The organism is Rhodococcoides corynebacterioides NBRC 14404 (assembly GCF_001894765.1).
Lineage (GTDB): Bacteria > Actinomycetota > Actinomycetes > Mycobacteriales > Mycobacteriaceae > Rhodococcoides > Rhodococcoides corynebacterioides.
On sequence record NZ_BCWV01000003.1, the window covers coordinates 288358 to 403700 of the forward strand.

Annotated in this window: 102 protein-coding genes (1 of these 102 running past the window's edge); 35 read left to right on the top strand and 67 right to left on the bottom strand. The window is 70.5% G+C overall.

Features of this window, described 5'->3' with window-relative positions; translation table 11 throughout:
* Together exaC and RC2_RS19195 are read right to left on the bottom strand one after the other, a co-directional pair.
* Positions 1-1470, bottom strand: partial view of an acetaldehyde dehydrogenase ExaC gene (exaC, locus tag RC2_RS06600; protein ID WP_068151381.1) — the 5' portion only. 54 nt of this gene lie to the left of the window's left edge; only the first 1470 of its 1524 coding nucleotides appear in the window; it begins with the start codon at positions 1468-1470; its stop codon lies beyond the left edge, outside the window.
* 97 nt (positions 1471-1567) lie between these two features.
* The gene (locus RC2_RS19195; RefSeq protein WP_068151384.1) at positions 1568-3280 is read right to left on the bottom strand and encodes a LuxR family transcriptional regulator; all 1713 of its coding nucleotides are present in this window, start codon (positions 3278-3280) and stop codon (positions 1568-1570) included.
* 296 nt (positions 3281-3576) lie between these two features.
* Between RC2_RS19195 and RC2_RS18620 the strand changes: the two genes are divergently transcribed.
* Positions 3577-3759, top strand: a complete 183-nt coding sequence (locus RC2_RS18620) for a hypothetical protein (protein ID WP_068151389.1) — start codon at positions 3577-3579, stop codon at positions 3757-3759.
* A 95-nt stretch (positions 3760-3854) separates the two neighbouring features.
* Positions 3855-6521, top strand: a complete 2667-nt coding sequence (locus tag RC2_RS06615) for a DUF4135 domain-containing protein (protein WP_139277302.1) — start codon at positions 3855-3857, stop codon at positions 6519-6521.
* Here the strand turns inward: RC2_RS06615 and RC2_RS06620 are convergent.
* Positions 6450-7670, bottom strand: a complete 1221-nt coding sequence (locus tag RC2_RS06620; protein WP_083529664.1) for a sensor histidine kinase — start codon at positions 7668-7670, stop codon at positions 6450-6452. The two genes, RC2_RS06615 and RC2_RS06620, sit on opposite strands and share 72 nt — an antisense overlap.
* A gap of 98 nt (positions 7671-7768) precedes the next feature.
* On the opposite strand from RC2_RS06620, the gene RC2_RS06625 reads away from it, so the two are divergent.
* Entirely contained in the window at positions 7769-8002 is a 234-nt protein-coding gene (locus RC2_RS06625; protein ID WP_068150851.1) for a hypothetical protein, read from the top strand.
* Between the two features lie 8 nt (positions 8003-8010).
* Here RC2_RS06625 and RC2_RS06630 read toward each other — a convergent pair whose 3' ends face one another.
* Positions 8011-8616, bottom strand: a complete 606-nt coding sequence (locus RC2_RS06630) for a response regulator transcription factor (protein ID WP_169818404.1) — start codon at positions 8614-8616, stop codon at positions 8011-8013.
* A gap of 163 nt (positions 8617-8779) precedes the next feature.
* Here RC2_RS06630 and RC2_RS06635 point away from each other — a divergent pair, with 163 nt between their 5' ends.
* From RC2_RS06635 to RC2_RS06675, 11 genes are all read left to right on the top strand, one after another.
* Positions 8780-9844 (top strand): methyltransferase, encoded by a 1065-nt coding sequence (locus RC2_RS06635; protein WP_068150856.1) that lies wholly within the window; start codon positions 8780-8782, stop codon positions 9842-9844.
* The gene (lxmK, locus tag RC2_RS06640; RefSeq protein ID WP_068150859.1) at positions 9841-10953 is read left to right on the top strand and encodes a class V lanthionine synthetase subunit LxmK; all 1113 of its coding nucleotides are present in this window, start codon (positions 9841-9843) and stop codon (positions 10951-10953) included. Before RC2_RS06635 ends, lxmK begins: the two co-directional genes overlap by 4 nt.
* Positions 10950-11882, top strand: a complete 933-nt coding sequence (locus RC2_RS06645) for a T3SS effector HopA1 family protein (protein WP_068150862.1) — start codon at positions 10950-10952, stop codon at positions 11880-11882. The genes lxmK and RC2_RS06645 overlap by 4 nt, the downstream gene beginning before the upstream one ends.
* A 109-nt stretch (positions 11883-11991) precedes the next feature.
* A complete protein-coding gene (locus RC2_RS18895; RefSeq protein WP_156509759.1) occupies positions 11992-12138 on the top strand; it encodes a hypothetical protein in 147 nt (48 codons plus the stop codon).
* Between the two features lie 73 nt (positions 12139-12211).
* Positions 12212-12364 (top strand): LxmA leader domain family RiPP, encoded by a 153-nt coding sequence (locus tag RC2_RS18900; protein WP_156509760.1) that lies wholly within the window; start codon positions 12212-12214, stop codon positions 12362-12364.
* Between the two features lie 86 nt (positions 12365-12450).
* On the top strand, positions 12451-13485 hold the full coding sequence (locus tag RC2_RS06650; RefSeq protein ID WP_068153306.1) for an LLM class flavin-dependent oxidoreductase: 1035 nt from the start codon (positions 12451-12453) through the stop codon (positions 13483-13485).
* On the top strand, positions 13482-14009 hold the full coding sequence (locus tag RC2_RS06655; RefSeq protein ID WP_068153303.1) for a flavoprotein: 528 nt from the start codon (positions 13482-13484) through the stop codon (positions 14007-14009). Before RC2_RS06650 ends, RC2_RS06655 begins: the two co-directional genes overlap by 4 nt.
* A complete protein-coding gene (locus RC2_RS18905) occupies positions 14006-14905 on the top strand; it encodes an aminoglycoside phosphotransferase family protein (RefSeq protein WP_068153301.1) in 900 nt (299 codons plus the stop codon). Before RC2_RS06655 ends, RC2_RS18905 begins: the two co-directional genes overlap by 4 nt.
* Entirely contained in the window at positions 14902-16872 is a 1971-nt protein-coding gene (locus RC2_RS18910; RefSeq protein WP_072681209.1) for an insulinase family protein, read from the top strand. The genes RC2_RS18905 and RC2_RS18910 overlap by 4 nt, the downstream gene beginning before the upstream one ends.
* A 64-nt stretch (positions 16873-16936) precedes the next feature.
* On the top strand, positions 16937-17935 hold the full coding sequence (locus tag RC2_RS06670; RefSeq protein WP_068153212.1) for an ABC transporter ATP-binding protein: 999 nt from the start codon (positions 16937-16939) through the stop codon (positions 17933-17935).
* Positions 17932-18747: an ABC transporter permease gene (locus RC2_RS06675; RefSeq protein ID WP_068153214.1), complete on the top strand. Its 816-nt coding sequence runs from the start codon at positions 17932-17934 to the stop codon at positions 18745-18747. The genes RC2_RS06670 and RC2_RS06675 overlap by 4 nt, the downstream gene beginning before the upstream one ends.
* Positions 18748-18817: 70 nt before the next feature.
* Here the strand turns inward: RC2_RS06675 and RC2_RS06680 are convergent, their stop codons facing one another.
* The 10 genes from RC2_RS06680 to mftA all read right to left on the bottom strand — a co-directional run bounded on the left by RC2_RS06680 (position 18818) and on the right by mftA (position 28042).
* Positions 18818-20074, bottom strand: coding sequence for a sigma-54-dependent transcriptional regulator family protein (locus RC2_RS06680; RefSeq protein WP_068153229.1), 1257 nt, complete (start codon positions 20072-20074; stop codon positions 18818-18820).
* A gap of 60 nt (positions 20075-20134) precedes the next feature.
* Positions 20135-21640 carry a mycofactocin dehydrogenase MftG gene (gene mftG, locus RC2_RS06685; RefSeq protein WP_068153215.1) on the bottom strand — a complete coding sequence of 502 codons (1506 nt, stop codon included), beginning with the start codon at positions 21638-21640 and terminating at the stop codon, positions 20135-20137.
* A 5-nt stretch (positions 21641-21645) separates the two neighbouring features.
* Complete coding sequence (mftF, locus tag RC2_RS06690) at positions 21646-23052, bottom strand: mycofactocin biosynthesis glycosyltransferase MftF (protein WP_068099576.1); 1407 nt, start codon at positions 23050-23052, stop codon at positions 21646-21648.
* A 68-nt stretch (positions 23053-23120) separates the two neighbouring features.
* Positions 23121-23810 carry a mycofactocin biosynthesis peptidyl-dipeptidase MftE gene (gene mftE, locus RC2_RS06695; RefSeq protein ID WP_068153217.1) on the bottom strand — a complete coding sequence of 230 codons (690 nt, stop codon included), beginning with the start codon at positions 23808-23810 and terminating at the stop codon, positions 23121-23123.
* Complete coding sequence (locus RC2_RS06700; RefSeq protein WP_082895773.1) at positions 23807-24472, bottom strand: GTP pyrophosphokinase; 666 nt, start codon at positions 24470-24472, stop codon at positions 23807-23809. Before RC2_RS06700 ends, mftE begins: the two co-directional genes overlap by 4 nt.
* An 83-nt stretch (positions 24473-24555) precedes the next feature.
* On the bottom strand, positions 24556-25056 hold the full coding sequence (locus RC2_RS06705; RefSeq protein ID WP_082895772.1) for a GNAT family N-acetyltransferase: 501 nt from the start codon (positions 25054-25056) through the stop codon (positions 24556-24558).
* 25 nt (positions 25057-25081) lie between these two features.
* Positions 25082-26317, bottom strand: a complete 1236-nt coding sequence (gene mftD / locus RC2_RS06710; RefSeq protein ID WP_068153219.1) for a pre-mycofactocin synthase MftD — start codon at positions 26315-26317, stop codon at positions 25082-25084.
* Positions 26314-27594 (bottom strand): mycofactocin radical SAM maturase, encoded by a 1281-nt coding sequence (gene mftC / locus RC2_RS06715; RefSeq protein ID WP_072681211.1) that lies wholly within the window; start codon positions 27592-27594, stop codon positions 26314-26316. The genes mftD and mftC overlap by 4 nt, the downstream gene beginning before the upstream one ends.
* A complete protein-coding gene (gene mftB / locus RC2_RS06720; protein ID WP_068153222.1) occupies positions 27591-27932 on the bottom strand; it encodes a mycofactocin biosynthesis chaperone MftB in 342 nt (113 codons plus the stop codon). The genes mftC and mftB overlap by 4 nt, the downstream gene beginning before the upstream one ends.
* Positions 27932-28042, bottom strand: a complete 111-nt coding sequence (mftA, locus tag RC2_RS06725) for a mycofactocin precursor MftA (RefSeq protein WP_068099570.1) — start codon at positions 28040-28042, stop codon at positions 27932-27934. The genes mftB and mftA overlap by 1 nt, the downstream gene beginning before the upstream one ends.
* Positions 28043-28256: 214 nt before the next feature.
* Between mftA and mftM the strand changes: the two genes are divergently transcribed.
* Complete coding sequence (gene mftM, locus RC2_RS06730) at positions 28257-29096, top strand: mycofactocin oligosaccharide methyltransferase MftM (RefSeq protein WP_068153225.1); 840 nt, start codon at positions 28257-28259, stop codon at positions 29094-29096.
* A gap of 19 nt (positions 29097-29115) precedes the next feature.
* Here the strand turns inward: mftM and RC2_RS06735 are convergent, their stop codons facing one another.
* From RC2_RS06735 to RC2_RS06775, 9 genes are all read right to left on the bottom strand, one after another.
* Positions 29116-30789, bottom strand: a complete 1674-nt coding sequence (locus RC2_RS06735; RefSeq protein ID WP_281250858.1) for a DUF222 domain-containing protein — start codon at positions 30787-30789, stop codon at positions 29116-29118.
* Positions 30790-30807: 18 nt separating this feature from the next.
* Positions 30808-31059: a hypothetical protein gene (locus tag RC2_RS06740; protein ID WP_072681214.1), complete on the bottom strand. Its 252-nt coding sequence runs from the start codon at positions 31057-31059 to the stop codon at positions 30808-30810.
* 61 nt (positions 31060-31120) lie between these two features.
* Complete coding sequence (locus RC2_RS06745) at positions 31121-31753, bottom strand: MadR family response regulator transcription factor (RefSeq protein ID WP_072681215.1); 633 nt, start codon at positions 31751-31753, stop codon at positions 31121-31123.
* A 13-nt stretch (positions 31754-31766) separates the two neighbouring features.
* Positions 31767-33065 carry a MadS family sensor histidine kinase gene (locus tag RC2_RS06750; RefSeq protein ID WP_072681217.1) on the bottom strand — a complete coding sequence of 433 codons (1299 nt, stop codon included), beginning with the start codon at positions 33063-33065 and terminating at the stop codon, positions 31767-31769.
* Positions 33066-33075: 10 nt separating this feature from the next.
* A complete protein-coding gene (locus RC2_RS06755) occupies positions 33076-34299 on the bottom strand; it encodes an iron-containing alcohol dehydrogenase (protein WP_068151652.1) in 1224 nt (407 codons plus the stop codon).
* A 56-nt stretch (positions 34300-34355) separates the two neighbouring features.
* On the bottom strand, positions 34356-35867 hold the full coding sequence (madC, locus tag RC2_RS06760; protein WP_068151630.1) for a MadC family VWA domain-containing protein: 1512 nt from the start codon (positions 35865-35867) through the stop codon (positions 34356-34358).
* Entirely contained in the window at positions 35864-36937 is a 1074-nt protein-coding gene (locus RC2_RS06765; RefSeq protein ID WP_068151635.1) for a MadB family AAA-type ATPase, read from the bottom strand. Before RC2_RS06765 ends, madC begins: the two co-directional genes overlap by 4 nt.
* Positions 36938-36951: 14 nt before the next feature.
* Complete coding sequence (mdo, locus tag RC2_RS06770) at positions 36952-38229, bottom strand: NDMA-dependent methanol dehydrogenase (RefSeq protein ID WP_068151638.1); 1278 nt, start codon at positions 38227-38229, stop codon at positions 36952-36954.
* Positions 38230-38350: 121 nt separating this feature from the next.
* On the bottom strand, positions 38351-39625 hold the full coding sequence (locus RC2_RS06775; RefSeq protein ID WP_245811007.1) for an MFS transporter: 1275 nt from the start codon (positions 39623-39625) through the stop codon (positions 38351-38353).
* 96 nt (positions 39626-39721) lie between these two features.
* On the opposite strand from RC2_RS06775, the gene RC2_RS06780 reads away from it, so the two are divergent.
* Positions 39722-41230 (top strand): UDP-N-acetylmuramoyl-L-alanyl-D-glutamate--2,6-diaminopimelate ligase, encoded by a 1509-nt coding sequence (locus tag RC2_RS06780; protein ID WP_068151639.1) that lies wholly within the window; start codon positions 39722-39724, stop codon positions 41228-41230.
* Here the strand turns inward: RC2_RS06780 and RC2_RS06785 are convergent.
* From RC2_RS06785 to RC2_RS06855, 15 genes are all read right to left on the bottom strand, one after another.
* Positions 41190-41999, bottom strand: coding sequence for a glutamate racemase (locus RC2_RS06785; RefSeq protein ID WP_068151640.1), 810 nt, complete (start codon positions 41997-41999; stop codon positions 41190-41192). The two genes, RC2_RS06780 and RC2_RS06785, sit on opposite strands and share 41 nt — an antisense overlap.
* 121 nt (positions 42000-42120) lie before the next feature.
* Complete coding sequence (tuf, locus tag RC2_RS06790; protein WP_068151641.1) at positions 42121-43311, bottom strand: elongation factor Tu; 1191 nt, start codon at positions 43309-43311, stop codon at positions 42121-42123.
* A gap of 105 nt (positions 43312-43416) precedes the next feature.
* Positions 43417-45519 (bottom strand): elongation factor G, encoded by a 2103-nt coding sequence (fusA, locus tag RC2_RS06795; protein WP_068151643.1) that lies wholly within the window; start codon positions 45517-45519, stop codon positions 43417-43419.
* Positions 45520-45615: 96 nt separating this feature from the next.
* On the bottom strand, positions 45616-46086 hold the full coding sequence (gene rpsG, locus RC2_RS06800; protein WP_042574002.1) for a 30S ribosomal protein S7: 471 nt from the start codon (positions 46084-46086) through the stop codon (positions 45616-45618).
* A gap of 1 nt (position 46087) precedes the next feature.
* On the bottom strand, positions 46088-46462 hold the full coding sequence (gene rpsL, locus RC2_RS06805) for a 30S ribosomal protein S12 (protein WP_068099557.1): 375 nt from the start codon (positions 46460-46462) through the stop codon (positions 46088-46090).
* A 299-nt stretch (positions 46463-46761) separates the two neighbouring features.
* The gene (locus tag RC2_RS06810; protein ID WP_068151646.1) at positions 46762-47286 is read right to left on the bottom strand and encodes a DUF3558 domain-containing protein; all 525 of its coding nucleotides are present in this window, start codon (positions 47284-47286) and stop codon (positions 46762-46764) included.
* Positions 47283-47810, bottom strand: a complete 528-nt coding sequence (locus RC2_RS06815; RefSeq protein WP_068151649.1) for a DUF3558 domain-containing protein — start codon at positions 47808-47810, stop codon at positions 47283-47285. The genes RC2_RS06810 and RC2_RS06815 overlap by 4 nt, the downstream gene beginning before the upstream one ends.
* 54 nt (positions 47811-47864) lie before the next feature.
* Complete coding sequence (locus tag RC2_RS06820; RefSeq protein ID WP_245811008.1) at positions 47865-48479, bottom strand: TetR/AcrR family transcriptional regulator; 615 nt, start codon at positions 48477-48479, stop codon at positions 47865-47867.
* Positions 48480-48482: 3 nt separating this feature from the next.
* Positions 48483-49325: an enoyl-CoA hydratase family protein gene (locus RC2_RS06825; RefSeq protein ID WP_083529667.1), complete on the bottom strand. Its 843-nt coding sequence runs from the start codon at positions 49323-49325 to the stop codon at positions 48483-48485.
* Positions 49325-50485, bottom strand: a complete 1161-nt coding sequence (locus RC2_RS06830) for an acyl-CoA dehydrogenase family protein (RefSeq protein ID WP_068153557.1) — start codon at positions 50483-50485, stop codon at positions 49325-49327. Before RC2_RS06830 ends, RC2_RS06825 begins: the two co-directional genes overlap by 1 nt.
* Positions 50482-52608: an acetyl/propionyl/methylcrotonyl-CoA carboxylase subunit alpha gene (locus RC2_RS06835; RefSeq protein WP_083529678.1), complete on the bottom strand. Its 2127-nt coding sequence runs from the start codon at positions 52606-52608 to the stop codon at positions 50482-50484. Before RC2_RS06835 ends, RC2_RS06830 begins: the two co-directional genes overlap by 4 nt.
* Before the next feature lie 5 nt (positions 52609-52613).
* Positions 52614-54212: an acyl-CoA carboxylase subunit beta gene (locus RC2_RS06840; RefSeq protein WP_072681220.1), complete on the bottom strand. Its 1599-nt coding sequence runs from the start codon at positions 54210-54212 to the stop codon at positions 52614-52616.
* On the bottom strand, positions 54209-55357 hold the full coding sequence (locus RC2_RS06845) for an acyl-CoA dehydrogenase family protein (protein ID WP_072681223.1): 1149 nt from the start codon (positions 55355-55357) through the stop codon (positions 54209-54211). The genes RC2_RS06840 and RC2_RS06845 overlap by 4 nt, the downstream gene beginning before the upstream one ends.
* On the bottom strand, positions 55354-57129 hold the full coding sequence (locus RC2_RS06850) for an acyclic terpene utilization AtuA family protein (RefSeq protein ID WP_083529679.1): 1776 nt from the start codon (positions 57127-57129) through the stop codon (positions 55354-55356). The genes RC2_RS06845 and RC2_RS06850 overlap by 4 nt, the downstream gene beginning before the upstream one ends.
* A 53-nt stretch (positions 57130-57182) precedes the next feature.
* Entirely contained in the window at positions 57183-58025 is an 843-nt protein-coding gene (locus RC2_RS06855; RefSeq protein ID WP_072681225.1) for a TIGR03084 family metal-binding protein, read from the bottom strand.
* Positions 58026-58266: 241 nt separating this feature from the next.
* Between RC2_RS06855 and RC2_RS06860 the strand changes: the two genes are divergently transcribed.
* Positions 58267-59106: a hypothetical protein gene (locus RC2_RS06860; protein ID WP_072681227.1), complete on the top strand. Its 840-nt coding sequence runs from the start codon at positions 58267-58269 to the stop codon at positions 59104-59106.
* A gap of 10 nt (positions 59107-59116) precedes the next feature.
* Here RC2_RS06860 and RC2_RS06865 read toward each other — a convergent pair whose 3' ends face one another.
* The 3 genes from RC2_RS06865 to RC2_RS06875 all read right to left on the bottom strand — a co-directional run bounded on the left by RC2_RS06865 (position 59117) and on the right by RC2_RS06875 (position 62222).
* Positions 59117-60112 (bottom strand): aldo/keto reductase, encoded by a 996-nt coding sequence (locus tag RC2_RS06865; RefSeq protein WP_068152648.1) that lies wholly within the window; start codon positions 60110-60112, stop codon positions 59117-59119.
* A 40-nt stretch (positions 60113-60152) separates the two neighbouring features.
* The gene (locus RC2_RS06870; RefSeq protein ID WP_068152650.1) at positions 60153-61088 is read right to left on the bottom strand and encodes a lysophospholipid acyltransferase family protein; all 936 of its coding nucleotides are present in this window, start codon (positions 61086-61088) and stop codon (positions 60153-60155) included.
* Between the two features lie 63 nt (positions 61089-61151).
* Positions 61152-62222 carry a LacI family DNA-binding transcriptional regulator gene (locus RC2_RS06875; RefSeq protein ID WP_211266826.1) on the bottom strand — a complete coding sequence of 357 codons (1071 nt, stop codon included), beginning with the start codon at positions 62220-62222 and terminating at the stop codon, positions 61152-61154.
* A 70-nt stretch (positions 62223-62292) separates the two neighbouring features.
* Here RC2_RS06875 and RC2_RS06880 point away from each other — a divergent pair, with 70 nt between their 5' ends.
* Positions 62293-63540, top strand: coding sequence for an MFS transporter (locus tag RC2_RS06880; RefSeq protein ID WP_068152656.1), 1248 nt, complete (start codon positions 62293-62295; stop codon positions 63538-63540).
* Here RC2_RS06880 and RC2_RS06885 read toward each other — a convergent pair.
* Complete coding sequence (locus tag RC2_RS06885) at positions 63515-64780, bottom strand: MFS transporter (protein WP_068152659.1); 1266 nt, start codon at positions 64778-64780, stop codon at positions 63515-63517. The two genes, RC2_RS06880 and RC2_RS06885, sit on opposite strands and share 26 nt — an antisense overlap.
* A 32-nt stretch (positions 64781-64812) precedes the next feature.
* On the opposite strand from RC2_RS06885, the gene aroQ reads away from it, so the two are divergent.
* Positions 64813-65298, top strand: a complete 486-nt coding sequence (aroQ, locus tag RC2_RS06890; protein WP_068152663.1) for a type II 3-dehydroquinate dehydratase — start codon at positions 64813-64815, stop codon at positions 65296-65298.
* A complete protein-coding gene (locus tag RC2_RS06895) occupies positions 65295-66155 on the top strand; it encodes an acyl-[acyl-carrier-protein] thioesterase (RefSeq protein ID WP_371828715.1) in 861 nt (286 codons plus the stop codon). The genes aroQ and RC2_RS06895 overlap by 4 nt, the downstream gene beginning before the upstream one ends.
* On the opposite strand, the gene RC2_RS06900 is transcribed toward RC2_RS06895, so the two are convergent.
* The gene (locus tag RC2_RS06900) at positions 66110-66640 is read right to left on the bottom strand and encodes a PadR family transcriptional regulator (protein ID WP_068152680.1); all 531 of its coding nucleotides are present in this window, start codon (positions 66638-66640) and stop codon (positions 66110-66112) included. The genes RC2_RS06895 and RC2_RS06900 overlap by 46 nt on opposite strands.
* Positions 66641-66735: 95 nt before the next feature.
* Here RC2_RS06900 and RC2_RS06905 point away from each other — a divergent pair, with 95 nt between their 5' ends.
* The gene (locus RC2_RS06905) at positions 66736-67218 is read left to right on the top strand and encodes a DUF1707 SHOCT-like domain-containing protein (protein WP_068152666.1); all 483 of its coding nucleotides are present in this window, start codon (positions 66736-66738) and stop codon (positions 67216-67218) included.
* Here RC2_RS06905 and RC2_RS06910 read toward each other — a convergent pair.
* Both RC2_RS06910 and RC2_RS06915 read right to left on the bottom strand, forming a co-directional pair.
* Positions 67130-68503, bottom strand: a complete 1374-nt coding sequence (locus RC2_RS06910) for a cytochrome P450 (protein ID WP_068152669.1) — start codon at positions 68501-68503, stop codon at positions 67130-67132. The two genes, RC2_RS06905 and RC2_RS06910, sit on opposite strands and share 89 nt — an antisense overlap.
* Positions 68504-68672: 169 nt before the next feature.
* The gene (locus tag RC2_RS06915) at positions 68673-69485 is read right to left on the bottom strand and encodes a hypothetical protein (protein ID WP_068152671.1); all 813 of its coding nucleotides are present in this window, start codon (positions 69483-69485) and stop codon (positions 68673-68675) included.
* Positions 69486-69571: 86 nt separating this feature from the next.
* Between RC2_RS06915 and RC2_RS06920 the strand changes: the two genes are divergently transcribed.
* Positions 69572-70183 (top strand): TetR/AcrR family transcriptional regulator, encoded by a 612-nt coding sequence (locus RC2_RS06920; protein ID WP_068152674.1) that lies wholly within the window; start codon positions 69572-69574, stop codon positions 70181-70183.
* Positions 70184-70261: 78 nt separating this feature from the next.
* Complete coding sequence (locus tag RC2_RS06925) at positions 70262-72154, top strand: DUF222 domain-containing protein (protein ID WP_072681230.1); 1893 nt, start codon at positions 70262-70264, stop codon at positions 72152-72154.
* 6 nt (positions 72155-72160) lie between these two features.
* Here the strand turns inward: RC2_RS06925 and RC2_RS06930 are convergent, their stop codons facing one another.
* Genes RC2_RS06930 through RC2_RS06945 form a run of 4 tightly spaced genes read right to left on the bottom strand, consistent with a single transcriptional unit; the run spans position 72161 to position 76649 of the window.
* Positions 72161-73345, bottom strand: a complete 1185-nt coding sequence (locus tag RC2_RS06930; RefSeq protein ID WP_068152684.1) for an NAD(P)/FAD-dependent oxidoreductase — start codon at positions 73343-73345, stop codon at positions 72161-72163.
* A 12-nt stretch (positions 73346-73357) separates the two neighbouring features.
* The gene (locus tag RC2_RS06935; protein WP_211266827.1) at positions 73358-74701 is read right to left on the bottom strand and encodes a glycosyltransferase family 2 protein; all 1344 of its coding nucleotides are present in this window, start codon (positions 74699-74701) and stop codon (positions 73358-73360) included.
* The gene (locus RC2_RS06940) at positions 74698-75645 is read right to left on the bottom strand and encodes a glycosyltransferase (RefSeq protein ID WP_245811009.1); all 948 of its coding nucleotides are present in this window, start codon (positions 75643-75645) and stop codon (positions 74698-74700) included. Before RC2_RS06940 ends, RC2_RS06935 begins: the two co-directional genes overlap by 4 nt.
* Positions 75646-75683: 38 nt before the next feature.
* Positions 75684-76649: a WcbI family polysaccharide biosynthesis putative acetyltransferase gene (locus RC2_RS06945; RefSeq protein ID WP_068152690.1), complete on the bottom strand. Its 966-nt coding sequence runs from the start codon at positions 76647-76649 to the stop codon at positions 75684-75686.
* A 212-nt stretch (positions 76650-76861) separates the two neighbouring features.
* On the opposite strand from RC2_RS06945, the gene RC2_RS06950 reads away from it, so the two are divergent.
* Genes RC2_RS06950 through RC2_RS06975 form a run of 6 tightly spaced genes read left to right on the top strand, consistent with a single transcriptional unit; the run spans position 76862 to position 81709 of the window.
* A complete protein-coding gene (locus tag RC2_RS06950) occupies positions 76862-77944 on the top strand; it encodes a glycosyltransferase family protein (RefSeq protein ID WP_068152691.1) in 1083 nt (360 codons plus the stop codon).
* Entirely contained in the window at positions 77941-79029 is a 1089-nt protein-coding gene (locus tag RC2_RS06955) for a glycosyltransferase (RefSeq protein ID WP_068152693.1), read from the top strand. The genes RC2_RS06950 and RC2_RS06955 overlap by 4 nt, the downstream gene beginning before the upstream one ends.
* On the top strand, positions 79026-80027 hold the full coding sequence (locus RC2_RS06960; protein ID WP_068152696.1) for a glycosyltransferase: 1002 nt from the start codon (positions 79026-79028) through the stop codon (positions 80025-80027). Before RC2_RS06955 ends, RC2_RS06960 begins: the two co-directional genes overlap by 4 nt.
* The gene (locus RC2_RS06965; protein WP_068152698.1) at positions 80024-80809 is read left to right on the top strand and encodes a glycosyltransferase family 2 protein; all 786 of its coding nucleotides are present in this window, start codon (positions 80024-80026) and stop codon (positions 80807-80809) included. Before RC2_RS06960 ends, RC2_RS06965 begins: the two co-directional genes overlap by 4 nt.
* Before the next feature lie 36 nt (positions 80810-80845).
* Positions 80846-81337, top strand: coding sequence for a SixA phosphatase family protein (locus RC2_RS06970; protein ID WP_068152701.1), 492 nt, complete (start codon positions 80846-80848; stop codon positions 81335-81337).
* Between the two features lie 12 nt (positions 81338-81349).
* Positions 81350-81709 (top strand): VOC family protein, encoded by a 360-nt coding sequence (locus RC2_RS06975; RefSeq protein ID WP_068152703.1) that lies wholly within the window; start codon positions 81350-81352, stop codon positions 81707-81709.
* A 2-nt stretch (positions 81710-81711) separates the two neighbouring features.
* Here the strand turns inward: RC2_RS06975 and RC2_RS06980 are convergent, their stop codons facing one another.
* Positions 81712-82662: an MsnO8 family LLM class oxidoreductase gene (locus tag RC2_RS06980; protein WP_068152706.1), complete on the bottom strand. Its 951-nt coding sequence runs from the start codon at positions 82660-82662 to the stop codon at positions 81712-81714.
* 160 nt (positions 82663-82822) lie between these two features.
* On the opposite strand from RC2_RS06980, the gene RC2_RS06985 reads away from it, so the two are divergent.
* Positions 82823-84481, top strand: a complete 1659-nt coding sequence (locus RC2_RS06985; RefSeq protein ID WP_072681232.1) for a GMC oxidoreductase — start codon at positions 82823-82825, stop codon at positions 84479-84481.
* A gap of 4 nt (positions 84482-84485) precedes the next feature.
* Here the strand turns inward: RC2_RS06985 and RC2_RS06990 are convergent, their stop codons facing one another.
* Positions 84486-86096 (bottom strand): alkaline phosphatase D family protein, encoded by a 1611-nt coding sequence (locus RC2_RS06990; RefSeq protein ID WP_068152710.1) that lies wholly within the window; start codon positions 86094-86096, stop codon positions 84486-84488.
* An 89-nt stretch (positions 86097-86185) separates the two neighbouring features.
* Here RC2_RS06990 and RC2_RS06995 point away from each other — a divergent pair, with 89 nt between their 5' ends.
* A complete protein-coding gene (locus RC2_RS06995) occupies positions 86186-87196 on the top strand; it encodes an endonuclease/exonuclease/phosphatase family protein (RefSeq protein WP_245811010.1) in 1011 nt (336 codons plus the stop codon).
* A gap of 28 nt (positions 87197-87224) precedes the next feature.
* Entirely contained in the window at positions 87225-87572 is a 348-nt protein-coding gene (locus tag RC2_RS07000) for a hypothetical protein (protein WP_068152713.1), read from the top strand.
* Between the two features lie 38 nt (positions 87573-87610).
* Here RC2_RS07000 and RC2_RS07005 read toward each other — a convergent pair whose 3' ends face one another.
* The 14 genes from RC2_RS07005 to RC2_RS07075 form a co-directional block, all read right to left on the bottom strand.
* Positions 87611-88000, bottom strand: a complete 390-nt coding sequence (locus RC2_RS07005) for a VOC family protein (RefSeq protein WP_068152715.1) — start codon at positions 87998-88000, stop codon at positions 87611-87613.
* A gap of 139 nt (positions 88001-88139) precedes the next feature.
* Positions 88140-92096, bottom strand: a complete 3957-nt coding sequence (locus RC2_RS07010) for a DNA-directed RNA polymerase subunit beta' (protein ID WP_068152718.1) — start codon at positions 92094-92096, stop codon at positions 88140-88142.
* 96 nt (positions 92097-92192) lie between these two features.
* Positions 92193-95699 (bottom strand): DNA-directed RNA polymerase subunit beta, encoded by a 3507-nt coding sequence (rpoB, locus tag RC2_RS07015; protein ID WP_068152721.1) that lies wholly within the window; start codon positions 95697-95699, stop codon positions 92193-92195.
* Positions 95700-96214: 515 nt separating this feature from the next.
* The gene (locus RC2_RS07020; protein ID WP_068152725.1) at positions 96215-97009 is read right to left on the bottom strand and encodes a hypothetical protein; all 795 of its coding nucleotides are present in this window, start codon (positions 97007-97009) and stop codon (positions 96215-96217) included.
* 19 nt (positions 97010-97028) lie between these two features.
* Complete coding sequence (locus tag RC2_RS19055; RefSeq protein ID WP_139277304.1) at positions 97029-97721, bottom strand: Rv1363c family protein; 693 nt, start codon at positions 97719-97721, stop codon at positions 97029-97031.
* 74 nt (positions 97722-97795) lie between these two features.
* Positions 97796-99046, bottom strand: a complete 1251-nt coding sequence (locus RC2_RS07035; protein ID WP_068146063.1) for an MCE family protein — start codon at positions 99044-99046, stop codon at positions 97796-97798.
* Positions 99043-100338, bottom strand: coding sequence for an MCE family protein (locus tag RC2_RS07040; protein ID WP_068146131.1), 1296 nt, complete (start codon positions 100336-100338; stop codon positions 99043-99045). Before RC2_RS07040 ends, RC2_RS07035 begins: the two co-directional genes overlap by 4 nt.
* A gap of 2 nt (positions 100339-100340) precedes the next feature.
* Positions 100341-101585: an MCE family protein gene (locus RC2_RS07045; protein ID WP_072681327.1), complete on the bottom strand. Its 1245-nt coding sequence runs from the start codon at positions 101583-101585 to the stop codon at positions 100341-100343.
* A 26-nt stretch (positions 101586-101611) separates the two neighbouring features.
* Positions 101612-102634 (bottom strand): MCE family protein, encoded by a 1023-nt coding sequence (locus tag RC2_RS07050; RefSeq protein ID WP_068146061.1) that lies wholly within the window; start codon positions 102632-102634, stop codon positions 101612-101614.
* The gene (locus RC2_RS07055) at positions 102634-103698 is read right to left on the bottom strand and encodes an MCE family protein (protein ID WP_068146059.1); all 1065 of its coding nucleotides are present in this window, start codon (positions 103696-103698) and stop codon (positions 102634-102636) included. Before RC2_RS07055 ends, RC2_RS07050 begins: the two co-directional genes overlap by 1 nt.
* Positions 103695-105023, bottom strand: coding sequence for an MCE family protein (locus tag RC2_RS07060; protein ID WP_068146057.1), 1329 nt, complete (start codon positions 105021-105023; stop codon positions 103695-103697). The genes RC2_RS07055 and RC2_RS07060 overlap by 4 nt, the downstream gene beginning before the upstream one ends.
* Complete coding sequence (locus RC2_RS07065) at positions 105020-105880, bottom strand: MlaE family ABC transporter permease (protein WP_068146054.1); 861 nt, start codon at positions 105878-105880, stop codon at positions 105020-105022. Before RC2_RS07065 ends, RC2_RS07060 begins: the two co-directional genes overlap by 4 nt.
* A 1-nt stretch (position 105881) precedes the next feature.
* Positions 105882-106676, bottom strand: a complete 795-nt coding sequence (locus RC2_RS07070) for an MlaE family ABC transporter permease (RefSeq protein WP_068146051.1) — start codon at positions 106674-106676, stop codon at positions 105882-105884.
* A gap of 8 nt (positions 106677-106684) precedes the next feature.
* Complete coding sequence (locus tag RC2_RS07075) at positions 106685-107953, bottom strand: ABC transporter ATP-binding protein (protein ID WP_174552304.1); 1269 nt, start codon at positions 107951-107953, stop codon at positions 106685-106687.
* A gap of 416 nt (positions 107954-108369) precedes the next feature.
* On the opposite strand from RC2_RS07075, the gene RC2_RS07080 reads away from it, so the two are divergent.
* The 3 genes from RC2_RS07080 to RC2_RS07090 are packed head-to-tail and all read left to right on the top strand — an operon-like array spanning position 108370 to position 113248.
* Complete coding sequence (locus tag RC2_RS07080; protein WP_068146049.1) at positions 108370-110010, top strand: MFS transporter; 1641 nt, start codon at positions 108370-108372, stop codon at positions 110008-110010.
* Positions 110007-111599, top strand: a complete 1593-nt coding sequence (locus RC2_RS07085) for an MFS transporter (protein WP_068146045.1) — start codon at positions 110007-110009, stop codon at positions 111597-111599. The genes RC2_RS07080 and RC2_RS07085 overlap by 4 nt, the downstream gene beginning before the upstream one ends.
* The gene (locus RC2_RS07090) at positions 111596-113248 is read left to right on the top strand and encodes an NAD-dependent epimerase/dehydratase family protein (RefSeq protein WP_068146043.1); all 1653 of its coding nucleotides are present in this window, start codon (positions 111596-111598) and stop codon (positions 113246-113248) included. The genes RC2_RS07085 and RC2_RS07090 overlap by 4 nt, the downstream gene beginning before the upstream one ends.
* Here the strand turns inward: RC2_RS07090 and RC2_RS07095 are convergent.
* Together RC2_RS07095 and RC2_RS07100 are read right to left on the bottom strand one after the other, a co-directional pair.
* On the bottom strand, positions 113178-113723 hold the full coding sequence (locus RC2_RS07095; protein ID WP_068146041.1) for a DUF2505 domain-containing protein: 546 nt from the start codon (positions 113721-113723) through the stop codon (positions 113178-113180). The genes RC2_RS07090 and RC2_RS07095 overlap by 71 nt on opposite strands.
* Positions 113720-115012: an aminotransferase class I/II-fold pyridoxal phosphate-dependent enzyme gene (locus RC2_RS07100; protein ID WP_068146038.1), complete on the bottom strand. Its 1293-nt coding sequence runs from the start codon at positions 115010-115012 to the stop codon at positions 113720-113722. The genes RC2_RS07095 and RC2_RS07100 overlap by 4 nt, the downstream gene beginning before the upstream one ends.
* Between the last annotated feature and the right edge of the window lie 331 nt (positions 115013-115343).

A 115343-nucleotide genomic window follows, 5' to 3' on the forward strand; every position in this document is an offset into this window, starting at 1 on the left:
CTGGTAGTGGTCGAGCATCATGCGGTGGTTCTCACGGCCGATGCCGGACTGCTTGTAGCCGCCGAACGCCGCGTGGGCCGGGTACTGGTGGTACGTGTTGGTCCACACGCGGCCGGCCTGGATGTCGCGGCCCGCGCGGTAGGCGACGCCGCCGTCACGCGACCAGACCCCGGCACCGAGGCCGTAGAGGGTGTCGTTGGCGATCTCGATGGCGTTGGCGTAGTCGGAGAACGACGTCACCGACACGACGGGTCCGAAGATCTCCTCCTGGAAGATGCGCATGTTGTTCTTGCCGGTGAAGATCGTCGGCTGCACGTAGTAACCGCCGTTGAGGTCGCCGCCGAGCTCGGCCCGCTCGCCACCGGTGACGATCTGCGCGCCTTCGCCCTTGCCGATCTCGATGTAGGACAGGATCTTCTCGAGCTGGTCGTTCGACGCCTGCGCTCCGATCATCGTCTCGGTGTCCAGCGGGTCGCCCTGGCGGACGGCCTTGGTGCGGATCGCGGCGAGCGCGAGGAAGTCGTCGTAGATGTCCTGCTGGATGAGCGACCGCGACGGGCAGGTGCAGACCTCGCCCTGGTTGAGGGCGAACATCGTGAAGCCCTCGAGGGCCTTGTCCTGGTAGTCGTCGTTCTGGCTGAGCACGTCGGAGAAGAAGATGTTGGGGCTCTTGCCGCCGAGCTCGAGCGTCACCGGGATCAGGTTCTGCGACGCGTACTGCATGATCAGGCGGCCGGTGGTGGTCTCGCCGGTGAACGCGATCTTCTTGATGCGGGGGCTCGAGGCGAGCGGCTTGCCGGCCTCGGTGCCGAACCCGTTGACGATGTTGACGACGCCGGGCGGCAGCAGGTCACCGATGATCGAGATCAGGTGCATGATCGACGCCGGGGTCTGCTCGGCGGGCTTGAGCACCACCGCGTTGCCGGCGGCGAGGGCGGGCGCGAGCTTCCACACGGCCATGAGAATCGGGAAGTTCCACGGGATGATCTGGCCGACGACGCCCAGGGGCTCGTGGAAGTGGTAGGCCACGGTCTCGCTGTCGATCTCCGAGAGCGACCCCTCCTGCGCGCGGATGCAGCCGGCGAAGTAGCGGAAGTGGTCGATGGCGAGGGGAATGTCGGCGTTGAGGGTCTCGCGGATCGGCTTGCCGTTGTCCCAGGACTCGGCGAGGGCGATCGACTCGAGGTTCTCGGCGATGCGGTCGGCGATCTTGTTGAGGATGACGGCGCGCTCGGCGGCGGAGGTCTTGCCCCAGGCGGGGGCGGCCTTGTGGGCGGCGTCGAGGGCGAGCTCGATGTCCTCCGAGGTCGAGCGGGCCACCTCGCAGAAGTTCTGGCCGGTGACCGGGGTGGGGTTCTCGAAGTACTGGCCCTTCACGGGAGCGACCCACTCGTTGCCGATCCAGTTGTCGTACCGGCTCTGGAAGGACATCGCGCTGTCGGGCGAACCCGGGCGGGTGTAGACGGTCATCGAAGAGCTCCTTCGTCGCTCGTGATCCGCCCCCGTGTTTCCCGGGGGCTGTGATCGGGAACACTACGGAGCCGACCGTTGCAACACCGTTGCGTGCCTATCCCGCCTCGCCGTCGCGGTACTGGAGCGCCACCTCCACCCGCGACGTGCAGTCCCATTTCCGCATGATGTTGCGCAGGTGGCTGACCACCGTCCACCGCGAGATCCCCAGACGTGCCCCGATCTCGGAGTTGCCGAGTCCGGTGGCCACCAGCTCGGCGACCTGCTGTTCCCGGTCGGTCAGGCGCTCCGGCCCGGTCCCGGGCGCACCGGGAGCACCGCCGGCCACGGTGCCGTAGAGCGACCGCAGCATCGCTCCGGCGGACACCGGCACCGGGGCGGCGGTGGCCCCGCGCATCCCGACCCCGACGTCGGCGACGACGTCCGCCAGCACCCGACGACGGTCGACGGTGACACCGTCCATCGCCGCGACGAGATCGAGGACCTCCGCGACGCGGGCGACGCCCTCGACTCCCGGTTCGCCGTGCAGCGGGCGAACGCACGACGCGAGGACGTGCACGAAGGCGTGATCGCCGTGCGACGCCGCGAGGGGGTACGCCGCGGCCACCCGACGACGTCCCACGGCCGATTCGCCGATGCGGGCGCGGATCGCGGCGTCGGTGACGTGGAGGCGGGCGAGCACGAGCGGGTCGCCGGCGATCGCGGCATGCACTCCGGCGACGGCGAGCACGTCCTGCGCGTCGGCGGTGCGGCCGTCGCCGAACAGACGGGCGGCCAGGTCGAGGGTGACCTGAGCCGCGGCGGCGGGAGCACCGCCCCCGGTCACGAAGCGATCGACCGCGGTCAGGACGGCACGGTCGTCGACGTGGACGGCCCACACGGCGGCGAGGACGTCGGCCCGCCAGGACACGGCGCGCTCGTCCGGTGCAGCGGTCGCGACGAGCAGGTGGCGGCACAGGGTGGTGTCGCCCGACGCGAGGTGCAGGTCCGCCGACACGGCGCGCAAGCGAGTGCGGACGTCGTCGGGAACGCCTGGCGCGGCGCCGAGCATGCCCTGGACCCGGCGGTGCAGCTCGCGGTGCAACCCCACGGCGGCCAACGCCGGCGCCGACGCGTCGACGAGCGTGACGACGTCGGACCAGCGGCCGACGGCGGCGAGCCGGTCGAGCGCGACGAGGGTCGACCTGCGGAGTTCGACCACGCGGGGCACGGAGCGCGCGGTGTCCGCGGCGGCGGCGCGGACGTCGTCGACGGTCCGCAGGTCGAGGGCGAGGGTTCGGGCCGGCATCGTCTCCGCCTGCCCGGCGAGGAGCCGTCCGCGCGCTTCGCGCACGGCGTCCCCGATTCCGCTCAGCCGCAACGCCACTCGCGACCCCGACGTCGCGCCGCCCGCCGACGGATGCACCACCCGCACCACGCCCGACGACGCCAGCTCGGCGATCCCGGCGTCGACTTCCGTGTCGGGGGCGACCGCTCGGAGGGTGGCGACGGCCGTCGCACCGGCGGCCAGGTGAAGGGACCAGAGCACCTCGCGTGCCGCGTCGCCGCGCACGTCGCCGACCTCGACGAGCGCTCCGGCGAGCCGCTCGGCGAAGCCTGCCCACCCCGCGCCGTTCTGCAGCGCGTCGAGCACGACGGCGGGGCCGAGATCGAGCAGCGCCGCGGCACAGAGGGAGGGATCGTCGATGTCGATCTCGCAGCCCGCGAGCGCCTCGAGAGTGATCTCGTCGACGGCGTCGCCGTCCGCACCCCGGTCGATCAGGGCGGCACGCAGAGCGGTCGTGGGTTCCGGTCGCCGAGCGAAGGTCACGGTCGTTCTCCCTTTCCGTGCCTCGGCACGGCCACTGGTGACGGCTCGGTCGCGCCCAGCCTATCCGCGTGATCTCCCACGGGTGTGGGTGCCGCTCCTGCGTATTCGGTGCACCGGCGCGTGCCGATGCGACGACCATCGCACGATCGTGCGATGCCGGTCCCCGCACGACTCTGCGGGTCATGAGGTTTGGCACCCGCACAGCGCTGCGTTTCGCGGCCCGGGGATTCCGCCTAGCGTTCGTTCCGTCACCCCGACCACCCACCCTCACGACCGACTCCCGATCGGAGAACCCCATGGCCGCACTGACATCCACCACTCGTCCGCAGGTCCAGGACACCGACACCACCGTCGCCGCGCCGGACGAGGCCGAGCTCGTTCGACTCGCCGGGGCGGGTGCCGCGCGGGCCGGCCGCGTCCGCGGATCGGTCCCCATCGGCCTGCCCACCACCACCTGCCCCACCTGGTCCTGCGTCTGAGCACCGTCCCGCCATCGGACCCGGTCGCCACGGCCGTCGACGACGCCGTGCGCCGGGTCCGGTGCGCTGCGCACCGCCTCCCCCGCGAGACGCTCGTGCATCCGGCCGCGATCACCGCGGCGGTCGACCGGTTCGCGCGGGATGCGGAGGACCTGGTCGGCCGCGCCGTGGCGCAGGAGTTCCAGCTGTTCCGCGACGAGCGGGGTGCGCCCGCCGATCCGACGTCCACCACCGCGCTGGCCGCGTTCGACGCCCACCTGCGCGCCGGCGGCCTCGACCGCCTGTGGCGCACCTACCCGGTGGCCGCCCGTCACCTCGACCGGCTCGCGGACGACCGTATCGCCCAACTGTCGACGATCCTCGAGGCGCTCGCCGTCGACGCTGCCCGTCTCCGAACCCTCGGGTTGCTCCCGTCGGGGCAGGTCACGGCGATCGACATCGCCCACGGCGACCCGCACGACGGCGGGCGGCGCGTGGCCACCCTGACGGTCGACTTCGCGGCGTCTCCCTGCCTGGTGGTCAAGCCACGCTCGGCCGATCCCGACGACCTGCTGGAACGCATCGTCACCCTGCTCGACGTCGACGCCGCGGGCGATCACCTCCGCCTGCCCCGTCGGGCAGCCGGCTCGACCGCGGACCTCTCCTGGCACGAGTTCGTCTCGCCGACAACGCTTCCCGACGACCCCGACGCGGCGGCGAGGTTCCACCGCCGCGCCGGCCGGGTGCTCGCGGTGTTCACCGCGCTGGGTTCGACCGACGGGCACGCCGAGAACGTCGTCGCCGTGGGCGATCACCCCGTCCCGATCGACGTCGAGACGCTGCTGCACCCGGCCACCGAGAATCCGGCCATGGCCGACCCGCTGACGTGTGCGCTCGCGGACGGTCCGCTGGGCACCACGATGCTGCCGACCGGGTCGCCGAGTACGTCGATGGCGGCTCTCTCCCGCGCCGGCACACGAACGCCCGGTGGCGCCGACGCCCGCCGTCACGTGCACCGCGGAACCGACGGGTGGACGATCGTGGCCGTTCCGGCGACGATCACCGCCACCACCCACCGTCCGGTCGCACCCGACACGACCACCCCGGTACCGGTCGCCGACCACGTCGACGACGTCGTCGCCGGATTCCACACGGCGGTACGGCATCTCGCGCGTCGACGCGACGAGATCCATCGGCTTCTCGACGACGCTCGGGCCACGACGTGTCGGCGGGTGGTTCGTCCGACCGCCGTCTACACCGCCTTTCTCGACGCGGCCCGGCATCCGCGCTACCTCGGAGACGGTGCCGAGGCCGAGCGTCTGTTCCGCCTGCTCCCCGAGTCCGCGACCGGGACGGCGGAGGTGACCGAGGCGGAGATCGCGGCGCTGCTGCAGGGGGACGTCCCACGGTTCGCCGACCGCGTGGACGCGCCGCCGCCGGTGGGGCCGACGCCGCTGGCGCGCGCTCACCGGTGTCTGGACACACTGATCCGGACGCCGCCCGCGGCACTCGAGCACCTGGTGCGCTCCGCCCTCGCCGGGGTCGACACCCCGTCCCGACCGGTGCCTGCGCGGACGGAGACCACCGATCTCTCTGCAGCGCTGCAGGATCCGGACCCCCTGCGGGGGATGGCCCGCGTCGAGCGCCGCCTGGCCGCACGCACGGTCCGCCGGGGCGGCCTCGGACCGACTCTCGGGACCCTGGACGCCCTGCCGGGCGCGGGACCGGACGCCGACCCGGTGCTCACGGCCGGCGACCGCACGCTCTATCACGGCGGCGGCACCGCCCTGCTCGGCGCAGCGCTCGCCCGCGTCCGGCCGACCCCGGCCCGTCGCCGCCGCCTCGCCGACGCGACTGCTGCCGCGACCCGGCACGCCGAGAATCTGATCCTCGACCTCCGGGAGGGTGTGTCTGCCGAGACGGGCCGAGCATGGTGCCCGTTCACCGGTGCGCTCGGCACCGTGTGGCTGCTCCGCGAACTGTCCGGGAGCGCCGACCGAGCGGTCGACGGTCGTGCCCGCGACGCCGCCGACCGCCTCCTGTCCACGGTGCTCGACACGGCGAACCCGGCCGACCGCCTCGACGTCGTCGGCGGCCTGGCCGGCGGCGTCGTCGTCCTCACCGAGTTCGGCCTCGCCGATCACCCCGCCGTCCGCAGCGCGGCGGACCGGCTGGCGGCGGCGCTGCACCACGGCGAGGTCCGTGAGCGCGGCCTCGCCCACGGCGTCGACGGGCTCGCGTGGGCGCTGGCGCGGGTGGACGGCCATGCGCATCGGGCGCGACTCGTCGACCTCCCCGGCGACTCGGCGGGATCTTCGCGGTGTCGCGGTGCGGCGGGATCTTCCTGGTGTCGCGGTGCGGCCGGGCTCGCGCTGTGCCACACGGAGATCGCCCTCGTGGCGGGGGACGTGCCCGCCGCGGTCGCCGCCGCGGCGACGGTGCCCGACCCCGTCGAGAACGACGATGCGCTGTGCCACGGCGAGACGGGCGTCGTCGCGGTCCTCCGACGCCTCGCACTCCTGCTCGCGCCCGTCGCCCCCGACACGGCCGCGGACCTGGACGACCGCGCGGACCGGCGAATCGGAGAACTCCGGGACCGCAGTCGGCAGGCGGGGCACGCGACCGGCCACCCGGGTCACGTCGGCGTCGCGACCTTCATGACCGGCGTCGCCGGCATCGCGTTCGGCCGGGTCCTGGTCGAGTCCCCCTCGTCAGCGACGGGCGCCGTCGACCTCCCGGACCCGATCGCGCTGCGGCCCTCTCGCCTGGCGTGCGAGGGGTAGCTCGCACCGCACGCGGAAGTGCGCACCGTCCCGGCCTGCGGCGAACGTCCCGCCGACGGCCTCCACGCGCTCACGGAGGCCGGCGAGGCCGCGACCGAGTCCGTCGCCGGCGGACCGCTCGTCGACGCCGTCGTTGACGATCTCGAGCACACCGTCACGCATCGTCAGCTCGCACTCCGTCGCGGCCGGGGCGTGCTTCAGCACATTGGTCACCGATTCGCGGACCACCCACGCGGCGGCTTCGGACGCCTCGGGATCGAGCTCGGCGCCGCCGTCGCCGTCGGCCTCGGCGAGGACCCCCGCGGTGCGGAGGAGCACGAGGGCATCGGCGAGCTCGGTCTCGAATTCGATGTCGTGGTACCCGCGCACCAGAGCGCGCATGTCGGCGAGGGCGCGCTGCGCCGTGCGCTGCGCGTCGCGGACGTGCGTGTCCTTCGCGGCGGCGTCGTCGCGCACGGACAGGGCCAGCTCGCAGGTCAGGGCGATGGACGACAACGAGCGGCCCATGACGTCGTGCAGGTCGCGGGAGAACCGGGAGCGCTCCTGGTCGATGCTCATCCGGGCGATCTGTCGCCGGGCCGCGTCGAGTTCACGGACGTGGCGGAAGATCCACATGGCCAGCCGGACGTAGAAGAAGTTGGCCGCGCCCAGCACCAGGAAGATCCAGAGCGCCCCCGGCGTGCCGGTGATCGGAAGGCACGCGGGGACGAGGACGATCGTGGCCGCCGCACCCCACCGTGTCGACACCATGGACGCGGCGAAGGCGCCGCAGATCAACGGCAGGGTGCCGAGCCAGGCGAGCTGCGCGTACGCCGCCTGGCCCACCACCGCGACGATCACCGCGCCCACGGCCACGACGCCGAGGTACCAGGCCACCGCGCGTCGGAACGGTCGCGTCTCGACGTGACCGGGCACGGCCGCCCGCGTGATCAGCCAGGTCAGACCGAGCAGAGCCGCGAGTACGACGCCGCAGCAGAGCCACACCGCGGGCCGATCGAGCCGCAGGGGGGTCCGCGCGACCAGCGGGACGACCGTCCCCCACGACATGACGTAGAGCGTCGCGGCGACGTAGAGGCTGCCGACGCGGGTGTAGTTCTTCACCGGTGGCCGCACCACCGGCTCGCGGGAGTCGGACGGGTGATTTGTCATACCGGAGTCCTGACCGGCCTCACTACCCGGCGGGGTCCGCTCCGAGCAGTGTCGAGAGGGACGGATCGACACCCTCCGCGAAGGAAAGGACGCTCACCATGTCGCATTTCACCAAGGACGTCATGAAGTTCGGACCCGCCCCGACGCTCGCCCGCGAAATCCCCGTGGCCATCGCGAACCTGCTGTTCAGCGCGCTGGCGCTGGCGATCATCTACGCGGTCTCCGGTGGCGTGGACACGATGTTCGTCGTGATCGCCGCCGTCCTCGTGGCCTACAGCCTGGGCCGCCCGCTGTACGTCGCGCTGCGCGGCAACCGGCCGGCACACGGCTGACGCGCCGGTCACATCCACCCCTTCTTCACGGCCAGCTGAGCAGCCTCGTGCCGATTGCGTGCGCCCAGAGCGGACATCGCGGACGACAGGTAGTTCCGGACGGTTCCCACCGCCAGATGGAGCTCCTTCGCGATGTCCGCTACCGGCGTTCCGGGGAGCACCAGGCGCAACACCTCGATCTCGCGCGCGCTCAGGGGATTCTTCGGCGCGCTCATGACGCTCGCCGCGAGCTGCGGATCGACGTAGGACTGGCCACCCGCGACCTTGACGATGATCTCCGACAGCTCGTCCACCGCGGTGGCCTTGGTGACGTAGCCGCTCGCGCCGGCGTTCATGGCGTCGCGCATCGTCGACGGGGCGACGCTCGCGGTGAGGATCACCACCTTCACCCCCAGGGGCGCGAGGACCGCGCACGCCTCGATGCCGCTCATCACGGGCATGTCCGCGTCGAGCAGCGCGATGTCCGGCCGGTGCGCCTTGGCCAGTTCGACGGCCTGCGCTCCGTCGGCCGCCCCGCCGACGACGGACAGGCCCGGACGCAGGCCGATCAGTTCGACCAGCGCGGAGCGGATGGTCACTTCGTCGTCCGCCACCACTATCCGGAGATCCTCCACAGCGCAGAGATTATCCCGTCCGGGCGTCCGTGACATTTCTCATCCGGGACGCGTGAGAAGCGGACCGCGGGAAGCGATCGTTCGGCACTGACGAAAGCCGTTGCGGCGCAGCAGAGTAGGTACCAGCGAAGCACAGCAGGACCCCGACCGAGAGGAGCACGGCGTGACCACAGCCGAGTTCGATCCAGCGCAGGTCGCCGAGGTGATCGGCAAGGCCGACATCGTGACGCCGATGACCATCCGCGCGGCGGTCCGCGTCGGGCTCTTCGACGCACTCGCCGACACCGCCGGCAGCGCCGGCACCGCCGACACCGCCGGCACCGCCGGCACCCTGGACCTCGACCGCTTGACGACGGCGGTCGGCGGACACCGCCGCGCCGTCCGCGTCGCCGCGGACCACCTGGTCCACGAGGGCCTGCTCGCCGGCGGCGAGGAGGGCTACTCCCTGACCGCGCTCGGCTCGCTGCTGACCCGCGACCGGTCGTCCCTGGGCCTACGCGATCTGCTCGACGTCGATACCGTCGTCGGGCGCAACGAGATCGCCCTGGTCGACTTCGACCACACCCTGCGCACCGGCCGCCCGGCCTCCGAGGCACGGTCCGGCGCCACCCTGTGGCAGGAACTCGACGACGCCGACGCCGATGCCGACGTGTCGTCCTTCGACTGGGAGGATCCGGGATTCGCCGCCGAGCTGATACTCGATTCCCCGGTCTTCGCGACCGCGTCGTCCGTCCTCGATCTCGGCGGCAACACCGGGTCGCTCGCCCTGGCGCTCCTGCGGCGGTGGCCGCACCTGCACGCATCGGTGCTGGACTTCCCCGTGTTCACCGACCGCGCCCGCGCTCGCGCCGCCGAGGCCGGGCTCGCCGAGCGCCTCACCGCGACCCCCGGCAGCTTCTTCGATCCCCTCCCGACCGGTCACGACGTCACCCTTCTCTCGGCGATCCTCGCCGACTGGGACGACGACGACGCCGTCGCCATCCTGCGCCGCGCCGCGGAGGCGTCCGACCGCGTCGTGGTGGCGGAGGTCCACCTCACCGCGCGCGGCCGCCTGGCCTCCGAAACGTCCGTCGCCGTCCGGCTCGAGGCGTCCATGACCAGGCCCGATCGGACGTCCGCCGACGTCGAGGCCCTGCTCGTTCGCGCCGGGCTGGCGGTCGAGACCGCCGTCACCGACACGCCGGATCGCTCCCTGTTCGTCGCTCGCCCGCTCGGAGGTGCCGCGTGATCACCATCGCCGACGACTTCCGCACGCTCGCGTCGCGTTATCGATTGGGCACGCCGCCGAGCGGCCCCGAGGAGCGCCTCGTGGGACGCAACGCGAACTACCGCATCGACACCGACTCGGGACGCTGGTTCGTCAAGAAGTTCCGCTTCTCCGACGCCGCGGACTCGCTCGCACGGTGCCTCGCGTACGACGAGGTGCTCGCGGCGCATCCCGACGCCGGCCTGCCGCGATCACCGCGCTGCGTCGTCGCCGACTCCGATCTCGGCGTCCTCGTGCAGGAGTACGTCGACGGTGCCGAGTCCGGCACCACGCTGATGGTCGAGGAACGCTTCACCCCGGCCGTCGCCGCGACCCTCGGGCGCACCGTCGCCCAGCTGCATTCTCTGGACCTGCGGGATCTGCCCGCACGGGAGGACCGCCCCACACCCGCACCCGCGGTCGGTCTCCTCGGTGGCATCCCGCTGCGGCACGTCCGACACCTCACCGGCGGCGAGCTGGCCGCGTACGGGTTGATCCAGTCGGACGCAGTGCTGTGCGACGCGCTGCGCGCCCTCGCCGCCGACTCCGCGGCAGCCGCGACCACCCCGATCCACGGGGACCTGCGCGCCGATCAGGTTCTGGTCCGTGCCGACGACGTCTGGGTCGTCGACTGGGAGGAGTTCGGCGCGGGCGATCCTGCCCGTGACACCGGGTCCTTCCTCGGTGAGTGGCTCTACCGCGCGGTGCTCGACATTCCCACGGCGCGTGGCGGGGGCGACGTCATGGCCCGCGGCGGCTCCGCCGGAGCCGTGCTCCGACGAGGCCACGAGAAGGCCCGCGCGCTCGCCCCGATCCCCCGCGCCTTCTGGCAGGCGTACCGCACCGCACGCGACGTCGACGACGACTTCGTCCGTCGCACCGGAGCGTTCGCCGGCTGGCACCTGCTGGACCGCCTCCTCGCCGGCGCGGCCACCAACGCCGTCCTGCCCGCCATCCATCGCGCTGCCGCCGGCGTCGGACGGTCGGGTGTCCTGAATCCCGCGGGCGTGCACGCCCTACTCGGAACCGACGTGCACGCCCTACTCGGAACCGACGTGCACGCCCACCTCGGAACGGAGCAACCGTCATGACCGCCTCCCTCACGGCCACCGCGCACCGCGCGCAGTCGACGGCGTTCGCGGACGTGCTCGACTCGATCGAGGTCGACACCCGCAGCCTGACCGCATCGGTGGCAGGCGACCCGGTGACCGCGGACGACGTCCGACAGCTCGAGACCGAGCTCGGCCGCCGCCTGTACGAGCGGCTGCACGTCCGCTGGCCCGTCGGCCGCGACTCCCTGGCGCGGGTGGACCGCGACCTCGATGCCGAATCTCGGATCACAGCAGCGGTTCCCGACGTTCCGGTGCCGGTCCGGGTGCGCGACGTCCGCCGCGAGGGCGGCGCCGTCACGGCCACGATGTTCGGTGCCCGCGTCGTCCTCGACGACGTCCCGACCGGCGACACGGTTCTGCTGCCGTCGGGCTGGCCGGCCCTCTCTCCGGGGTTCCACCTGGTGTTCGGCCCGGCGCGACCCGGCGCCGCGGGACGAGAGGCCGACGCGCTCTGGCGCGTGTACCTGGCCGCCGAGACCTTCGAGGACGGGCTCACGGTCTTCGGCGACGCCGTCGCCTACCTCCGCGCGAACGTCTCTGCGTGGCAGGCGAAGATGGCCTCGTCGCCCGCCTGGTACCCCCGCACGGATGCCGTCACCGTCTACCTCGGGCACGACGAGCGGCACCACGCCGACGCCCTGGCCGATGCGGTGTCCTCCGACGCCCGGTGGCATCGGACGTCCGCCTTCGTCGCCACGCTGCGACCGGGCGTGGGTCTCGCGCAGGAACCCGACGATCCGGACCGCACCCGCCGGTCCCTGAGCTACGGCCAACACCGCGCCACCGTTCTCGCGCGACTGGCCCTCGACGGACTCGGCGTCGACGCCGTCCCCGCCGCCCTCACGTCGGCCGGGGTCGACCCGATCGAGTTCTGGCGCAACACCACTCGGCGGACACACCGCCCTTGACTTCTCGCCGAACCCGGCGAGTGGCTCGGACGACACCGAGCGAAGCACGATGCGACACCCTCGAAAGAACACGAAGCACGACCGAGAAACACGACCGAGAGGAAGCACCATGAGCGACACCCACGACATCCTGGACGGCCTGTCCTCCTACGCCGCCCCGGACGAGATCGCCGAGACCAACGCGGGCGACGTTCCCGCCACCACGGTCCCGTGCTCGGCGCTGGCCAGCATCACCACCGCCGAACTCGGCTGCTGACGCACCACCTGGACGACCCGACCAACCCATCGAGCAGTACCCATCCAGTACGACCGCATCGAAAGGAAACACCATGAGCGAGAACACCACCCACGACATCCTGGCCGGCTTCGACGCGTACGCCGCTCCGGAGGAGATCACCGAGACCAACGCCGCGGACACCCCGGCCACCACGGTGCCCTGCTCCGCTCTCGCGTCCTACACCACCGCCAAGCTGTCCTGCTGAGTCGCCGCCGGGCCCGCCGCGCACTCCACGCGCGGCGGGCCGGGCACGGCCCCGTCCCACCCCCCCACCCGTCGAGAGGACACGACATGACCGCTCCCAGCGCCCCGTCGCTCTCCGCCTACGCACCGTGGTCCGCGCCCGGTATCGCCGATGCCGCGTGGTGGGTCGCGTTGGCCGCGTCGACCGGGCTGGACCGCGTGTGGTTCGGACAGCAGTCGTCCGTGTCCGTGCTCGGCGGCATCGGCTACGCCGCCGGCCGCGGCCACCGCGTTCCGGTCGGGTCCGCCGTCACCCTGATCCCGACCACGACGCCCTACGCGGCCGCGCTGGACCTGCGCGCGCTCGCCGATCTGGTCGGCGATCGACCCGGAACCCCGCCGGTGAGCGCTTACTTCTCCCCGGGGTATCCCGAGATCCACCGCGCCCTCACCGGGACACCGTGGACGTCCCCGCTGACGACCACCCGCGAGTTCGTCGCCGCGCTGCGCGGTCTGCTCGCCGGCGGCCGGGTGGACGTCCGCGGCGAACACATCACCACGGTGATCGACTCCCCGGCACCGGATGTCCGCGATCGCGTCGAGATCGGGCTCGGCGTCCTGCGTCCCGCGATGGCCCGCCTGGCCGGGGAGATCGCCGACGGCGTCGTCACCTGGTTGGCGACCCCCGACTACCTCGCGGAGACGCTGGTCCCCGCCCTCGACGAGGGCGCAGCCACGGCCGGTCGACGACGCCCCCGCGTCGTCACCACCCTGCACGCCGGACTCGACGTCCCCGCAGCCGAGGCGACCGACCTGGTGCGACGTGCCGTCGGGCCCCATCTGCGCGCTCCGCACTACCGCGACATGCTGCGCCGCGACGGGCTCGACCTGACCGGCACGCTCGACGACCGGGACATCGCCCGGGTCCTCGACCGCGGTCTGGTCACCATCGGCGACGCCGACCGCATCGCCTCTCGCGCAGCCGATCTCGCGGAGGCCGGGGCCGACGAGGTGTCCGTCGTCCTGCATCGTCCCGACGGCGCCACGCGCGCCGACATCGCCGACGCGTGGCGGCGGACCGCCGCCGCGGTGCGCACACACACGAGTGCCGACCCGCGGCCCGAACGCAGGAGTGCAGCATGAATCTGGTCCTGGTGGTCACCGGCGCGGTCAGTTCCGCCTTCATGCCCTACTGGGCCAACTGGCTGCGTATGCAGCGGCCGGACATCGACACCCACTACCTGATCACGCCGTCGGCGACGAAGTTCGTCAGCGCCGACTCGATCCGCACGGTGAGCGGAGGCGCCGTCGACGTCGACACGTGGACCGGCACCGCCGATCCGCTGCACGTGCGGTTGGGCGACTGGATGGACGGGATGATCGTCTATCCCTGCACGCTGCACTACTTCTCGCGGTTGGCGCTCGGGGTCGTCGACTCGCCGTCGCTCCTCGCGCACGCGAGCACCGACGCTCCGCTGGTGGTGGCCCCCAGCCTTCCCCCCGGCGCCTTCGAGAACCAGCCGTACCTCACGCATCGGGAGACGCTGCGTCGTCGGTCCGACATCGTGGTGGTCGAACCCACTCCGGCGCGCAGCGCCGCGTCCACTCGGCCCGCCTACGGGGCGGCGCCGCTCACCGACGCCATCGAGAGGTTGGACGCCGCATGACCACCACGAGCACGTCGAGTACCACCGTCGACTACGGAACGGCCATCCGGGCCACGAGGATCCGACCACCGACCGACCCGCGGACGTCCCTGGCCCTGTGGACGCGCACTGCACCGCACCGCGACCATCCCTTCAGCTCGGTGCCCGTCCGGTCGGCGCCCGCCGGACCGTCGGGCCGCTTCGTCACCGGCGAGGGCGACGAGGTGGTGCGCACGTACCGGCTGCCGGCGGAGGAAACCCTGGCCGCGACGGCCCTGCACGGTGACAGTGGATCCGTCGACTGGCTCGCGACGTACCGCGACTGGGGCGCGTTGCTCGCCGCCCTGCACGCGACCGACGTCGACGACACGCGTCGGGTCGAGCCACCGGCCCGAACCCGGTTGCGAGACTGGTGGTCTCGGCCCGACCTGGGCGACGCCCGCCGAACCGCCGGACGGGCCGCCTTCCTCGACGGGCTGTCCGCCCGCGCCCGTGACCACCTCGACGACGTCCTCGGGGTGGACCCGAGTCCCGACGGCGTCCTCGTCCACGGGTGGGCGGGGGTCGGCCACAGCGTCGCCGATCCGGACGGTCGGCTGGTGGTGATGGTCGGCGAGGACGTCGGTCACGCGCCACCGGAATACGACCTCGGCGCGCTGACCGCGCAGGCCGTGGAACTGGCCGTGTTCTCCCCCGCCGGCCGTGCACCGTCGCCCGCCGAGGTGCGGGACGAGCTGCTGCGCGGGTACGCCGAGCGCGGTGGACGCCCCGTCGACGACGGTCGGCTCGCCGACCACACCATCGAGCACGTGGTCCGGCACGTCGCCGACTTCACCTGGTTCGCCGACTACGCCGACGCCGAGCTCCCACGGTGGTCGTCCCTGGTCGACTGGCTCGAGAGCAACCGCGCGCCGTGACCGTCCTGCGCTCACCCGACGGCGTCCGGATCGTTCTCCTGGACCGGCCGGGCTCGGGCGCGGTGACCACGGTGGCCGTCGCCCCGGCGGGCTGGCAACACGATCCGCTCGGCGGCCAGGGCACGGCCCACCTGTGCGAGCACCTGACGACGGTCGGATCCCGCGCCGCCGATCGGCGGGTCGAGGCGATCGGCGGCTCCACGGCCGCCACCACGCACGTGGACCGCCAGGAGTTCGTGACCACCGCGCCGGGCTCGTGCTGGCGCACGGTCCTGGCCGACGATCTCGATCGTCTGCGCGGCCGAATCACACTCTGCAGCAGCGAGTTCGACCGCCAGCGCGCCGCGGTGATCGAGGAGGTCCGCGCCCTGGCCGCCTCCCCGTCGCCCTGGCCGGCCCTGTCCGCCGCGGTCACCGACCACCCGGTCCATGCGCGGGACGGGTTCGGCGCCGTCGCCGATCTCGAGCACCTCACGCTCGACGACGCCCGCGCGTTCCTGGCCCGGACGGTCCGTCCGCACGAGTCGATCCTGGTTCTCGCCCTGGACCTCGCGGCCGCCGGTGGCCCCCGCGCCGTGGCCGAGGCGATCGAGCGCGGCGAGCCGAGTCGACAGGGGAACGACCCGCTCCCCACCGACCCGTTCCCCTATCGCCCGCGCACCGTCGCCGGTCCGGGCGTCACCGACGTCTGGCGCGCCCGCACGATTCCGGGTGTGCGCGCCGACCCCCGTCGTCACCTCGAGTGGGTCGCGGCGGCGTCGACGGTCGACGCGAACACCGTCCGTTTCGGCCGCGCCGGTCCCGCCGCCGTCGCCGACACCGACATCCTGGCCGTGCGAGGCGCGTGGCGCCCCGCCGTGGTCACGGCGATCGACGTCGGCCGTGCGCGCCGTGCTCTGCTCGCTCTCGCCGAGCGGCTGTGCCACGATCCCGTCCACGTCGCCCGCGCCCACGCGCTCGCCGACGCCGACCTGGCGACCACCGTCCGAACGCTGGCCCGCAGCCTCACCACCCGCGACCTGCAGGACCGCCTCACCGAGCTACGCGACACTCTCGAGGCGGCGGTGGTGCCCGACCCCACCGCCGCGACGTCGACGGGCGCACGGCCCAGCAGCCGCCAGGCGCCGCTCCCGCCCGTGTCCCGCCCGTCCGACCGACGGCTGCGCGTCGTTCCGGGGTGGCGCCCGAGCCCGGTGTCCACGTCGGTGTCCGCCCGGGCCGCAGCGTCCGTCGACGCCGCCGTACCGGTCGTCGCCGTACGCACCTCGGCTCCCACGCGGTTGAGCGTGCGCCTCGCCGACGGGTCCGCCGGGCCGTCCGGGTGGCACCGGGCCGCCGATGTGGGCGGGGGTCGGTTCCGCGCCGTGCCCCTCACCCGGGACGAGGCGGCCGCCGCGCTGCGGTCACTGCCGCGCACGGGCGTCGAGGTGCTGTGCGCCGTGGGTCGCGACGCCGACGTCGTCGCAACGGACTCGTCACCGTCCCCACCCGCCCCGGCCCCGCCGACACCGGCCCCGCCCGCGCCGTCGCTCGGCGACGCCGCCGCCGACTGGGTCGCGCTGGGCGCACTGAACTCCGTTGCCCGACTCGGCGTGGGTCTGCCGCCGGTGGTACGGGTCATCCGCGTACCGGGCCGGCCCGGGTCGGTGGTCGGGACGGTGGCCCCCGACGACGTCGCCGCCGCAGCCGCGGGGATCACGGCCGAGGATCTGGCCGCCACCCGCGAGTTCTGCGCGGGTCAAGCGGACTGCGCGACGGGCGATCCGGACACGCACGTCGACCTGCTGACCACGCTCAGCGCGCTCGGCGTCCCGGCGGAGCCGGGGTCGACCGACCCGGTGCTCGCGTTCGCGGCGGCTCTGCGCGCCGTCCCCGATTCCGCCGTACGCGATGCGCTGGCCTCGCTGGTGACCGCGACGGCGGCTCGCACGACGCATCTGACGAATGTCATGTCCGAGAGCGGTTGAATGTCATGCGGACCCGTGGTCAAGGGCACTACCGGGGCCGACGCGGCCGGCGAAGCATGGAGCCATGACTCCCACGCCGATCCCTCCCCCCGACGCCGTGGTCCACGCCGCCGGCCTCCACTTCCACTACGACGAGTACCACGCCGTGCGCGACGTGTCGTTGACCGTGCGCCGCGGCGAGATCTTCGCGCTGCTGGGCACCAACGGCGCGGGCAAGACGACGACGCTCGAGATCCTGCAGGGCTTCCGGGAGCGATCCGGGGGCGACCTGGCGGTGTTCGGCGTCGACCCGTTCCGCGACCCCGCGGAGATTCGCGCCCGCACCGGGGTGGTGCTGCAGGAGGCGGGACACTTCGGCGAGATCAGCGTCCGCGCCGAGCTCACCATGTGGTCTCGGCTGTCGAGCCGCACCGATTCCGTGGACCGCGTGCTGGGTCTGGTCGATCTCACGCACCGCAGCGAGAACCGGGTGGACTCGCTCTCCGGTGGCGAGCGTCGACGGCTCGATCTGGCCATGGCCATCTGGGGCGCACCGGAACTCATCGTGCTCGACGAACCGACCACCGGCCTCGACCCGGAGTCCCGACGGACACTGTGGAGCCTCGTCCGCGACCTGCGCGACGCCGGCACCACGATCGTGCTCACGACGCACTACCTCGAGGAAGCCGAGGAACTCGCCGACGTGGTGGCGATCATGCACCAGGGTGCGCTGGCCGTGCACGGCACGCTCGACGAGGTGCTCGCCACCCGCCCGTCCCGCATCCAGGTCGACGTCGCGCCGCTCGACGGCGACCGTCTGATCGCCGCTGCCCCCGCCGGGGTCACCGCCGCGTGGAACGACGCGCGTCGACCCGCCGACGCCGGTCTCCGTGCGCTCGAGGTGGTCTCGGACGATCAGCAGGCCGCGTTGACGTGGCTGATCGGCACGGCCGAGCGAGACGGCATGATCCTCGGCCCCCTGCGGGCGAGCCCGGCGTCGCTCGACGAGGTCTTCCACCACGTGCGCAACTCCACCACCGTGTCGGCAACCCCCGACCACACGACCAGCGAGGTGTCCCGATGACCGCCACGATCTCCACCCTCCGCACGACGACGTCCGCAGCGCCCACTCGTCGACTGTCCGGCTGGACCCGTACCCGTCGGCAGATCGCCTTCGAGACGTCGATGGTCTTCCGGCAGCGCAACACGCTGCTCGCGACGCTGCTCGCACCGGTGTTCGTGCTCTTCTTCCCCATCGTGTCCCGGCCCGAGGACGCGACCGGATGGACGATGCTCATGGCGCCCATGACGGTGCTGGTGCTGGTGTTCTCGGTCTACATCAACGGTGCCACCATCGTCGCGGCACGTCGAGAGTCGCAGCTGTTCAAGCGGTTACGCACCTCCGAGCTCACCCCGACGCAGTTGATCGTCTCGATGATGGTCCCGCTGGTACTGCTCGGACTGGTGCAGGTGGGCATCGTCGTCGCCGGTGTCGCGGCGCTCGGGGGCCCCCTCCCCGCCGATCCCGCCCTGGTCGCGGCGGCGGCCCTGGTGACGGCGCTGCTGTCGGTGACCGCCGGCGTGGCCGTCGGGTCGATCTCCCCGAACAGCGAGCGGGTGCAGTACTCGGTGATGCCGCTGCTGCTCCTCGCGGCGATCGGGTCGAACCTCGTCGTCGCTCCGAACGTGGATCCCGGCCTGCGGAGCTACCTGCTCTTCGCCCCGTTCACCGGAGCGGTGGACCTGGTCGCCCGTGCGGGCGACTCGGTACCGATCCTCGCGGACACTCCACTTCCCCTGTCGCCCATCGTGTTCGACCTCGGCATCACCGGGTTCTGGATCGTGGCGCTCGGGTTCCTGGCCTTCGTCACCTGGCGCTGGGAACCGCGCGGGTGACACAGCGGTGGGAACCGCGCGGGTGACACAGCGGTGGGAACCGCGCGGGTGACGGCCGGATGACGACGGGTCAGGCGCCGAGCAGCCGCAGGCGAGCCTCGACCTGAGCGTGGAGCGCCGACGCCGGGTCGAGGGTGTGCAGGTACGCCTCCATCGCCCGGGCGTCGTCGCGGCCGTGCACGGATGCCGTCCAGCGCGCGAGGAGGACCGGATCTCCGCATCGCAGGAGCGCCGCCTGCATTCGCACCCGCAACTCGTCGCGAATCTCCTCGATACCGGGAGCATCCGACGACGGGAGGACGGTGCCGGTGTAGAGCCGCAGTGCGGTGTCGACGTCGCCGCGATCGAGGGCGGCGCGGACGTCCTCGACGTCGGAGGTCAGCGTCCCCACCAACCGATAGGGCCGCGAGGCGAGACCATCGGCTCCGAACACCTTACGGAGACGGGACATCTCGGCTCGGACGGTCACCGAGTCGAGTTCGTTCTCGTCGAGCAGCACCGCGAGGTGGTCGGCACCGAGGCCCTCCGGATGGGCCTGCAGGAGCAGGAGCATCTCGGCGTGGCGGCCCGACAGCGGACTGCGCTCGGCGCCGCGCACCAGGGTGGGGCGAGGGGTGCCCAGCACCTCGAGGCGCGGCCCGGCGGTCTCGAGGCGCGGTGACTCGAGCAGCCGCAGACGCAGTTCGGACTCGGCGGCGGCGACGGTGGCGCGAACCAGCTGCAGCACCTCCGGAACCGCCACCCGCGGGCCGCCGGTGATGTCGATGGCGCCGAGGACCCGGCCGGTCAGCGGATCGTGCACGGGGGCAGCGCTGCAGCTCCAGTCCTGAACGGGGCGGGCGAAGTGCTCGGCGGCGAAGATCTGGACGCAGTGATCGACGGCCAGCGCCGTTCCGGGGGCGTTGGTCCCCATCCGACTCTCGCTCCAGTCGGTGCCCTCGGCGAAGTTCATCGCGTGGGCCCGATCCTTGGCGACGGTGTCGCCCTCCACCCACAACAACCGACCCGACGCGTCGGTGATGGCGACGAGCAGGCCGGTGTCGGCGGCGTCCTCGACGAGGAGCTTGCGGACGACGGGTCGGATCAACGACATCGGATGTTCGGTGCGATAGCGCTCGAGCGACGCGGCGTCCATGGCGTCGTCGGCCGCGCGATCCGGATCGACGCCCATGGTGCGGCTGCGACGCCACGATTCCAGCACGACCGACCGCACCGAGCTGTCCGTCCCGCTGGGACGCTCGAGGAAGGTCTCGTGCGCCCGCGACACCGTCCGGGCCAGGGCGGTCGGGTCCTCGCCGGGGCGAACAGCGACCCACGGGTTGGTCACGTGCGCTCCTCTCGGGACCGGGGTGTACCGCTCCACTGTAACTCAGCTCACAGTGTCGATTCATCGTCCTCGGCGAACGGCAGCCGACCGGTCGGCCTCGGCGACCAGCATCTCCGTCGCCCGGTGGGCGGCCATGATCACCGTGGCGTGGGGCCCGCGCGTCGGGACCGCAGGGAACATCGACGCGTCCACGACGGCCAGTCCCGACACCCCGAACACCCGGCAGGACGAGTCGACGACGGCGAGCGGGTCGTCGTCCGCTCCCATCCGAGCGCTGCCGACGGTGTGCAGCGCGGCACCCGGAGGCAGGGGCGCGTCGAGGGCGGTGGTGACGTGGCCGACGACCTCGGCCATCTCCGGCCGACCGAGAAGATCGTGCGCCAACGCCACCCCGTCGACGAGTGCTCGCCGGTCGGCATCGGCGACGGGATGGTCGACGCGCGGTGCGGCGAACGGGTCGGCGGAGAGCGGGACGACGGACCCGAGGGGTTCGGCGACCATCGCCGCGACTCCGATCACGGGATCGCCGGGCGGAACTCCGTCGATCAGTCGGTCGAACGATGTGGAATAGCAGCGTAATTCGACAGGACCCGCCTCCAGCACCACCTCCAGGGGGGTGCGCCAGGTCTGGGCGACCCGGAGCGGCCGGTACCCTTCCGCCACCTCCGGTGGCCGATAGGCGACAGCCACCTCCGGGTGATCGCCGACCCCCACGCCCACCCCGGGCCGGTCGACGACGACGTCGACCCCGATGCCGCGCAGGGTCTCTCGCGGTCCGATGCCGGAGTGCATCAGTACGGTGGCGGTCCGTACCGTACCGGCGGCGAGGATCACGCGGTCCGCGCCAACGGTGAACGCGCCGTGCACATCTCGACCCGACACCCCGACGACGCGGCCCGCGACCACGTCCACCCGCGCCACCACCGCCTCGCCGCGCACCTCGACGAGACCGGCGACGGGCGCCAGGAACGCCTCCGCGGCGGACACCCGCCGTCCACCGGCCACGTTGGACGGCACCGCGCCCACCCCGTCGCCGGCATCCGCCGCGTTCAGATCGTCGAGATCCCGGTGGCCGGCGGCCGTCGCGGCGCGACGGAACGCGTCCGCCACGGGGGCGACGACGGCGCGCGAGACCGGCATCGGCCCGTCCGTTCCGTGCCCGGGCCGGTCGCCCAGGTCGAGGTCGGTCTCGATGCGGCGGAACCCCTCGGCGACGACGTCGGCCGACCACCGATCCCGAGGCCACCGCGCGAAGTCCGCGAGGGGGGCACGAACGAAGTACGCGCCGTTCACCGCACTCGACCCGCCGAGCACCCGGCCGCGGGTCCCGACGACGTCGCGCGCGCCGTCCACTCGCGTCGTGATCGGGTCGACGTACCGGGACGACGGCCCGATCGGCAGACGCCGCGCGTCGGTCAGCTCCGTCATGGACAACCCCGGATCGGACAGCAGGGCCATGGTGGTCGACCCCGCTTCGAGCAGCATCACGGACGCGCCGGCGCGGGCGAACCCCGCTGCGGCAACGCATCCCGCGCTTCCGCCACCGACCACGACGACATCCGGCACGCGAACTACCCGACGAGCTTGGGCATCAGGGGGCGGTGGTCTCGCTCGGTCACCGCGCCGAGCCACAGTCCGGTGCCGTAGGCGACGTCGTCGAGACGCTTGTAGGTCACGTAGGACACCGGGCCCAGTCCGCCGGGCTCACGATGGGACGCCCAGTCGCGCAGACCCTCCGCGAGCGCGATCGCCACGGCGAGACGCCGGATGCGTCGGGAGAGAAGGATGGCGAGCAGAGTGATCGGCCAGTAGTGGCGCACCACCGCGGACGCCAGCTGCCAGGCGCCACCGACGAAACCACGCGCGGCGAAGACCGCGGCCAGGCGGGTGGGGTGATCGAGATCGGCGAACACCCGTCGCAGCCGACCGATGGTCACGGCCATGGTGATCACGGCGCCGAGCAGGCCGGTTCGGGTGCCCGTGGCCGTCATCAGCAATGCCGCGAGGGTGGGAACGGACATCACGACCGGGGGCACCTTGCCCTCGTGTCGAGCGGCCAGGGACACCGCACCCGTACCGTAGAAAAGCTTGCGCGCGAACCACTCTCGCAGTGTCACGCGGTGATCGTGGGCCACCCGCGCCACCGGCTCGTACCGCAACCGCCACCCCGCGTCCTGCAGGCGCCAGCACAGATCGACGTCCTCGGCGACGTGCATGTCGGGATCGAATCCGCCGCACTCGTGCACGGCCCGTCGGCGCACCACGACGGCGGCACTCGGCACGTAGGACACGGGACCACCGGCACGAACCGGTCCCTCCCGCCGGCCCAGGTCGAGCGACGACCGGGCGTGCTCGTAGCGGGCGAGCGCGCTGCCCTCCGGTTCGAGCGCGACGATGCGCGGCGCCACCAGCCCCACCGACGGGTCGGAGAAGTGGCTCAGCACCACCTCGAGCCACCCCTTCCGGGGCACCACGTCGGAGTCGAGGAACGCCACGAAATCGGTGCCGGCCGCGCCCAGTCCCGTGTTGCGGGCTGCGGCCGGGCCGCGGGCCGACTCGTGCCGCACCACGGTGACCGACGGGGCGGCCGGGTCGTCGCCGAACCCGGCGGGCACCTCGATCGGCACCGACGACCCGTCGTCCACCACGACGACGCGCAGTCCCCGCAGCGACTTCAGCAGCCGGTGCAGCCCGTCACGGTTGTCCTTGACCGGCACCACCACCGTGACGTCGGCGGCGGAGGGGACGGACATCGGGCGAGGATTGGCGACACCGGAATCGAGCAGGCGACGGGCGACGACGGCGGAATCGGGATCGCTCACCCGCAAAAACCCGTCGCCGATCATCGCCGCGGCCTCGGGCGCCAAGGTCACCATGCGAGGCGGCGACCCGCCGATCAGAACGCGACCACCGGACAGCGAGCGCACCCTCGGGTCGATCCGGACGCCGAATCCGTCGGGTAGTCGACCGTCACGCATCGGGTCATCGTAAGCAACCGGATCGGGATTTGTCATAGCTCCCTCGACATCGGGAACCGCGATCGGAATCAGTGCAGCACGGCGCGGTCGTCGGGTGTCCACCGATCGACGGACACTCGGAAGCGGTGCCGCAGCTCGGTGAGAAGGCGCGTGCCCTCGGCGGCGTTCGCGCCCGTCGGATCGCCCAGCACACCGGTGGGCGAGACACCCGCGACCCCCTCGACTCTCAAGCGGTCCATGAGGTTCGACACCGGATCCGTCACCCCCGCCTCGGCCGCGTCGACCCGGACCGACCGGGGATCGAGGTGCAGGAGCAGCGAGGTCTCGGTCCGGCCGGCGTGCGCGTCGGCGCCCGGGATCGCGCACGGAAACCACGCGGCGTCGCGCCCCTCGTGGCGTAGCAGCGTCACGGCGTCACGCAGGGCGCGGCCGTTGCCGCCGTGGCCGTTCACGAACACCACCCGCTCGGCCCACCGGAACGCCGACCGTCCGTACTCGACCACGACGGAGGTGAGCACGTCGAGTCCGATCGACACCGTGCCGCGAAAACCCTCGTGCTCCCCGCTGGCGCCGTAGGCGATCGCGGGGGCCACCAGACCGCCTCGCACCGTCTCCGTGACGGCCTCGGCGACCGCCGCCGCGATGCGGGTGTCGGTGTCGAGCGGCAGGTGCGGGCCGTGCTGTTCCACCGATCCGACGGGCACCGCGACGGTTCCGCCGGGCACGTCCGTCCAGACCCGCTCGCCGAGAGAGGTCACCGCCCGCCGTCCCCGAGCAGCGATCGCAGGAAGACGCCCTCGAGGGCTCCGACGTCCACGGTGTCCGTCCGCGGCGTCCGCTCGGCGTCGAGCGCCGTCACCTCGGTGTGCAGACGCTCCATGGTGACGTCCAGGCGGTAGGCGGCGATCGCGGCATCGCGCAGCTCCGTCCGCAGCCGAGTCGGAACCTCGCCGTCGTACTTGTAGAAGATCTTGTGCTCCAGGCTGGCCCAGAAATCCATCGCCATGGTGCGGATCTGCACTTCGACGGGGACCCGCTGCACACGATCGGACAGCGAGACCGGAATCTCCACCGTGAGGTGAAGACTGCGGTAGCCGTTGGGTTTCGGGTTCGCGATGTAGTCCTCGTAGTCGACCACCCGCACGTCGTCCCTCCCGACGAGCATGTCCTTCACGGTGTAGGTGTCGGCGACGAAGCTGCAGTTGATGCGCACGCCGGCAATATCGACGATGTTCTCGCGTATACCGTCGAAGGTCAGCGGGACGTTCTTGCGCACGGCCTTCTGCACCAACGATTCCGGTGTCTTCAGCCGGGACGAGACGTGCTCGATGGGGTTGTAGCTGTGCAGGTGGGCGAACTCGTCCCGCAGGATGTTGATCTTGGTCAGCAACTCGTCGAGCCCGAAGCGGTACGACATCATGAAGCGGGTGAAGGCATCCCGGAGTTCGCGCGGGTCGGCGGGCAGAGCCGCGTCGGGTCGCGGGTCCTCTTGCCCCTCCTCCGTCACGGTCGGGGCTCCGCGTCCAACGGCTTGCTCATGCGCACGGCCGCGACGTCGTAACCCAACGACTCGTACAGTCGCCGGGCCGCACTGTTGAAGCCGAAGACGTTCAGGCCCAACGAGGTCGCCCCGTGCTCACGCACCAGGTCCTCGGCGAGCTCCATGGCACGTCGACCGAACCCGCGGCCGCGGTGCTCCTCGGCGATCTCGACGTTCCACACCCACCACTCGTCGGTGCGTCCGATGCTCTGCGGCCCGACCCACAGCGACCCGACGACGGTCTCGTCCCACACGACGTCGCGCACCAGGTGGTCGGGGGCCGGCTCGCCGTGGGCGAACCACGCGGCGTAGGTCTGCTCGGCCTCGTCGGTGGCGCGGTCCACCGGTTCGCCCGCTCTGATGCGGTCGGCGCGGTAGTCCGCCTTGCCGGCCTCGATCCAGGCGGGCAGGCGATCCGCGTCCATGGGGGCGAGGCGGACGACGGGCCCGGTGCGATCGGTCACCGGCCCATCGTCTCACCCCGCACCGCTAGGGCATCGCGACGGCGGTCAGGGTGCGCGCCGGATCGACACCGAGGGTGCGCGTGAACCCGTCCGGAACGACGACGTCGGCCGGCGACAGATCGTGGACCGACGCCTTGCCGAGACCGAGCAGGGTCGAGTCCATGCCCATGCGCAGTACGTCGAGGACGTTCTCGACGCCGGCCTGACCGCCGGCGGCGAGGCCCCACAGGTAGGCGCGCCCGATCATGACGGCTCGGGCACCGAGGGCGACGGCCTTGACGACGTCGCTGCCTCGTCGGATCCCGCCGTCGAGCAGCACCTCGATCTCGTCGCCGACGGCGTCGGCGATCGCGGGCAGCATCCTGATCGCGGCCGGGGTGCCGTCGAGGTTGTTGCCGCCGTGGTTGGACACCGAGATCGCGGAGAACCCGGCGTCCACGGCACGTTTCGCGTCGTCGACGCGCGAGATGCCCTTGAGCACGAACGGCCCGTCCCACTGACGTCGCAACCAGGCGATGTCCTCCCACGTCGGCGGCGGCGTCTGCTGCCACATGCCGTAGGCGCCGAAGAACGTCGGCGTCTGCGGTGCACCCGGCGGGACGATGTTGGGCGTCGTCAGATCGGGAATGCGGCCACTGCGTGCGAAGTCGAGCAACCACGCCGGGCGACGCAGACCCTCGGGCGCGAACTTCACCATCGCGGCGAGGTTCATCCGCTCCGGAATCGCGGGGCTGCCCCAGTCCCGACCGTAGGAGAAGGACCAGTCCAGCGTCAGGATCACTCCGACGGCGCCGGCGGCGCGGGCACGGTCGAGACGCGCGACCATGTCGGCGCGACTACCCAACCAGTAGACCTGGAACAGGGTCTGACCGTGGACTGCGGTGACGTCCTCGATCGGCTTCGAGGCGAACGACGACAGTCCCATGGGAACGCCGCGAGCCGCGGCGGCGCGGGCGACGGCCACCTCGCCGTCCGGATGCACCGCCTGCACCCCCGTCGGCGAGATGATCACCGGCATCGAGAGCTGTTGTCCCAGAACCGTGGTCGCGAGATCGCGGGACGCGGCGTGGTCCGCGACGCGGGGGGCGAAGCCCAACTCGCCGAACGCGCTCTGGTTGTCGTCGTACGACGTGCCGCGTTCGGACCCGGCGATCAACGCCGAATAGACCGACGGGGGCAGCCGCTTCTTCGCCCGCCGCTGGGCCTCGGCCACGGTCTCCATCCACTCGGGCCGAGCCCAGGGAGATCGGATTCGCTTCATCGGGAACGCTCCTCTCGCGACAGTCCCGCGAGGGGGTTCTCGTCGCACAGTGTTGTCGGCGGCCGGCCTCCGGCCTTCCCGAGGGCGGGGGCGCCGTCCCGACGCGTCAACAGCGTCAGCGGGACGGAGGCTCGGGGGGTCGATCGCTTACCGCTGCGGGAATGGTCGACGGACGACTTCGGTATCTCGCCGCGGTCGGCGGCGAGCGCGGATTCGCCGTAGCCCTGCACGCATTCGGGATCCGGGCCGTCCAGCGGCAGCCCGGTGAAGAACTTCGCCGCCATGCACCCGCCGCGGCACGAATCGAAGTGGGCGCAGGAGCTGCACGCGCCGCCGGTCTGCGGAGATCGCAGGTCCCGGAACAACGCGGAGTTCTGCCAGACGGCCTGGAAGCCGCCGAGGGTGTCGGTGGCGTCGCGCAGAACGTTGCCGGCCAGGAACTTCTCGTGGATCGCGAACGGGCAGGCGTAGACGTCGCCGATCGGGTCGATCAGGCACACCACTCTGCCTGCGCCGCACAGGTTCAGGCCCGGCAGGGTGCCGCCGAAGGCGGACAGGTGGAAGAAGGAATCCCCGGTGAGCACGCCCTCCCCGTTGGCGACCAGCCAGTCGTAGAGTTCGCGCTGCTGGGCCGCGGTGGGATGCAGGTCGTCCCAGACGTCGGCGCCGCGGCCGGACGGGCGCAGGCGGGTGATGCGCAGGGTGGCGTCGTACGTGTCGGCGAGGGCCTTGAAGTCGTCGAGCTGGGCGACGTTGTGGCGAGTGACGACGACGGAGATCTTCGCGTCCCTGAAGCCCGCGTCCTTCAGATTGCGCAGTGCCCGGACCGCCATGTCGAACGAGCCCGGCCCGCGGACCGCGTCGTTGACCTCGGCGGTGGCGCCGTCGAGCGAGATCTGGACGTCGACGTAGTCCGACGCGGCGAGGCGCGCTGCGACGGTCTCGTCGATCCGCACGCCGTTGGTGGAGAACTTCACGCCCACCTGGTGCTCGGTGGCGTAGTCGACGAGTTCCCAGAAGTCGGAGCGGACGGTGGGTTCGCCCCCGCCGATGTTGACGTAGAACACCTGCATGCGCTGCAACTCGTCGATGACGGCCTTGCACTGCTCCGTCGACAGTTCGCGCGGATCGCGCCGGCCGGAGGACGACAGGCAATGCACGCACGAGAGGTTGCAGGCGTAGGTCAGCTCCCAGGTCAGGCAGATGGGGGCATCGAGTCCCAGCTCGAACCGGTCGATCAGTCGGCCCACGGGTTGCGGGGCTGTCGGGGCTGTCATGCGAGGTCCTCCTTCGGTGAGACCTGAAGCGATGAGTCCTGCTGCGCCGGAACGATCATGGACGACTCGGCGAGCGCGGTCAGAGCGTGCAGATACTGCGAAACGGCGTCGTCCGGCACCGCCGCCGCGGACAGTGCCGACCTCACGTCGGGATGCTCGGGCAGCGATCGCACGACCGCCAGCACGCCGCGGGTCTTGAGGAAGGACAGCCGGCGGGTGCCGAAGTGGTACAGCAGCGCCCCGAACGGCTCCGGGCGCACGGCCACCTGAGGGGCGAGTTGCCACCGACCTGTCAGCACGCTCCCCGCGGGAGCCGTCTGGGACGCTGCGGCGGTCATCAGTACACGCCGCACATGCCGTCGATGGACACGTCCTCGACCAGCGACTCCTGGACCAACGGGCGGGCGGTGTCGTCCTCGGTGGTGGCGACGGTGTTCTTCTCGGTCATGGGACTTCCTCTCGGACGGGCGGCGGGGACGGTCGAGTGCGTCCCGTGGTCGACGACGCTAGGCCCGCCGCGGCCCGCCTCGCGGCGGTCCGCGGTGAAGCGAACCCGTTGCGGCAGTGCAGAACCGCCCGATCGGGTAGGTGCCTCACCGGCTCACCCGAGGGTTCGAGCGCATCCGGCCCGGCCGGCCTCGTGCGCGACCTACGCTCGGCGCATGCCGACCCTCGCCCCGTTCGACTCCCTCGCCCCCGGCACGCCGGGAGTGTGGTCACACGGCACGGTCATGGTGCTGCGCGAGTCGGGGATGCCTGGTGCGGCGTCGCTGACGGTGCGACGGGTGGGTGGCCGGCTGGTGGTCACCCACACCTTGCCTGCCGACCGGTTGCGCGAGTCGCTCGTGGCAGTGGTGACCGCGCGGGTCGCGGAGGTCGGCGCCGGGCGTGACGAGTTCGAGGCCGTCATGGTCGGCCTGGTGCGCTCCACCGTGGACGATCCGATCGACGCCTGGGCGACCTACTACCGACAGTCCCTGCGCGACCTCCTCGACGGAACGGCCGACTTCGCGCCCGTGCACGAGGTGGCCGAATCACTCGTGCGGGGAACGGTTCTGGACCTGGGGTCCTGCTTCGGCTTCTTCCCGCTGCGACTCGCCGCCCGCGGTGTCCCGGTGATCGCCACCGACCTCCACGCCGGCACGATGCGATTGCTCGACGCGATGCGGGCACCCCTCGGCATCGACGTCGAGACACTCGTCTGCGATGCAGCGGACGTCCCCGTGCCCGACGACGCCGTCGACACCGTGACCGCGCTGCATCTGCTCGAGCACGTGGACGCCGACCTCGGCGACCGCATCGTCGCCGAAGCACTACGCGTTGCCCGACGCCGCGTGGTGATCGCGGTGCCGTACGAGGACCAGGCACAGGCGTGCCACGGTCACGTCCGAGTCTTCGACGCGGACGCCGTCACCGCGCTCGCTGCCCGCTCCGGACGGCCGTACGAGGTGTTCTCCCACCACGGGGGGTGGGCGGTACTGGACGCTGCGTCGCCGGTGTGACCGCGCGGCGCCGCCCCGGTCAGAACGGGGGTGGTGCGTCGTCGGGTTCGGGTGGTCGGACCCCGTCCAGGTTGTTGCGCAGTCGGTTTCGGCCCCGTTCCTGCCGGCGTCGGGCGTGTTTCTGCTCGGTGCGTGGGGCAGGGCGGGTGGGTTCGGTGCCGGGTGATGGCGGCCGGGTGGCGGGCGGGTCGCCGAAGACGATCATGTCGAGGCCGGGGTGGGTGTCGAACCCGGTGTGCGCCGGGCCGAGGACGGTGCGGCCTTCGGGGATGGTGAACGTCCGGATGACGCGGCCCGGGTGGTCGGGGTCGTCGTACTGGTCGTCGACGAAGTCGCCGAACGTCTTCAGTAGGTGGTGGAACCGACACTTGGCGCCGAGCCCGGTCGCAGTGGTCTGCCCGCCCCGCTCGGGGTGGGTGTGGTCGTATTCGGTGATGTGGTCGAGGTCGCCGTCCCACGCCGGCTTGGTGCAGCCGGGCCAGGTGCAGTACTGGTCGCGGGCGCGAACGTACGCATCAAGTGCCGCGGACGGCCGGTACGGGTCGGCCGGTTGGGTGGCGGGCAATGGACTGTCGGTGGCGTCGCCGAGCGGGCGGATGACCGCGTCGGGATCGTGGGCGAGGTCGCGGACGTGGGCACCGGAGATGATGCCGAGCCCGGCGACGAATCCGACCCCGTCGACCAGCTCGGGCTGTGCTCCGGTCGACTCCGTGACAGCGGGAATGCCATCGACCGAAGTCTCGTCGGTCGCCGTCTTCTCGACCGCCTCGACCTCCTCGACCTCCTCGACCTCCTCGACCTCCTCGACCTCCTCGACCGGAGCCTCGTCGGCTGCGATCCTGTCGACGACAGCCTCGTCGGTCGTGACCTGGTCGGCCGTAGCCTCGTCCGCTGCGATCACGTCGACCACAACCGCGTCGGTCGTGACCTGGTTGGCCGTTGCTTCGTCCATAGCCACCGGTTCTGCCGCAGCCGCGGTCGTGTCGGCGTCACGAGTCTGTGCGTACGCTGCCGGCTGCGCTGCCGGATCTGCCGCGGCCTCGGCGGCGGTGTTCGCGGGCACGGGGCCGGTGAGGGTGGTGGTGTCGGTGACCACATGGATCACGATCCGTGCTGCGTTCGCTGCCACCTCGTCCGCATCGACCACCGTGAAGGCGCACTCGGTGCGGCCGCAGTCGCACCCGAACGGGGCGTGCTTGACGAGCGCGAACAACGCATCCGATGCCCGCGCACCCTTGCTGCGACTGTCGTGTCGGCACACTTGCGCAGCGAGGCGTTCGACGACACGGGCGACGATGGCGGCGCGTTCGGCGGACATCGTCGCTCCCACCGTCCCCATGCCGTCGAGTCCGACCTCGGTGAAGAAGCACCGCCCCTTCAGCGCTTCCTCGCGGCGTTCGCGGACGGCGTCGGGATCACGGCGGTAGACCATCTGATCGCACAGATCCCGCACCCGGCCCGTGGACCACGACCCCGGCTTACGCAGGGCGTCGGCGATGTCGGCGTCTACCAGTCCCTGATACGACCGGCCGTGGATCAACTCGGTGCGGGAGACGATCGTGCGGATGAAAGTCGGGGAGACCACCCCGTCGCGCAGGCACTCGAACACCCGCGGCAGCCGGTCCCGCAGGGCGACGGCGTTGTCGAGGAGTCGTTCGGCGACGTACTGCGACACCGACAGCGTCGTGGCGATGCGGGCGGCGCACTGGGCCTACGCGTCGACCGCCCGCTCGTCGCGGTCCTCCTCCGGTAGCACCAACTCGGTGTGGAGGGCGGCGGCGTGCCGGTAGCGGCGCCACTCCAAGTATCCCGCGCCGGCAGCGAGGTCGGCCAGGGCGTCGAGGTGATCGACCACGGGCAGGTCGAACGACGCGGGCAGGCCCAGCGCGGCAGGGTCACGCGCAGGCCACGGCGTGCCCCCCGCCTGCGCCGCGCTCACCGCGCCGACCCCCCGATCGCTCATGTGTTCGATTGTAGAGACCCCCACCGACACCCGCCACGACGACAACCGGAAACCGGGACAGCTAGATCAAGCCACCCTTCCCGGCGAGGTGCACGGCCTCCGCGCGCCGAGTCGCACCCAGCTTGCGCATGATGTTGCTGACATGGAATTTCACGGTGGTCGCGGAGATGAACAGCTCCGACCCGATGGCGCTGTTGGACAGTCCGGTCGCGAGCAACCGCAGCACCTCGAGTTCGCGCTCGGACAGCGAATCCTCGCGCACCCCGGCGCCGTTGAGCGATCGCACCACGGCCGAGGCACTCCGCGCGTCGAACGCGGATTCGCCTCGCGCCACCGCGCGAATGGCCCGCACGAGCTCGGTGGTGTCGACGTCCTTGACCACGTATCCCCGCGCGCCGGCGTGCACGGCGTCGACCACCAGGCGTTCGTCCAGGAACGTCGTCAGCACCAGCAGGCCCATCGTCGGGTGACGCGCCGACAGCGCGCGACACACGGCAAGTCCCTCGTGGTCCGAGCCGGCGGACAGCTTGAGGTCGAGCAACGCCACCTCGGGCACCAACCGATCCGCCAGGGCCAACGCCTCCCGAGCCGACGCCGCCTCTCCCACGACCTGCAGGTCGGGTTCCCGCTCGAGCACCGACCGCAGTCCCTGCCGCAGAATGGCGTGGTCGTCGACCAACATGATGCCCGTCATCGCCGTCCTCCCGTCATCGCTGTCCTCCCGTCGGGATGGTGGCGGCGACCTCGATACCGCCGAGCCGTGAGCGCCCGACGTCGACGTGACCGCCGAGTTCCCTTGCGCGCGTGGCCATGTTGACCAGTCCGCGGTGGGCGCCACCGAGGTCTCCCGACTCGGCGAGACGCATGGCGGTGCGCACGGTCGCGGGGTCGCCGTCGCCGTCGTCGGAGACGACGAGCGTCACCGCGCCCCGCCGGTACCGCAGGTCCAGGGCGGCGTGCGACGCATCGGAATGCACCGCCGCGTTGAACAAGGCCTCGCCGGCGATCCGCAGGATCGCGTGCTCGACGTCGCCCGGCAGTTCCTCCGGTGTTCCGTCGATGTCGACGACGACCTGCAACTCGTCGGGCATGTGCACGACGCTGAGTTGGTCGAGCATGTCGGGCAAGGACGATCGCTCCGCGTCCCCGGCATGACCCAACGAGTAGATGGCGGAGCGCAACTGCTCGACCGCACGACGGGTCAGATCCTTTGCCAGATCGAGACGCTCGCGTCGTTCCGACTCGGGAATATCGTTGCGACACACCTCGATCTGCATGCCTGCCGAGAGCACCGCCTGGGTCACGCTGTCGTGCAGCTCGCGGGCGATGCGATGGCGCTCCTCGTCGAGCACCTGACGCCGGTGCGCCGCCCCGAGGCGACGCTGCGTGGCCTCGAGTTCGGCGTTGCGCACGGCGAGATCGGCCGCGGTCCGTCGCGCGTCCTGGAAGGTGGCCGAGTTCTGCAGTGCCACCGCCGTTTGCGACGCCAGGATGCTGAGGACGGCACCGTCGGTCGCGTCCAACGTTCGCCGCGGATCGGTCCATGCAGCGAGCGCACCGACGGCGCCGTCGACGGACTCGATGGGCACGAACGCGTAATGCGGTTCGATCACCTGCTCCGCGGCGAAGCGGGCGCTGCGAACGTCCTCGAGACACGCGAGCACGTCGTCGGGCAGCGGCGGGCCCTCCACCTCGCCCACCAGGAACGGGCTCGCGTCCGGTCCGAGGACGAGCCGACGAGGCCCGGTGCCCGGCAACGACGCGTCGGTCAGCGCGACCACCACCCAGCGGGCGTTCAGATGCGCCCGTGCCGCTTCGGCGACCGCGCAGATCAGCGTCTCCGGGCCTTCCACCGTGCGGGTCAGCGCACGCGAGACGAGATCGAGGGCGTGCACGACGCGTTCGAGCCGTTCTGCGGCGCCGCGATACTGCGGGTAGTACGTGCTTTTCGACGATCTGAGCCCGGTGAGCAGGGACAGATCGGTGACGGGCTCGGGACCGATCACAGCGCCGGTCTCACAACGCCTGCCGGAACAACGCCGCGACGTCGGCGTGGGTGACCGGACGCGGATTGGTCGCCATGCACGCGTCCCTCAGCGCGAAGCCGGCGAGACGATCGACGTCCTCCTCGCGGACGCCGATGATCCCGAGCGACCGCGGCACACCGACCTGTCGGGCCAACGTCTCCACCCGATCGGCGACCGCCAGCGCCGCCTCGCGCGCACTCCCCCGCGCCTCGTCGAGACCGAGTTGCCGCGCCACCGGAACGTAGGGCGACCCGTCCGCGTCGGCGTTGAACCGGATGACGTGCGGCAACAGGATCCCGTTGATGACACCGTGCGGCAGGTCCAGCAGACCGCCGACCTGGTGGCTCATGGCATGGGCCGCACCGAGAATCGCGTTGGTGAAGGCCAACCCGCCCTCCAGGCTGGCCTGCGCCATGACGGTGCGCATGGGCAGCGAGGTGGGATCGTCGATGGTGCGCGCCAGTGTGCCGATCACCAACGTGACCGCTCGCAGTGCGTGATCGTCGGTGAGAGGGTTGTGCGCCAATGAGACGAACGCTTCGATTCCGTGCGTGAGCGCGTCGAGACCGGTTGCGGCACTCAGCCATTCCGGCATCGTGGTGAGCAACCGCGGGTCGATCACCGTGATGTCGGGCACCAGCGAGCGACCGAGGATCGTGATCTTGGTGCCGCGGCCGGTGTCGGTGACGATGCAGAACTGGGAGACGTCCGCACCGGTTCCGGCGGTGGTGGGCACCATGACGAGCGGGGGAATCGGCGCGGCCACCCGGTCCACACCTTCGTAGTCGAGAATGCGCCCGTCGTTGGCCGCGAGGATCGCCACACCCTTGGCCGCGTCCATCACGCTGCCGCCCCCGACCGCGACGAGGACGTCGCACCCGCGGTCGCGATAGACGTCCGCGCCCGCCTCGATCTCGTGGTCCTTGGGATTCGGCGTCGGTTCGGACCACACGACGGGGTCGAGCCCCGCCGACCGCAGGTCCCGCGCGATCTCGTCCACCCATCCCGTCTCGACCAGTCCGACGTCGGTGACCAGGAACGGCCGCCGGCCGCCCAGCCGCGCCACGGCGTGCGCGACCTCCCCCGTCGACCCGACCCCGAACACGATCTCCGGCGCGTGGAACTTGACCACCCGACCCGCGCCGTCGCCCGTGACGCGGGAGAGCGAGGTCGCCGGGGTCGGGCCGGTGGAGACGTCCGTCGTGCCGAGCATGTGATCCAGCTTACGTCCGGAGGGCACGGTTTCCCCTGCCCGATCGGGCAGGTCGATCACCGCAGCGCGGATCCCAGATCGGCCGCCCGCTCCACCAGCCGGCGGGCGTCGCAGGCCACCACCACACCGTCGCAGACCTGCGCGTACTCCTCCATCGAACACGTCGCCTGCGACCAGTACCGCTCCGCCTCCGGCGTGATCCACGCCAGCCGATGCGTGCGCCGGGCAATGGTCTCGAGGTCGCGAAGGCCGGACGGCAGGCCATTGCACCGACCGTCCCCGACGATCACCACCGAGGTCCGGGACGTCACCGCGGACCCGTGGTGCGCGAGCACGTCGGCGAAGACGCGTCCGTAGTCGCTCGACGCCTCGAGGTCGAGTTCCGGCGCGGCGAGCACCGCGGCCAGGGCGTCGTCGCCGGCGCTGCTCGCGAGCACGTCGGTGACGTCGACGGGCCGATCGACGAACGCGAGCACCGTGCACCGGGACACGCGATGGCGCAGAGACTGCGCGAGGCGCAGCGCGAACGCCGTGATCGGCCGGACCGACAACGACACGTCCGCCAGCACGAGCAGCCTGACCTGCTCCGGCACCGGGGTCCGCGAGATCAGACGGAACGGCACCCCGTCTGTCCGCATCCCCGCCCGCACCGTCCGCCGCAGATCGAGTCGACCCGCGCCGTGCTCGCGGGGACGCGGCCGAGGCGCGCCCCGCATGCGCCGCACCACCTCGCGGGACGCCGCGACGACGTCCGTGCGGTCGGTGGGCACCCCCGGCTCTCCCGTCGACGACGGAGCGTCGACACCCTGCTGAGCGACGGCGTCGACGAACGCCTCCACGGCCGCCGCCAGCCGATCGAGTTGCGCGCGCGTGAGTTCCTCGCCGAGTGCGGTGTCGCCGTACACCGCCGACGGGTCGTAGGCGTTCAGCCATCCCAGGATTCCTGCCGGGTCGTCCCACCTCAGCACGCCGTGCGCGACCACGGCGTCGGACGACGCGAGCTCACCGACGGTCGCGCTGTCGCCCCGATCGACCTCCACCGTGTACGTCACGCCCCGCCGGCCGGATTCGGCGTCGGTGTCCACGGAGACCTCGGAGTCGCCGCCCGTGAGCGAGGGATCGTCGTCGTCCTTGTGCGGGTTGAATCCCTTCTCCTTCTCGGGGGTGTCGAAGAACTCCCCGACGTCGGCGGCCCGCTCGTTGTAGTCGGCGTAACGGCCGACGTCGGCGTGGTCCCCCGCCACGTCCAGCGATGTCGGCAACCCGTCCGCGGTGACCGCACCGGACGGCCGCCGGGCATCGGCGTCGACTAGACCGACCGCCGGGGCGAACATCGCGTCGAAGGCTCGGTCGAACGCCTCGCGTTCGTGGGAATACTTCGCGCACGTCGCCCGCAGAGCCCACCGTAGCGCGCCGAGATCGCGCGCGCCGAGCAATCCCAGCACCCGCCGCACCTCGATCACCTCGGCCGGTGAGGCCGCGACCCCGTGGCGCCGCAGCACCCGTCCGAAGCCGGCGGCGATCACGTCGAGCACGACGGCGGGCGCCGGGGCGGCGGGGTGGGTCACGACCGTCCGCCCCGACCCCGGAACGCAGCCGTCGTCGAGTTCGGCGGCGCACTCGCGATGCTCGGCGTCGGACGCTCGATCGGCGTGCGCGAGGTCGGCCCCGTCTCCGAGGGCGGAAGCGGCCCCGTCTTCGAGGGCGGCATAGCCCGCGCCCGCACCAGCTCGGTATCCGAGGCGTACTTCAGCAGGACCGAGTACAGCGTCTCCCGAGTCGCCGCGGAGGCGGTGTCGCCGAGGAGCATCGCCGCGCGGGCCGCATCGATCACCTCGGACACCGAGGGCGCCTTCCGCAGCGGCAGATCACGCAGCGACCGCGCCAGATCCACCACGTCGGCGATGACGCCCTCCTCCACGTCGGGCGCGCGGGACGACACGATCTCACGCTCGATCTCCGCCGTCGGGAAGTCGACGGTCAGATGCAGACACCGCCGCTTCAGAGCGCCCGACAGTTCCCGAGTGTCGTTGGACGTCAACACGACCCACGGAGCCGTCCGTGCGGTGAAGGTCCCGACCTCCGGTACGGTCACCTGCTTCTCGGCCAACACCTCGAGCAGCAGCGCCTCCATCGACTCCTCGGTGCGGTCCACCTCGTCGACCAGCAGCACCACCGGGTCCTCGGACAGGATCGCGTCGAGCAGAGGTCGCGGGGCGAGGAACGCCTCCGAGTACAACCCGAAGTCCACGTCCGCCAGCATCGCCGACGCCGCGGCCAGGTCCGGCGCCGACGCGAGCTCGGCGCTCGTCCGGTCCCGCAGCATCTGCACGTGCAGCAACTGCCGCGCGTAGTCCCACTCGTAGAGCGCGCGGTTGTCGTCGAGGCCCTCGTAGCACTGCAACCGCACCAGCCGTCGTCCACCGGCTGCGGCGAGCGCCTTCGCCAGTTCCGTCTTGCCGACGCCGGCCGGACCCTCGAGCAGCAGCGGGCGATCGAGCGCGATCGCGAGGCGCACCACCGTGGCGAGTTCGTCGCTCGCGACATACCCCGTCGTCGCCAGCGCCTCCCGCACGCCCACCGTCGTCGTGAGGTCCGCGCTCTCCCGCTGCCGCGCGAAGGATCCGACCGTCGTCATCTCGTAGCCTCCGATCAGCGCCGGTAGGCGGAGTTGATGGCGTGATCGACGACCGGGATCATCGAATCCACCGTCACCTCACGGGGATTGCCCGGGGTGCACCAGTCGTCCTGGATGTGCTCGGAGATCGCCAGCACCGTCTTCTCGTCCCCGGTGATCACCTCACCGCGACCGGTGTACTTGCCGGTGTTCATCCGGTTCTTGTCGTAGAGCTGAGTGGTGACCTGCGAGAAGTTGTCGGGGATCCCGACGTCCTGCGACAACCGGATCGCCGCCTCCACGGCGGCGTCCGCCGCCTGCACCGTGGTCATGTTCCGCGTGTCGACGCCCATCGCGCCGGCCAGCTGCGCGTACCGCTCGTAGCGGGACGGCAGGTTGTACTCCCACACCCGCGGCAGGGCGATGGCGTTGTTGAGTCCGTGGTGGCTGTCGAAGAACGCACTGACAGCGTGCGAGATCGAGTGCACGATGCCGAGACCGCCGGAGTTGAAGGCCTGTCCGGCGATGTACTGCGCGTTCATCATTCCCTCGCGGGCCTTCAGATTGCGCGGCTCGTAGACGGCCTCGCGGAGGTTCTCGGCCACGAGCTCGACCGAGTACAGCGCGTTGCCCAGCGACGGTGCGAAGTCGAGACGCGAGACGAACGGCTCGCTGCCGTGGGCGAGGACGTCGAACCCGCAGTACGCCGTGAAGTGCTGGGGGCAGGTGTAGTACAGCAGCGGATCGTCGATCGCGACGGTGACGATCGACGCCTCGTCGAACGCCACCCACTTGTGCGGCTTGTCCATGTCGGAGGTGTCGGTGATGACGTAGGCCCACGACGTCTCGGAACCCGTTCCCGCCGTGGTGGACACGGCGATGTGGGGCGGGTTCTGCTTATTGGTAGACTTGGCGAAGCCCTCGAACTCGTTGATGTTGCGGCCGTCGTGGGCGATGACCACGCGGGCGCCCTTCGCGGCGTCGTGGCTCGAGCCGCCGCCCACGGAGATGATGCTGTCGCACTTCTCCTTCTGGTACAGCGCCGCGGCGTCCATGACGTTGTAGTCCTTGGGGTTCGACTCCACCTTGTCGAAGAGCACCACCTCGACACCCTGGTACTCGATCTTGCCGATGAGCTCCTCGATGATGCCGGACCCGCGGAGTCCGGTGGTCACCAGCAGGGCGCGCTTGAACCCCAGGTTCTTCGCCTCCACCCCGATGATGTCGTGGGCGCCCACACCCATCAGGGCGCGGGGAAACGGGTGGAATTCCTTGATGGGGAAGTCCCAGATCTGGTTCAACTCGATGGCCATCGGAGGTCTCCTCGGGTGTCGGCAGTCGGTGTGACTGTCATCACCCTGCGTGCTGCGCGAGACCGCGAGAAGCGTTACGCCGCAAAACCGTCCGGTGGCCGACCCGCTCCTGCCCGATCGGTCAGGCGGGCTGCCTGTCCGGACCGAGCGGGCGAACGTCCCGACTGGCCCGCCGGGCGGACACCCGCGTCGCCACCACCGATCCGAGAGCGCACGCGATGACGTACCCGCCGTACACCGTCGCGGTGACCGACAGTCCCACCGCGCCGACGACGAACCCGGCCACCACGGCCGGGAGGCCGAACGCGAGGTAGCTGAGCACGTACGTCGTCGAGAAGACGCCGGCACGATCGGCGGGCGGCGCGATCGCCCCGATCACCCGCATGGCCCCCAGAAACGCCGCACCCCAGCCGAGTCCGGAGACGGACGTGCCGACGAAGTAGACGGCCGCCGTCCCCGTCGTGAGGCCCACGAGGTCGAGGCCCACCCCCACGACGAGCACCAGCGCGCCGGCGGCCATCACTCGACGGCCTCGTGCCGCATCGGTCACCAGACGCGACGCGACGGCGGCACCCGCCGCCCCGGCCGTGAAGAGGGTGAAGATGTCGAGGCCGGCCGCGACGGCGCCGGTGAGACCGAACTCCGACCGCATGATCGACGGCCCCAGCGAGAGGTGGAAGCCGCCGAGAGACCACGTCGCCACCAGCGACGGCATGACGGCCCAGAACGCCGGTCGGATGGTCGCGGGCAACGACATCGTCGGCGTGAGGGTTCGGCGGAGGTGACGGCGGTCGGTGAAGCCCGCGGCGACGGCGGACTCGGGAACGGTGGCCATCGCGACGGCCAGCGCGAGGAGCGCCGCGATCAGCAGGACGTACACCGTCGTGGTCGGCCAGGGCGCGAACTGCACCAGCAGACCCGCACCCATACCGCCGCCGGCGAGTCCGATCGCGGGCGCCAGGCTGTTCACCAGCGGACCGCTGCGCGGCGTCGGCGAGAGGTCGGTGATCGCCGCCGTCAACGCGCCGGTGGCGGCGCCGGCCGCGATGCCTTGCAGGATGCGCGCGGCGATCAACCACCCCACTCCGTCGGCGACCGCGAACACGATCAGGGCCACCACCAGCAGGCCGATCGACGCGAAGACCACGGGTTTGCGCCCGATGTGGTCGGACAACCCGCCGACCACCAGCAGCGCGGCGAGCAGGGCCAGCGCGTACACGGCGAACACGACCGTGAGAACGGAGGCGCCGAAGCCCCACTCCTCCCGGTACAGCGGGTAGAGCGGCGACGGCGCGCTGCTCGACGCCATGATGGTGAAGTACACGACGGCGACGATCCGGAACGCCGTGCGCCGGGAGATGCGGTCGGGCGCGGGTGCGAGGTCGGTGGTCGTCACGTCGGGTGTCAGCACTGCGCGCCGCGACATCATTCCCTACCCGAACGAGATGTCCGGTTCTCGATTGACCCGGACCGGTCGCGGGTAGGACGAACGATGCGTTCCGGACATCTCCCCCGCACCACCGGGACCGTCACCGTCGCGGACGTGGCGGCCTTCCTGGGGCGCGACGCCCCCGGCGTGAACGACGTCGCGATCCGGGACGTCTGCGACGACTCGCGGACCCTGCGCCCCGGCGATCTCTACCTGGCTCTGCCCGGACGCAGTCATCACGGACTCGATTTCGAACGCGACGCGATCGAGCGCGGAGCCGTCGCCGTCGTCAGTGACCGCCGTGCCGACCACCTGCCGACCGTCGTCGTGCCGCACCCGCGCGCCGTCGCCGGACCGCTCGCGTCGTGGTTCCACGGTCGGCCGTCGTCCGCACTCGAGGTCTACGGCGTCACGGGGACCAACGGCAAGACCAGCACCACGCACTTCCTCCACGCGGGCCTGCAGAGCTCGGGGCGCGCACCCGGTCTGGTGTCCGGCATCGCGATCTCCTCGACCGACGGCACCGCCGAGCGACCCGTCCGGACCACCCCCGAGGCGACCGTCCTGCACCGCACGCTCGCGACCTTCGTCCACAACGGGTGCGACAGCGCCGCGGTCGAGGTGTCGTCCCACGCCGTCGCCGAGCACCGGGTCGACGCACTGGACTTCGCGGTGCTCGCGTTCACCAATCTCGGCCGCGACCACCTGGACTACCACGGGTCGATGGAGAACTACTTCGCCGTCAAGGCCTCGCTCTTCGACCCCGAGCGGACGCGGTTCGCGGTGATCGGTGTCGACGACGAGTGGGGTCGACGCCTGGCCGCCGAGTGCGCCGTGGACGTGGCCACCGTGTCCACATCGGACGTCGCCGCCGACGTGTTGGCCACCGACATCGACTGCAGCGCCCACCGCACGGCGTTCCGCGCCCACACCCCGGTCGGCACGGTCGACCTCACTCTGCCGGTCCTCGGTCCACATCAGGTGTCCAACGCGCTGGTCGCGCTGGCGGCGTTGGTCGCCCGCGGTCACGACCTCGAGGCCGCCGCCCACGGCATCTCCTCGGTGCACGGCATCCCGGGTCGCCTCGAACCCGTCGCGGCCGGACAGTCGTTCACCGCCCTGGTGGATTACATGCACAACCCGTCGGGCCAACGCAGCACCGTCCCGTACCTGAGATCCATCACCCCGGGCCGACTGGTGCTGGTGATCGGCGCGACCGGCGGGCGCGACCCGGGCAAGCGGGCCGACCTCGGTGCCGTCGCCGGGCGCTGGGCCGACACCGTGATCGTCACCGACGAAAGTCCGCAGCACGACCGGGCGGACCTACTGCGTCACGACGTCGCCGCGGGGGCACGGACCACGCCCGCGCAGGTGATCGAGATTCCCGACCGTCGTGCGGCGATCGACCGCTCCGTTGCCGGCCTGACCGACGGCGACACCGTGGTCGTGGCCGGTCGGGGAAGCGATCACTGGCAGTACTTCGGTTCGCGCCGAACGTATTTCGACGACGCGACGGAACTGTACGAGTCGATCACGCGCACGGTCGGCGCGGGGCGGTCCGTTCCGCGCTGACGGAAATCGCCCCGGACGACGCGGCGAGGAACCGACCCGCGTCGAACGACCGGGCCTGCGGAGGTAGGGAACCGGGCCGACCGGACAGGAAGACCGACAACGCACCCGCGCCCGGCGGGACACCCACGGCGTCGACCTGCCGAAGCGTCTGCGCCGCCACGGCATCCGCGCTGTCGTACATCCGCACCGTCGGAGCGAGCGAGGCCATGATCTCGTCCGCGACCAACGGATAATGCGTGCAGCCCAGGACGATCGCCTCGGTGTCGGCGGGGGTGCGCTCCGCGGACGACGCGATGGCGGCCGAGACGGCGTCGGTGTCGCCCCGGTCGATCGCGTCGGCGAGACCGTGACAGGCGACCGCCGTGACATCGGCGTCCGCGGCGAACTGCTGGATCAGCGCGGCCTGATACGACGAGGCGGTGGTGGCGGCCGTGGCCCACACCGCGATGGTGCGGCAGTCCCGCGCGGCCGGCTTGATGGCCGGGACCGTCCCGACCACGGGGACGGAGGAGCCGAGGGCCGCGCGCGTCTCGGCGAGAGCGACGACGCTCGCGGTGTTGCACGGGAGCACCACGACGGCGGCTCCTCCGTCGACGGCGCGGCGGGCGGTGTCGACGACGCGCCGGACGGTCCACTCGATGGGCTTGGGTCCCCACGGTGCGCCCTCGGGGTCGAGGTGGAGCTGCAGGTCGAGCTCGGGGCGCGCACGACGGAGCCGGGCCGCGGTCGGCAGGGAACCGAGTCCGGAGTCGATCAGCGCGACGGTCACGGTAGTCGAGTCTAGCGGCGCGCGACGGCGCACTCCGCACCCGGAAACGCCGAACGGCGCCCACCCCGAAGGGTGAGCGCCGCAGGCTCGAGTCGGACCTGGAGGCCCTACTCGAAGGGTCTTACTTGACGATCTTCGTGACGCGACCGGCGCCGACGGTACGACCACCCTCACGGATGGCGAACCGCAGGCCCTCGTCCATGGCGACCGGCTGAATCAGCACGACGGACATCTCGGTGTTGTCACCGGGCATGACCATCTCGGTGCCCTCGGGGAGGGTCACGACGCCCGTCACGTCCGTGGTACGGAAGTAGAACTGCGGGCGGTAGTTGTTGAAGAACGGGGTGTGGCGACCGCCCTCGTCCTTCGACAGGATGTACGCCTGGCCCTCGAACTCCGTGTGGGGAGTGGTGGTGCCGGGCTTGACGACGACCTGTCCACGCTCGACGTCCTCGCGCTTGATGCCGCGGACGAGGAGGCCGACGTTGTCGCCCGCCTGGCCCGAGTCGAGCAGCTTGCGGAACATCTCGATGCCGGTGACCGTGGTCTTGGTGGACTTCTCGCGGATGCCGACGATCTCGACGTCCTCGTTCACGTTGATCTGTCCACGCTCGACACGGCCGGTGACGACGGTGCCGCGGCCGGTGATGGTGAAGACGTCCTCGACGGGCATGAGGAACGGCTTGTCGGTCTCGCGGACCGGGTCCGGGATGGAGTCGTCGACGGCCTGCATGAGCTCGGCGACCGACTCGGCCCACTTCTCGTCACCCTCGAGGGCCTTGAGAGCGGAGACCTTGACGACGGGGGCGTCCTCGTCGAACTCCTGCGCAGCGAGGAGCTCGCGGACCTCCATCTCGACGAGCTCGATGATCTCGTCGTCGTCCACCATGTCGGCCTTGTTCAGGGCGACGAGGATGTAGGGCACGCCGACCTGGCGGGCGAGCAGCACGTGCTCACGCGTCTGGGGCATCGGGCCGTCGGTGGCCGCCACGACCAGGATCGCACCGTCCATCTGCGCCGCGCCGGTGATCATGTTCTTGATGTAGTCGGCGTGACCCGGAGCATCGACGTGCGCGTAGTGGCGCTTCTCCGTCTGGTACTCGACGTGGGAGATGTTGATCGTGATACCACGAGCCTTCTCCTCGGGAGCCTTGTCGATCTGATCGAAGGCAAAGCTCTCGTTGAGGTCGGGGTACTTGTCGTGCAGAACCTTGGTGATCGCTGCGGTCAGCGTCGTCTTGCCGTGGTCAACGTGACCGATGGTCCCGATGTTGACGTGCGGCTTCGTCCGCTCGAACTTCGCCTTCGCCACTGTGTGTCCTCCTGGACTGTCGATGTCTGCGGTGTGCAGTCTTTTACGGTAGGTGGTGCCGGGACCGGCCGAGTCGGCCGGTCCCTTCGGTCCTGCGTTCGGAGACTATTCTCCGGTGGCCTTCGCGATGATCTCCTTCGAGACGTTCGAGGGAACCTCTGCGTAGGAGTCGAAGACCATGGAGTAGTTCGCGCGGCCCTGGGTGCGAGACCGCAGGTCACCGATGTAACCGAACATCTCCGACAGCGGAACCAGCGCCTTGACGACACGGGCACCACTGCGTTCCTCCATGGCCTGGATCTGGCCACGGCGGGAGTTCACGTCGCCGATCACGTCACCCATGTACTCCTCGGGCGTGATGACCTCGACTGCCATGAGCGGCTCGAGGATGACGGGGCCGGCCTTGCGGGCGGCCTCCTTCAGTGCCTGCGAACCGGCGATCTTGAACGCCATCTCCGAGGAGTCGACGTCGTGGTACGCGCCGTCGATGAGCGTCATCTTCAGGTTCACCAGCGGGTAGCCGGCGAGCACGCCGTACTGCATGGCGTCCTGCGCACCGGCGTCGACGGAGGGGATGTACTCGCGCGGAACGCGGCCACCGGTGACCTTGTTCTCGAACTCGTACGTCGCACCGTCCTCGCCGACGAACGGCTCGAGACCGATGATGACCTTCGCGAACTGGCCGGAGCCACCCGTCTGCTTCTTGTGGGTGAACTCGTGCTTCTCGACGGTCTTCGTGATGGTCTCGCGGTACGCGACCTGCGGCTTGCCGACGTTCGCCTCGACCTTGAACTCACGACGCATGCGGTCGACGAGGATGTCGAGGTGGAGCTCGCCCATGCCGCCGATGACGGTCTGGCCGGTCTCCTCGTCCAGCTTCACCGAGAAGGTGGGATCCTCTTCGGCGAGCTTCTGGATCGCGGTGCCCAGCTTCTCCTGGTCGGACTTGGTCTTGGGCTCGATCGAGACCTGGATGACCGGGTCCGGGAACGTCATCGACTCGAGGATGACCTGGTTCTGCGGGTCGCAGAGCGTGTCACCGGTGGTCGTGTCCTTCAGACCGATCACGGCGTAGATGTGGCCGGCGCTCGCGGTGGCGACCGGGTTCTCCTTGTTGGAGTGCATCTGGAAGAGCTTGCCCAGACGCTCCTTCTTGCCCTTGGTCGAGTTGATGACCTGCGAGCCGGAGTCGACCTTGCCCGAGTACACGCGGACGTAGGTCAGCTTGCCGAAGAACGGGTGCGTCGCGATCTTGAAGGCCAGTGCGGCGAACGGCTCGTCCGAGGACGGGCGACGAGTGAGGATCTCCTCCTCGTTGTTCGGCGCGTGACCCTGCACCGACTCCACGTCCAGCGGGGACGGCAGGTAGTCGATGACGGCGTCGAGCATGGGCTGCACGCCCTTGTTCTTGAACGCCGAACCACACAGGATCGGGTACATCTCGGAGTTCACGGTGAGCTTGCGAATCGCTCCCTTGATCTCCTCGATGGTGAGCTCCTCGCCGCCGAAGAACTTCTCGAGCAGCGCCTCGTCCGACTCGGCGACGGTCTCGAGCAGCTCCTGGCGGTACTGCTCGGCCTTCTCCTGCAGGTCGGCCGGGATCTCGCGGACGTCGTACTTCTCGCCCAGCTTGGTCTCGCCGGACCAGACCTTCGCGTTCATCTCGACCAGGTCGACGATGCCCTCGAAGCCGTCCTCGGCACCGATGGGGAGCTGGATGACCAGCGGCTTCGCGCCGAGGCGATCCTTGATGGTCTGCACCGTGAAGTAGAAGTCGGCGCCGAGCTTGTCCATCTTGTTCACGAAGCAGATGCGCGGCACGTCGTACTTGTCGGCCTGGCGCCACACCTGCTCGGACTGGGGCTCGACGCCCTCCTTGCCGTCGAACACGGCGACGGCACCGTCGAGGACGCGGAGCGAACGCTCCACCTCGACCGTGAAGTCCACGTGTCCGGGGGTGTCGATGATGTTGATCTGGTTGTCGTTCCAGAAGCACGTCGTGGCAGCAGACGTGATGGTGATGCCACGTTCCTGTTCCTGCTCCATCCAGTCCATCGTGGCTGCGCCGTCGTGGACCTCACCGATCTTGTACGAGATACCGGTGTAGAAGAGGATGCGCTCGGTAGTGGTGGTCTTACCGGCATCGATGTGGGCCATGATGCCGATGTTGCGGACCTTGTTCAGGTCGGTCAGCACGTCCTGTGCCACGAATTCATCCCGCCTTGGTGTTGGAAGAGGTAGTTCTCGGTCGGATCAACGCCCGGGCGGCGCCGGATAGTTCCGGCGCCACCGGGCGTTACGCGATCACCAGCGGTAGTGCGCGAACGCCTTGTTGGCTTCCGCCATCTTGTGCGTGTCCTCGCGGCGCTTCACCGCGGCACCGAGGCCGTTGCTGGCGTCGAGAAGCTCGTTGGCCAGACGCTCGACCATCGTCTTCTCACGACGAGCGCGCGAGAACGAGACGAGCCAGCGGAGCGCCAGCGTGGTGGACCGGCCGGGACGAACCTCGACCGGCACCTGGTAGGTGGCGCCACCGACACGACGGCTGCGGACCTCGAGGGCCGGCTTGACGTTGTCGAGGGCGCGCTTGAGCGTCACGACGGGATCGGTACCCGTCTTCTCGCGTGCCTGCTCGAGAGCCTGGTACACGATGCGCTCGGCGGTCGACTTCTTGCCGTCCATGAGGATCTTGTTGACGAGCTGCGTGACCAGCGGCGATCCGTAGACCGGGTCGTTGATCAGCGGGCGCTTGGGTGCAGGTCCCTTGCGTGGCATGTCAGCTCTTCTCCTTCTTCGCGCCGTAACGGCTGCGAGCCTGCTTGCGGTTCTTGACACCCTGGGTGTCGAGCGAGCCGCGGATGATCTTGTACCGAACACCCGGGAGGTCCTTCACACGACCGCCGCGAACGAGCACCATCGAGTGCTCCTGCAGGTTGTGACCCTCACCGGGGATGTAGGCCGTGACCTCCACCGCGCTGGTCAAGCGCACGCGCGCGACCTTACGGAGTGCGGAGTTCGGCTTCTTGGGCGTCGTGGTGTACACGCGGGTGCACACGCCGCGACGCTGCGGTCCGCCCTTGAGGGCGGCGGTCTTCAGTTTCGCGACCTTGTCGGTGCGACCCTTGCGGACCAGCTGGTTGATCGTTGGCATGAACCGGCTTTCTTCGTGTCGAGAATCAGGGATGGAAAGCAGTTGGGACAAGGAAGCGCTGCCCCTCACCCGGTACCGTTTCCGGCACTGCCACCGCGGGTCTTCTCACCCCGCGGTCGGGTGTGTCGCATACCCCCACACGGTAGCCATGAGCTTGCTCGGCAAAGAACATGAGCACGGCTGTACCTCGTATAGGCACACAGACGGTCCGGACGCGCCGGACACAACCCACGACGATACCCGTCGGCGCGCCTGCGGGTCAAAACGCACCTCGATCGGGTACAGGCGTGATCGCCCGATCAGGCGCTCAGGTTCAGCGAGAGCTGCATGAGGCGCGTGGCCGCCTCGCACGGATCCGCCGGATTGCCCGGCCGGAACTGCACCCACCACCCGATCACCCCGGAAACCGGCGACGGCGCACTCACTCCGCACGACGCCGGATCGTCGGGCTGCCGGATCTCGATGGCCCCGCGGGAGGACACCGTCACGTCCGTGACGGTCCAGCCCATCCGCTCGTTCGCCTCCCGCTCGGCGGCGAGCGAACCGGACTCGAACCAGTCGAAGGTCACCTTGACGGCACCGGCCGGACCGGTGACGTCCCACCGACAGATGGCGCCGAGGAAACCCTGATCGATCGCCGTGCCGCCGACCACGTCCGCGATCTGCTCCGGGGTGACGGTGTTGCACTCCTCGAGCAGCGATTGGAACTCCTGATCGCCCGTGTTCGCGCCCACCGGGACCGGCCGGCCCTCGATGGTGGAACTACAGCCCGCGAGCAGCAGGGCCGCGGCGGCGAGCGCGGCGAGCGGCGCCGGTCGTCTCACTGCGCACGCTCCGCGACGGTCTCGAGCAGCTGCCGCCCCACCACACACGGGTCGGCGGTGGGGGCGACGTCCGCGTACGTCACCGACAGGTGGACGAAGTCCGAGCCGTACTGCAGCGCGCTCTCGCACAACACCGGCTGTCCGAGGGCGTCCTGGTAGAGCGCCTCGAAGCCGGACTGCCCGGCGATCTCGATGTCCGCGGCGGGTCGGCCGATCAGCTCGGACCCCGCGCGCTCCCGGCCGATCGGACTGCCGCGATACCAGGAGAAGCTGACCGACGGCCCGGTCGGACCGGAGACCTCCCACTCGCATCCGACCGAGTTGCGGGTGACCGTCGCGAAGGCGGGCACCGCGAACGCCTGCCGAACCTCGTCGTCGGTCAACTGTCCGCAGACCCCGAAGAACGGCCCCGGCCGATCGGCCGCGGTGGTCGTGGTCGGCCCGGCCGCGGTGTCGGACGTGCCGCCGCAGGCGGTCAGCGCCGCCGCTGCTGCCAGGCCCACGGCCCACCGCACCGGTCTCATGCCCGGCACCCTACAAGGAACGGCCGGTCGACTCGCCCCGTCACGTCGCGCCCGTCAGGTCGCCGCCGTCGGCACCGGCAGGGACGCGTCCAACACCGTCGCCCAGGCCTTGACGATCTCGCCGCGCCGTCGGGAGTCGTCGCTGAGCACGTCGGCGAGTCCGAGCCCGCGGGCGAGGTCGAGCGTGGCCTGGACCAACCGATGGGTGCGGGGATCGGCGTCGTCGACGCCGAGGTGTCGCACCGCAGTGCGGTGGGCCGCCCGGCCGAACTTGTCCTCGAGCGGCAGCACGCGCGCGCGGAGGTCGGGATCGGACGACGCCGCCGTCCACACCTGCAGCGCCGCCTTGAACATGGGGCCCGTGTAGTACTCGACCAGCCGTGCGACGACGGCCTCGGTGCGCTCCGCACCCGTCGGCAGATCGTGCTCCTCGGCCACCGCGTCACCCATTCGGGTGTCGAACATGTAATCCAGTGCCGCCGTGATCAGATCCTCGCGAGTGGGGAAGTGATGCTGAGTGGCGCCGCGTGACACACCGGCCCGTTCGGCGACGTGACCGACGGTGGTGGGTCCCCAGCCCTGCTCGGCGAGGGACTCGATGGTGGCCTCCAGCAACCGTTGCCGAGTGGCCCGGCTGCGATCCTGCTTCGGCTCCCGCGGCGCGACCACGTGCTACCCCCTCACGACGGCCCAGGACGGTGGGCGCTTCTCCAGGAACGCCATCATCCCCTCCCGCGCCTCGGCCGACGCGAAGAGGCGGGCGGAGTCCGCGGCGAGGGCGTCGGCGCGGCGGTCGAACTCGTCGAGGACGGCGGCCGTGGTGAGCTTCTTGGTCTCGGCCAGGCCCTGCGGGGAGGACAGGCGGAACGACGCGAGCAGGGGCCGGACCGCCGCGGACGGATCGTCCACCGCCTCGGTGATCAGACCCCACGCGGCGGCCTCGGCCGGGCCCACCTTCTCCCCGGTGAGGAACAGTCGACTCGCTGCCCGCGAGGTCAGCCGCGGCAGCACCGTCAGCGAGATGATCGACGGCGCCAATCCGAGCCGCGCCTCGGTGAGCGCGAACGTGCTGCGCGGCCCGGCGATCACGACGTCGCACGCCGCGATCAGACCCATACCGCCGGCTCGGACGTGCCCGTCGATCAGACCGATCACCGGAACCGGCGCCTCGACGACGGCGCGCAACAACTCCACCATCTGCGCCGTCCGCGTGGCGGGGTCCGCACCCGCCTCGGTGAGATCTGCTCCGGCGCAGAAGGTTCCACCGGTGTGGGTCAGCACCACGGCGCGCACGTCCGGGTCGACGCCGGCCCGACGCACCCCGTCCAGCACGCCGACGACCAGGGCGGAGGAGAGCGCGTTGCGGTTGTGCGGGCTGTCGAGCGTGAGCGTGACGACGCCCGCGTCCCGCGCCTCGCGGACGGGCGGCGACTCGGGCGACTCGGTCGACTCGGGCGACTCGGTCGACTCGGTCGACTCAGTCGGCTCGGGCGACTCGATCGACTCAGCCGCCATCAGTAGCTCTTCGGCAGACCCAGCGAGTGCTGGGAGACGAAGTTCAGGATCATCTCGCGGCTCACCGGGGCGACCCGGGCGATCCGAGCCGTGCCCAGCATCGACGCCAACCCGTAGTCCGAGGTCAGGCCGGCGCCGCCGTGGGTCTGGATGGCCTGATCGAGCGCCTTGATGCTGGCCTCCGCGGCCGCGTACTTGGCCATGTTGGCGGCCTCGGCGGCCCCGAAGTCGTCGCCGCTGTCGTAGAGCACCGCGGCCTTCTGCATCATGAGCTTGGCCAGTTCGAGCTCGATCTTGCACTGCGCCAACGGGTGGGCGATGCCCTGGTGGGCGCCGATGGGGGTCTTCCACACCTGCCGTTCCTTCGCGAACGACACCGCGGCGTCGAGGGCGTAGCGGCCCATGCCGATGGCCATCGCCGCGCCGAGGATGCGCTCCGGGTTGAGCCCGGCGAACAGCTGCGCGATCGCCGCGTCGGGCTCGCCGACCAGCGCGTCGGCCGGCAGCCGAACGTCGTCGAGGAACAGGGTGAACTGGTGGTCCGGCTCGACGATGTCCATGGCCATCGGCGTCGCGCTGAACCCGGGGGTGTCGGTGGGCACGATGAACAGCGCGGGCTTCAGCCCACCGGTCGCGGCGTCCTCGGTGCGCGAGACGACCAGCACGGCGTCGGCCTGGTCCACCCCGGAGATGTAGATCTTGCTGCCCCGCAGCACCCACTCGTCGCCGTCCCGACGCGCGGTGGTGGTGATCCTGTGCGAGTTCGACCCCGCGTCCGGCTCGGTGATCCCGAAGGCCATGATCGCGGACCCGTCCGCGAGTCGAGTCAGCCACTGCTGCTTCTGATCCGGGGTGCCGTACTTCGCGATGATGGTGCCGCAGATGGCCGGGGAGACCACCACGAGCAGCAGGCCCGCGCCGAAGGAGGACATCTCCTCCTGCACGAGGGCGAGCTCGTAGATGCCCGCGCCGCCGCCGCCGTACTCCTCCGGCAGGTTCACCCCGAGGAACCCGAGTGCACCGGCCTCCTGCCACAGCTCCGTGAGCGGCTCACCGCGACGAGCCTTCGGCAGCACGTAGTCCATGTAGTTGTGCCGCTTGCCCAGTCCCGCGACGGCGGCGCGCAGACTCTTCTGCTCCTCGGTCTCCACGAAGCTCATGACTGTTCTCCTTCTCGGGATTCGTGCGGTTCGGTGTCGGCGGGTTCGGTGTCGGTGGGTTGGCTGTCGGCGGGTTGGGTGTCGGAAAGTTCGGACACCACCGCGAGGACGGCGTCCACCTCGACCTGCTGTCCCACGGACACCGCCAGGTCCGTCACGACGCCGTCGGCGGGGGCCGTGATCGTGTGTTCCATCTTCATGGCCTCGAGCCAGACGATCGGCTGCCCGGCCGTGACGCGGTCGCCGACCGCGACGCCGATCCGGACCACGGACCCGGGCATGGGCGCGACGAGCGACCCGGCGGCGACGGTCGCGCTCGGATCGACGAATCGCGGACGACGCTCCAGCGCCACCGGACCGAGTGCGGAGTGCACGGCCACGTGCGATCCGTGCACGAGGACGGTGAACGTCCGCCGCACGCCGGCGTGGTCGAGGACGACCGACCGCGCGTCGCAGCGCACCAGCGTGCAGTCGTCGACCTCGGTCACCAGGCCGTCGCGGCCGAGCCGGTACTCGACGACGAGCTCCTCCCCCTCGGCGGCACCGACCGTGTAGACGGCGCGTTGCGGGACCGAGGGCAGGTTCCGCCAGCCGCTCGGCAGCGATCGGCCGACCGGAGCGGCAGCGCGGCGACCCGCGGCCTCGGCCAGTGCGGCCACGAGTGCAGACAGACGCAACTCGTCGCCGCCGACCAGCGGCCGGGCCAGCGCGGCGAGCCCGTGCGTGGCGAAGAACGCGGTGTCGGTGTCACCGGCGAGGAACGACGGGTGACGTAGAACCCGCACGAGCAGATCGCGATTGGTGCGCAGGCCGAGGAGGTGCGCCCGCTCCATCGCGGACGCGAGAACGGCCGCGGCGCGGCGACGCGTGGGGGCGACCGCGATGACCTTGGCCAGCATGGGGTCGTAGTGCACGCCGACGACGCTGCCGCCGACGACCCCGGAATCGACGCGCAGACCCTCGGCAGGCAGGGTGCCGGATCCGGGCACGTCGAACTGCACCGCGGAGCCGAAGTCCACCTCGTGCAGGGTGCCGCTCTGCGGCTGCCAGTCGCGCGCGGGGTCCTCGGCGTAGAGCCGCACCTCGATCGCGTGCCCGGTGGTGGGCGGCGGTGCGGCGGGCAGTCCGCCCCCGGCGGCGACGTGCAGTTGCAGCGACACCAGGTCGAGTCCGGTGGTGCACTCGGTGACCGGATGTTCCACCTGCAGACGGGTGTTGGTCTCGAGGAAGTAGAACTCGCCGCGCTCGTCGGCGAGGAACTCGACGGTCCCGGCGCCCTCGTAGTCGATGGCGGTGGTGGCGGCGCGGGCGGCGTCGAAGAGCCGCTCCCGCATGCCCGGAGTGCGCTCCACCAGCGGCGACGGAGCTTCTTCGATCACCTTCTGGTGACGCCGTTGGATGGAGCACTCCCGCTCCCCCACGGCCCAGACGGTGCCGTGCCGATCGGCCATGACCTGGACCTCGATGTGTCGACCCGTCTCGAGGTACCGCTCGCAGAACACGGTCGCATCGCCGAACGCGGACAACGCTTCCCGCGCCGCGGCCTCGATCTCGTCGGTCAACGACGCCAGCTCGCGCACCACCCGCATGCCGCGGCCGCCGCCGCCCGCCGACGCCTTCACCAGCACGGGCAGGTCGGCCTCGGTGACCGACGCCGGATCGAGCCGATCGAGCACGGGCACGCCCGCGTCACGCATCATCGCCTTCGACTCGACCTTCGAGCCCATGATCTCGATGGCCTTCACGGGCGGTCCGATCCACACCAGGCCGGCGTCCTGCACCGCGCGCGCGAAATCCGCGTTCTCGGACAGGAACCCGTAACCGGGATGGATCGCGTCGGCGCCGGCGCGGCGGGCGGCGTCGATGACCAGGTCACCGCGCAGGTACGTCTCGGCGGAGGTCGACCCCGGCAGTCGCACCGCGGCGTCCGCCTCGGCGACGTGCGGGGAGTCGGCGTCGGCGTCGGAGAACACGGCGACGGTCCCGATGCCCTCGCGTCGGCACGTCGCGAACACGCGACGAGCGATCTCGCCCCGGTTGGCCACGAGCACGCGCGTGACCGGGGTGTCGGGGTCTGCAAGAGACGTGGGTGCCGTGGGTGCCGTGGGCGCAGTGGGTGTCATGGCGTTCACATCCGGAAGACACCGAACTCGGCGGTGCCCTCGATCGGGGCGGAGGCGATGGCCGACAGGCACATCCCCACCACCGTGCGGGTGTCTCGGGGGTCGATGACGCCGTCGTCGTAGAGACGACCCGAGAGGAACATCGGAACGGACTCCGCTTCGATCTGGTTCTCGATCATCGCGCGCAGGCCGGCGTCGGCCTCCTCGTCGAACGCCTGCCCGCGCGCTTCCGCGGCGGCGCGGGAGACGATGGAGATGACGCCCGCGAGCTGTGCGCCGCCCATGACGGCGGACTTCGCGCTGGGCCAGGCGAACAGGAAGCGCGGGTCGAACGCACGCCCGCACATGCCGTAGTGACCGGCGCCGTAGGACGCACCGAGGAGCACGGAGATGTGCGGGACGGTGGAGTTGGAGACGGCGTTGATCATCATCGCGCCGTGCTTGATCATCCCGCCTTCCTCGTACTCGCGGCCCACCATGTAGCCGGTGGTGTTGTGCAGGAACAGCAACGGGGTGTTCGACCGGTTGGCCAACTGGATGAACTGCGTGGCCTTCTGGGACTCCTCGCTGAACAGCACACCGCGCGCGTTGGCGAGGATGCCGACCGGAAAGCCGTGCAGCTCGGCCCAACCGGTGACGAGCGACGAGCCGTAGAGCGGCTTGAACTCGTCGAACTCGCTGTCGTCGACGATGCGCGCGATCACCTCGCGGGGGTCGAAGGGGATCTTCAGGTCCGCGGGGACGATCCCGAGCAGATCCTCCGCGTCGTACCGCGGCGGTAGCACGTCGGCGCGTGGCGCGGGACCGGCCTTGCGCCAGTTCAACCGGGCGACGATGGAGCGCCCGATGCGCAGCGCGTCCTCCTCGTCGACGGCGAGGTGATCCGCGAGACCCGACGTCCGGGCGTGCATCCGTGCGCCACCGAGGGATTCGTCGTCGGTCTCCTCACCGGTGGCCATCTTCACCAGTGGCGGGCCGGCCAGGAACACCTTGGACCGCTCCTCGATCATCACGACGTGGTCGGACATGCCGGGGATGTAGGCACCACCGGCCGTGGAGTTGCCGAACACCAGCGCGATGGTGGGAATCCCCGCGGCGGACAGCCGCGTGAGGTCGCGGAAGATGCGTCCGCCGGGAACGAACACCTCCTTCTGGGTCGGGAGGTCCGCGCCGCCGGACTCGACGAGCGAGATCACCGGCAGGCGGTTCTGCATCGCGATGTCGTTGGCACGCAACGTCTTGCGCAACGTCCAGGGATTGCTGCTGCCGCCGCGGACGGTGGGATCGTTGGCGACGACGAGGCACTCGGTTCCGCTGACGACGCCGATACCGACGACGACGGACGCGCCGACCGGGAAGTCCGATCCCCACGCCGCCAACGGGCACAGCTCGAGGAACGGCGAGTCCTCGTCGACGAGCAGTTCGATCCGCTCCCGCGCGGTGAGCTTGCCGCGCGCGCGGTGCCGGGCGACGTACTTCTCCCCGCCGCCGGCGAGGGCCTTGGCGTGCTCGGACTCGACCTCGCCGAGCTTGGCGCGCATGGTGTCCGCGGCGGCCGCGAAGCCGTCGCCCCCGATATCCAGCCGCGAGACCAGCGCCGTCATGCGCTGTACCCCAGACGCTTCGCCGCCAGCGAGGTCAGGATCTCGGTGGTGCCGCCGCCGATGCCGATGATGCGCATGTCGCGGTACTGGCGCTCCACCTCGCTCTCCGCCATGTATCCGAGCCCGCCGAAGAGTTGCACCGCCTGCGAGGCCACCCACTCCCCGGCCTCGACGGCGGTGTTCTTCGCGTGGCACACCTCGGCGATCCCGTCGGTCTCGCCCGCGACGTAGCGGTCCACCAACGCGCGCGTGTAGGTGCGGGCGACGTCGATCCGCCGGTGCATCTCGCTCAGCGTGTTCTGCACCGACTGACGGGCGATCAGCGGCTTGCCGAAGGTGCGTCGGTCGCGGGTCCAGGCCACCGTGAGGTCGAGGCATCGCTGAGCGGACGAGTACGCCTGCGCCGCCAGCGCCACCCGCTCCGACACGAACGCCTGCGCGATCTGCCCGAACCCGGAGTTCTCCGCCCCGACGAGATTGCTCACCGGCACCCGGACGTCCGAGAAGGACAGCTCCGCGGTGTCGGAGGCGCGCCAGCCCATCTTGTCGAGCTTTCGTGAGACCGCGAAACCCGGTGTCCCCCGCTCGACGACGAGCAGGGACACCCCGCCGGCGCCGTCGCCGCCCGTCCGGACCGCGGTGACCACGAAGTCCGCCCGGCAACCCGAGGTGATGTAGGTCTTGGATCCGTTCACCACGAACTCGTCGCCGTCCCGCACCGCCCGCGTGGTCAGGTGGCCCACGTCGGACCCGCCGCCCGGCTCGGTGATCGCGAGGGACCCGATCATCTCGCCGGCGAGCGTCGGCCGCACCCACCGGTCCACCTGATCGGGGTCCCGGGCGCCGACCAGGTGGGGCAGGGCGATCCCGCACGTGAAGAGGGACGCGAACACACCGCCGGAGGCACCCGCCTCGTGCATCTCCTCGCAGATGACGGTGGCGTCGACGACGGTGCCGCCCTCGCCGCCGACCGCCTCGGGGAAGGGCGCCCCGAGCAGGCCCAACTCGGCCGCCGCACGGTGCAGGCTGCGCGGGATCTCCCCGTCGCGCTCCCAGTCGGCCTGATGCGGCGCCACGTCGCGCTCGACGAACGCGCGGACGGTCTTGCGGAGCTGGTCGCGCTCCGGTCCTCCCCAGGGGGTCATGCGGATGCTCCTGACGATGTGGTGGTGGCCTGTGCTGTGCCGGCCCGTGCGGTCGTGTCCTGTGCGGTCGAGTCCTGCGCAGTGGTGGCCTGCGCTGTGGTGGCCTGTGTGGACCTGTCGCCCAGCAGGTGTCGGGGAATCGGAACGTGCCGGGACCGCAGCCACTCGCCGAGCCCCTTGGCCTGCGGATCGAATCGAGCACCGGAGGCGACGCCGGCGCCCAACAGGCCGTGGACGACGACGTTGACCGCGCGCAGGTTCGGGAACTCGTACCGGCGCAGGGTCGACGACGCCGTCTCGGGCAGCAGCTGCCGGATCGCGTCGACGGTGAGGCAGCCGCGGAGCCACTCCCACTCGTCGTCCGTGCGCACCCAGATACCGACGTTGGCGTCACCGCCCTTGTCGCCGCTGCGGGCTGCGGCGAGCGTGCCGAGCGGCAGCATCACCGTGTCGGCATCGGATGCGACGTCGGGACGGACGCTCCCGCAGTCGCCGGGTACGTCGGGATCGTCGGACAGGGGCGTGGTGACGGTGGGCGCCGGAATCGCCACGCGGGTGCCGTCGGGCAGCACGGCGGTGTGATCGGGGACCGACTGCTCGACGTACCCCGCCTCGAAGACGCCGTAGGGCGAGCCGTTCCCGGGCGGCGCGGTGACCGCGAAGCCGGGGTAGCTGGCGAGGGCCAGTTCGATCGCAGCGCCCGAGAATCGCCGCCCGACGACGGCCGGATCGGGGTCCCGGACGACGACGCGCAGCAGCGCGCTGGCCGCCTCCTCGGTGTCGGCGTCGGGGTGATCGGTGCGAGCGAGGGTCCACTCGACCTGCGCGGGCGGTGGCACGAGTGCGTCGGTGAGCTGCGCCCGGACCAGCGCCGCCTTGGCGTCGACGTCGAGGCCGGTGAGCACGAACGTCGTCTCGTTGCGGAAGCCGCCGACGGTGTTGCGGGAGACCTTGAGCGTCGGCGGCGGCGCCTCGCCCCGGACGCCCGCGATCCGCACGCGGTCGGGGCCGTCGTCGGTCAGGGCGACGGTGTCGAGCCGGGCGGTGGCGTCCGGTCCGAGATAGCGGGGTCCGGACACCTCGTACATCAGCTGGGCGGTGACGGTGCCGATGGTCACCGCTCCACCGGTGCCGGGGTGCTTGGTGATCACCGAGGACCCGTCGGCCTCGATCTCGGCGATCGGGAAGCCCGGCCGTCGGAGATCGGGCACGTCGGTGAAGAAGGAGTAGTTGCCGCCGGTGGCCTGGGTGCCGCACTCGATGACGTGCCCGGCCACCACCGCTCCGGCCAGGGCGTCGAGGTCGTCTCGCGTCCATCCGAACCGCGCGACGGCGGGCCCGACGACGACCGACGCGTCGGTCACGCGTCCGGTCACCACCACCTGCGCTCCCGCCTCCAGGCAGCGTGCGATTCCGAAGGCGCCGAGGTAGGCGTTGGCGGTCAGTGGCGCCCCGAGTCCGAGCGCGTCGGCGCGGCCGATCAGATCGTCCCCCTCGACGTGGGCGACGGCGACGGCGATGCCGAGGCGGTCCGCGAGGACGCGGATCTCGTCGGCCAACCGTGCCGGCGCGAGACCACCGGCGTTGCTCACGAGGGTCACCCCACGCTCGACGGCCGTGCCGAGGCAGTCCTCGAGCTGCCGGAGGTAGGTCTTCGCGTACCCGCGGGTGGGGTCCTTCAGCCGATCGCGACCGAGGATCAGCATGGTCAGCTCGGCCAGGTAGTCGCCGGTGAGGACGTCGAGGTCGCCGCCGTCGAGCATCTCGCGCATGGCCGAGAACCGGTCGCCGTAGAACCCCGAGCAATTGCCGACGCGCAGGGCGGTCACAGCGCTGTCTCCGCCGTCTCCGCCGGTGCTCCCGCTCCGGACGGACGCCGTCCGGTGCCCGGTGCCCCGGCGAACGCCTGCGCGATCGTCAGCCACTCCTCGGCGTCGCCGCCGCGGGACACGAGCGCGGTGTCGTCGCGGTGGACGCGCTGGGTGACGAGCAGGCAGAAGTCCAGGGCGGATCCGTCGACCCGCTGGTCCGCGTCGTCCGGTCCCCAGGTCCACTCGGAACCGTCGGGCGCGGTGAGGACGACACGGACGGGCGCGGCCGGAGCGGGGCGGCCGCGCAGTGCGTAGGCGAACTCGCGAGTGCGCACACCGAGGTGGGCGACGTGGCGAAGACGGGCGGTGGGCTCACGGTCCACCCCGAGAGCGTCGGCGACGTCCTGCCCGTGCGCCCAGGTCTCCATGAGCCGGGCGGTCGCCAGGGACGTGGCGCTCATCGGCGGGCCGAACCACCGGATGCGGGTGCCGGCCGGGACGTCCGGGAGAACGGAGAGCACGTGCGAGCGCCCGAGACGCCACCGCGCCAGCAGCGTGCTGGGCTGCTCGCCGGCCAGGTTCTCGGCGGCGGCGTCGACGAATCCGGCCGGATCGGTGAGCGCCTCGGCGATCACGGCGTCGAACGCCGCCGCGGCGTCCTCGTCGCCCGCGGACCCGGCCGCGGTCAAGGCCGCGACGTGGTCGGTCCAGTGCAGGTGAGCGATCTGATGGGCGACGGTCCAGCCGTCGGCGGGAGTGAGCGTGCGCCACCCCGCCTCGTTGACGTCGGAGAGAAGGTCGTCGAGGGCGTCACCCTCGGCGCGGAGGTCCGCCAGCACGGCGGCCGTGTCGGCCATGCGAGCACCGTGCCAGCGACCGCGGAAAAAAGCAAGCACGCTTGCTTTGTTGTCGCGACACGCAAAACTTGTGAGCCGTCACAGAACCTCGGCGCGGCCCGCTCTTCCCCTCCCGCGGACGCGAAGTCCTGGTTTACGGTGGCCGGACCGGGCAGTACGCCCTATACCGCATCACCGCACGGCATGCCTACCGACGCGCCGAGCGAACCACCGAGCATGACCTGAAGGGAACGGGACCGACATGGCACCAGGACCGGAGGGCATCCCCCAGCCCTTTCCCCAGCCCCTCCCACAGCCCCTCCCGCAGACCTATCCCAAGACATACGGACAGGGCGGAGCGTTCGGCGGCGCCGGAGCGTTCGGGGCTGCGTTCACCCCGTCCGCCCCCTCGAGGGCGTACGCGTCCCCTCGACCCGAGTCCTTCCCGTCGGCGGAGTCCGCCGCGGACACCGGAAGCGACCCCCGCGACGCGCGGGATCCCCGCGACGAGCGGGACGACGACGCTCCCCGCGGCCTGCTCGAGAGTCGGTACGAGTGGATCGTCGGAATGATGTACTCGTTCACCGACGAGCGCGTGGTGCGCGTGCTCATCGCGCTGTTCACCGCCGGGATGGGCGTGTGCGCGACACTCGAGATCCTCTTCGGCTTCGGTGCACGGACCCAGCCGGCCCTCGGTATCCAGATCGGCTGCGGCGTCTTCGCGTTCACCGCCGCACTGTGGTGGCTGGTGATCTCCTGGCCGCGGTTGTGGACCCTGTTCGTCTTCGTCGTCCTGGCCGACATCGGCATCGTCGCCGCCAACCTGACGGCGGACATGCCTCCCGAGTTCGCGATCGGCAAGACCGCGTTCCTCGCCGTGCTGGGCCTGGTCGCGGGCATCTTCCTCGACCGGTGGATGCTCGCCACGCACATGGTGCTCAGCGCCGGCGGTGTCACGGCGATCATCGGGTGGAAGCTGTTCACCACCGACGTGCCCGTGCTCGGTGCCATGGTGGTGTGGGTCCCGGTGATGGCCCTGACCATTGCCATCCCGACGCTGCTCTACACCTTCGTACGCTCCGTGCGGCTCGACCAGAACTGACCCCGCCGAACTACCCGTCGATGCTCGACATGTCTCCGTAGCGCGCCCCCACGACGGCGGACGCCGGAACCGCGGCTTCGACCTCGTCCAGGATCTCCTGGGTGGCGGCCACGTCCAGGGCGCCGACGTTCTCCTCGAGGTAGCGCACCCGCTTGGTGCCGGGAATGGGCGCGACGTCCGCACCCTGCGCCAGCACCCACGCCAGTGCCAGCTGACCGGGCGTGCAACCGAGCCGCTCCGCGATGGCCCGGATCTGCGCGACCAGCGCCAGATTGGCCTCGAGCGCCTCGCCCTGGAACCGCGGGAAGTACGACGTCCGGCGCGAATCCTGCTCGGCCAACTGCGATTCCTTCTCGATGGCACCGGTCAGCAGTCCGCGGCCGAGCGGCGAGTACGGCACCAGACCGATCCCCAACTCTCGCAACGTCGGCAGCACCTCCGCCTCGATGTCACGGGTGAAGAGGGAGTACTCCGTCTGCACCGCGGTGATGGGATGGACGGCGTGAGCACGGCGGATGGTGGCCGCCGACGCCTCGGACAGTCCCAGGTGGCGCACCTTGCCGGCCTCGACCAGCTCCGCCATGGCCCCGACGGTGTCCTCGATCGGCACCGACTTGTCCACGCGATGCTGGTAGTACAGGTCGATGTGGTCGACGCCGAGACGCGACAGCGACGCGTCGCAGGCCGACCGCACGTACTCGGGGCTGCCGTTGATGCCGAGCCTGGTGCCGTCGGGCAGGCGCTCGTTGCCGAACTTCGTGGCCAGTTGCACCTCGTCGCGGCGCCCGGCGATCGCCTCGCCGACCAGTTCCTCGTTGACGAACGGGCCGTACATGTCCGCGGTGTCGAGGAAGGTCACGCCGAGGTCGAGGGCGCGGCGGATCGTCTCGACGCCGGACGCGCGGTCGGTGTCGCCGTAGAACTCGGACATGCCCATGCAGCCGAGTCCGAGGGCGGACACGGTGAGAGCCGACTGCGTACCGAGCGTGCGCTGCGAGAGGGTCATACGACCCACAGTAGGCCGGGCGTGCATCCTCGTGACCGGCTCAGCGGAACAGCGGCCACTTCCGCTTGCGTGCCAGCTGATCCATTCCGTCCTGAATGGTCCGCCGGACCTCCTCGTACTTGGCCTGCACGTAGTCCTCGTCGTCGACGAGCGCGAGGTCCGGCTCGACGGTGACCGCGGGCATGAAGCGGGTGCGGATCTTCGCGGGCAACGGAATCTGCGGGAGGGCGGCGGGCGCCACGATCCACGGCAGCGACACCGCGATGGGGAAGACCTTCAGGCGCGCGATGCGATCGAGTCGGAGCGTCCGCGACAGGCGGTCCCCCTTGATGAGGACCGGCATCGCGTCGCCGCCGCCGACGGTGGCGATGGGCACGATCGGGACCCCGCACCGGATGGCGAGCTTGACGAATCCGGTGCGCCCGGCGAGCGTCGCGACGTCGCGGTCACGCCACGGACGGAGCGAGTCGACCTCGCCGCCCGGCCACACGATGACGTCGCGACCGGCGGCCAGCGCGGTCGCCATGGAATCGGGGGCGGCTGGGAGAACTCCCATCGACCGGAAGAGCCCTCCGATGAGCGGGAAGGCCATCAGCGCGTCGTGCGCGGTGCCGTGCAGGGGGCGATCCGGGCCGAACCGCCGCCACCACTGCGCCCCGACCGTCCAGGCGTCCCACACGAACGGTGCGCCCGTGTGGACCCCGACGAGGAGGACGGGCGCGTCGGGAATGTTCTCCCACCCGTCGATCTCCATGCGAAAGTACTTGTCCACGAGCGGGTTCCAGAACCGCTCCTGCTTGCGCATCTGCTCGACGTCCTGATCGTCCAGATCCCAGTCGCCCGCGCGCGACGCGACCACGCCGGACAGACCACCCGACTGCGCGGCCCGCTTGTCCTTCATGTGCAGGCGCGCGGCGGCGGCGACACGCTCGGCCTGATCCGCCACCTCGGTGTCGCGTCCGTTGCTCTCGCTCATGACGGGCGAACCTACCCGCGGGGAGCCGCTGCCGTGGAGGGTTCGGCGATGCGTGGTGACCGGTCAGGATCGGGTGGACGTGCGGGTGACGACGGTCCAGTGCGCCGTCGTGTCGACCTCGGAGCCCAGTGCGATGCGCGCGGCGATGCGACCCTGCTCGTGCAGCGACTGCGCCACGGTGGTCAGGCCGGCGTCGGCGGCCTCGGTCGAGTCGTCCCACCCCACCACCGACACCGCGCCCGAGGCGACGTCGGGACCCAATTCGACCATCGCCCCGAGCGCCAGCTCGTCACTCATGGCGAGAACGGCGTCGGGCGCGTGGACGTCCCGATACTCGGTCAGGGCGCGCCGCCCCTCGGCGCGGAAGCTGCCCGCACCGAACACCACCGGAATGTCCGCCCACGACAGACCGGCGGCCCGGGCCGCGGCGCGGTAGCCGCGCAGTCGGTGGCGGGTGACGGGGAAGGCGACGCGATCGGGATCGGGGCCGTGGACGACCTCCCGACGCCGGCCACGATCGGCAGGGAACGACAGGATCATGGGTCGTCGGGCACCGCGTAGTCCCTCCCGTGCCACCGACTCGGCCGCTGCGGTGTCGTCGATGGTGACCACCGCCGCCCCGGCGTCGGCGGGCCCGCCCTGCACGCAGACCGGCCGACCCGTCGCGACGGCGGCGGCCAGCGCGGGATCGCCCGTGACCGTCGTCCAGAAGACGTAGCCGTCGACGGCAGCATCGCGGACCCGGTGCACCGCGACGCCGTCGCGCGCGTTCGGCAGCAGGACGAGGCCGGTGTCGGTGTCCAGGCACGCGTCGGCGATCCCGGAGAAGAACCGGCGCGCGTGCGGATCGTCGAAGGCGAACGCCAGGGTTTCGGTGAGCACCACCGCGAGATCGTTCGTGCGGCCGCGGCGGAGCGACTGCGCGCCGCGGTGGGGTCCGGAGTAGCCGAGTGCGTCCGCGGTGGCCAACACGCGCTGCCGGGTCTCGTCGGAGACCCGGTCCGGCCGGCCGAAGGCATAGGAGACGGTCATGACCGACACGCCCGCGGCCGCCGCGACGTCGGCCATCGTCGTCGCGCGACGACGCGGATCCGATGGTGCGGTTCCGGGATCGGGTGGTCGGGAATCGGACATCGCGTCGACTGTACCGGTCCTTCGGTGACCCTCGTCGGTGCTGCTCCGAGCGCTGTGTATCGTTACACACATGCCTACCGGTTCCTCCGCGCCCGAGGGTGCGCAGCGGTCCTCCACCCCCGCTCTCCTGGTCCTGGCGGCGACGGCCTTCGTCTACGTCACCGCGGAGACGTTGCCGGTGGGACTGCTGCCGGAGATGTCGGGCGATCTCGGGGTGAGCGAGGCCGCCGTCGGCCTGCTGCTCACCTTCTACGCCTACGCCGTCGCCGTGGTCACGCTCCCGCTCATGGCCGCCGTCCGGTCGTGGGATCGACGCACGGTCGTCGTCGGGACCGCGGCCGCCCTGGCCGTCTCCCAGCTGGTGTCGGCCGTCGCGGTCGGCTACCCGATGCTCGTGGCCGCGCGCCTGATCTGCGCGGCCACCCACGGAGTGTTCTGGGCGGTCGTCGCTCCCGTCGCGGCCTCGCTCGTGGTGCCGGGACGTCGCGGCAAGGCGATAGCCCTGGTCTACGCGGGCACGTCGCTCGCGCTGGTCGCGGGCAATCCGCTCACCTCCGCACTGGGTCAGTGGGCGGGGTGGCGCGCCGCGGCCGCCACCCTCGGCGTGATCGGCGTGATCATCACGCTGGCGCTCGCCCGATTGCTCCCGACCCTCCCCTCCGCTCCGCGCGCCGACCGACGCCCGGGCGGCGGTCGCGCCCGCGTCGCTCCTGCGTTGATCCTGCTGTGCGGCGTGACCCTGCTGGCCGTGCTCGGCCACTTCGCGGGCTACACCTACTTCGCCCTCATCGTCGAGCGCGCACTGGGATCGACGGGCGGGACGGTGTCGGTGATGCTCTTCGTCTACGGCCTGGCCGGCGTGGTCGGCATCTGGCTGATCGGCCGCACGTACGACCGTCGGCCGTGGCTGTCGTCCGTGGTGGTCCTCGCGACGGTGACGGCCGCGGTCGGTGTGCTGCTGCTCCTGCTGGCGGTCCCGACGGGAGCCACCCCGGTGCTGGCGGTGGCCGCGATCGCGCTGTGGGGGCTGGCCTTCACGACGATTCCCGTCTGCATCCAGTCCGCCGTGTTGCACTCCGCACCCGCCGGATCGGCCGATGCCTACTCGGCCGTCTACGTCGTCACGTTCCAGGTGGGTATCGCCACGGGCGCGCTCATCGGCGGCGGACTCGTCGACGCGCTGTCGATCGTCGCGGTCCTGGTCTTCGCCGTGGCCGTCCTGATTCCCGCCACGGTCGCCGTCGTCGCCGGACGATCGGCCTTCCCGGCCCCGGCACGAGCCTCGACGCCGGCTACTGCCCCCGTATCCGTGCCCTGACCTCCCGCAGGGTCCGGGGCGTGACACCCGACGCCCGACGCGCCTTGCGTCGGCAGATCACCACGCCCGTCGCGGCGACGATCCACACGACGTACTGCGTCGACCACGCCACCCGGAACGCGTCGACGCCGTAGCCGCCGAACGCGTCGATGATCGCGCCCATGGCCTGCATGACGAGCAACGACGCGAGGAACCCGCCGATGTTGACCATGCCCTGGGCGGTCCCCAGGGCGACGGACGGATTGAAGGTGCGCGCGTAGTCGAACCCGATGGCCGACCCCGGACCGCCGACGGAGATCACCACGATGAGCAGCACCAGCAGCCACAGGGGCGACGGCCCCGGCTGCGCCAGCACGATGCCCCACATCACGGCGTTGGAGGCCATGATCGCCAGCACCATCCAGGACCGCCGCATCGGATAGCGGCCGCTGAGCATCCCCACCACGATGCCGGCGACGATGGCCGACACCACCGACACGGTGAGCAGCGCGCCGGCCGTCGACGAGGACAACCCCTGCGCCGACGTCAGGAACGGCACACCCCACATGAGGGCGAAGACCGTGATGGAGAACTGCGTGCCCATGTGGGAGAAGAAGCCCAGGCGCGTCCCGGGCCGTGACCAGACCGTGCGGATCGAGGCCATCGTGTCCCCGAACGTCACTCGAGGTCCGGTGACCTGCGCCCCCTCGGGGGCGTTCGAGACCACGGCGAACACCACCACGGCGACGAGCACTCCGCTCGCCGACGCCGCGCCGTACGCGGCGGTCCAGCCGACGTCGTGCAGCACGAGGACGAAGGGCACTGCCGAGAGCACCTGCCCGAACTGCCCGAGGATGCCCGTGAGCTGCGAGACCACGGGCACCTGCCGCGGGCCGAACCACTGCGGTACCAGACGCAGCACCGAGATGAAGGTGACCGCGTCACCCACCCCGACCACGGCCCGCGCCGCGACGGCGACCGGCAGGGACTCGGTGAGGGCGAGCGCCAGTTGGCCGGTCGCCATGATCAGGGCACCGCCGACGATCATCGCGCGCGAGCCGACGCGGTCGAGCAGGACGCCCGCCGGAATCTGCATGGAGGCGTACACCACCACCTGCAGGACCACGAACGACGACAGCAGGGACGGGCCGGCGGAGAAGCGGTCCGCGGCATCGAGACCCGACACCCCGAACGACGTCCGGTGCAACACCCCCACGGCATAGGCGAGGACACCGGTTCCCCAGACGATCCATGCACGCATGTCGCTCAGTGTCCCGGGTAGAGTTCGGCCCCATGACCGACGGTGCGCGGCTCCCCCGCACGATCCTGGTGCTCAACGGCCCCAACCTCAACATGCTGGGCACGCGCCAGCCCGAGGTCTACGGATCGGACACGCTCGCGGACGTCGTGACGCTGTGCCGACGCACCGCCGAACCGCACGGGGTGGTGATCGAGTCCGCGCAGTCCAATCACGAGGGCGAGCTGATCGACTGGATCCACGGCGCCCGCGGGACCGTCGGGGGCATCGTGATCAATCCGGGCGGGCTCACCCACACGTCCGTGGCGCTACGGGACGCCCTGGTGATCCCGGAGGTCCCGGTCGTCGAGGTGCACATCTCGAACGTCCACGCCCGCGAGGAGTTCCGGCACCACAGCTACGTCTCGCCCATCGCGACGTCGGTGATCGCCGGCTGCGGCATCCGCGGATACGCCTACGCCGTCGAGGAACTGTGCCGGCACCTGCACTCCGGCGAGCGTCCGCGCGGTGACGCCGCGTGAGCGCCCCGACTCCCGAGCCCGCTGTGTCCCCGAACCCCGCTGTGTCCCTTGCCGCCACCTACGAACTGACTCCGCCGCCGCCGTCGGGCGAGGGATTCGAGACGGCGTGGCCGGTGCGAGCCGGGGACGTCGACACGGCCAACCGACTGCGGTACGACTCGGTGGCGCGGTACCTGCAGGACATCGGTTCCGACAATCTGGACGCGTCCGGCCTGGGCGACACCGATCCGTTCTGGATCGTGCGCCGCACGGTGATCGACGTGGTGCGCCCGTCGGTGTGGCCGGAGCGAGTGACGTTGCGCCGCTGGTGTTCCGGACTCTCGACGCGGTGGTCGAACATGCGCGTCGACATCACCGGCGACAAGGGTGCGCTCATCCGCACCGAGGGTTTCTGGATCTCGGTGTCCATCACGTCGGGCATGCCCACCCGCATCTCCGACGAGGGCATCGCCCTCCTCTCGCGCACGACGGACGAGCACCGGTTGCGCTGGAAGCAGTGGATGCGCGACGCGGCGCCGGAACCGTCGGCGGAAGACCGGACGTTCGTGCTGCGGGCGACGGATCTCGACGCGTTCGACCACGTCAACAACGCCGTGTACTGGCAGGCCGTCGAGGACGTGCTCGCGGCGACGCCGGACGTCGCGGCCGTCACCGGCGGGCCGCACCGGGCCGTCATCGAGTACCTCGGTCCCATCGTCGCGGGGGACGCGATCACGCTGCGGCACCGTCGACACCGCGACGGGGACACCGACGCGATCACCGTGTGGTTCCTCGTCGACGGCACGGTGCGCACCCTCGCGCGGGTGCTCGCCTACCAGGGCAATCGGTCGAGCCAGGCGAGCACCATCTCCTCGTAGGAGATACCGAAATCGAGCGTCGCGGCCGCGTAGGGGTCGGTGACGAGCTCGACCGACGCCCGGTAGCGCGCGAGATTCTCGCGGTGGGCGGTGCGGTGCTGCTCGATGGCCTCGGTCAGCCGAGCCGACGGCACGTGGTCGCCGAAGGACAGGAACAGCAGCAGCGGGTGACGGATGACCTCCGGCCCCGGCAGCTCGGCGATCCACCGGGCGAACGCGTCTCGGCCGGCGTCGGTGAGGTCGTACGGCTTGCGGTCCCGCGCCTCGGTGGGCAGTTCCCGCACCAGGCCCGCCCGAGCGAGGCCCGCGAGTTCGCGGTAGACCTGCGATCGGGTGACGGACCAGAAGCCGCCGATGCACTCCTGCGCGGTCACCGTCAGATCCCACCCCGACTGGGGGCCGTGGTGGAGGAAGCCCAGCAACGACGCCGCGGTCGGATTGAGCGGCGACGCCGCGGTGGGATCGATCGGGGCAGGGTCGGCCATGCCGGCCATCGTCCCACATCTTGACAGTCCACTGTGGACGGTGCAGGCTGGGTTTCACCGTCCACAGTGGACGGTCTCCCGGAACGAGGTGCCCGATGACCGGAACGCTGCCCTCCCCGACGGACCTGGACGACCGAATCGGCCGAACCCTCGACACCCTCGCCGCTGCCGTCGGCGACGGACGGCTCACCCTCGACGAGTTCGACCGCCGCTCGGCCGCCGCCGTCGCCGCGACCGACCGCGGGGACGTCGACGCCCTGCTGCGCGATCTGCCACCGGCGCCGCCGCGACCGGTCCGCGTGCGTACGGTCCTCGCCGCCGCCTGGGCGCACTGGGCGCTGGTGAACTCGATCTGCCTGACCGTCTACCTCGCGATCTGCCTGTCGGCGGGCGAGTTCCACTACCCGTGGCCGGTGTGGGTGCTCGGGCCGTGGGGTGCGGTGCTCGCGGTCCACACCGTCGGCGCGACGGTCGCCGCGCGTCGGGGCGTCACGACGCTGCCGGCGTGGTCCTGCCGGTCCGGGTTCGCCGACGCAGGTCGATCGGCTGCCCGTCCCGCGGGTACGGCAGCGAGGTGAAGTCGATGGGCGTGGCCGACGGGTTCGGCACCGTCCAGGTGAAGTGGCGCAGCAGGTGGTGGAGAACCATCACGATCTCGATCTGCGAGAAGAACTGACCGAGGCACGTGTGCACGCCGCCGCCGAACGGCTGCCAGGCGTACTTGTGCGGGAGTGGGCGGCCGTCGAACCGCGACGGATCCCACCGTTCGGGATCCGGCCACCACGTCGCGTCGTGGTGGGTCCAGTGGGGAGTGGTGGCCACCATGGTGTCCGCCGGGACGAAGTGCCCCTGGATCTCGGTGTCCCGCACCGTCCATCGGACCATCGTGGGCAAGGGCGCCAGAATCCGCAGCGACTCCTTCATGACCGCGGCGAGGTCGGTGAGCTGTGCCCGCACCGCGGGGTCGGTGACGTCGTCGCCCACGGCGAGCGACTGCTCCCGGCACCGCTCCTGCCACTCCGGGTGGCGCCCCAACTGGTCGACCATCGTCGAGACGGTGATGGTGGACGTGTCGTGCGCGGCCATGAGCAGGAAGATCATGTGGTCGACGATCGCGTCGTCGGAGAAGCGGTCGCCGTTCTCGTCCTCGAGTCGCGCCAGCACGGAGAACAGATCCGTGCCCGAGCCTCGACGGCGTCGGGGAAGGTAGTCGCGCAGGAAAGCTTCCAGGTACCGCCGCCCCAGGAGACCCCGCCGCCACCGCCCACCCGGAACGTTCACGCGAACGAGGGCCGTGGCCGCCTGCACACAGTCGACGAAGGCGGCGTTCACGCGGTCGAGTCGGTCGTCGTCGGGATCGACGCCGCCCATGAACACCTCGGTCGCGAGGCCCAGCGTGAGGTTCTTGGTGGCCGGATAGACCCGGAAGTCGCTGTCGGGCTGCCACTCTCGCACCGCGTGCTCGATCAGCGGATGCATGGTGGCGGTGTAGTCGGCCAGCCGTTCCTTGGTGAACGCCTGCTGCAGCAGTCGGCGGTTCTTGCGATGCTCGCCGGCATCCATCAGCATCAGGCCGCCGTCGAAGAAGGGACCGATGAGCGGTCGCCACGCGTCCTTGTTGCCGAACGCCTTGTCGTGGTTGGCGATGACCTGTTCGCAACCGTCGGCCCCGAGCACGGTGACGACCCGCCGCCCGGCCATGACGGTCCACGACACCGGGCCGTACGCCTCGTACTGCGCGTTCCAGAGGGCGAGCGGATCGCGGATGTAGCGCAACGTCTCGCCGATCCAGGGAATGGACCGGCCACCGGGGACGGGGCGCAGACCACTTCCGACGGGCGGGGCGGCGAGGGGGTGGGCCATGACGGCTCCAATCTGACAGGGTGATCTGTCAGATGTAGTGTGCGTCACATCTGGACGGGTCGTCAAGGGCCGATCAGCCGACTCCCGACCGGCGCAGCCCCTACGCTGACCGGTGCCATGAACGACCGACCCCCACCTCCTCGGGTGACGGTGAGCGTGCTCGGACCGCTCACCGCGGCGGTCGACGGACGCGCCGTGACCCTCGGCGGGCGCGGCCAGTGCGCCGTGCCGGCCCGGGGCTGGGTTCGGGGTCGCTCCATTCGGGACCGGTGGCCGAAGCGCTCGCGGAGATCGCGGACCGGCAGGGCGATGCGGAGGCGGGAGCATCTCGACGCGTCGGACTGACGCCGGACGTCCGGCCGGAGCGCAGGATCATCACCCCGATGGCCGCGAACGCCAGACCGCGCGGGAGCTCCACGATGAGGCCGCTGACACCGGGGAGTTCGGGCCACGGGAACAGCAGGATGAGGCCACCGACCGCGGTGACCGCGCCGATCCACACCGGCACGGCACGCGTCCGCACGAGGATCGCGCCGAACACCACCATCGACAGCATGAACACCAGGCCGCTGATGGCCTGCATCGTGGGAAAGGCGCCGGGGAACAGAGATCCGTCCGCGGGCACCAGGTAGGCGGTGTCCGGATTGCTCGCGAGGGCGTACGTCGCGAACGCCTCCACCGACAAGTGCGTGATCGACACCAGCATCGACGACAGGTAGAGCGTGACGAAGGAGACGAGTCCGATTACGCCGGCGCGCGCGGCGAACCAGGAGTAGACGCCGGGCAACGAGATCAGTTGCAGCACGGTGCCGGTCAGCAGCAGCGCAGCCGACCACGGTCCCGCCGGGGACGTGAGGGACTCGACGGAGTGCGCGTTGCCGTCGACGACCGGGTGCAGCAGACCGCCGGTGAGATTGAAGCCGAAGGCGACGACGACGCCGACCGCGCTGAGACGAGTGAGGAGAGACGAGGTGATGGTCATGAAGGAACGGTGCGGGACCGCGCTTGGTGATCACTTGGCGGCGGCTGGGCCCGACCGGACTCGTCCGTGGGCGGCATACTGGGCGCGTGCCACGCTCGTACGGCGGCCAGGGCGCCGACTCCCGCATCGCCGCGCGACGCAGCGCGCTCCTCGCGGCCGGGCGCGAACTCATGGGAACCGTGGGGACCGACCGCACCACGATGACCGCCGTCTGCGCCGCCGCCGGTCTGACGGAGCGTTACTTCTACGAGAGCTTCTCGGGCAAGGCGGATCTCGTCGTCGCCGTGGTGGACGCCCTCGCCGACGAGGTGCGTGACACCGCCCGACGCGCGCTCGAGACCACCGAGGGATCCGAGATCGAGCGAGTCCGGGCGGCATTGACCGCCGTGGTGACGCTGCTGCTCGACGATCCACGCAAGGGTCGCATCGCCGTGGTCGAGTCCATCGCGTCTGCCGAGCTGCGCGTGCAACGACACCGCACGTTGGCCGGGGTGGTCGACTTCGTGTCCGCGGCCGCACTGACCATCTGGGGACCGCGAGCCGTGGTCGAGTCTCAGCGGCAACTGGCCGGAATGATGCTCGTCGGAGCGTGCACGGAGTTGCTGCTCGCGCGACTCGAAGGCACCCGGGACCTGGAGATCGACGACATCGTCGACGCGGCCACTGCACTGTTCGTCGCCACGACCCGACGGGACTGATTAGGCTCCGGCAGTTGGTGTCCCGGTTTCCGGTCGATGGAGCGGCGGGTGTCGGTGGGGGTCGATACAATCGAACACATGAGCGATCGGGGGGTCGACGCGGTGGACGCGGCGCAGGTGGGGGGCGTTGCCTGGGCTGCGCGTGACCATGCCGCGATGGGCCTGCCCGTCTCGTTCGACCTCCCCGTCGGTGGACACCTCGACGCCCTGGCCGACCTCAGCGCGGGGGCGGGATACCTGGAGTGGCGTCGCTACCGACATGTCGCCGCCCTGCACACCGACCTGGTACTCGCCGAGGAAGACCGCGACGAACGGGCGGTCGATGCGTTCGCTCAGTGCGCCGCCCGCATCGCCACCGCCCTGTCGGTCTCCCAGTACGTCGCCGAACGTCTCCTCGACCACGCCGTCGCCCTCCGGGATCGTCTGCCGCGGGTGTTCGAGTGCCTGCGGGACGGGGTGGTCTCCCCCAGTTACATCCGCACCATCGTCTCCCGCACGGAGTTGATCCACGGCCGGTCGTACCAAGGACTGGTGGACGCCGACATCGCCGCCGCCCTGCGCAAGCCGGGGTCGTGGTCGACGGGCCGGGTGCGGGACCTGTGCGATCAGATGGTCTACCGCCGCGACCCCGACGCCGTCCGCGAACGCCGCGAGGAAGCCCTGAAGGGGCGGTGCTTCTTCACCGAAGCCGGACTCGACGGCATGGCAACCGTGGGAGCGACGATGTCCGCCGAACAGGCTGCCATCGTCGCCCGCGTCGTCGAACGCCTCGCCGCACAAGTCTGCCGGCACGACAGCCGCACCAAAACAGCGCGGGCATCGGACGCGCTGTTCGCCCTCGTCGAGCACGCCCCGTTCGGCTGCGACTGCGCACGACCGGAATGCACGTTCACCGTGGTCGATGCGGACGAGGTCGCGGCGAACGCGGCACGCATCGTCATCCACGTCGTCACCGACACCACCACCCTCACCGGACCAGTACCCGCAACCACCACCGAGGGTGCGGCAGAGCCGGCCGCGCATGCACGGACTCGGGACGCCGACACGACCGCAGTTGCCGCGGAGGGAGTGTCGGCCGATCAGGTCGTGGTCGAGGAGCGGTCAGCCGATGCCGTTGCGGCGGAGGCGGTCTCGACCGAGGACGTTGCAGCCGAAGGAGTTGCTGCGGAAGCGGTCGCAACCGACGAGGTCGCGGCCGAGGACGTTCCGGCCGAAGCGGCGACGGATGAGGATGCGGTCGAGGCTGCAGCGGTCGAGGCTCCGGACGTCGAGCCCGAACTGGTCGACGGTGTCGGCTACATCGCCGGACTCGGCATCGTCTCCGGCGCCCACATCCGCGACCTCGCCGCCGACACCGCCGCGATCATCCGCCCCCTCGGCGACGGCACCGACACCCCACTCCCGGCGACGCAACCCGCCGACCCCTACCGACCCTCCGCGGCACTGAACACCTACATTCGCGCCCGAGACCAGTACTGCACCTGGCCCGGCTGCACCCGACCCGCCTGGGACGGCGACCTCGACCACATCACCGAATACGACCACCACCACCCCGAGCGAGGAGGACAGACCACCGCGACCGGGTTGGGCGCGAAATGCCGGTTTCACCACCTACTGAAAACGTTCGGCGACTTCGTCGACGACCAATACCCCGACCCCGACAACCCCGGCCGCATCATCCGGACGTTCACCATCCCCGAAGGCCGCACCGTCCTCGGACCCGCCTACACCGGCCACGACACCCACCCCGGCCTGGACATGATCGTCTTCGGCGACCCACCCGGCGCCGGCAAGAAAACACCACCGACACCGCGCACCCCGACACCGGACGAACCCGAACCCACCCGACCCGCCCCACGCACCGAGCAGAAACACGCCCGCCGACGCCAGGAACGCCACCGCAACCGACTCCGCAACAACCTGAAAGGGATCCGACCACCCGAACCGGACGACGCACCACCCCCGTTCTGACGGGGTCTACAGGTGACCCTTCAGCAGCAGGTGCCAGTACGAGAACGGCAGTCCGTACCGGTCGCCGGCCCACGCGAGGCGGCGGGGCTTCAACGGGTCGAGGAACGACGGAATGGAGGAGGTGATGGTGCCCGTGCGATCGAACTCCGCCGCGATCAGCCGGTGAGCGTCGACCGGAATCGGTGCGACGGTGTAGCCGTCGTACTCGCCCAGCTCGTCACCCCGGCGCGCGGCGAGCAGGTTGTCGACCAGCGTCGCCACCTGCTTGCGCAGTCCCCCGCCGGACGGATCGGTGTCGATGGCCGCCCCGTCGCCCGCGGCCCAGATGTTCGCGTAGCGGCGGTGCTGCAGCGTGCGCGCGTCGATGTCGACCAGACCGTGCGGCGCATCACCGGCGAGTCCGGACTCGGTGACCCACGCGCGTCCCCGGTAGGGCGGCACCAGATGAAGCATGTCGTAGTCGAGGGTCTCGGCACCGCCCGGACCGGTCACCTGGATCGCCTTCCGGTCCGGGTGCAGCGCGGTGACGGCGGTGCGCCGCAGCACCGTCACCCCGAGCTCGCGCAGCGCCGACTCGAGCCGGACGTCGAGATCGGGCACCCCGACGATGCCTTCGCGGTCGACCACGAGCGTCGTGCGTACGGACCGTCCGATGCTCGCCCAGTGCGCCGCGGCGAGGAACAGCGGCTTGACCGTCGTGCCGGTGCAGCTGACGGGCGGGCGCGGCACGGTGAACACCGCGTGACCGCCGTCGCGCACCGTCCGAGTGAGGTACCAGGTGCGGGTCGCCTCGTCGAGGTAGTTGCTCGCGACCGACTCCGTCGCGAGTGCGGCGTCGATACCCGGCAGCGCGTCGTGATCGGGCACCAACCCCGGTCCGACGATCAGATCGCGGTACGTCACCGTCATGCCCGACGCGCAGGTGACGGTGTTCGACGCTGCGTCGACGGACACCGCGGAGTCCTGCAGCCACGTCACCCCGCGCGGCGTCACCTGCGCCTGGCCGCGCTGCGCACTCGGCAACCGCGCCTGCCCGCCGCCCACGTAGGACAGCAGCGGCCGGTAGGTGTGCACCGATTGCGGCTCGATCACCGCGACGGAGTCGATGCCCTTCTTCCGGCAGCGAGCCGCCGCCGAGAGTCCGGCGTTGCCGCCACCGATCACGACCACGTCGTACGAGTAGGGGGTCATGTCAGAATGTCCTCACCAGGAGAGATCGGGGCGCAGCGGCCCGGTGGTCACGTCGACGGCGTGCCCGTCGACGGTGTGGGATCCGAACAGCAGACCCAGCGCGGTCCCGTCGTCGACCCCGAGCGCGGGCGCCCAGCGCCGGGCGCGTCTCCGCGCGCGCCACGTCTCGTGAACGACGAACGCGCCGTCCGGCAGAGTGCACCGCACCGAGCCGCCGGCGCCGACCCCGGCCAGCAGCTCGAACGCCGTTTCGCCGAACACCGCGCGGCCCCCGACCTCGACGGCGAATCGGCTGCGCGCCGTGTCCGCGGCGGTGGGCGATCCGACCCGCACCCGCGGATCGTCGATCCCCCACGTCCCGACGAACGACGACGCCTCGGCGCCGTCCACCCACACCGTCACGTCCCCGTGTCGAAGGATCGAGCCCACCGTCACCATCAACGACGCTGCCGTGTGCCCCTCGCTGTGGACGACGGCTGTCACGTCGGGCACCGCGTAACGCACCCCGTGACGACGCGCTGCCGGGTCGGTGATGAGCGGGGCGAGCGCCATGGCTTCCCCGTTCTTGGCGTCCCGACGACGGTCGTCCGGCCGTCCCGCCCAGTCCGGCCCGTCGTGCCAGGCGACGGCCGTGGGCACGTGCGCCAGGACCGCGCCGGCCAGCCACGCACGGTTGGCGAGTTCCCAGTCCTCTCCGCCGTAGCTGGTGAACGACTCGTCGAAACCGCCGACCTCGTCGAAGAACGTTCGACGACAACACATCACGGCACTGATGACGTGGCGGTAGGACCTGTCGTCGGCATCGAGCAGGTCACGCGAGCGCTCATAGGCGTCGAGAAGCCACCCGGGTTCGTCGAGCAGCGGGTCACCGGGCTCGGGGAGCCGCCCGAGGGCGGTGAGGTCCGCGTGCCGACGACGACCGACCGTCAGCGCATCCGGGATCAGCGACGGGAGGCGGACCAGGGCGCGCACGTAGCCCGGTTCGGGGACGGTGTCGGCGTCCAGGAAGCACAGCACGTCACCGGTCGCGGCGGCGGCGCCGAGGTTCCGCGCGGCGGCGGCACGAAAACCCCTGTCCTCCTGTGTCACCACGGTGACCGGGATCCCGCACTCCACCTGCGGCGGTTCGGGAGATCCGTCGTCCGCGACGATCACCTCGAGTCGGTCGCGCGGGAAGTCCTGCCGTTCCAGAGCGGCCAGCACCATCGAGAGTTGGTTCTGCTGGCGGTAATACGGCACGACGACGCTCACCGACACCGCGGCGGCGTCCACTCCGTCGAGGAGATCCCAGCGGTTTCCCGGCACCGTCGTGCCCTGCGGTGTTCGCCACAGGGCCACGTTCCGCGCGTCGGTCACGTCCCGACCCGCAGCGCAGCGCGGTAGACGTCGAGATGGGCCCGGCCCACCTCGTCGGCCGTCGGACGGGCCAGGACGCCGGCGTCGATCCACGTCGAGGCCCGGTCCGCCGTCGCACGGGCGAGCGCGTCCGCCAGGTCGTCCTCCTCGTAGAGCGTCACCACTCCGGGCGACCTCGCGTCGAACTCGCGGGTGTACCGCCCCGCCACCACGAGGGGGCGCCGACCGTGCTCGATCCACGTGACGATGGACCCCGAGGCCGACAGGTGGCGGTGATGGGCCACCGGCACGGTCACCGCGTGCAGGGCCGCGGGCAGATCGTCGTCCGCCACGTAACCCGTGACGCGGGCCGACGGCGACACGGCCCGCAGATCGTCCACCAGGTCCTCGTGACCCGGCGACGGTCGCCCGAGGGCGACGAACTCCGCGCCCGGCGGCAGCGCGGCAGCCACCTCGACGTGCCCCTTGCCGGGGTAGAGGAATCCGAGCACGCCCACCGTGACCGTCCCGGGCGACACCACCGGGTCCGCCCGGCCGGTGGCGACGGGGAGCGGGATCACCTCCAGTGCAGCGGATTCGATTCCCGCCTCGTCCATCAGCAGGCGCTCGTGCTCGCTGCTCACCACCACGATGTCGGCGCTCTCCGCGATTCGCCGGTACGCCGCCGTGCGGACCTCGACCGAGCGGCCGTCCGAGGGCTGCGGGACGTCGTGCAGCGTGACCACCACTCGCGCTCCTGCGGTCCGCGCCGCGTCCACGACGGCCGACACCGACTCCGCGGCGCGGTCGGCGGGAGACCCGAAGAGACGGTCGGTGACGTGGAGATGAACCACGTCCGACGCCGAGATCGCCTGCGGGGCGGGAGTGTCGAGGTGGCGGTCGAGCACGGAGTCGCCGCCGACGCCCACCACCGCGTCGTGGATCCGATGGGCGAACTGAACCACTCCGTGCTCATCGGGCCCGACGATGACCTGCGTGACGATCACCGCGTCGCACCGAGTCGGGCCAGCACGTCGCCGTGCCGGTCGACGGCGGCGTCGATCACCGCGGGATGCTCGGCGTACCAGCGCAACTGGGCACGGTGGACCTCGTCCGCGGACCGGGTCTCGCCGTGCACGGTCCAGTCGAGTGTCGGCGGCGCCTCCGGATCCAGCACCGACAGCACGCGGGGATCGAACGGGGTGTGGACCGAATCGAGCAGTGTGCGCCCGGGATCGGTCGGGGTGGCCGGCACGTCCAACGCGCGCAGGATGCGGGTGGCCAGCTCGATCAGCACCGGATTGCCGGGGTGGTTGATCGTGTGCGCTGCAGCCGCGCCGTACCCGGGCACGGCGTCGGAGATCGTCACGTCGCAGGCCGCGCTCTCGCGTCGACGGAGTTCGGCGAGGCTGCGGTCCGCGATCCAACGCACCGTCTCGTCGTCGATCGGCACGTCCCAGTCGTCCGTCTCGGACAGGCCCAGTGCGGCGGCGCGAACGGTCCGCAGATCGTGGTACGGCACGACGGGCGGATCCCGCGACGGATCCGCCGGGTCCCGCACGATCGCCTGGAACGGGAACAGCCCGGCGTAGCGGAAGACGGGCCACCGCAGCACGCGGGCGCCGTCCGGCAGGTGCGCGGCGACGTCGTCGGTCCCGATCGGCAGGTCGCGGTAGCCGCTGCGCACCGGCTGGGCCAGGAGCACCTGCGCGCGCGTTGCCAGCGCCTCGAGGTGGGCGACGTCGGACTCGGTCAACTCGTGCACCGGCGGCATCCGGACGCTGGTGAAGGGCGCGTCGGACACCGTGTCGAGCACCACCCGCAGGGCCTCGGCCTGGCAGTTTCCCAGCACGATCCACAGCGGGCGGTCGGTCGGGACGTCGTCGAGACCGTAGAAGTGGCCGTAGTGACGGGTCCTGCCGTCCGGCGGATCGCCGGTGCTGGATCCGGGTCGGGCGGGGGTGGCCATGGGACGCCGCATACCCCGCCCGGGGGGCGTCCGAACCTTCCCGAGGGTGACGAACCGGACCTCTCGGGTTGAACCGAGCCCCCCCGGGGCATCCTGAATCAGTCGAGGTCCAACCAGCCGGCCCGACGCGCTGCTGAACGTACGTGCGCGACGGACACCGGTCTCTCGGGATTCCGCGCGCGTGCTCGCCCCCGAGAGGATGACCCCTGCCTGTGATCGCCGTCGCCTCGATACCTGCCGCCCACCCGTACGCGGCCGGCGTGGCCCCGACCGGTGACCCGTCGGTCCGGCTGCTCCCGGACCCGCGTCCGATCGATGCGACCACCCCCGACCAGTGGTGGCCGCCGCGCCTGCTCGACCCGGACTACCTGCGCGCGTGCATCGACGACATCGATCTGGTGCACCTGCACTTCGGCTTCGATGCCGCGACTCCGGAGCGGCTGGCCGAGATCGTGCACATCCTGCGCGAGTCGGCGACCCCGCTGGTGTTCACCGTGCACGACCTGCACAACCCGCATTTCGCGGACGCCGACCTGCACCGTCGGCAGCTCGACGTGCTGGTGCCGGCCGCCGACGCCGTCCTGACGTTGACCACGGCCGCCGCCCGCGAGATCGAACGACGGTGGGGCCGGTCGGCCACGGTCACACCGCATCCGCACGTCGCCCCGCTCGAGTTGATCGCCGCGGTCGACCGCCGGCGATCGGCGACGCCGGTGATCGGCGTTCACGCGAAGACGTTGCGCGCCAACCTCGATCCGGAAGCCGTCGTCCCCGCACTCGTCGCAGCCGCGTCGGCACGCGGCGCCGTCGTGCGGCTGGACCTCGACGACGCCCTCTTCGACCACACGAGTCACTGGTACGCGCCGGAGCGCGGTGAACGCCTGCTGGCCTTCGCCTCTCACCCCGATGTCGACGTGCGTGTCCACGGGCGCTTCACCGACGCCGAACTCTGGCAGTACCTCTCGGAGATCGACGTCGCCGTCCTGCCCTACCGATTCGGCACGCACTCCGGGTGGATGGAGGCCTGCCGCGACCTCGCCGTCGTGCCGATCGTGCCCGACACGGGATGCTTCGGCGACCAGTTCCCCTGCCCCACGTTCACGTTCGGGCCCGACCTGTTCGACCCCGAGTCGCTGGACGCCGCGGTGGGCGATGCTCTGCGTCGACCCGTCCTCGACGCGTCGTTCGCCGAGTTCCGACGCCACCAGCTCGCCGCCGTCCGGGCCGAGCACGCCGCCCTCTACTCGTCTCTGACCGGGGTGACCGGCCGCGACGCCGCGGCGGTACCCGCATGACGGACTCGCTGCGCATCGCCCTGCTGGGGTCGTCGCGCTTCCCGATCTGCCAACCGTTCGCCGGCGGTCTCGAAGCGCACGTCTGGCACCTCGCTCGCGCGCTCACCGCGCGCGGTCACCGGGTGAGCCTGTTCGGGGCGGACGGCTCCTCCATCGACTCGCCGCACGACGTGATCGACGTGCACACCTTCACCCTGAGCCCGGACGCGCGCACCGAGCACATGGGTCCGTCGTGGGTCGTCCACGAGCACCACGCCTACCTGTCCGTGATGCTGGAACTGGCCGGGCGGCTGCGGAATTCGTTCGACGTCATCCACAATCACAGCCTCCACTACCTGCCGATCGCGATGTCGTCGACGGTGCCGACGCCGATGATCACGACTCTGCACACCCCGCCCCTGGCGTGGCTGGAGTCGGCGGCGGCGGTGCCGCTGAATCCCGACACGCGCTACGCCGCCGTGAGTCGCTACACCGGTCGGCAGTGGACCCCCGTCGCCGGACACATCCCGGTGGTACCCAACGGCATCGCGCTCGATCGATGGCCCGTGGGTGCGGGCGGCGACTACGCGGTGTGGACCGGGCGGCTCGTTCCCGAGAAGGGGGTCGACGCCGCCATCGATGCTGCCGTGCGCGCCGGCTATCCCCTTCGCATCGCCGGACCGGCCTGCGACGACGAGTACTTCCGGACCGTCGTCGAACCGCGCCTCGGAGCCGACGTGATCTACGAGGGGCACCTGATGCAGAAGGAGCTCGCCGACCTCGTCGGCGGAGCGGCTGTCGCCGTCGTCACCCCGCAGTGGGACGAGCCCTACGGGCTGGTCGTGGCCGAGGCCCTCGCCTGCGGCACACCCGTCGCCGCGTTCGGGCGCGGCGGGATCCCCGAGATCGTCGACCCCACCTGCGGCGTTCTGGTCGCGGCCGACGACGTCGTCGGCCTGGCCGACGCGATGCGGACCGCGGCGACCCTGTCGCGCCGCGATGCCCGTGCCCGCGCCGAGCGCGTGTGCTCCGACACCACCATGGTCGACTCGTATCTCGCGCTCTACCGGGACATGCTGGACGAGCGGGACGCCGTTCCGGCGTGATCGGGTACTACGTCCACCATCACGGCGTCGGGCATCTCGCGAGGGCGTCGTCGATCGTCCCGTTCCTGCAGGACGACGTGACGATCTTCTCGTCGCGGCCCGCACCGGACCGGATGTCGGCGTCGCAGTGGGTGGCGGTGCCGATGGATACCGCGTGGGCCACGCACAGGGATACCGGGCCGGACGCGCGGGGAACCACGGCCGGTGGGGCACTGCACTGGGCTCCGACCGGCGTGCCGGGACTCACCGAACGGATGGCGACGATCGCCGCCTGGATCGAGCGTCACCGACCGCGCGCGTTCGTGGTCGACGTGTCGGTGGAGGTGTCGACGTTCGTGCGGCTCATGGGGATTCCGCTCGTCGTCCTGGCGATGCCGGGTGAGCGCACCGACGCCCCACACCGCCTCGCGTACACGCTGGCGGACCGCATCGTCGCCCCGTGGTCACGCACCGTGTACGACCCGGAGTGGTTGCGCGAGCACGCCGACAAGACCGTGTACGCCGGATCGATCAGTCGAGTCGCGGACCGCGTCTCGACGGGGCCCCGCGTGCCCGACACCGCCGTCCTGATGAGTGGGGCAGGTGGATCGTCCCTCGCGGCGGGCTATCTCGACGCGGTGCGTGCGGCGACACCCGACACGACGTGGCGGGGCGTCGGCACGCCCGGCGAGCCGTGGGTCGACGACGTGTGGCCGATCCTCGACACGGCGGGGGTCGTCGTCACCCACGGCGGCCAGAATGCCGTCGCCGACGTCGCGGCCGCGAACGCACCCGCCGTCGTGGTGGCCGAGGACCGCCCGTTCGACGAACAGCGCGCCACTGCACGGGCTCTGGACCGCGCCGGACTCGCGGTGGCGCTCGACGCGTGGCCGGACCCGGCGGCGTGGCCGGACCTGCTCCGGCGCGCCCGGGCCCTCTCCGCCGACCTCCGCACGGTGACGGAGATCGACGGTGCCGCCGCACGGGCCGCGGCCGCGATCGAGTCGGTGGCCGGGTGACGACGGCCGTCGTCACCATCGCCGCCGGACGGCACGAGCATCTGCGTGCGCAGGACGCCGGATTGCGCTCGGGCACAGTGCAACCGGACATCCGGACGATCGTCGCCATGGGCGATACCGACGTTCCCGGCGCCACCGTGGTCCTCCCGGTCGACGGTGCGCTTCCTCTGGCGCGGGCGCGCAACGCCGGGGCGCGGCTCGCGCTGGACGCCGGCGCGGACGTGCTGATCTTCCTCGACGTCGACTGCGTTCCGGCACCGAACCTCGTGGCGTCGTACACCGAGCACGTGCGCGACGGCGTCGTGCTGTGCGGTCCGGTCACCTACCTCCCGCGCGGCGCCGACCTCGGCCGTCTCCCGGAACTCGTGAATCCCCATGCGGCCCGGCCGAATCCCCCGGCGGGAACGATCGAATCCGGGGAGAACTGGGACCTGTTCTGGTCGCTGTCGTTCGCCGTCACCGCGACCACGTGGGCCGACCTCGGGGGTTTCTGCGAGGACTACGCAGGCTACGGCGGCGAGGACACCGACTTCGGGTGGACCGCTCGCGAGCGCGGCGCGCGTCTGCAGTGGCTCGGCGGCGCCCACGCGTTCCATCAGTGGCATCCGGTGTCGGCTCCGCCGGTCGAACACCTCGACGACATCGTCGTCAACGCCCGCGTGTTCCACCGGCGGTGGGGCCGCTGGCCGATGACCGGGTGGCTCGCCGCGTTCGCGGAACGGGGTCTGATCGCGTGGGATCCGGACGGCGCGACACTCGAGCGCAGGACGCACGACCGGTAGCGCTCGAGCGCGCCCGAACTTTGGTCTACTCGTCGTATGCGCACCCTGATCCTCATGCGGCACGGCAAGTCCTCCTACCCGGACGGCGTGGGCGATCACGAGCGCCCGCTCGACGAGCGCGGTCGACGCCAGGCGGCCGCGGCCGGTGACTGGATCCGCGAGCACGTCGGCGACGTGGACGCGGTGATCTGCTCGACCGCCACCCGGACCAGCGAGACGCTGGACCGGACGGGCATCGCGGCGACCACGCGGTTCGAGTCCGCGATCTACGGCGGGTCCCCCGACGACATCCTCGGCGAGATCGCGCAGGCCGATCCCGAGGTGCGGGTGCTCCTGGTGGTCGGGCACGCGCCCGGGGTGCCGTTCACGGCTCTGGAACTCGCGGACAAGGACTCCGACCCCGCCGCGGTCGCCTGGTTGCGGTCCGGTTTCCCGACGTCGGCGCTCGCCGTGCTGGAGGTTCGCGGCGAGTGGGCCGACGTGTCGGTGACCCGTGCCACACTCCGGCACGCACTGCGAGTCGACTAGAAGGGAACCACCATGAGCGTGCAGATCCAGCTGGTGATCGTGCCGGTGTCCGACGTGGACCGGGCCAAGGATTTCTACACCGGGATCGGCTTCCACGCCGACCACGACGCCAGCCCGTTCGAGAACATGCGCTACGTGCAGCTCACACCGCCGGGGTCGGCGTGCTCCATCGCGATCGGCCACAACATCACCGAGGCCGAGCCCGGCTCCCTGAACTACATCCTCGCGGTGGTCGAGGACGTCGCCGAGGCCCGTCGAGCGCTGGTCGCCGCGGGCGTCGACGCCACCGAGGTCGCCGACGAAGGGTGGGGCCTGTTCACCCACTTCGCCGACCCGGACGGCAACAAGTGGGCATACCAGCAGCTCACCTGACGTCAGGCGAGGACTGACACCAGGGCCTCGTCGGAGGCCCGGAGTGCCGCGCGGTCGTAGGTGGAGGCCGAGGATAGGATCTCGTCCGCATCGGTGCGCTCGACGAGGCGCTCGAGCTCGCGTCGGACCGTCTCGCGGCTGCCGAACACCGCGCCGGCGAGCGTGCGCTCGGCCACCTCGAGCGCCCGCGGTCCGAGCTCCGGCATCTCGGTGACCGGCCGCAGCGGCGGGAAATCGCCCGTGCGCCGCGACTCGGCGAGGGCGACGGCCTCGGACAGAGCGAGCACGCGCGCGTCGGCATCGGAGTCCGCCACGAGGATGTCCGCGGACACGGTGACCCGTGGCCGGGGCGTCGTCTCGGTCGGGACGAAGGCGCGTCGGTAGGTCCGGATCCGGTCGGGGTCGGCCAGTGCGGGACCCCCGACGATCACGGGAAGTCCGAGTCGCGCGGCGACCTCGAGTCCCGATCCGGTGGCGAGCACCGACACGGGAATCGGTCGGTCGGCCGCGGGTTGCGCCGTGACGGACCCGGTGCCGTGCAGAAAGCCGAGCAGGTCGGACAGATCCGCGGCGAACCCGTCGGCCGACTCCGCGCGCAGGGCCCGCCGAATCGGCGGGGTGAATCCGAGCGAGCGGCCGATGCCGAGATCGAGCCGGCCCGGGAACAGCGCCTCGAGCATCAGCGCGTTCTCCGCGACCAGCAGAGGGGTGTGGTTGGGCAGCATGACCCCGGCGGTGCCGAGGCCGATCGCGGTGGTCGCCGCGCCGATCGCTGCGAGCAGCACGGCAGGGGTTCCGGACGCGATGCCGGGCACCGCGTGATGCTCCGCGACTCGGAACCGGTGATAGCCGGCGGCCTCGGCCCAGCGGGCGCGCTCGACGGTGTCCGCGACCGCGGCGGCGGACGAGCGGTCCACCCGCGTGCGCGAGCGGTCGAGAAGGGACACCAGCACGGTCGGTGCAACGACCGCGAGCCGGACCCTGTTCCTGACACGGGATCGGCACCTCGCGTCGGCATCGCCGGTTGGGAGCCGTCACGAAGATGTCGCGCACGGCTGCGGACATGAATTCTGCTGGCACACTCGAAACCGACTCGAGGGAGGTTTTCGCGCGGTGAAACGACGGCACTTGCTGCAATGGGCGGCGGCCGGGGCGGTGGGGGCTGTGGGGGCTGCCCTCGGTCCGGCCGTGATCCCGTCCACCAGGGCGGCATCCACCCTGCTGCCGTCGGCCTCGGCGCTGCCTCTCGGCGTCCCCACCATCCGCTCCCGCGTCCCGGAACTGTGGGCCGACCCGCCCCGTCCGCCGGACCACTCCGCGGTGATCGTGATCGGCTCCGGGTTCGGCGCCTCGGTGGCCGCCCTGCGGTTCGCGCAGGCCGGGCAGCAGGTCACCGTCCTCGAACGCGGCCTGCGCTGGCCGCGCGATCCGTGGCGGGAGATCTTCACCGCGGACATGACCGCGGACGGCCGCGGGCTGTGGCGTCAGCAGTCCTTCACCAACGTCACCGGCATGCCCGTCGGTCCGGTCGACCGCTTCGGCGGTGTGCTCGACACCACCCGCTTCGACAACCTCACCGTCTGGCGCGGTGCGGCCGTCGGCGGCGGTTCCGTGGTCTACACCGGGGTCACCATCGCCCCGGACAAGCGGTTCTTCGACCTCTCGTTCGGCGGTCGCGTCGCCTACGAGGAGATGGCGTCCACCTGGTACCCGGCGGCGCGGCGCATGTTGCGCCCCTCCCCCATGCCCGACGACGTGTACGCCGCCCCCGCGTTCGCCCACTCCCGCACGTGGGACGATCACGCCCGCCGCGCCGGGTTCGATCCTCAGCGGGTGGACGGCACCTGGAACTGGTCGATCGTGCGCGACGAGATGACGGGGCGGTCCCGGCCGTCGGCGACCGTCGGGCAGAGTACGTTCGGCAACTCCAACGGCGCCAAGCAGGACCTGACACAGAACTACCTTCCGCAGGCCGAGGCGACGGGACGGGCCCTGATCGCGCACAGCCACGAGGTGGCCGCGATCGGCACCGACACCGGTGGCCGCTACCGCGTGGAGGTGCGCCGACTCGACCCCGAGGGCAACGTCCTTGAGTCCCGCACGCTCACCGCCGACCGCCTGGTGCTCGGCGCCGGCTCCATCGGCACCACCGAGCTGCTGCTGCGGGCTCGGGACACCGGGGCGCTGCCGAACCTCAACGAATTCGTCGGTCGCGGGTGGGGCACCAACGGTGACGCGTTCATGACGCGCTCGTTGGGACCGATCGGTGGTGGCCCGCAGGGCGCCCCCTGCGCGTCGCGCATCGTCGACGAATCGGGGCTGCCGCTCACGGTGGAGAACTGGTACGTCCCCGGAGTGCCGACCGAGATGGGGTTCCTGGGTTCCCTCGGCATGACGATCGACCCGATGCGTGGCGAGTTCCGCTACGACCGAACCGCCGACCGCATCGTCCTGTCCTGGCCGAAGGGCGGCAATCCCGACACGGTCGCCTCGCTCCGCGCCGTGCAGAACCGCATGGCACAGGCGGGCCGCACGCTGGTGTCGGCGGAGCCGCTCACGCGCGACGTCGACGACACCCTCACGGCGCACCCCCTCGGCGGCGCGGTGCTCGGTGACGTCACCGACGGCTACGGCCGGGTGAAGGGATACGACGGTCTCTACCTCGTCGACGGCGCCCTGGTTCCCGGCAGCACCGGTGCGGCGAATCCGTCGCTGACGATCACCGCGCTCGCCGAACGCAACGTCGCGCAGGTCCTCGCGACCGGCGGGTGATCCGCTACCCCAGGCCGATCTCCGTCGTCCCCACCGGCACGGTGACCGTCGTGGCGGTGCGGGCACCGGCACCGGGGACCGACACCGCGTCGAGCACCCGGACCTCGGACGTCCACTCCGTCGGTGTGAGGGTCGCGCGCAGGTACCCGCGTCGCGCGTTGCCGAACGCGACGTGCGGGGACGCCGCCGCGATGGCCGCGCCGGTGTCGTCGACGTCCGCGCCGTCCTTGCCCGACGCTATGGACGTCGTCGCGATCTCGACGCCCACCGCGGGGGCCGGGTTCCGGTAGTCGCGCCGGAGCTCCGAGACGATGGTGCGGTGGATGTCGCCGACGATCGACTGCACCTGGACGCCGCGATCCCTCGCCGCATCGAGGATGCGGTGGCGGGAGGCCTCGTAGCCGCTCCACGGATCCATGCCGACCACGCGCTGTCCGTTCTCGATCTGCGCGAGGTCCGAGATCACCGTCTGATGGGCGAGGAACTTCCACGTGGCCGCGCTGCCGAACCCGTCCACGATCCACTTCTCCTGCGCCGCACCGGTGATGGTGCGGTCGGGGTCGGCCGTGGCGGCGTCCTGCGGGTGCTCGCCGTCGCCGTTCGCCTGATCGCTGCGGTACTGGCGCGTGTCGAGCATCGAGAAGTCGACCAGCGACCCGAACGAGAAACGGCGGTACGCCTGCAGATCGGGCCCGACGGGGCGCTGCGTCATCCGGACCGGAGTGTTCTCCCACCACGCCTTGAACGCGTCGGCCCGGCGCATGAGGAACAGCCGCGGATCGGCTCCCTCGTCCCGGGAGATCTGCGACGCCCAGTTGTTGTCCACCTCGTGGTCGTCGAACGTGGTGATCCACGGCGCCGCGGCGTGGGCGGCCGCGAGATTCTCGTCGGCCTTGTACAGGGCGTACCGATCGCGATAGTCGTTCAGCTGCAGCGTCTCTCGCGCCGCGGACTCCGGTCGCGGCAGCGACGCCCGCGCACCCTTCCGCTCGATCCCGTACTCGTAGATGTAGTCACCGAGGAAGAACACGACGTCCGGCGCGGAGCGGGCGAGGTCGGCGTAGGCGCCGTAGAACCCGTCCTCCCACTTCTGGCACGACGCCCACGCGAACGACAACGACGCCAGCGGCGCGCCCGCAGCGGGCGCCGTCCGGGTCCGTCCCACGGTGCTGGCGTGCGGGCCGACGAGGAAGCGGTAGAAGTAGTCCCGCGCCGGCGCCAGCCCGCGAACGTCCACGTGAACGGACCAGCCGTCGGCCTCCGTCGCGACCTCGAGACCCTGCGCGACGACGCGGCCGAACCGGTCGTCCTCGGCGATCTCCCAACGGACCGGGACCACACCCGGCCGCATGCCGCCGAGCGGCGCGATCGGGTCGACGGCCAGCCGCGTCCACAGCACCACCGAGTCGGGCAACGGGTCACCCGAGGCGACGCCCAGCCGGAACGGGTAGTCCGCCGGTGGCGCCGTCGGCGGTTGGGCCTGTGCGGCGGTGCCGGTCAATTCCGGTGTCAGTGCGAGGGCGCCGACGAGGGCGCTCCAGGTGAGAAAGCGGCGGCGGGTGGTCCCCGCGGTCAGCGATCGATCCGCACCGATGACGAGCTCGCGACGAGTCATGGGACTCGACCCTGCCGCGCCGACACGAACGGAAGTTGGCGGTCCGACGACGACTCGTCGACGACGGAGGTCACGTAGCGTTCACCGTCGTGAGCCGTCTCGTGCGCGTGGCGACGTACAACGCCAGCCTGAACCGCCCCGCCGCCGGGCAACTGGCCGCCGAGCTGGCCGAGGGGACGCACCCGCACCTGCTCGCCGCGGCCGAGGTGATCCAGCGCGCCGCCCCCGACGTGCTGCTCGTCAACGAGGTCGACCACGCCGACGGCACCGCCGAGGCACTCCGCGACGTCCTCGCCGTGGGCCGCGGGGGCGCGGCGGCCGTCGACTACCCGTACGTCTTCTCCGCGCCGGTCAACACCGGGGAGCCGTCCGGGCTGGACCTCGACGGGGACGGTCGGACCGACGGCCCCGGCGACGCGTGGGGATTCGGGGCGTTTCCCGGCCAGTACGGGATGGTCGTGCTGTCGCGTTTCCCGCTGGACGCGTCCGCGGTGCGCACGTTCCGACTGTTCCGGTGGGCCGATCAACCGGACTCGCTGCTGCCCCGCGAGCACTACGGCGCGAACGCCGACGCGCTGCGGCTGTCGAGCAAGTCGCACTGGGACGTGCCCGTCACGATCGGCGAGCGCACCGTGCACCTGCTCGCCTCGCACCCCACGCCGCCGACGTTCGACGGTCCCGAGGATCGCAACGGACGCCGGAACCACGACGAGATCCGGTTCACCGTCGACTACCTCGCCGGGGCGACCTATCCCGTGGACGACGCCGGGGTCGCCGGCGGTCTGGCCGACGACGTGTCGTTCGTCGTACTGGGAGACCAGAACGCCGACCCGGAGAAAGGTGACTCCTACCCCGGCGCGATCGACCGGCTGCTCACCGCGCCGCGCGTGCGGGATCCCCGTCCCGCGTCCGCGGCCCACGGCACCGACACCGCCGATTTCGGCCCGCGGGTCGGTCGACTCCGCGTCGACTACGTCCTGCCCAGCGACGACCTCGAGGTGACCGGTTCCGGTGTGTTCTGGCCGGCACCCGGCGAGCCCGGCGCCGACGTGATCACCGCGAGCGATCACCGTCCGGTCTGGGTGGACCTGCGCGTCTGACACCGCACGGATCGGGTACGCGAAGACCATGACCGATCGCGACAGGACCGACCCCGACCGAGCCGGCATGGGTACCCGCGACGTCGAGAAGCGGTGGCGCGACCCGGCTGCGCTGCGCCGCGCGGCGCTCTACGTGGTCTCCGCCGTCGGGGTCGCCGCGATCGCCCTCGCGGTCTTCCTGGCGACGGGCGCCTCGAACGTCGTCGTCGCCGCGATCGTGCCCGGCGTCTGCCTGGTGGGCGCGATCGGTGCGCTGGTCATCGGTTACCGCTCCTACCGCCACGGCGGGACCTGGCCGATCTGGCAGGGCGCGGCGTGGTTTCTCTTCGCCCTGATGTTGGTGAGCCTGTCCCTCCCCACCGCGACGGTGCGGTAGCGGTCGGGAGGCGGTGAAGACAAGGAGGGTCGGCCGACTCAGGCCTGGACGACGGTGACCACGTTGCCATCGGGATCGCGCAGCATGAACATCGGCGGGACGTTCGGATCGTCGTCGTCGCCGATCGGGTCGAGCTCGAACCCGCCGATCGCCGACAGGCGAGCGTGCTCGGCACGCACGTCGGCGGTCTCGACCCCGATCGCGGATCCACCCGGACTGTCGAACATCGGCGGGTTCAACGCCAGCCGCGCCGTCGACCCCACCGGGGCGACCTCGAGCCAGCGGTACTCGCCGTCGGGCCCGAAGCGGGTGTCACCGCGCACCTCGAACCCGAGTACGCGGGTGTAGAAGTCGAGGGCCTTGTCCTGGTCCGCGACGGTGAACATGGCCACGCCGATGTTCGTGATGGTGCTCTTCTGCTCGGTCATGGTGGTACCGACCCGGCCGCGAGGGGAAACTCATCGCGACCGACCCCGACCAGGGCCCCGAACGCGACTCGGCCCCGCACTCACGAGCGAGTGCGGGGCCGAGCCGGTGTCGGTTCGGGTCGAACCGTGCGCTACCGGGTTACCGGAAGTCGCCCGAGAAGCCGTAGTCGTCGAGCGGCACGGCAGCACCGGTGTTCTGGCCGAAGCCGTCCGGGCTGTAGTACTGATCGTCGTACGACGGCACCGCGTAGGCCGCGGCCCGTGCCTCCTCGGTGGGCTGCACCGTGATGTTCCGGTACCGGTTGATGCCGGTGCCGGCCGGGATCAGCTTGCCGATGATCACGTTCTCCTTGAGACCGATCAGCTTGTCCGAGCGGCAGTTGATCGCCGCATCGGTCAGCACGCGAGTGGTCTCCTGGAACGACGCCGCGGACAGCCACGAGTCGGTCGCCAGCGATGCCTTGGTGATTCCCATCAGCACCGGACGTCCGGCCGCGGGCTCGCCACCCTCGGACACGACGCGACGGTTGCTCGCCTCGAACTCGCTGCGCTCGGTCAGCGATCCGGGCAGGAACTCCGTGGAGCCCGAATCGATGATGGTCACGCGGCGGAGCATCTGACGCACGATCGTCTCGATGTGCTTGTCGTGGATGGACACACCCTGGCTGCGGTACACCTCCTGAACCTCGTTCACGAGGTGGATCTGCACCTGACGCGGGCCCATGACACGCAGGACCTCGTGCGGATCGGCAGCACCTTCCATGAGCTGCTGGCCGACCTCCACGTGGTCGCCGTCCGACAACAGGCGCTCGGTGCCGTCGTCGTGCTTGAACACACGCAGACGCTGACGCTTCGAGAGCTTGTCGTAGACGACCTCTTCGCCGCCGTCGTCCGGAACGATGGTGATCTTGTAGAAGCGATCACCCTCCTCCAGCTGGATGCGACCCGAGACGTCCGCGATGGGTGCCTTGCCCTTGGGCACACGAGCCTCGAAGAGCTCCTGCACGCGGGGCAGACCACCCGTGATGTCGTCGCCGGCCACACCACCCTGGTGGAACGTACGCATGGTCAGCTGCGTACCGGGCTCACCGATGGACTGGGCGGCGACGATGCCGACGGCCTCGCCGATGTCGACCAGCTTGCCGGTGGCCATCGAGCGGCCGTAGCAGGTGGCGCAGACGCCCGTGCCGGTGGTGCAGGTGAGCACGGAGCGCACCTTGACCGTGGTGATGCCGGCCGCGAGCAGTGCGTCGATGGCCGGGTCGCCCAGGTCGTGGCCACGCTCGACGACGACGTTGCCGTCCGCGTCGACCGCGTCCGAGGCCAGGGTCCGCGCGTACGTCGAGGTCTCGACGTGCGCGTCCCGGATCATCGTGCCGTCGGCCAGCTTCTCCGCGATGGTCGTGGTGATGCCGCGCTCGGTCCCGCAGTCCACCTCGCGCACGATGACGTCCTGCGACACGTCCACCAGACGACGGGTCAGGTAACCCGAGTCGGCGGTACGCAGCGCGGTGTCGGCCAGACCCTTACGGGCACCGTGCGTGTTGATGAAGTACTCGAGAACCGTCAGGCCCTCCTTGAAGGAGGACTTGATCGGACGCGGGATGAACTCGCCCTTCGGGTTGGTCACCAGACCCTTCATGCCGGCGAGCGACCGCACCTGCGTCATGTTTCCGGCCGCGCCGGACTTCACGATCATCGGGATGGGGTTGTCGTCGGGGAAGTGGGCCTCCATGGCCTTGCCGACCTGCTCGGTCGCTTCCTGCCAGATCTTCACCAGAGCCGAGTTGCGCTCGGTGTGGTCGAGCGCGCCACGCTGGTACTTGCGCTCGATCTGATCGGCCTGCGCCTCGAACGACTCCATGATCTCCGCCTTCTCCGGCGGCACGAGGACGTCGGAGATGGAGATGGTGACACCCGAGCGCGTGGCCCAGTAGAAGCCGGCGTCCTTGAGCTTGTCGACGGTCTGCGCGACCACGATCATCGGGTACCGCTCGGCGAGATCGTTGATGATCGTCGCCTGACGCTTCTTCGGCATCTGCTCGTTGACGAACGGGTAGTTCGCCGGCAGCAGCTCGTTGAAGAGCACCCGGCCCAGCGTGGTCTCGGCGGTCCAGGCGTCGCCCGGTGCCCAGCCCTCGGGGAACAGCTCGGCCTCGAGCTCCCGCGAGGGACGCTGGTTGGTCAGCCGCACCTTGATGGGCGACTGCACCGTGAGCACACCGCGGTCGACGGCCATCTGCGCCTCGGCCGGGCTCGCGTAGATGCCCTGCTCGGGGCCCTCGCCGGTGGCCGGCGACAGCTGACCCTTCGCGGCCTCGTCGAGACGGGTCAGGTGGAACAGACCCGTCACCATGTCCAGACGCGGCATGGCGAGCGGACGGCCCGACGCCGGCGACAGGATGTTGTTCGACGACAGCATCAGCACGCGGGCCTCGGCCTGCGCCTCTGCCGACAGCGGCAGGTGCACGGCCATCTGGTCACCGTCGAAGTCGGCGTTGAACGCCTCACAGACGAGCGGGTGCAGCTGAATGGCCTTGCCCTCGACGAGCTGCGGCTCGAACGCCTGGATGCCGAGGCGGTGCAGCGTGGGGGCGCGGTTCAGCAGCACGGGGTGCTCGCCGATGACCTCTTCGAGGACGTCCCACACCTGGGCACGCTGACGCTCGACCATGCGCTTGGCCGACTTGATGTTCTGCGCGTGGTTCAGATCGACCAGACGCTTCATCACGAACGGCTTGAACAACTCGAGTGCCATGAGCTTCGGCAGACCGCACTGGTGCAGCTTCAGCTGCGGGCCGACGACGATGACCGAACGGCCCGAGTAGTCGACGCGCTTGCCGAGGAGGTTCTGACGGAAGCGACCCTGCTTGCCCTTGAGCAAGTCGGACAGCGACTTCAGCGGGCGGTTGCCCGGCCCGGTGACCGGACGGCCACGACGACCGTTGTCGAACAGGGCGTCGACGGACTCCTGCAGCATCCGCTTCTCGTTGTTGACGATGATCTCGGGCGCGCCGAGGTCGATCAGTCGCTTGAGGCGGTTGTTGCGGTTGATGACGCGGCGGTACAGGTCGTTCAGGTCCGAGGTGGCGAAGCGGCCACCGTCGAGCTGGACCATCGGACGCAGCTCCGGCGGGATCACCGGCACGGCGTCGAGCACCATGCCCATCGGCGAGTTGCCGGTGGACTGGAACGCGGCGACGACCTTGAGGCGCTTGAGGGCGCGGAGCTTCTTCTGCCCCTTGCCGCTGCGGATGGTCTCGCGCAGCGACTCGGCCTCGGCCTCGATGTCGAAGGTCTCCATGAGCTTCTGGATGGACTCCGCGCCCATCGCACCCGTGAAGTATTCGCCGTAGCGATCGACCAGCTCGCGGTAGATCAGCTCGTCGACGATGAGCTGCTTCGGTGCCAGCTTGGTGAAGGTGGACCAGATCTCCTCGAGACGATCCAGCTCACGCTGCGCGCGGTCACGGAGCTGACGCATCTCGCGCTCGCCGCCGTCCTTGACCTTGCGACGCACGTCGGACTTGGCACCCTCGGCCTCGAGCTCGGCGATGTCCGCCTCGAGCTTCTGCGCGCGGGCCTCGAGATCGGCGTCGCGCTGATCGGCGACGGCCTTCTTCTCGACCTCCATCTCGGCCTCGAGGGTCGAGAGCTCGTTGTGGCGGAGCTCGTCGTCCACCGAGGTGATGACGTAGGCGGCGAAGTAGATGATCTTCTCGAGATCCTTCGGCGCCAGGTCGAGCAGGTAGCCCAGACGCGACGGCACACCCTTGAAGTACCAGATGTGCGTGACCGGGGCGGCCAGCTCGATGTGACCCATGCGCTCACGACGCACCTTGGCGCGCGTGACCTCGACGCCACAGCGCTCGCAGATGATGCCCTTGAAGCGCACGCGCTTGTACTTGCCGCAGTAGCACTCCCAGTCGCGAGTCGGTCCGAAGATCTTCTCGCAGAAGAGGCCGTCCTTCTCCGGCTTGAGCGTGCGGTAGTTGATGGTCTCCGGCTTCTTGACCTCGCCGTAGGACCAGTTGCGGATGTCGTCCGCGGTCGCGAGACCGATGCGGAGTTCATCGAAGAAGTTGACGTCCAGCACGTCGTACTTCCTTTCCCCCGGTGACGGGGTTAGTTATCTGCTGCTACATCGGTGAGGGCGAGCCGGCGCGGGAAACCCCCCGCGCCGGCCGGCACCTCACTGAGCGAGATCGTCGACGGTGGCGGACTCGTTGCGTGAGAGGTTGATTCCCAGGTTGGCCGCGGCGCGCTCGAGATCCTCGTCGTCACCGTCGGCCATCGTGATGGCCGCGCCGTCCGAGGACAGCACCTCCACGTTGAGGCACAGCGACTGGAGCTCCTTGAGGAGCACCTTGAAGGACTCGGGGATGCCGGGCTCGGGGATGTTCTCGCCCTTGACGATCGCCTCGTAGACCTTGACGCGACCGACCACGTCGTCGGACTTGATGGTCAGGAGCTCCTGCAGCGTGTACGCCGCACCGTAGGCCTGCATGGCCCAGCACTCCATCTCACCGAAGCGCTGTCCACCGAACTGCGCCTTACCGCCGAGGGGCTGCTGCGTGATCATCGAGTACGGCCCGGTCGAGCGAGCGTGGATCTTGTCGTCGACCAGGTGGTGCAGCTTGATGATGTACATGTAGCCCACGGACACGGGGTACGGGAACGGCTCGCCGGAGCGACCGTCGAACAGCGTCGCCTTGCCGTCGGCGCCGACCATCTGGTCGCCGTCGCGGTTCGGGATCGTGCTCGACAGCAGACCCGTCAGCTCGTCCTCCTTGGCACCGTCGAACACCGGGGTGGCGATGTTGGTGTCGGCCTCCGCCGCCAGCATCTCCTCCGGCAGCGTCTCGGCCCAGTCGGGTCGAGTGCCGTCCGTCGCGACCTGAACGTTCCATCCGGTCTTGCCGATCCAGCCCAGGTGGGTCTCGAGGATCTGACCGATGTTCATACGACGCGGGACGCCGTGCGTGTTCAGGATGATGTCGATCGGCGTGCCGTCGGACAGGAACGGCATGTCCTCCTGCGGGAGGATCTTGCCGATGACGCCCTTGTTGCCGTGGCGGCCGGCGAGCTTGTCGCCGTCCTGGATCTTGCGCTTCTGCGCGACGTAGACGCGCACCAGCTCGTTGACGCCCGGAGGCAGATCGTCGTCGTCCTCGCGCGAGAACACGCGGATACCGATGACCTTGCCGTTCTCGCCGTGCGGCACCTTCAGCGACGTGTCGCGCACCTCGCGCGCCTTCTCGCCGAAGATGGCGCGCAGCAGGCGCTCCTCGGGGGTGAGCTCGGTCTCGCCCTTCGGCGTGACCTTGCCGACCAGCACGTCACCGTCACGGACCTCCGCACCGATGCGGATGATGCCGCGCTCGTCGAGGTCCGCGAGAACCTCGTCCGAGACGTTGGGGATGTCGCGCGTGATCTCCTCGGCACCGAGCTTGGTGTCGCGGGCGTCGATCTCGTGCTCCTCGATGTGGATCGAGGTCAGGACGTCCTCTTCCACGAGGCGCTGCGACAGGATGATCGCGTCCTCGTAGTTGTGGCCCTCCCACGGCATGACGGCGACGAGCAGGTTCTTGCCCAGCGCCATCTCACCGTTCTCGGTGCACGGACCGTCGGCCAGCACCTGGCCGGCCTCCACGCGCTGACCCTCGTCCACGATCGGACGCTGGTTGGCGCACGTGCCCTGGTTCGAGCGGGCGAACTTGCGCATCCGGTAGGTCGAGCGCGAGCCGTCGTCGGCCATGACGGTGACGTAGTCGGCCGAGACCTCCTCCACCACACCGGTCTTGTCGGTGACGATGACGTCGCCGGCGTCGACGGCGGCACGGAGTTCCATGCCGGTACCGACGATCGGGGACTCGCTGCGCACCAGCGGCACGGCCTGACGCTGCATGTTCGCACCCATGAGGGCGCGGTTCGCGTCGTCGTGCTCGAGGAACGGAATCATCGCGGTCGCGACCGAGACCATCTGTCGCGGCGAGACGTCCATGTAGTCGACGTCCATCGACGACACGAACTCGACCTCGCCGCCCTTGCGACGGACGAGAATGCGCTCGTCGACGAAGCGGCCCGAGGTGTCGATGGTCGAGTTGGCCTGCGCCACGACGTGGCGGTCCTCCTCGTCCGCGGTCAGGTAGTCGACCTCGTCGGTCACCCGACCGTCGACGACCTTGCGGTACGGCGTCTCGATGAAGCCGAACGGGTTCACCCGCGCGTACACCGAGAGCGAGCCGATCAGACCGATGTTCGGACCCTCGGGGGTCTCGATCGGGCACATGCGGCCGTAGTGCGACGGGTGCACGTCGCGCACCTCGAGGCCGGCGCGCTCACGGGACAGACCGCCGGGGCCCAGCGCCGACAGACGACGCTTGTGGGTCAGGCCCGACAGCGGGTTGTTCTGGTCCATGAACTGCGACAGCTGGGAGGTTCCGAAGAACTCCTTGATCGCGGCGACGACCGGACGGATGTTGATCAGGGTCTGCGGCGTGATCGCCTCGACGTCCTGGGTGGTCATCCGCTCGCGGACCACGCGCTCCATGCGGGACAGGCCCACGCGGATCTGGTTCTGGATGAGCTCACCGACCGTGCGCAGACGACGGTTGCCGAAGTGGTCGATGTCGTCGACCTCGACCGGCACCTCGACGCCGCCCGGAGCCGTCATCGACTTCTCCCCCGCGTGCAGACGCACGAGGTACTCGATGGTGGCGACGATGTCCTCTTCGGTCAGCGTCGACGCCTCGATGGGCAGGCCCGAGTTCAGGCCCAGCTTCTTGTTGATCTTGTAGCGACCCACGCGAGCGAGGTCGTAGCGCTTCTCCTTGAAGAACAGGTTCTCCAGCAGGGTCTGCGCGCTCTCCTTGGTGGGGGGCTCGCCCGGACGCAGCTTGCGGTAGATGTCGAGCAGCGCCTCGTCGGTGCCGGCCGTGTTGTCCTTCTCCAGCGTGGCCATGAGGATCTCCGAGAAGCCGAAGCGCTCGGTGATCTGCTCGGTGGTCCAGCCGAGAGCCTTCAGCAGCACGGTGACCGGCTGACGACGCTTGCGATCGATGCGCACGCCGACCGTGTCGCGCTTGTCGACGTCGAACTCCAGCCACGCGCCACGGCCGGGGATGACCTTGACGCTGTGCAGGTCCTTCTCGGTGGTCTTGTCGACCGTGTGATCGAAGTAGACGCCCGGGGACCGCACGAGCTGCGAGACGACGACGCGCTCGGTGCCGTTGATGATGAACGTGCCCTTGTCGGTCATCATCGGGAAGTCACCCATGAAGACCGTCTGGCTCTTGATCTCACCGGTGTTGTTGTTGATGAACTCCGCGGTGACGAACAACGGCGCCGCGTAGGTCATGTCCTTGTCCTTGCACTCGTCGATGGAGGCCTTGACCTCGTCGAAGCGCGGATCGGAGAAGGAGAGGGACATCGAGCCGGAGAAGTCCTCGATGGGCGAGAGTTCCGTCAGGATGTCCTCGAGGCCGCCGCTGACCGAGCTGTCGCCGCGTGCCTCGGCACGGGCGCGCCACTCGGGGGTGCCGACGAGCCATTCGAACGAATCGGTCTGAAGATCGAGCAACCCCGGAACTTCGAGGGGTTCACGAATCTTCGCGAACGACACCCTCTTCGGGGCTCCGGGGGTTCCGGCGTTTTCCTTGGACTGGGTGGAGACTGCCAAGATGCGTCCTTCCAGCACCTCACGCGGGCCGCTTGCTGCACTGCGCGACCGTCGCTGTATCTGCTTTTCGAGTGGGAACTCCGCTGGTCACGACCCGTACGAAGCCCTCGCTCGGCAGCGACGGACACACGTGTCCATCGAGGCGGAGTCTGGAGAATGACAGGAGGCACCCAGCGCAACGCCCAAAAGTACCCCAGAAACGCGGACATGGCAACACGCGTGGGTCACGGACGGCGACAGAAGGTGCCGACATCGAGATGCAGGTCCGCCGAGACCTGCTGTCGGCGCCCGGTGCCTCCATTTGCTCCGGCGCCGCCCAGAAACCTCGGCGATCGGGATGCGTCCCGCACCCGCAGGGTCGATACCCGACGGCGACCCGGTCGAAACCGGGCCGGCGGACGAATCCGGTAATCAGAGTGGACTCCCGGACGCCCCACGTCAAGAGCACGCGCGGCGTTTCGGGCGTCGGGTGGTCCCGGCGCGGGTGAGCCCGCGGTCGGCTCGCGGTTGTCCAGCGGTCGGCTAGCGGTCGGCTAGCGGTTGTCGATGGTGGCGATCAGCCACCGACCGTCGACCCGCTCCATCGTGAACGCCACCGGAGTCTGCACGGTCCCCTGGTCCACGCCGTCCTGACGGGCCGCGATGTCCATGCTCGCCACCAACTCGGCACGGTCGCCGTCGAGCAGCGAGACACCGATGTCCGTCACCGTCGCCGTCGTGACCGTCTGGGTCTGCAGCACGCCCTGCTTGGTCTGCTCGGCCGTCGAGTCGTACTCACCTCGACGCTCGTCGTTCAGGACGGCGCGCGCCGCCTCCTGGTCCTGGTCGATGGTGTCGAAGCCGTAGCTGAACACCGTCTGCAGAGCGTCCCGCCCTGCCGACGTCACCTCGAGGGTGGCCCCGGTGTCGACCCAGGCGCTGTTGGTCACTGCAGGTGCCCCCGGCCGGATCAGTCCGAGAACCGCGATCACCGCGAACACCACGGCGAGCGCGCCCAGGATCGGGACGAGCGTGGGGAGCGGACGACGCGCGCGGGGCTCGGCTGCCTCGTCGGCATCGGCACCGTCGGTGGTGTCGGTCTCCGGCTCGGCGGTGGCGGTGGTGTCGGCCTCGGCGGAGGGCTTCGACAGATCGACCGCGCCGGTGGTGGCGTCGGTCGCGGAACCAGCCTCGTCGACGGTATCGGGGGTGTCGGTGGCGTCCGTGGTCTCGGTGGCGTCGGCGGGATTCACCGGGCCGGCGGGCCGACCGGCGACCTTCTTCCGACGGACGGCTCCGGCCGGGGGACGCGTGGCGCCCAGGGGGGGACGACGACGTGCGGGGGGCATGGACTCTCCTAGCGCGAGATCACTGACCGCCCGACGGCGCGGCAGGATTCGCCGGCGCGGCGGGGTCGGTCGGTGCGGCGGGGTCGGCGGGCGCAGCGGGGTCGGCGGGCGCAGCGGGATCGGTGGGCGCAGCGGGATCGGTGGGCGCAGCGGGATCGGTAGGCGCGCCCTGCGGCAACTGCAGCGGGATGCGTTCGCCGATCGGCTGGATTCGCGTGGCCTTCCACGTGCCGTCGACGTCCTGGAGCTCGAGCCGCAGGGTGCTCTGGAAGCGCTCGTTGCCGCTGGGCTTGGTGGTGTCGGTGGTGAGCACGATCAACGACTGTGCCGTGCCCTCGTCCGCCGAGAAGCCCACCAGCGCCGCATGCTGTACCGACGCCGTGGTGACGACACCGGTGTCGGCGAACTGCTCGCGGAACTGATCCCGCGTGTCGTTCAGGCCGTTGGTGAGTTCGTCTCCGGTGATGGAGGACTCGATGTCGGCGAAGGTCTTGTCGAGATCGTTCGCATCGACGGAGTTCAGGTTGATCGCGGCCTGGCGGGCGCCGGCGAGTGCGTCGTCGCGCGTGGACGCGGCGGAGGACTCGCGGAAGGCGAGGAACCAGAACACCGCCGAGACCACGGCGAGCACGGCTGCGACCACGCAGACAGCGGCCACGACCACGACGAGCCGGGACCGCTGGGTACGCGGGGTGGAGGTGGTTGGCGTCACAACGCCACCCTACTAGGCGGTAACCACCGGCCCCGCGAGGGACCGGTGGCCACCACCCGTGTCAGCGACACCCGTCAGGGACGAACCGTCACACCCAGCAGCGCCGCCAGCTGCGTCGCGATGGGGTTGAGGTCGATGGGGTCCGGCGCCACCTTCGGCTTGCCGTCCCACGGCTGCGGGATGTTCGGATCGGCGAACCGCACGCTGTTGGCCCCACGCACGCCCGTGAGCGAGCCCTGCGGCACCGTGCAGTTGGCGTCCAGGTTGATCGGGAAGTCCTGCTGCGTCGGGTCGAAATCGGGATTGCGAGCGTATTCGGCGTCGACGATCGCCTGCGTGCCCTCGTAACCCTGCGTGCACGACGGCGGGTTGTTCACCTCGAGCGCGATGCCGAAGTGGATGGTCCCGTCGCCCGGGCTGACCGAGTTCGCACCCTGCGCGAGGGCGGGGAGGAACTGGAGCAGCGGCCGCAGCGCGAACGTCCGCGGGCTGAGCGCCTCGCTGACCCCGGCCAGGTTGGTGAGGTTGCTCGTCAACCCCGGACCGGCCTGTGCGACCAGTGCGCTGGTCTCGTCGGCGAACGGGATGCCGTTGTCGATGATCCGGCGGATGTCCGGATCGTTGGACCGGAGCTGCGCCGTGACCAGGGCCAGGTCGGAGCTGAACTGCTGGATCGCCGACGACTGCTCGCTCTGGGTGTCCAGCACCACACGGCTGTCCCGGATCAGGGTCAGCGTCTGCGGCAGGTTGCTCAGTCCGTCCTGCGAGAACGTGTCGAGGGAATCCACCAGACCGGCCAGGGCCGTCCCCGTGCCCTCGAACCCTGTTCCGAGTTCGGTGATGAGGGTCCGGAGATCGTCCTTCGGCACCGACGACGCGAGTGTGTCCACGTTGCGCAGCAGATCCTCGACCGGAGTCGGCGTCGAGGTGTCGGCCTGCGCGATCGTGGACCCTTCCTCGAGGTAGGGGCCCTGATCGGTGCGCGGCTGCAGATCCACGTACTGCTCACCGATCGCGGATCGGTTGGCCACCACGGCGACGGTGTCGGACGGGATGTCCGGGCCGTTCTTCTCCAGGTTCAACGTGACGTCGACACCCTGCTCGGTGAGCGTCAGTGCACCCACCCGACCGACGGGGATACCGCGGTAGGTGACCTCGGCGTTCTGGAAGATGCCACCGGAGTCCGCGAACTGGCCGGTCACCGTGTACTGACCGAATCCGAGCAGCTGATCGATGCGCACGTACTTCGCACCGACGTAGATGATTCCGAGCAGCGCGATCACCACGAACGCGACCAGCTGGGTGCTGACCAACTTCGATCTCACTGTCCACCTCCCGGCTGCGCGCCGGGGGCAGCGCCGATACCGAACTGTTCGAGAATGCCGTCGAGCGGATTCGCCGACGGCGGCGCCGCGGCCGGAACACCCGGTGCCGGCGTCGGCGACGGGATCACCGGCGGTAGCGGCAGGAGGGACACCGTCGGCCAGCCGGGTCGCGGTCCGTTGCCGTTGTAGTACGGATTGGACGGATCCACCCGAGGCTTGGGGTCGCCGTTCAGCGGCGGGCTGTAGATCGGGTTCCCCTCGCCGACGCCGAAGGTGCTCAGCTGGTTACCGATCTGCAGATCGGCACTGATGAAGAGGTTCACCGAGTTGCCCTGGGCGATCTTCTCGACGCCGTCCGGGAACGGGAACGTCGGCACGAACGCGAGGTCGGTGACCAACTCGTCGCCGTACGTCGCCAGTTCCTGCAGCGTCGGACGCAGTGCGCGCAGGTCGGCGATGAGATCGTCCTTGCTGCGCTCGATGACGTCGGTACCCACCTCGCCGAGACGGTCCAGCTGGGTGAGCAGCTGGGTCAGCTGCGGACGCTGCTGCTCGAGGACTTCCGTGGCCACCGGCAGGTCCGCGAGGATGCGATCGATCTTCTCGGTCTGCTGGTTCAGGGTTCCGGTGAGCACGTCGAGACCGTCGAGGGCGCGTGTGATGTCACCCTTCTGCTCCTCGAGCCCACCGATGAGCGTGTTGGCCTGCTCGATGAGAGAGCGCAGTCGATCCTCGCGCCCCGACGTCGCCGTGTTCAGTTCCTTGACGATCGGTGCGAGCTGTGCGACGCCGCCGCCGTTGAGCAGCATCGACAGGGCGCCGAACACCTGCTCGATGTCGGTGGCGTGGCGGGTGCGCTCGACCGGAATCGTGTCGCCGCCGATCAGGCGCGCCTCGTCGGCGTCCCCCTCGGGAACCGACAGCTGCACGAATTTCTCGCCGAGCAGGTTGGTCTGCTGGATCGAGGCGGTCGCGTTGGCCGGCAGATCGACCGAACTGTTCACCTCGACCTGGACGTCCGCGATCCACGAGTCCCCGGGCACCGAGATGTCGGTGACACGACCGACCTCGACGCCGTCGACCTTGACGGTCGACTGCGGCACCAGGTCGAGAACGTCGTCGAACTGCAGGGTCAGGCGGACGGGGTCGGAACCCACGTCGGCGCCGCCGGGCAGGGGAATTCCGTAGACACCCTCGGACCCGCAGGCCCCGACGGTCAGGGCCACCACACAGACTCCGGAGGCGACGACGACACCGCGCGCGCGGCGAGTCGGTTGACGTGTGACGCGCACGGTCACTCCCCTTCCTGCGGAATGGACAGTCCGGGCAGGTTCAGATCGAGGCGCGGCGACGGGTTGCCCGGCACCGTTCCCGGCTCGACGTTCCGCTGGATGTTGTCGGCGGACAGCAGACCGAACGGCAGCACCAGTGTCGGGGTCTTCACCCCTGCGACGGCCTGGTCGACGATCGTCCCGCAGTTGTCGACGATCGGCTGCATCTGCCGACCGAGCGCCTCGAACTGCGGATCCCCCGGGCGCAGCTTCTGCAGGTCGATCAGACTGCACACGAACGTCTTCGGATCCTGGAGTTCGTTGAAGATCAACCGAGCATCCAGGGAGCCGTTCTCGGCGTTGTACGAGTTGGCGACGTTGGCGACGGCCAACGGGAGCAGCGTCAGAGTGTCGGCGAGCTTGTCCCGGTTGTCCGCCAGCAACTGCGTGGTGGGCGCGAGCGCGTCGAGATCGGTACCCAGCTGATCGCGATTGTCGCGGACGAATCCCGCGACGTCGCCGAGGGTCACCGACAGCTGTTGCAGCGCCTGCGAGAGGTTCTCCCGCTCGCCCGCCAGGAAGCCGGTGAGCGAGGACAGCTGCTCGTTGAAGGCGCGCACCTGCTGATCGTTGGCCGCGAGGGCGCTGACGAAGGTCTGCAGGTTCTGGACCGTGCCGAACAGGTCGCCTCGATAGGAATCGAGCGTGTCGACGGCGCCGGACAGCTGGGTCAGCGTGTCGTTCAGAGCCTCGCCGTTGCCCTCGAGGTTGCGCGCACCCGTCGTCACCAGATCGGAGACGGCGCCGTTGCGGTTCGCCCCGTTGGGGCCGAGTGCCTCGGAGAGCTGATCGATGCTCGTGTACAGCTCGTCGACCTCGACCGGGGTGGCCGTGCGGTCACGCGGGATGACCGCGCCCGATTGCATCTTGTCCCCGCCGGTGTAGGCCGGCGCGAGCTGGACGTAGCGATCCGCGACCACCGACGGGGCGATCTGCACCGCCCGTGCGGTCGCCGGGATGTCCACGCCACGGTCGACACGCAGGTCGACCTGCACCTGGTCACCGAGTCCCTCGACCTTGGTCACCTCGCCGACCTTCACGCCGAGCACCCGCACCTCGGTGCCCTCGTAGACACCGACGGACTTGTCGAAATAGGTGGTGATCGTGGTCGTGCCGAGGCGCGTGAACGCCCACCAGAGGGCGAACACCACGAGGACGACCACGGCGACGCCGGCCGCGATCAGTCCCAGGCTGCGCTTGGTGAACATCGAACGTGACGAATCCTGGTCGGCGGTCACTGGCCTGCTCCCGGACTGCGAACGGGATCCACACCCAGCGTGCGGATCGGCTCCCGGTAGCCCGGAATGTCGGGAAGACCCGGCGGGAACGTGTTGACGATGACCTGGTCGAACCATCGACCGTTGCCCACGATGTTGGTGTACAGCCGCACGAACGGCTCGTACATCTCGATGGCGCGGGAGATGTTCTCGTTGTTCGTCCGCAGCGTCTCGATGACCTGGCCGAGCGACGCGAGCGCCGGGCCGATCTGCGCCTCGTTGTCACGGACGAGCCCGGTGAGTTCACGCGAGACGCGCTGGGTTCCGATGAGCAGCTGCGAGATCGACTGCTGCCGATTGTTGAGCTCCTGCACCAGAACCGACGCGTCCCCGATCAACCGGGTGAACTCCTGGTTGCGATCGGCGAGCACCTTCGTCGTCGTGTTCGTAGCGGCGAAGAGCTTCGACAACTGGTCGTCGCGCGACGCGATGGTCTCCGACAGTCGGGTCACGCCGTCGAGCGAGGCGCGGATGTTCTCCGGCGTCTCGGAGAACGCCTGCGACAACGTCTCCATGCTCGTCGCCAACTGGGTGGTGTCGATGTCACCCGTCGTCCGCGCGGCGTCGGAGAACGCGTCGATGACGTCGTACGGCGCCGTGGTCCGTTCGATCGGAATCACGTCGCGGGGATTGAGTCGTTCGTCGCCCTTGGGTTCGAGCGAGAGGTACTTCTGCCCCAGGACGGTCTTGATCTGGATGGACGCCGACGTCCTGTCGCCCACCCACGCGTCGTCCACGGTGAACTCCACCGCGACCTTGTCGCCGTCGAGGGAGACGTCGGTGACCTTGCCGACGCGGACGCCGGCGATGCGCACCTCGTTGCTCGCCACCAGGCCGGCAGCCTCGGAGAAGTCCGCCCGGTACTTGGTGCTCGCGCCGATGATCGGCAGCGAGTCCAGGAAGAACGCGCTCATCGTGGCCATCAGGATGAGGAAGATGCCGAGGGCACCTGCGACGGCCGGCTTGCGACGGGACTCCATCAGGAAATACCTCCTGCCGCACAGCGTTTCGCGGAGTTCGTGTAGAGCGGCTGATTGATGGTCGGCAGGCCGGTGGGCAGGTTCAACTGCGGGGCGTATCCCGGCCCGGCGACGATGTCGATGCCGCAGAGATAGAACTGGAACCACGAGCCGAAGCTCGCGACGCGGATGAGCTTCTCCAGCTTCACGGGGAAGTTCTTCAGGATCGCGTCGAAGTCCGCCTGGCGGTTGTTGATCTTGGTCGACAGCTGGTCGATCGAGGCGATGGACGACTGGATCGACGGCCGGGTCGGCTCGAGCAGATCCGCCGTCGCGTCGGTCAGGCCGGCCAGCGAGGTGACCGCCGAGCCCACCGTGTCGCGGTCGGCAGCCAACCCGGACACCAACTGCTGCGTGTTGACGATCAGCTGGTCGAGGTCCTTGTCGTGGCGGTTGACCGTGTCCAACACACCGTTGAGGTTGTCGATGACGGCACCGATCACGCGATCCTTGTCCGCGACCGTGTTGGTCAGGGATGCGGTGTCGCGCACCAGATCTCCGATGGTGCCGGACTCACCCTGGAACACCTGGATGATCTGGTAGCTCAACTTGTTGACGTCGTCCGCGGTCAGGGTCTGGAACAGCGGGCGGAACCCGTTGAACAGGGTGGTGAGGTTGACCGCGGGCCGGGTCCGCTCGAGCGGAATGGTGGCGCCGCTGGTGATCTTCTCGCCCTGGTTCCCGGACCCCTCCTCGAGCGCGATGTAGCGCTGGCCGATGAGGTTGCGGTACCGGATGGTCGCCGTGCTGCTCGCGGGCAGCCAGTCACGCTGCGTCAGCGCGAAATCGACTCGCGCACGGTCACGCTCGTAGATCTCGATCTTCTCGACCGTGCCGACTCGCACGCCGGCGATGCGCACCTCGTCGCCCTCGTTCAGCGAGGCGACGTCGGAGAAGATCGCCGAGAACTTCGTGTTGCCCGAGCCGGCACCGTTGGCGATGGTCAGCGCCAACGCCGCCGTCGCCAGAATGGTCACCACCGCGAAGATGATCAGCTTGACCAGCGGTGCAGCCAATCCCCTCATCGCACACTCACTTCCGCGCCGCGGAGCGCCGGAGCGCCCACCAGGGTGGTCCAGGACGGCACCTGCTCCGGCGCCAGTCCGGACCCGGAGCCGTACACCACGGCCAACGTGTCACGCTCGAGGTCCGATCCGGCGTAGGACGCGGGAACCGGGGAATCGAGCGGATTCGGCAGCGGCGGATCGATCGCCGGACCCGGGTTGCGGGACGGCACCTGGTACGAGCCGTCGTTCACACCGCTGCCCGGGTACTGCGGGAAGAACTTGCCGGGCGTGGTGACGTCGTCGAAGCACGACGGACCACGCGTGTCGAACAGTCTCGGCTCGTCCTGGTTCGGGATGTACCGCCCCTTGGGATTGACGAAGTTGATCGACGCACGGACACCCGGGTAGGGGGCGTCGACCGACAGGATCTTCTTGGCCTCGTCGGCGACGCGCACGAACTCGGTGAAGGTGCACCCGAACGACGGCGAGAACTCGGCGAGCAATTCGAGCGCCTCCCGCGAATCGGCCGCCACCGTGACGATCGACTCGGCGTTGGTCTGCACCAGATCGGCCAGCGAACCGGACGACGCGGTGGCCGACACCAGCAGCGTCTCGACGTCGCTCTGCCGCTCGACCACGGTGTTGCCCGTGACGCGCAGGTCGTCCAACGCATCCACCAGATCCGGCGCGGCGGTGGAGTAGGTCTGCGACAGATCGGCGATGCCGCGCAGGTCCGCCTGGATGTTCGGCAGCTCGGTGTTCAGACCGGAGAAGATCTCCTCGAGCCGGTCGATCGTCAGACCCAGCTTCTGGCCCTTGCCGTCGAGCGCCTGCGACAGCGCGCCGAGGGTGTTCGCCAGATCCTGCGGGGGGATGGCGTCGAGCAGGGGCAGCAGCGAATCGAGCAGTTGCCCGACCTCGATCGCGTTGCCGCTGGTGTCCTGCTGGATGGTCCCGCCCGCCGCGATGGGGGTGGCGGACGCGCCGTCCTGCGGGATCTGCAAGGCCACGTACCGCTCACCGAACAGAGTCTTCGGCAGCAGGCGGGCCGTCGTGTTCGACGGAATCATGTCGACCTTGTCCGGCTCGAGGGCGATCTGCGAGACCACCCGGCCGTCCTCGGCGGTGGTCGTGCGCACCTCGCCGACGATCATGCCGCGCGCCTTCACGTCGGCATTGGCGGGCAGGGCGTTGCCGGCGGTGTCGGTGACCAGGTCGACCATGACGACCGACTTGAAGGTCTTCTGGTAGCTGGCGATGGACCACCCGACGAACAGCACGACGACGAGCAGGAACCCGACGCCGAGCAGTCTGCGCTTGGTCGCGGACGGGGCGTGATTCATCCGGCCACCCTCACCGTGGTCGTGGTGCCCCAGATGGCGAGGCTCAGGAAGAAGTTCAGCACTGCCACCGTGACGATCGCGGCGCGCACCGCCCGACCCACGGCCACACCCACTCCGGCCGGTCCGCCCGACGCCGTGTAGCCGTAGTAGCAGTGGATCATGATGAGCACGAACGCGAAGACCAGCACCTTGGCGAAGGAGTAGAGCACGTCCTCCGGGGGCAGGAACAGCGAGAAGTAATGGTCGTACGAGCCCGGCGACTGACCGTTGAACAGGGTCGAGACCAGGCGGGACGCCAGGTACGCCGACAGCAGGCCGACGATGTAGAGCGGGATGACGGCGATGAAGCCGGCGATCATGCGCGTCGACACCAGGAACGGCACCGACGGCACCGCCATGACCTCGAGAGCGTCGATCTCCTCGGAGATGCGCATGGCTCCGAGCTGGGCGGTGAATCCACAGCCGACCGTCGCGGACAGCGCCAGGGACGCCACGATCGGCGCGATCTCGCGGGTGTTGACGTACGCCGAGAGGAAGCCGGTGAGCACCTGGGAGCCGAGCTGCTCGAGGGCCGCGAAGCCCTGCAGTCCGACCACGACGCCGGTGAAGCCGCTCATCATGAGGATGACGCCGATCGTGCCGCCGATGACCGCCAGCGCGCCCGTACCGAAGGTGACCTCGGCGAGCAGCCGCAGCGTCTCCTTCTTGTAGTGCACGACGGTGCGCGGAATCCAGCCGATGGCGCGGCCGTAGAAGGACATCTGCTCGCCGGCGCGATCGAGCATCCCCAGCGGGGCGCCCGCTGCGCTGCGCAGCTTGAGGAGAGTGCGGTCGCCGCGACCGCGCGCGATGGTCATCTCAGGCTCCCTTGGCCGGAACGACCTGGAGGTAGACCAGGGTCATGATGAGGTTCGCGAAGAACAGGATGAGGAAGGTGATGACCACGGTCTGGTTGACCGCCTCGCCCACACCCTTGGGTCCGGGATTGGGATGCAGTCCCTTGTAGGACGCGATCACACCCGCGATCAGGCCGAACACGACGGCCTTCAGCTCGCCGACCCAGAGATCCGGCAGCTGCGCCAGGGTGCCGAAGGACGCCAGGTAGGCACCCGGGGTGCCGTCCTGGAGGATCACGTTGAAGAAGTACCCGCCGGCGATGCCGATGACGGAGACCAGGCCGTTGAGCAGGAGGGCCACCAGGATCATCGCGAGCACGCGGGGCACCACCAGCCGCTGCACCGGGTCGATGCCCAGCACGCGCATGGCGTCGATCTCCTCACGAATGGTCCGCGAACCGAGGTCCGCGGTCACCGCGGACCCCGCCGCGCCGGCGATGAGCAGGGCGACCACGATCGGACTGCCCTGCTGGACCACCGCGAGCACGCTGGCGGCACCCGTGAAGGACTCCGCGCCGAGCTGCTTGATCAGCGACCCCGTCTGGAGCGAGACCACGGCGCCGAACGGGATCGCCACCAGCGCCGTCGGCAGGATGGTGACGCTCGCGATGAACCACGCCTGCTCGATGAATTCCCGGAACTGGAACGGCCGCCGGAAAGTGTTCCTGGCCACGTCGACGAGTAGTTCGACGATGTTGCCTGCCTGGGTCAGCGCGGCAGTGCCCGATCGTGCGATCGGGTTGGTGGTCTTCGCCATATGTCGTCTCAGCCTCGGGGACGGTCGGTCGGGGAATCGTACCGATCACGCGGCTCGGGCTCGTTCCAGCCCTGGTAACCGCGCTGCTCGGTCGGGGCGTCGTCGTTGGACCATCCGCCCTGGTCGTAGCCACCCTGCTGGTAGCCGCCCCCGTCGTGGCCACCCTGCTGGTAGCCACCCCCCTCGTACCCACCCTGCTGGTAACCGCTCTGCTGGTAGCCGCCCTGCTCGTAGCCACCGTGCTCGTCGCCGCCCTGCCGACCGTCGGCACCGGCGTAGGCGGGCTGACGCTCCCCGTCGGCCTCGTCCAGGCTCTGCTGGATGGCGTGCTGCGCGTTCTCGGGCAGCGTGTGCATGATGCTGCGCACGCGCTCGCGGCGACGGTCGACGGCCTGACGACGCGGCATGCCGGGCGTCGGGTCCATCTGCGGCATGATGCCCTCGACGTCCTCGACGCCACCGAGGTTGTGGCCGGCGTCCGAGAGCGCCTGCTCCTGGCGCATCTGCGCCTCGTCCTTCTCCTCGCTCATGCCGATCGGGCCGATCATGGTCCCGTTGAGGAACTGCTTGACGGCGGGCTCCTCGGAGGTGAGGAGCACCTCGCGCGGGCCGAACATGACGAGGTTCTTGCGGAAGAGCATGCCGATGTTGTCCGGCACCGTGCGCGCCAGGTTGATGTTGTGCGTGACGATCAGCATCGTCGCGTCGATCTGCGCGTTGATGTTGAGCAGCAACTGGCTGATGTACGTGGTGCGCACCGGATCGAGGCCGGAGTCCGGCTCGTCGACCAGGATGATCTCGGGATCCAGGACGAGGGCGCGGGCCAGGCCCGCGCGCTTGCGCATACCGCCGGAGATCTCGCCGGGGAGCTTGTTCTCCGCACCGGTCAGACCGACCAGCTCCAGCTTCTCCATGACGATCTTGCGGATCTCGTCTTCCTTCTTCTTCGTGTGTTCACGAAGCGGGAAGGCCGTGTTGTCGTACAGGTTCATGGATCCGAACAGGGCGCCGTCCTGGAAGAGCACGCCGAACAGCTTGCGGATCTCGTAGAGCTCCTTCGAGGAGCACTCCATGATGTCGGTGCCGTCGACGACGATGCTGCCCTCTTCCGGGCGCAGCAGGCCGATGAGCGACTTCAGGAAGACCGACTTGCCCGTACCCGACGGCCCGAGCAGCGCGCTCACCTCGCCGGTCGGCAGAGTCAGCGTGACGTCCTGCCAGATCTTCTGAACACCGAACGACTTGGTCAATCCCTCGACCGAAACCTCGACACCCACCGTTGGACCCTCCCACTGCTCGTCGCACACGACGCAGGCGCGCCGACCCATGCTTCACCGACATCTGTGTGTGTGCGTCGCGTCACTCTAACCCACCGAAGTGGCCGCAACGACCACGCACCTTACCGATCGGTAACCCGCCCCCCGACGCGGCCGTGGTTCCGTCGTCGAAGTCTGCCCGATGAACGGCCGTTGCACGGGCGAACAGACACGACGCGCACGAAATTGGTGAGCGTTCGCAACAGACCGGTCGTAGACGGTCACGGGTCGGGGCCGTCGGCGCAGTGACCTCCCACCGACATGGGTGAGAGCCCCCGCGAAGACTCCCTCTGCCGCGCACCCCGTCCTAGCGTTGGCCACCGTCGGCTCCCCGAGCCCGGGCCGGCATCCGACCCCTGCCCCGACCCGGAGGATCGATGACCGACGTGACGAGTGCGGCGCCGAGCCGCCGCCGCCAACTCTCGGCCTTCGGCGTGATCTGTCTGGCGGAGCTGCTGATCGTGCTGGACATGACGATCATCAACGTCGCACTGCCGTCCATCGGCGTCGAGCTCTCGGCGGGCATCTCCGGGCTGCAGTGGGTGGTCGACGCCTACACGCTGACGTTCTCGGGCCTGCTGCTCGCGTTCGGCAACCTCGGCGACCGCTACGGCCGTCGGCTGTTCCTGCTGATCGGACTCGCCGGACTCGGGGCGTCGTCGATCGTCGGCGCGACCGCGGACGGCCTCGGCGACGTCCTCACCTCGCGGGCCGTGATGGGAGTGTTCGCGGCGATGGTGCTGCCGGCCACCCTCGCCGTCATCACGAACCTGTTCCCGTTGCCGAAGGAACGCGCCCTCGCCATCGGCGCCTGGTCGTCGATCGCCGGCGTCGCGGTCGCGATCGGCCCGGTGTCCGGCGGTTTCCTGCTCGAGCACTTCTCGTGGCACTCGGTGTTCTGGCTCAACGTCCCCGTCGCGCTGATCGCCGTGGTGCTGGTCGCTCTCGTCGTGCCCGAGTCGAAGGCCGCGAACCCCGGCAAGCTGGACGTGCCGGGCGTACTGCTGTCCATCGCCGGCGTGACCCTGCTGGTCTTCGTGGTCATCGAGGCGCCGAACTTCGGCTGGACCTCGCCCGCCACCCTCGGCGGCGCGCTCGTCGCGGCGGCGCTGCTCTGGGCCTTCGTCCGCAGGCAGCGCCGCGTGGCCGCCCCGGTCCTCGACGTCACGCTCTTCCGCATCAAGCCGTTCGCCTGGCCCGCGGTGTCCATCGCGATCGGCTTCTTCAGCCTGTTCGGGTTCCTGTTCCTCATCACGCAGTACTTCCAGGGCATTCGCGAGTACAGCCCGCTCGACTTCGGCATCGCCACCCTGCCGTTCGCCGCGGCGCTGGCGATCTCGTCGCCCACGGCCACCGTGATCGCCCAGAAGGTCGGGACCATGCCGGTCCTGGTCACCGGCCTGGTCCTGATCGGCGCCGGCCTGGTCGTGGCGGCGCAGGTCGAGATCGACAGTTCCTATCTCGGCCTCGTACTGCCGGCGATGTTGCTCCTGGCCGTCGGCATCGCCGTGATCCAGGGTCCCGCCACCGAATCCATCATGTCCTCGCTCCCCCTGGACGAAGCGGGCGCCGGTGCAGCGGTCAACGACACCACCCGCGAGATCGGTGGCACGCTCGGCGTCGCGGTGCTCGGCTCGCTCGTGGCCAGCTACTACGTCTCCACCGTCCGACCGCTCGTCGACGCGATCCCGAGCGCGATCATGACCGAGACGGAGAAGGCCTACGCGCAGGCGAGCGTCCTCAGCGTGTCCGAGATCCGCGCCCGCGAACTCCCCAGCCTGTTCGAACCGCAACGCGCACAACTGATCACCGAGATGAAGGAGGCCGCTCTGCGCGGCTCCTCGATCGCCGCGTACGTCGCGGCGGGCGCCGTCTTCGTCTGCGCCGTCGTGGTGGCGCTGAACTTTCCCGCGAGCTATCGGACCACCGGGATGCTGGCGCCGGAGGCGCCGGACCGGACCGAGCCGCGCTCCGCGTCCCCCACCCGATCCCGATCCCGATCCGAGTCCGACCGATGACGGCCGTCGTGTCCTCGGCCGCGGGTCTGTCGTCCGGCCGCCGCACCGCGGCCTTCGTCGTCATCTGTTTCGTCGAGCTGCTGGTCGTGCTCGACAACACCGTCGTCAACGTCGCGCTCCCGGACATCAGCGAGGAGTTGCGCGCCGGCTTCACCGGCCTGCAATGGGTGGTCGACGCCTACATCCTCACCTTCTGCGGCCTCTTGCTCGCGTTCGGCAACATCACCGACCGCATCGGCCGCCGACGCATGCTGCTGATCGGCGTCGTCGGCCTGGCCGCCACGTCGATGATCGGCGCGGTCGCCGAGAGCCTGCCGCAGCTGATCGTCTCGCGCGCCCTCATGGGAGTGTTCGCGGCCGCCGCGCTGCCCGCGACCCTCGCGGTCATCATCGACATCTTCCGCGACCCGGCCCGGCGTGCCGTGGCCATCGGGACCTGGGCATCCGTGGCGGGCATCGCCATCGCGATCGGCCCGGTGTCCGGCGGGTACATCGTCGAGCACTTCTCGTGGCACGCCGTCTTCTGGGTGAACGTGCCCATCGCCGTGATCGCCGTCGTCGGCATCGTGGCGGCCGTGCCGGAATCCCGTGCGCCCGAAACCGGTCCGCTGGACGTGCCGGGCGTCGCGCTCTCGTTCGCCGGCATCACGCTGATGGTGTACTCGCTGATCGAGGCCCCGACCCACGGGTGGCTGTCCGCCCACACCCTCGGCGGCGCGGCGATCGCCGCGGTTCTGCTCGCACTCTTCGTCGCCCGTCAATTGCGCACGGCCACGCCGATTCTCGACGTGCGGCTGTTCCGTCTCCCGCCGTTCGCCATGCCGGCCCTGGCCATCTCGGTGGCCTACTTCTCCATGTTCGGGTACGTCTTCCTCACCACCCAGTACTTCCAGGGAGTCCGGGGCTACAGCGCGCTCGAGTTCGGCGTGGCCACCATCCCGTTCGCCCTCGCCCTGGCCGTCAGCGCACCACTCGCCACGGCCCTCGCACAACGGGTCGGCACCATGCCCGTCGTGGTGACCGGCCTGATCCTCGTCTCGATCGGCATGGTCCTGGCCGGACAGGTCGACGTCGACTCGTCCTACGTCGGACTGCTCCTGCCCACCATGGTGGTGCTCGCCGTCGGCATCGCCGTGATCCAGGGTCCCGCAACGGAATCCATCATGTCGGCGGTGCCCGTCTCCGAAGCCGGCGCCGGCTCGGCGGTCAACGACACCACCCGTGAACTCGGGGGCACCCTGGGGGTGGCCGTCCTCGGCTCCATCACCGCGTCGTACTACAACGCGGCGGTCCGGCCCGTCGTCGCGGAGGTCCCCGCGACCGTCATCTCCGACCGCGACCGCGAGTACGTGGACTCGAGCTTCCTCTCCGTCACCGCGCTGCAGGAGTACGACCTGCCGAGCATCCTGGTTCCTGCACGAGATGCGTTGGTACTGACCATGAAAGAGGCCGCGATGGATGGCGCACGCGTGGCCTCCCACGTCGCCGCAGCCGCCGTCGCGGTGTGCGCGGTGGTGGTCGCCGTCGGGCTCCCCCGGTCGCACCGGACCTCCGGCGTGCTGCGCACCGACGAGGCGGAGGAAGCATGAGCGGGCTCACCGTCGCGGTCACCGGCGCGACCAGCGATTTCGCCGCGGCAATGCTCCCGGTGCTGCTCGACGACCCCGCCGTCACCGCCGTCGTCGGGCTCGGACGCCGGGCGCCGCGGGTGCACCATCCCAAGCTCCGCTCCGTCTCGGCCGACATCCGCTCACCCGAGCTGACGACGATCTTCACCGGCTGCGACGTGGTGATCCACCTGGCGTTCGTGGTGGAGGAGCAGCGGGACAAGGCAGCCATCCACGAGGTCAACATCGAGGGCACCCGCAACACGGTGGAGTGCGCCCACCGCGCCGGCGTCCGGTCCATGGTGGTCGCGTCGAGTGTCAGCGCGTACGGCCGCGAGGACCTGCCCGTGCCGGTGACGGAGGACGAGTTCCCCACCGCGGACCCGAGCCGGTACTACTTCTTCGACAAGGCCGAGGTCGAGCACTACGTCGAATGGTGGCTGCGACGCCACCCCGGCGAGATGAGCATCGCCCTGCTGCGTCCCACCTACATCGTGGGGTCCCACTTCGCCAACGACGGCATCGACACCCTGACCCAGTCGGTGGTCGCGTTCCCCGATCCGCGCCGATCGCACTATCAGTTCCTGCACCAGGACGACATGGCGGACGCGTTCCACCGGGCCGTCCACGCCCGTCTCGACGGGCCCTGGAACCTCGGTCCACGGGATTGGCTCAGCGTCGCGGACCTCGGCGCGATGCAAGGTCAGGTGGTGCTGAACGTCCCGCTGCGGCTGTTGCGCACCGCGGTCGACGTCGCGTACGCCCTACGCCTGCTGCCGTTCTCGGGACACTGGATCTCCTCGGGTGAGGCCGCGGTGGACTCCTCCGCCCTCGAACGGCGCACGGGCTGGGCCCCGAGCATGAGCTCCGCGGAGGCGGCCGCGGTGATGATTCTGTTGGCCGGTCGGCCCGTGGTCACGCGCCGACACGCGCCGCGGCGCGCCGTGGTGTGCGAGTCGGCGTTGCAGGCCGCGACGACGCGGACGCGGGCGTGGGCCGAGACCGACCCTGCTGCGGCCGACCTCCTGCGCCACCTCGACACCGGACTCGAGCGGTGCGAACACCGGCAGATCGACACCCCGACCGGATCGGTGCACGTCGAGATCCACCACGCCGACCCCGGCACCGGGGCCGACACCGTGGTGATCCTGCCCGCGCCGCGGGGACTGCACGCTCGCTACCTCACCGCCCTCGGCCGGGCCGTCGCCGAGTCCGGCGCCACCGCCGTGCTGGTGGACCTGCCCGGACACGGCCTGAGCACCGGACGTCGAGGTCGTGCCGGCCGCCGGGCCGTGCGCGAGGCCCTCGCCGCGGTCTGCGCCGAGTACGCCGCCGACGAGGTGACAGTGGTGCGTCACCGGCGCGGCTCCCGGCGCGACAGCCTCTCGGCGGTGCCCGGCGACGACGGACTTCTGCGGGCGCGCAGTGGATTTCGTCGGCCGATGCGCCGGTCGGGGGACGTCCGACCGGACGACCGCCTCGGGCGCGTCCGCACCCTTCGACTGCCGCGGCGGGCTACCGCCCGCACGGGCGACGGCCAGCGCCGGATTCTCGAGGCGGTCAGCCGCGCCGTGACTGCGCGGACGCGGTCGGCGGCACCGTCCCCTGCGCGACGAGCCACCGCATCGTGAACTCGCGCTCGGCCGAGAACCCACGGTCGACGTCGCCGGCCATCATCTTCTCCAGCACGGGGCCCACCACGGGCATGGTGGCCTCGACCGTGCCGCGAAAGATCAGCGCGCAGGAATGCTCGCCTCGCGGCTCCAGTGCGAGGTCACCGGCCATGACGACCGGCACCCCGGCGGTGACCAGCCGATAGTCCCCGACGGCCGACCCGTCGGGGCGGATCGGGCGCCACCGCTCCGTGCAGCGAGCGGACATCGTGCTGCCCACCAGTCGGCGGACGCCCTTGGGCATCGCGTCCGGGTCGAGCGTCTGATCCACCTCCGACGTCGTCAGGTCCGCCGTCACCTCGTGCCGAACCACCCTGCTGCCGCTGCCGATGTCACGCACGCGGTCGGACCAGTACGTCTCGTCGGTCAGCGTGGCGTGCAGGAGCTCGGCGGAGCACGGGTACTCGGTGCACTGGTCGATCGAGAGCGTCACGCGCTCACCGGAACCGGGCTCGCGAGGGCCGCGCCGACCTCGTCCGGTGCCGCCCGGCCCTCCGCGTGGTCGGATCCGTCGCCGAGAACCTTGCCGACCTCCTCGATCACGCGATCGAGGTGAACGGTGGTGTGGTCCGCCTGCACGCACAGGCGCAGGATGGCGCCGTCGTGCGGGACCGCCGGGAACATCGCGGCCGAGGCGAACACCCCGGCGTCCCAGAGGGTTCGCCATGTGTTGACCGTCTTCAGATCGTCCCGCACGTTGACGGCGACGATCGGGGACACCAGATCCGACCCGTCGGGCAAGGGGCTGGGCGCGCCGACGTCGACCCCCGCGGCCCGCAGCCCGTCGTGCAGGTACCGGGCGTTGGCCAGGGTGCGGCGGGATCGCTCGGCGCCCTCGTCCGTGCGCATCAGGCGGATCGCGGCGAGGGCGGCGCCCAGTGCGGCGGGCACCCCGGCCGTGGTGAACAGGAACGTCCGCGCATGGACGCGCATGGCATCGACGATGTCCTTGGACCCCGCGACGAAGCCGCCCGACGAACCCAATCCCTTGGACAGGCACCCCATTCGAGCGTCGATGTCGTCCGCCGCACCGAACAGTCCGGCCGCACCGGTCAGGTCCGGCCCCATGACCGCGACACTGTGCGCCTCGTCGACGAACAGGGCGGCATCGTACTTCTCGCACACGGCCGCGATCTCGTCCAACGGTGCCAGGTCACCGTGCATCGAGTACAGCCCGTCGACGACCACCAGCACCACACCGGTGGAGCGAGAGAGCTTGTCCTCCAACAGGTCCACCCGGTTGTGCCGGAACGCACGGACCGTCGCCCGCGAGAGCCGGCAGGCGTCGTAGATGGACGCGTGGGCGGCCGAGTCCACCACGACGGTGTCCCCGACTCCGACCAGGGCACTGATGCCGCCGAGGTTGGCCTGGTACCCGGTGGTGAACACCAGAGCCTGATCGGTGCCGTGCCAGTCGGCCAGCTCCTCCTCGAGCTCGGTGTGCAGCGTGATCGTGCCGTTGAGCAACCGACTCCCGGTGACGGTGGCACCGTAGCGCTCCAGTGCCGCCGCGGCGCCCGCACGCACCTCGGGATGATCGGCGAGGCCCAGATAGTTGTTGGAGCCCATCATGATCACCGACCGGTTCTCGACGTCGACGACCGGCGCGTTGACCGACTTTATGACCCGGAAGAACGGGTTCTGATCGTGCTTGGTGAGCACCCGGTGCGCCCAGATGCGCTTGTCGTGCCGGATGCGATCGAGCAGAGCCTGTGAACTCATGTGTCACCCCGAACAGGTCGGTGGGAAGGTCCGGCGGAGCCCGCCGGCGCACTGGCGGCAGAGGTGGGTCGGCGTCGATTCGCACCGAGCGCCCCTGCCTCAACCGCTGTTGCGCTTACCGTTCCAGGTTACGGAAGTCGTTGTGCCGGAACACGAGGAGACCGGTGTGACATGTGGTCAACAGTCGGTCCCGTGATTGGAGAAGCACCAGCGTCGGGCGACAGACCCCGTCGGTGGAGGGTGACGGGCCGATACTCCGAACGGTGCGCTCCGCCGTCGTGCCACGACCCGAGCCTCGCCTCCGCACCGACACCGCTCTGCACCGACACCG

Excerpts from the sequence above, each read along its gene's own strand:
- RC2_RS07100 (WP_068146038.1), bottom strand. The coding sequence starts at position 115,012 with ATGAGTTCACAGGCTCTGCTCGATCGCATCCGGCACGACAAGCGCATC.
- RC2_RS07070 (WP_068146051.1), bottom strand. The coding sequence starts at position 106,676 with ATGGCGAAGACCACCAACCCGATCGCACGATCGGGCACTGCCGCGCTG.
- RC2_RS07055 (WP_068146059.1), bottom strand. The coding sequence starts at position 103,698 with ATGAGGGGATTGGCTGCACCGCTGGTCAAGCTGATCATCTTCGCGGTG.
- RC2_RS06675 (WP_068153214.1), top strand. The coding sequence starts at position 17,932 with ATGACCGCCACGATCTCCACCCTCCGCACGACGACGTCCGCAGCGCCC.
- RC2_RS06830 (WP_068153557.1), bottom strand. The coding sequence starts at position 50,485 with ATGAGCTTCGTGGAGACCGAGGAGCAGAAGAGTCTGCGCGCCGCCGTC.
- RC2_RS06860 (WP_072681227.1), top strand. The coding sequence starts at position 58,267 with ATGGCACCAGGACCGGAGGGCATCCCCCAGCCCTTTCCCCAGCCCCTC.
- mftF (WP_068099576.1), bottom strand. The coding sequence starts at position 23,052 with ATGCGTGACGGTCGACTACCCGACGGATTCGGCGTCCGGATCGACCCG.
- RC2_RS06905 (WP_068152666.1), top strand. The coding sequence starts at position 66,736 with ATGACCGGAACGCTGCCCTCCCCGACGGACCTGGACGACCGAATCGGC.
- RC2_RS06815 (WP_068151649.1), bottom strand. The coding sequence starts at position 47,810 with ATGAGACCGGTGCGGTGGGCCGTGGGCCTGGCAGCAGCGGCGGCGCTG.
- RC2_RS06850 (WP_083529679.1), bottom strand. The coding sequence starts at position 57,129 with ATGCGCGAGATGCTCGACGGCGGCGACCTCGACGTCCTCACCGGCGAC.
- RC2_RS06755 (WP_068151652.1), bottom strand. The coding sequence starts at position 34,299 with ATGCTCGGCACGACGGACGTCTCCACCGGCCCGACCCCGGCGACCTCG.
- RC2_RS06670 (WP_068153212.1), top strand. The coding sequence starts at position 16,937 with ATGACTCCCACGCCGATCCCTCCCCCCGACGCCGTGGTCCACGCCGCC.
- RC2_RS07085 (WP_068146045.1), top strand. The coding sequence starts at position 110,007 with ATGACGGCCGTCGTGTCCTCGGCCGCGGGTCTGTCGTCCGGCCGCCGC.
- RC2_RS07090 (WP_068146043.1), top strand. The coding sequence starts at position 111,596 with ATGAGCGGGCTCACCGTCGCGGTCACCGGCGCGACCAGCGATTTCGCC.
- RC2_RS06870 (WP_068152650.1), bottom strand. The coding sequence starts at position 61,088 with ATGAGCGAGAGCAACGGACGCGACACCGAGGTGGCGGATCAGGCCGAG.
- RC2_RS06650 (WP_068153306.1), top strand. The coding sequence starts at position 12,451 with ATGACCGCTCCCAGCGCCCCGTCGCTCTCCGCCTACGCACCGTGGTCC.
- RC2_RS06915 (WP_068152671.1), bottom strand. The coding sequence starts at position 69,485 with ATGACCATCACCTCGTCTCTCCTCACTCGTCTCAGCGCGGTCGGCGTC.
- mftM (WP_068153225.1), top strand. The coding sequence starts at position 28,257 with ATGCCGACCCTCGCCCCGTTCGACTCCCTCGCCCCCGGCACGCCGGGA.
- aroQ (WP_068152663.1), top strand. The coding sequence starts at position 64,813 with ATGACCGACGGTGCGCGGCTCCCCCGCACGATCCTGGTGCTCAACGGC.
- mftB (WP_068153222.1), bottom strand. The coding sequence starts at position 27,932 with ATGACCGCCGCAGCGTCCCAGACGGCTCCCGCGGGGAGCGTGCTGACA.
- RC2_RS07080 (WP_068146049.1), top strand. The coding sequence starts at position 108,370 with ATGACCGACGTGACGAGTGCGGCGCCGAGCCGCCGCCGCCAACTCTCG.
- mftC (WP_072681211.1), bottom strand. The coding sequence starts at position 27,594 with ATGACAGCCCCGACAGCCCCGCAACCCGTGGGCCGACTGATCGACCGG.
- RC2_RS06955 (WP_068152693.1), top strand. The coding sequence starts at position 77,941 with ATGACGGACTCGCTGCGCATCGCCCTGCTGGGGTCGTCGCGCTTCCCG.
- RC2_RS06645 (WP_068150862.1), top strand. The coding sequence starts at position 10,950 with ATGACCGCCTCCCTCACGGCCACCGCGCACCGCGCGCAGTCGACGGCG.
- RC2_RS07005 (WP_068152715.1), bottom strand. The coding sequence starts at position 88,000 with ATGACCGAGCAGAAGAGCACCATCACGAACATCGGCGTGGCCATGTTC.
- RC2_RS06970 (WP_068152701.1), top strand. The coding sequence starts at position 80,846 with ATGCGCACCCTGATCCTCATGCGGCACGGCAAGTCCTCCTACCCGGAC.
- RC2_RS07065 (WP_068146054.1), bottom strand. The coding sequence starts at position 105,880 with ATGACCATCGCGCGCGGTCGCGGCGACCGCACTCTCCTCAAGCTGCGC.
- RC2_RS06845 (WP_072681223.1), bottom strand. The coding sequence starts at position 55,357 with ATGACCCCCTGGGGAGGACCGGAGCGCGACCAGCTCCGCAAGACCGTC.
- mftD (WP_068153219.1), bottom strand. The coding sequence starts at position 26,317 with ATGAAGCGAATCCGATCTCCCTGGGCTCGGCCCGAGTGGATGGAGACC.
- RC2_RS06865 (WP_068152648.1), bottom strand. The coding sequence starts at position 60,112 with ATGACCCTCTCGCAGCGCACGCTCGGTACGCAGTCGGCTCTCACCGTG.
- RC2_RS06925 (WP_072681230.1), top strand. The coding sequence starts at position 70,262 with ATGAGCGATCGGGGGGTCGACGCGGTGGACGCGGCGCAGGTGGGGGGC.
- RC2_RS06840 (WP_072681220.1), bottom strand. The coding sequence starts at position 54,212 with ATGACGGCGCTGGTCTCGCGGCTGGATATCGGGGGCGACGGCTTCGCG.
- RC2_RS06885 (WP_068152659.1), bottom strand. The coding sequence starts at position 64,780 with ATGCGTGCATGGATCGTCTGGGGAACCGGTGTCCTCGCCTATGCCGTG.
- rpsL (WP_068099557.1), bottom strand. The coding sequence starts at position 46,462 with ATGCCAACGATCAACCAGCTGGTCCGCAAGGGTCGCACCGACAAGGTC.
- RC2_RS07050 (WP_068146061.1), bottom strand. The coding sequence starts at position 102,634 with ATGGAGTCCCGTCGCAAGCCGGCCGTCGCAGGTGCCCTCGGCATCTTC.
- RC2_RS06825 (WP_083529667.1), bottom strand. The coding sequence starts at position 49,325 with ATGGCGGCTGAGTCGATCGAGTCGCCCGAGCCGACTGAGTCGACCGAG.
- mdo (WP_068151638.1), bottom strand. The coding sequence starts at position 38,229 with ATGGCCATCGAGTTGAACCAGATCTGGGACTTCCCCATCAAGGAATTC.
- RC2_RS06740 (WP_072681214.1), bottom strand. The coding sequence starts at position 31,059 with ATGAGCGATCGGGGGGTCGGCGCGGTGAGCGCGGCGCAGGCGGGGGGC.
- RC2_RS07020 (WP_068152725.1), bottom strand. The coding sequence starts at position 97,009 with ATGCCCCCCGCACGTCGTCGTCCCCCCCTGGGCGCCACGCGTCCCCCG.
- RC2_RS06875 (WP_211266826.1), bottom strand. The coding sequence starts at position 62,222 with ATGTCCGATTCCCGACCACCCGATCCCGGAACCGCACCATCGGATCCG.
- RC2_RS06930 (WP_068152684.1), bottom strand. The coding sequence starts at position 73,345 with ATGACCCCCTACTCGTACGACGTGGTCGTGATCGGTGGCGGCAACGCC.
- RC2_RS06945 (WP_068152690.1), bottom strand. The coding sequence starts at position 76,649 with ATGGCCACCCCCGCCCGACCCGGATCCAGCACCGGCGATCCGCCGGAC.
- RC2_RS07045 (WP_072681327.1), bottom strand. The coding sequence starts at position 101,585 with ATGTTCACCAAGCGCAGCCTGGGACTGATCGCGGCCGGCGTCGCCGTG.
- RC2_RS06855 (WP_072681225.1), bottom strand. The coding sequence starts at position 58,025 with ATGGCCGACACGGCCGCCGTGCTGGCGGACCTCCGCGCCGAGGGTGAC.
- RC2_RS06765 (WP_068151635.1), bottom strand. The coding sequence starts at position 36,937 with ATGACGACGGTCGGATCCTTCGCGCGGCAGCGGGAGAGCGCGGACCTC.
- RC2_RS06975 (WP_068152703.1), top strand. The coding sequence starts at position 81,350 with ATGAGCGTGCAGATCCAGCTGGTGATCGTGCCGGTGTCCGACGTGGAC.
- RC2_RS18620 (WP_068151389.1), top strand. The coding sequence starts at position 3,577 with ATGGCCGCACTGACATCCACCACTCGTCCGCAGGTCCAGGACACCGAC.
- RC2_RS18905 (WP_068153301.1), top strand. The coding sequence starts at position 14,006 with ATGACCACCACGAGCACGTCGAGTACCACCGTCGACTACGGAACGGCC.
- RC2_RS18895 (WP_156509759.1), top strand. The coding sequence starts at position 11,992 with ATGAGCGACACCCACGACATCCTGGACGGCCTGTCCTCCTACGCCGCC.
- RC2_RS06990 (WP_068152710.1), bottom strand. The coding sequence starts at position 86,096 with ATGACTCGTCGCGAGCTCGTCATCGGTGCGGATCGATCGCTGACCGCG.
- RC2_RS06835 (WP_083529678.1), bottom strand. The coding sequence starts at position 52,608 with ATGACACCCACTGCGCCCACGGCACCCACGGCACCCACGTCTCTTGCA.
- RC2_RS06910 (WP_068152669.1), bottom strand. The coding sequence starts at position 68,503 with ATGGCCCACCCCCTCGCCGCCCCGCCCGTCGGAAGTGGTCTGCGCCCC.
- RC2_RS06655 (WP_068153303.1), top strand. The coding sequence starts at position 13,482 with ATGAATCTGGTCCTGGTGGTCACCGGCGCGGTCAGTTCCGCCTTCATG.
- RC2_RS06625 (WP_068150851.1), top strand. The coding sequence starts at position 7,769 with ATGTCGCATTTCACCAAGGACGTCATGAAGTTCGGACCCGCCCCGACG.
- RC2_RS06620 (WP_083529664.1), bottom strand. The coding sequence starts at position 7,670 with ATGACAAATCACCCGTCCGACTCCCGCGAGCCGGTGGTGCGGCCACCG.
- RC2_RS07060 (WP_068146057.1), bottom strand. The coding sequence starts at position 105,023 with ATGAATCACGCCCCGTCCGCGACCAAGCGCAGACTGCTCGGCGTCGGG.
- RC2_RS06900 (WP_068152680.1), bottom strand. The coding sequence starts at position 66,640 with ATGGCCGACCCTGCCCCGATCGATCCCACCGCGGCGTCGCCGCTCAAT.
- RC2_RS06700 (WP_082895773.1), bottom strand. The coding sequence starts at position 24,472 with ATGATGTCGTACCGCTTCGGGCTCGACGAGTTGCTGACCAAGATCAAC.
- RC2_RS06745 (WP_072681215.1), bottom strand. The coding sequence starts at position 31,753 with ATGACGGGCATCATGTTGGTCGACGACCACGCCATTCTGCGGCAGGGA.
- RC2_RS06880 (WP_068152656.1), top strand. The coding sequence starts at position 62,293 with ATGCCTACCGGTTCCTCCGCGCCCGAGGGTGCGCAGCGGTCCTCCACC.
- RC2_RS06780 (WP_068151639.1), top strand. The coding sequence starts at position 39,722 with ATGCGTTCCGGACATCTCCCCCGCACCACCGGGACCGTCACCGTCGCG.
- rpsG (WP_042574002.1), bottom strand. The coding sequence starts at position 46,086 with ATGCCACGCAAGGGACCTGCACCCAAGCGCCCGCTGATCAACGACCCG.
- RC2_RS18900 (WP_156509760.1), top strand. The coding sequence starts at position 12,212 with ATGAGCGAGAACACCACCCACGACATCCTGGCCGGCTTCGACGCGTAC.
- RC2_RS07000 (WP_068152713.1), top strand. The coding sequence starts at position 87,225 with ATGACCGATCGCGACAGGACCGACCCCGACCGAGCCGGCATGGGTACC.
- mftA (WP_068099570.1), bottom strand. The coding sequence starts at position 28,042 with ATGACCGAGAAGAACACCGTCGCCACCACCGAGGACGACACCGCCCGC.